Annotated in this window: 86 protein-coding genes; 51 read left to right on the forward strand and 35 right to left on the reverse strand. The window is 53.7% G+C overall.

Annotation, left to right across the window (positions count from 1 at the left end):
* Nucleotides 1-14: 14 nt before the first annotated feature.
* Both HMPREF1141_RS08435 and HMPREF1141_RS08440 read right to left on the reverse strand, forming a co-directional pair.
* Nucleotides 15-1,391 carry a glycine--tRNA ligase gene (locus HMPREF1141_RS08435; RefSeq protein ID WP_009063318.1) on the reverse strand — a complete coding sequence of 459 codons (1,377 nt, stop codon included), beginning with the start codon at nt 1,389-1,391 and terminating at the stop codon, nt 15-17.
* A gap of 38 nt (nt 1,392-1,429) precedes the next feature.
* The gene (locus HMPREF1141_RS08440; protein WP_009063296.1) at nt 1,430-1,852 is read right to left on the reverse strand and encodes a GtrA family protein; all 423 of its coding nucleotides are present in this window, start codon (nt 1,850-1,852) and stop codon (nt 1,430-1,432) included.
* A 402-nt stretch (nt 1,853-2,254) separates the two neighbouring features.
* On the opposite strand from HMPREF1141_RS08440, the gene HMPREF1141_RS08445 reads away from it, so the two are divergent.
* From HMPREF1141_RS08445 to HMPREF1141_RS08455, 3 genes are all read left to right on the forward strand, one after another.
* Entirely contained in the window at nt 2,255-2,944 is a 690-nt protein-coding gene (locus HMPREF1141_RS08445; protein WP_009063327.1) for a response regulator transcription factor, read from the forward strand.
* A gap of 89 nt (nt 2,945-3,033) precedes the next feature.
* Nucleotides 3,034-4,551: a HAMP domain-containing sensor histidine kinase gene (locus tag HMPREF1141_RS08450; RefSeq protein ID WP_009063222.1), complete on the forward strand. Its 1,518-nt coding sequence runs from the start codon at nt 3,034-3,036 to the stop codon at nt 4,549-4,551.
* 22 nt (nt 4,552-4,573) lie between these two features.
* Entirely contained in the window at nt 4,574-6,553 is a 1,980-nt protein-coding gene (locus HMPREF1141_RS08455; protein ID WP_009063382.1) for a trypsin-like peptidase domain-containing protein, read from the forward strand.
* A gap of 115 nt (nt 6,554-6,668) precedes the next feature.
* Here the strand turns inward: HMPREF1141_RS08455 and HMPREF1141_RS08460 are convergent, their stop codons facing one another.
* The 5 genes from HMPREF1141_RS08460 to HMPREF1141_RS08480 form a co-directional block, all read right to left on the reverse strand.
* On the reverse strand, nt 6,669-8,477 hold the full coding sequence (locus HMPREF1141_RS08460; RefSeq protein WP_009063228.1) for a methyl-accepting chemotaxis protein: 1,809 nt from the start codon (nt 8,475-8,477) through the stop codon (nt 6,669-6,671).
* Between the two features lie 317 nt (nt 8,478-8,794).
* Nucleotides 8,795-9,448, reverse strand: coding sequence for an ABC-2 transporter permease (locus tag HMPREF1141_RS08465; protein WP_009063343.1), 654 nt, complete (start codon nt 9,446-9,448; stop codon nt 8,795-8,797).
* A gap of 131 nt (nt 9,449-9,579) precedes the next feature.
* Nucleotides 9,580-10,218 carry an ABC-2 transporter permease gene (locus HMPREF1141_RS08470; protein ID WP_009063304.1) on the reverse strand — a complete coding sequence of 213 codons (639 nt, stop codon included), beginning with the start codon at nt 10,216-10,218 and terminating at the stop codon, nt 9,580-9,582.
* Entirely contained in the window at nt 10,215-11,075 is an 861-nt protein-coding gene (locus tag HMPREF1141_RS08475; protein ID WP_009063299.1) for an ABC transporter ATP-binding protein, read from the reverse strand. Before HMPREF1141_RS08475 ends, HMPREF1141_RS08470 begins: the two co-directional genes overlap by 4 nt.
* Nucleotides 11,072-11,452: a GntR family transcriptional regulator gene (locus tag HMPREF1141_RS08480; RefSeq protein WP_009063329.1), complete on the reverse strand. Its 381-nt coding sequence runs from the start codon at nt 11,450-11,452 to the stop codon at nt 11,072-11,074. Before HMPREF1141_RS08480 ends, HMPREF1141_RS08475 begins: the two co-directional genes overlap by 4 nt.
* A 366-nt stretch (nt 11,453-11,818) precedes the next feature.
* On the opposite strand from HMPREF1141_RS08480, the gene HMPREF1141_RS08485 reads away from it, so the two are divergent.
* From HMPREF1141_RS08485 to HMPREF1141_RS08585, 21 genes are all read left to right on the forward strand, one after another.
* Nucleotides 11,819-12,139, forward strand: a complete 321-nt coding sequence (locus HMPREF1141_RS08485) for a hypothetical protein (RefSeq protein ID WP_009063230.1) — start codon at nt 11,819-11,821, stop codon at nt 12,137-12,139.
* Between the two features lie 2 nt (nt 12,140-12,141).
* A complete protein-coding gene (locus HMPREF1141_RS08490; protein ID WP_009063380.1) occupies nt 12,142-13,416 on the forward strand; it encodes a PBSX family phage terminase large subunit in 1,275 nt (424 codons plus the stop codon).
* On the forward strand, nt 13,403-14,566 hold the full coding sequence (locus tag HMPREF1141_RS08495; RefSeq protein WP_009063321.1) for a hypothetical protein: 1,164 nt from the start codon (nt 13,403-13,405) through the stop codon (nt 14,564-14,566). Before HMPREF1141_RS08490 ends, HMPREF1141_RS08495 begins: the two co-directional genes overlap by 14 nt.
* On the forward strand, nt 14,563-15,552 hold the full coding sequence (locus HMPREF1141_RS08500) for a hypothetical protein (RefSeq protein WP_009063208.1): 990 nt from the start codon (nt 14,563-14,565) through the stop codon (nt 15,550-15,552). The genes HMPREF1141_RS08495 and HMPREF1141_RS08500 overlap by 4 nt, the downstream gene beginning before the upstream one ends.
* Before the next feature lie 22 nt (nt 15,553-15,574).
* Nucleotides 15,575-15,916: a hypothetical protein gene (locus HMPREF1141_RS08505; RefSeq protein ID WP_009063367.1), complete on the forward strand. Its 342-nt coding sequence runs from the start codon at nt 15,575-15,577 to the stop codon at nt 15,914-15,916.
* 19 nt (nt 15,917-15,935) lie between these two features.
* A complete protein-coding gene (locus tag HMPREF1141_RS08510; RefSeq protein ID WP_009063289.1) occupies nt 15,936-16,946 on the forward strand; it encodes a cell surface protein in 1,011 nt (336 codons plus the stop codon).
* Between the two features lie 20 nt (nt 16,947-16,966).
* Nucleotides 16,967-17,323 carry a hypothetical protein gene (locus HMPREF1141_RS08515; protein ID WP_009063275.1) on the forward strand — a complete coding sequence of 119 codons (357 nt, stop codon included), beginning with the start codon at nt 16,967-16,969 and terminating at the stop codon, nt 17,321-17,323.
* Complete coding sequence (locus HMPREF1141_RS08520) at nt 17,320-17,676, forward strand: hypothetical protein (RefSeq protein WP_009063212.1); 357 nt, start codon at nt 17,320-17,322, stop codon at nt 17,674-17,676. Before HMPREF1141_RS08515 ends, HMPREF1141_RS08520 begins: the two co-directional genes overlap by 4 nt.
* The gene (locus HMPREF1141_RS08525) at nt 17,663-18,073 is read left to right on the forward strand and encodes a hypothetical protein (RefSeq protein WP_009063351.1); all 411 of its coding nucleotides are present in this window, start codon (nt 17,663-17,665) and stop codon (nt 18,071-18,073) included. The genes HMPREF1141_RS08520 and HMPREF1141_RS08525 overlap by 14 nt, the downstream gene beginning before the upstream one ends.
* A 1-nt stretch (nt 18,074) precedes the next feature.
* A complete protein-coding gene (locus HMPREF1141_RS08530) occupies nt 18,075-18,467 on the forward strand; it encodes a hypothetical protein (RefSeq protein ID WP_009063251.1) in 393 nt (130 codons plus the stop codon).
* A complete protein-coding gene (locus tag HMPREF1141_RS17795; RefSeq protein ID WP_009063283.1) occupies nt 18,464-18,598 on the forward strand; it encodes a hypothetical protein in 135 nt (44 codons plus the stop codon). The genes HMPREF1141_RS08530 and HMPREF1141_RS17795 overlap by 4 nt, the downstream gene beginning before the upstream one ends.
* Nucleotides 18,595-19,119: a LysM domain-containing protein gene (locus HMPREF1141_RS08535; RefSeq protein WP_009063298.1), complete on the forward strand. Its 525-nt coding sequence runs from the start codon at nt 18,595-18,597 to the stop codon at nt 19,117-19,119. Before HMPREF1141_RS17795 ends, HMPREF1141_RS08535 begins: the two co-directional genes overlap by 4 nt.
* Entirely contained in the window at nt 19,116-20,039 is a 924-nt protein-coding gene (locus tag HMPREF1141_RS08540; protein WP_009063290.1) for a hypothetical protein, read from the forward strand. Before HMPREF1141_RS08535 ends, HMPREF1141_RS08540 begins: the two co-directional genes overlap by 4 nt.
* A gap of 13 nt (nt 20,040-20,052) precedes the next feature.
* Nucleotides 20,053-20,403, forward strand: coding sequence for a hypothetical protein (locus tag HMPREF1141_RS08545; protein WP_009063377.1), 351 nt, complete (start codon nt 20,053-20,055; stop codon nt 20,401-20,403).
* Nucleotides 20,403-20,762 (forward strand): hypothetical protein, encoded by a 360-nt coding sequence (locus tag HMPREF1141_RS08550; protein WP_009063281.1) that lies wholly within the window; start codon nt 20,403-20,405, stop codon nt 20,760-20,762. The genes HMPREF1141_RS08545 and HMPREF1141_RS08550 overlap by 1 nt, the downstream gene beginning before the upstream one ends.
* Nucleotides 20,763-20,766: 4 nt before the next feature.
* Nucleotides 20,767-21,840, forward strand: coding sequence for a baseplate J/gp47 family protein (locus HMPREF1141_RS08555; protein WP_009063236.1), 1,074 nt, complete (start codon nt 20,767-20,769; stop codon nt 21,838-21,840).
* 1 nt (nt 21,841) lies between these two features.
* Complete coding sequence (locus tag HMPREF1141_RS08560) at nt 21,842-22,408, forward strand: hypothetical protein (RefSeq protein ID WP_035316825.1); 567 nt, start codon at nt 21,842-21,844, stop codon at nt 22,406-22,408.
* A gap of 25 nt (nt 22,409-22,433) precedes the next feature.
* Nucleotides 22,434-22,907 carry a hypothetical protein gene (locus HMPREF1141_RS08565; protein WP_009063206.1) on the forward strand — a complete coding sequence of 158 codons (474 nt, stop codon included), beginning with the start codon at nt 22,434-22,436 and terminating at the stop codon, nt 22,905-22,907.
* Between the two features lie 93 nt (nt 22,908-23,000).
* On the forward strand, nt 23,001-24,269 hold the full coding sequence (gene hflX / locus HMPREF1141_RS08570; RefSeq protein WP_009063358.1) for a GTPase HflX: 1,269 nt from the start codon (nt 23,001-23,003) through the stop codon (nt 24,267-24,269).
* 352 nt (nt 24,270-24,621) lie between these two features.
* Nucleotides 24,622-24,834: a FeoA family protein gene (locus HMPREF1141_RS08580; protein WP_009063384.1), complete on the forward strand. Its 213-nt coding sequence runs from the start codon at nt 24,622-24,624 to the stop codon at nt 24,832-24,834.
* An 8-nt stretch (nt 24,835-24,842) separates the two neighbouring features.
* Nucleotides 24,843-26,900 (forward strand): EAL domain-containing protein, encoded by a 2,058-nt coding sequence (locus HMPREF1141_RS08585; protein ID WP_009063277.1) that lies wholly within the window; start codon nt 24,843-24,845, stop codon nt 26,898-26,900.
* 207 nt (nt 26,901-27,107) lie between these two features.
* Here the strand turns inward: HMPREF1141_RS08585 and HMPREF1141_RS08590 are convergent, their stop codons facing one another.
* From HMPREF1141_RS08590 to HMPREF1141_RS08630, 9 genes are all read right to left on the reverse strand, one after another.
* Nucleotides 27,108-28,511, reverse strand: a complete 1,404-nt coding sequence (locus tag HMPREF1141_RS08590) for a M56 family metallopeptidase (protein WP_009063200.1) — start codon at nt 28,509-28,511, stop codon at nt 27,108-27,110.
* 1 nt (nt 28,512) lies between these two features.
* Nucleotides 28,513-28,890 (reverse strand): BlaI/MecI/CopY family transcriptional regulator, encoded by a 378-nt coding sequence (locus HMPREF1141_RS08595; protein ID WP_009063218.1) that lies wholly within the window; start codon nt 28,888-28,890, stop codon nt 28,513-28,515.
* A gap of 218 nt (nt 28,891-29,108) precedes the next feature.
* Nucleotides 29,109-29,558 carry a Holliday junction resolvase RuvX gene (gene ruvX, locus HMPREF1141_RS08600; RefSeq protein ID WP_009063257.1) on the reverse strand — a complete coding sequence of 150 codons (450 nt, stop codon included), beginning with the start codon at nt 29,556-29,558 and terminating at the stop codon, nt 29,109-29,111.
* 111 nt (nt 29,559-29,669) lie between these two features.
* The gene (locus HMPREF1141_RS08605) at nt 29,670-30,326 is read right to left on the reverse strand and encodes a histidine phosphatase family protein (protein WP_009063226.1); all 657 of its coding nucleotides are present in this window, start codon (nt 30,324-30,326) and stop codon (nt 29,670-29,672) included.
* 22 nt (nt 30,327-30,348) lie between these two features.
* Nucleotides 30,349-31,260: a dihydroorotate dehydrogenase gene (locus tag HMPREF1141_RS08610; protein WP_009063224.1), complete on the reverse strand. Its 912-nt coding sequence runs from the start codon at nt 31,258-31,260 to the stop codon at nt 30,349-30,351.
* A gap of 3 nt (nt 31,261-31,263) precedes the next feature.
* Nucleotides 31,264-32,034 carry a dihydroorotate dehydrogenase electron transfer subunit gene (locus HMPREF1141_RS08615; protein ID WP_009063319.1) on the reverse strand — a complete coding sequence of 257 codons (771 nt, stop codon included), beginning with the start codon at nt 32,032-32,034 and terminating at the stop codon, nt 31,264-31,266.
* 5 nt (nt 32,035-32,039) lie between these two features.
* Nucleotides 32,040-32,969 carry an orotidine-5'-phosphate decarboxylase gene (pyrF, locus tag HMPREF1141_RS08620; protein ID WP_009063361.1) on the reverse strand — a complete coding sequence of 310 codons (930 nt, stop codon included), beginning with the start codon at nt 32,967-32,969 and terminating at the stop codon, nt 32,040-32,042.
* A gap of 126 nt (nt 32,970-33,095) precedes the next feature.
* Nucleotides 33,096-34,373, reverse strand: a complete 1,278-nt coding sequence (locus HMPREF1141_RS08625) for a dihydroorotase (RefSeq protein WP_009063255.1) — start codon at nt 34,371-34,373, stop codon at nt 33,096-33,098.
* Between the two features lie 197 nt (nt 34,374-34,570).
* Nucleotides 34,571-35,323 carry a YdcF family protein gene (locus tag HMPREF1141_RS08630; RefSeq protein WP_009063261.1) on the reverse strand — a complete coding sequence of 251 codons (753 nt, stop codon included), beginning with the start codon at nt 35,321-35,323 and terminating at the stop codon, nt 34,571-34,573.
* Nucleotides 35,324-35,656: 333 nt separating this feature from the next.
* Here HMPREF1141_RS08630 and serC point away from each other — a divergent pair, with 333 nt between their 5' ends.
* The 4 genes from serC to HMPREF1141_RS08650 all read left to right on the forward strand — a co-directional run bounded on the left by serC (nt 35,657) and on the right by HMPREF1141_RS08650 (nt 40,097).
* Nucleotides 35,657-36,742 carry a 3-phosphoserine/phosphohydroxythreonine transaminase gene (gene serC / locus HMPREF1141_RS08635; RefSeq protein ID WP_009063371.1) on the forward strand — a complete coding sequence of 362 codons (1,086 nt, stop codon included), beginning with the start codon at nt 35,657-35,659 and terminating at the stop codon, nt 36,740-36,742.
* Nucleotides 36,743-36,881: 139 nt separating this feature from the next.
* Nucleotides 36,882-38,045, forward strand: coding sequence for a 3-phosphoglycerate dehydrogenase family protein (locus tag HMPREF1141_RS08640; RefSeq protein WP_009063263.1), 1,164 nt, complete (start codon nt 36,882-36,884; stop codon nt 38,043-38,045).
* 299 nt (nt 38,046-38,344) lie between these two features.
* Nucleotides 38,345-39,364 (forward strand): homoserine dehydrogenase, encoded by a 1,020-nt coding sequence (locus tag HMPREF1141_RS08645; RefSeq protein WP_009063363.1) that lies wholly within the window; start codon nt 38,345-38,347, stop codon nt 39,362-39,364.
* Between the two features lie 403 nt (nt 39,365-39,767).
* Nucleotides 39,768-40,097 (forward strand): DHCW motif cupin fold protein, encoded by a 330-nt coding sequence (locus HMPREF1141_RS08650; protein WP_009063285.1) that lies wholly within the window; start codon nt 39,768-39,770, stop codon nt 40,095-40,097.
* Between the two features lie 118 nt (nt 40,098-40,215).
* Here HMPREF1141_RS08650 and HMPREF1141_RS08655 read toward each other — a convergent pair whose 3' ends face one another.
* A complete protein-coding gene (locus HMPREF1141_RS08655; protein WP_009063306.1) occupies nt 40,216-40,608 on the reverse strand; it encodes a hypothetical protein in 393 nt (130 codons plus the stop codon).
* A gap of 643 nt (nt 40,609-41,251) precedes the next feature.
* Nucleotides 41,252-41,416 carry a hypothetical protein gene (locus HMPREF1141_RS17545; RefSeq protein WP_009063312.1) on the reverse strand — a complete coding sequence of 55 codons (165 nt, stop codon included), beginning with the start codon at nt 41,414-41,416 and terminating at the stop codon, nt 41,252-41,254.
* Between the two features lie 89 nt (nt 41,417-41,505).
* On the opposite strand from HMPREF1141_RS17545, the gene HMPREF1141_RS08665 reads away from it, so the two are divergent.
* The 3 genes from HMPREF1141_RS08665 to HMPREF1141_RS08675 are packed head-to-tail and all read left to right on the forward strand — an operon-like array spanning nt 41,506 to nt 42,192.
* The gene (locus HMPREF1141_RS08665) at nt 41,506-41,718 is read left to right on the forward strand and encodes a helix-turn-helix transcriptional regulator (protein WP_081487997.1); all 213 of its coding nucleotides are present in this window, start codon (nt 41,506-41,508) and stop codon (nt 41,716-41,718) included.
* A 44-nt stretch (nt 41,719-41,762) separates the two neighbouring features.
* Nucleotides 41,763-41,987, forward strand: a complete 225-nt coding sequence (locus HMPREF1141_RS08670) for a helix-turn-helix transcriptional regulator (protein WP_009063287.1) — start codon at nt 41,763-41,765, stop codon at nt 41,985-41,987.
* The gene (locus HMPREF1141_RS08675) at nt 41,968-42,192 is read left to right on the forward strand and encodes a helix-turn-helix transcriptional regulator (protein ID WP_081487996.1); all 225 of its coding nucleotides are present in this window, start codon (nt 41,968-41,970) and stop codon (nt 42,190-42,192) included. Before HMPREF1141_RS08670 ends, HMPREF1141_RS08675 begins: the two co-directional genes overlap by 20 nt.
* 108 nt (nt 42,193-42,300) lie before the next feature.
* Here the strand turns inward: HMPREF1141_RS08675 and spoVAD are convergent, their stop codons facing one another.
* From spoVAD to HMPREF1141_RS08690, 3 genes are all read right to left on the reverse strand, one after another.
* Nucleotides 42,301-43,311: a stage V sporulation protein AD gene (gene spoVAD / locus HMPREF1141_RS08680; protein WP_009063280.1), complete on the reverse strand. Its 1,011-nt coding sequence runs from the start codon at nt 43,309-43,311 to the stop codon at nt 42,301-42,303.
* Between the two features lie 13 nt (nt 43,312-43,324).
* Entirely contained in the window at nt 43,325-43,804 is a 480-nt protein-coding gene (spoVAC, locus tag HMPREF1141_RS08685) for a stage V sporulation protein AC (RefSeq protein ID WP_009063335.1), read from the reverse strand.
* A 152-nt stretch (nt 43,805-43,956) separates the two neighbouring features.
* On the reverse strand, nt 43,957-45,465 hold the full coding sequence (locus HMPREF1141_RS08690; RefSeq protein ID WP_009063249.1) for a phosphoglucomutase: 1,509 nt from the start codon (nt 45,463-45,465) through the stop codon (nt 43,957-43,959).
* A gap of 230 nt (nt 45,466-45,695) precedes the next feature.
* Here HMPREF1141_RS08690 and HMPREF1141_RS08695 point away from each other — a divergent pair, with 230 nt between their 5' ends.
* From HMPREF1141_RS08695 to HMPREF1141_RS08705, 3 genes are all read left to right on the forward strand, one after another.
* Nucleotides 45,696-46,373 (forward strand): ABC transporter ATP-binding protein, encoded by a 678-nt coding sequence (locus HMPREF1141_RS08695; protein ID WP_009063331.1) that lies wholly within the window; start codon nt 45,696-45,698, stop codon nt 46,371-46,373.
* An 89-nt stretch (nt 46,374-46,462) separates the two neighbouring features.
* A complete protein-coding gene (locus tag HMPREF1141_RS08700; protein WP_009063373.1) occupies nt 46,463-46,714 on the forward strand; it encodes a hypothetical protein in 252 nt (83 codons plus the stop codon).
* 158 nt (nt 46,715-46,872) lie between these two features.
* Complete coding sequence (locus tag HMPREF1141_RS08705; RefSeq protein WP_278245196.1) at nt 46,873-47,820, forward strand: ComEC/Rec2 family competence protein; 948 nt, start codon at nt 46,873-46,875, stop codon at nt 47,818-47,820.
* 1,761 nt (nt 47,821-49,581) lie between these two features.
* Here HMPREF1141_RS08705 and HMPREF1141_RS08710 read toward each other — a convergent pair.
* From HMPREF1141_RS08710 to HMPREF1141_RS08725, 4 genes are all read right to left on the reverse strand, one after another.
* Nucleotides 49,582-50,430: a transporter substrate-binding domain-containing protein gene (locus HMPREF1141_RS08710; protein WP_009063198.1), complete on the reverse strand. Its 849-nt coding sequence runs from the start codon at nt 50,428-50,430 to the stop codon at nt 49,582-49,584.
* 175 nt (nt 50,431-50,605) lie between these two features.
* Complete coding sequence (locus tag HMPREF1141_RS08715) at nt 50,606-51,601, reverse strand: hypothetical protein (protein ID WP_009063323.1); 996 nt, start codon at nt 51,599-51,601, stop codon at nt 50,606-50,608.
* 350 nt (nt 51,602-51,951) lie between these two features.
* A complete protein-coding gene (locus tag HMPREF1141_RS08720) occupies nt 51,952-53,277 on the reverse strand; it encodes a GH1 family beta-glucosidase (RefSeq protein WP_009063244.1) in 1,326 nt (441 codons plus the stop codon).
* A 114-nt stretch (nt 53,278-53,391) separates the two neighbouring features.
* The gene (locus HMPREF1141_RS08725) at nt 53,392-55,824 is read right to left on the reverse strand and encodes a glycosyl transferase (protein WP_009063369.1); all 2,433 of its coding nucleotides are present in this window, start codon (nt 55,822-55,824) and stop codon (nt 53,392-53,394) included.
* Between the two features lie 527 nt (nt 55,825-56,351).
* Between HMPREF1141_RS08725 and HMPREF1141_RS08730 the strand changes: the two genes are divergently transcribed.
* From HMPREF1141_RS08730 to HMPREF1141_RS08745, 4 genes are all read left to right on the forward strand, one after another.
* Nucleotides 56,352-57,359, forward strand: a complete 1,008-nt coding sequence (locus tag HMPREF1141_RS08730; protein WP_009063242.1) for a LacI family DNA-binding transcriptional regulator — start codon at nt 56,352-56,354, stop codon at nt 57,357-57,359.
* A 106-nt stretch (nt 57,360-57,465) separates the two neighbouring features.
* Complete coding sequence (locus HMPREF1141_RS08735; protein WP_009063302.1) at nt 57,466-58,857, forward strand: ABC transporter substrate-binding protein; 1,392 nt, start codon at nt 57,466-57,468, stop codon at nt 58,855-58,857.
* Between the two features lie 118 nt (nt 58,858-58,975).
* A complete protein-coding gene (locus HMPREF1141_RS08740; protein ID WP_009063272.1) occupies nt 58,976-59,965 on the forward strand; it encodes a sugar ABC transporter permease in 990 nt (329 codons plus the stop codon).
* Complete coding sequence (locus HMPREF1141_RS08745; RefSeq protein ID WP_009063356.1) at nt 59,962-60,825, forward strand: carbohydrate ABC transporter permease; 864 nt, start codon at nt 59,962-59,964, stop codon at nt 60,823-60,825. The genes HMPREF1141_RS08740 and HMPREF1141_RS08745 overlap by 4 nt, the downstream gene beginning before the upstream one ends.
* Before the next feature lie 277 nt (nt 60,826-61,102).
* Here HMPREF1141_RS08745 and HMPREF1141_RS08750 read toward each other — a convergent pair whose 3' ends face one another.
* Complete coding sequence (locus HMPREF1141_RS08750) at nt 61,103-63,190, reverse strand: glutamine synthetase III (RefSeq protein ID WP_009063316.1); 2,088 nt, start codon at nt 63,188-63,190, stop codon at nt 61,103-61,105.
* A 637-nt stretch (nt 63,191-63,827) separates the two neighbouring features.
* On the opposite strand from HMPREF1141_RS08750, the gene HMPREF1141_RS08755 reads away from it, so the two are divergent.
* Nucleotides 63,828-65,219 carry an MATE family efflux transporter gene (locus tag HMPREF1141_RS08755; RefSeq protein ID WP_035316829.1) on the forward strand — a complete coding sequence of 464 codons (1,392 nt, stop codon included), beginning with the start codon at nt 63,828-63,830 and terminating at the stop codon, nt 65,217-65,219.
* Nucleotides 65,220-65,340: 121 nt separating this feature from the next.
* On the opposite strand, the gene HMPREF1141_RS08760 is transcribed toward HMPREF1141_RS08755, so the two are convergent.
* Nucleotides 65,341-66,291 carry a LysR family transcriptional regulator gene (locus tag HMPREF1141_RS08760; protein WP_009063232.1) on the reverse strand — a complete coding sequence of 317 codons (951 nt, stop codon included), beginning with the start codon at nt 66,289-66,291 and terminating at the stop codon, nt 65,341-65,343.
* A gap of 337 nt (nt 66,292-66,628) precedes the next feature.
* Here HMPREF1141_RS08760 and HMPREF1141_RS08765 point away from each other — a divergent pair, with 337 nt between their 5' ends.
* Both HMPREF1141_RS08765 and HMPREF1141_RS08770 read left to right on the forward strand, forming a co-directional pair.
* The gene (locus tag HMPREF1141_RS08765; protein ID WP_009063345.1) at nt 66,629-67,483 is read left to right on the forward strand and encodes a DUF6282 family protein; all 855 of its coding nucleotides are present in this window, start codon (nt 66,629-66,631) and stop codon (nt 67,481-67,483) included.
* Between the two features lie 95 nt (nt 67,484-67,578).
* Nucleotides 67,579-68,886 (forward strand): NRAMP family divalent metal transporter, encoded by a 1,308-nt coding sequence (locus tag HMPREF1141_RS08770; protein WP_009063248.1) that lies wholly within the window; start codon nt 67,579-67,581, stop codon nt 68,884-68,886.
* An 87-nt stretch (nt 68,887-68,973) separates the two neighbouring features.
* Here the strand turns inward: HMPREF1141_RS08770 and HMPREF1141_RS08775 are convergent, their stop codons facing one another.
* On the reverse strand, nt 68,974-69,891 hold the full coding sequence (locus HMPREF1141_RS08775) for a LysR family transcriptional regulator (RefSeq protein WP_009063349.1): 918 nt from the start codon (nt 69,889-69,891) through the stop codon (nt 68,974-68,976).
* Nucleotides 69,892-70,120: 229 nt separating this feature from the next.
* Between HMPREF1141_RS08775 and HMPREF1141_RS08780 the strand changes: the two genes are divergently transcribed.
* From HMPREF1141_RS08780 to HMPREF1141_RS08795, 4 genes are all read left to right on the forward strand, one after another.
* A complete protein-coding gene (locus HMPREF1141_RS08780) occupies nt 70,121-71,485 on the forward strand; it encodes an acyclic terpene utilization AtuA family protein (protein WP_009063314.1) in 1,365 nt (454 codons plus the stop codon).
* 1 nt (nt 71,486) lies between these two features.
* Nucleotides 71,487-71,798, forward strand: coding sequence for a DUF4387 domain-containing protein (locus HMPREF1141_RS08785; protein ID WP_009063240.1), 312 nt, complete (start codon nt 71,487-71,489; stop codon nt 71,796-71,798).
* A 149-nt stretch (nt 71,799-71,947) separates the two neighbouring features.
* Nucleotides 71,948-72,244, forward strand: coding sequence for a hypothetical protein (locus tag HMPREF1141_RS08790; RefSeq protein ID WP_035316831.1), 297 nt, complete (start codon nt 71,948-71,950; stop codon nt 72,242-72,244).
* Nucleotides 72,241-73,098 (forward strand): IS3 family transposase, encoded by an 858-nt coding sequence (locus HMPREF1141_RS08795; protein WP_035316834.1) that lies wholly within the window; start codon nt 72,241-72,243, stop codon nt 73,096-73,098. The genes HMPREF1141_RS08790 and HMPREF1141_RS08795 overlap by 4 nt, the downstream gene beginning before the upstream one ends.
* A gap of 269 nt (nt 73,099-73,367) precedes the next feature.
* Here HMPREF1141_RS08795 and HMPREF1141_RS08800 read toward each other — a convergent pair whose 3' ends face one another.
* Entirely contained in the window at nt 73,368-74,534 is a 1,167-nt protein-coding gene (locus tag HMPREF1141_RS08800; RefSeq protein WP_009063353.1) for a cadherin-like beta sandwich domain-containing protein, read from the reverse strand.
* 323 nt (nt 74,535-74,857) lie between these two features.
* Here HMPREF1141_RS08800 and HMPREF1141_RS08805 point away from each other — a divergent pair, with 323 nt between their 5' ends.
* On the forward strand, nt 74,858-75,400 hold the full coding sequence (locus tag HMPREF1141_RS08805; protein ID WP_009063339.1) for a hypothetical protein: 543 nt from the start codon (nt 74,858-74,860) through the stop codon (nt 75,398-75,400).
* Between the two features lie 139 nt (nt 75,401-75,539).
* Here the strand turns inward: HMPREF1141_RS08805 and HMPREF1141_RS08810 are convergent, their stop codons facing one another.
* The 3 genes from HMPREF1141_RS08810 to ygiD are packed head-to-tail and all read right to left on the reverse strand — an operon-like array spanning nt 75,540 to nt 77,493.
* A complete protein-coding gene (locus HMPREF1141_RS08810; RefSeq protein WP_009063265.1) occupies nt 75,540-76,073 on the reverse strand; it encodes an HD domain-containing protein in 534 nt (177 codons plus the stop codon).
* 42 nt (nt 76,074-76,115) lie between these two features.
* Complete coding sequence (locus tag HMPREF1141_RS08815; RefSeq protein WP_009063259.1) at nt 76,116-76,667, reverse strand: NAD(P)H-dependent oxidoreductase; 552 nt, start codon at nt 76,665-76,667, stop codon at nt 76,116-76,118.
* A gap of 52 nt (nt 76,668-76,719) precedes the next feature.
* Nucleotides 76,720-77,493 carry a 4,5-DOPA dioxygenase extradiol gene (gene ygiD / locus HMPREF1141_RS08820; RefSeq protein ID WP_009063197.1) on the reverse strand — a complete coding sequence of 258 codons (774 nt, stop codon included), beginning with the start codon at nt 77,491-77,493 and terminating at the stop codon, nt 76,720-76,722.
* A gap of 272 nt (nt 77,494-77,765) precedes the next feature.
* Here ygiD and HMPREF1141_RS08825 point away from each other — a divergent pair, with 272 nt between their 5' ends.
* From HMPREF1141_RS08825 to HMPREF1141_RS08835, 3 genes are all read left to right on the forward strand, one after another.
* Nucleotides 77,766-78,641 (forward strand): NAD(P)/FAD-dependent oxidoreductase, encoded by an 876-nt coding sequence (locus HMPREF1141_RS08825; protein ID WP_009063308.1) that lies wholly within the window; start codon nt 77,766-77,768, stop codon nt 78,639-78,641.
* Nucleotides 78,642-78,991: 350 nt separating this feature from the next.
* Nucleotides 78,992-79,468, forward strand: a complete 477-nt coding sequence (locus HMPREF1141_RS08830) for a desulfoferrodoxin family protein (protein ID WP_009063274.1) — start codon at nt 78,992-78,994, stop codon at nt 79,466-79,468.
* Between the two features lie 101 nt (nt 79,469-79,569).
* Nucleotides 79,570-79,977 (forward strand): hemerythrin family protein, encoded by a 408-nt coding sequence (locus tag HMPREF1141_RS08835; protein ID WP_009063375.1) that lies wholly within the window; start codon nt 79,570-79,572, stop codon nt 79,975-79,977.
* 346 nt (nt 79,978-80,323) lie between these two features.
* On the opposite strand, the gene HMPREF1141_RS08840 is transcribed toward HMPREF1141_RS08835, so the two are convergent.
* From HMPREF1141_RS08840 to HMPREF1141_RS08850, 3 genes are read right to left on the reverse strand one after another with little or no spacing between them, the layout of a single operon-like run.
* The gene (locus tag HMPREF1141_RS08840; protein WP_035316835.1) at nt 80,324-80,773 is read right to left on the reverse strand and encodes a hypothetical protein; all 450 of its coding nucleotides are present in this window, start codon (nt 80,771-80,773) and stop codon (nt 80,324-80,326) included.
* A gap of 17 nt (nt 80,774-80,790) precedes the next feature.
* On the reverse strand, nt 80,791-81,249 hold the full coding sequence (locus HMPREF1141_RS08845; RefSeq protein WP_009063301.1) for a DUF1700 domain-containing protein: 459 nt from the start codon (nt 81,247-81,249) through the stop codon (nt 80,791-80,793).
* 2 nt (nt 81,250-81,251) lie between these two features.
* Nucleotides 81,252-81,611: a PadR family transcriptional regulator gene (locus HMPREF1141_RS08850; RefSeq protein ID WP_035316836.1), complete on the reverse strand. Its 360-nt coding sequence runs from the start codon at nt 81,609-81,611 to the stop codon at nt 81,252-81,254.
* 428 nt (nt 81,612-82,039) lie between these two features.
* On the opposite strand from HMPREF1141_RS08850, the gene HMPREF1141_RS08855 reads away from it, so the two are divergent.
* Nucleotides 82,040-82,615 carry a TetR/AcrR family transcriptional regulator gene (locus tag HMPREF1141_RS08855; RefSeq protein ID WP_009063253.1) on the forward strand — a complete coding sequence of 192 codons (576 nt, stop codon included), beginning with the start codon at nt 82,040-82,042 and terminating at the stop codon, nt 82,613-82,615.
* A gap of 141 nt (nt 82,616-82,756) precedes the next feature.
* Complete coding sequence (locus HMPREF1141_RS08860) at nt 82,757-84,532, forward strand: oleate hydratase (protein ID WP_035316837.1); 1,776 nt, start codon at nt 82,757-82,759, stop codon at nt 84,530-84,532.
* The last annotated feature ends 1,588 nt before the right edge of the window (nt 84,533-86,120 follow it).

Below are 86,120 nucleotides of genomic sequence, written 5' to 3' on the forward strand. Positions count from 1 at the left end.
TTAGAGAATAAAATTCAGAATTCGATTTTGGCTTCGATATATTCCACTAGCTTGTCGATGGAAACGCGCTCCTGCTGCATGGTGTCGCGGTCGCGGATGGTGACGCAGCCGTCGGTTTCGCTTTCGAAATCATAGGTCAGGCAGAACGGGGTGCCGATCTCGTCCTGACGGCGGTAGCGCTTGCCGATGGAACCGGCATCGTCGTAATCGACCATAAAGTGCTTGGCAAGCTTCGCGTAAACCTCCTGAGCCTTCTCATTCAGCTTCTTGGAGAGGGGCAGGATGGCCGCCTTGTACGGCGCAAGCGCCGGGTGCAGGTGCATGACGATACGGCTGTCGTTCTCGCCGAGCTCCTCCTCGTCGTACGCGTCGCACAAAAAGGCCAGCGCAACACGGTCTGCGCCGAGGGACGGCTCGATGACGTAGGGGATATAGCGCTCGTTGCTTTCGGAATCAAAGTAATCCAGCGCCTTGCCGGAATGGTTCTGGTGCTGCTTTAGGTCGTAGTCGGTGCGGTCTGCGATGCCCCACAGCTCGCCCCAGCCGAACGGGAACAGGAACTCGATGTCTGTTGTCGCCTTGGAGTAGAAGGAAAGCTCCTCCTTCTCGTGGTCGCGCAGGCGCAGGTTCTCTTCGTTCAGGCCAAGATTTAAGAGCCAGTCCTTGCAGTAGTCTTTCCAGTAGTAGAACCAGTCGAGGTCGGTGTCGGGCTTGCAGAAGAACTCCAGCTCCATCTGCTCGAACTCACGGGTGCGGAACGTAAAGTTGCCGGGGGTGATTTCGTTGCGGAAGGATTTGCCGATCTGCGCCACGCCGAACGGAATCTTGCGGCGGGTGGTGCGCTGGATATTTACAAAGTTTACAAAAATACCCTGAGCGGTTTCGGGGCGCAGGAAGATTTCGTTCTTCGCGTCCTCGGTAACACCCTGAAAGGTTTTAAACATCAGGTTGAACTTGCGGATGTCGGTAAAGTTCTTCGAACCGCAGTCGGGGCAGGCGATGTCGTGCTCTTTGATATAATCGGACATCTGCTCGAAGGTCATGCCGTTTGCGTCGCCGCCGGCTTCTTCAATCAGCTTGTCCGCGCGGTGACGGGTGTGGCAGTCGCGGCAGTCCATCAGCGGGTCAGAGAATCCGCCCACGTGGCCGGAGGCAACCCATACCTGCGGGTTCATCAGAATCGCGGAATCCAGCCCGACGTTGTAGGGGCTTTCCTGCACAAACTTTTTCCGCCATGCCGCTTTTACATTATTTTTAAATTCCACTCCCAGCGGGCCGTAATCCCAGGTGTTGGAGAGTCCGCCGTAAATCTCGGAGCCGGAATAGACAAATCCCCGGTTTTTACACAGACTGACAATTTTGTCCATCGTTTTTTCGCTGTTCTTAAGCATGTTTCATCCTCCAATTTCGGGACGCTGGCTGCGCCCCTTTATTTTTTCTGGTTGAAGATCAGCAGCTTGCTGAAAATGTAATTCAGAATGACCACAATCACGTTCATCAGGATTTTGGCCACCCAGAAATTCCAGTGAAGTAAATCCACCAAAAGCCCCATGCCGAGGGTATCGACGCCCAGTGAAAACAGGCGCGCCCCCAGAAAAGACATCGATTCCCGCATCAATACCGCGGGCGCCATGCTTTTGCTTTGGAACACGAACAGCTTATTGGTGAAAAAGGCAAACGCGACGGAAGCGACCCAAGCCAGCGTGTTGGCCACGTACAGGTTCCAGTGCAGAACATCGTACAAAAGGCCGGCCAGCAAAATGTTGATCAGTGTGGTGAGAACACCGAATACCAGGTAGGAAAGCATCTCTGGTGAAGTGAGAAACCTCCACAGTTTTGTGAGTTTATTCATTTCGGGAATCCCTCCTGCGAGCCATACATTACAGTGTACCATTGTACCGCATTTCCTGCAAGTGAATTTATTGCAAAAATATCCGGAACAAAAAAGAAGCGGGCAATTTCGGCATCCCAGCCCAAAACAGCTGCAAAGGCCCGCAGAGCGTATGCCGCCGGGTGAAAGCTTTAAAAAATATTCATCCTTTTTATTGCCCATTTTAGTATAATAATCTGGTATAATAACTGCAAAAGTGTTTGCGGTTAGGATGCGCGGCGAATCAAGATATCATTACGGTATGTGGCGCGGCGCTTTTGAGGCTGATTTTTCAGCGGCGCGTTGTGCCCGTAGTACCGTACGGAAATCCCGCAGAAGTGATTTTGAATGTTCATATAAACAGGACGGAAGGAGTAGAATACTATGGCGGCAGGAAAAATTATGGTAGTCGACGATGACCAGAACATCTGCGAGCTGCTGCGGCTGTATCTGGAAAAGGAAGGCTTTCACGTGGCGATCGCCAATGACGGCAAAAGAGCGGTGGATCTGTTCGATGCAGAGAACCCGGATCTGATCCTTCTGGACATTATGCTGCCGGAGCTTGACGGGTGGCAGGTTTGCCGTGAGATTCGCAAGAAGTCTCAGTGCCCGATCATCATGCTCACGGCGAAGGGCGAGGTATTCGACAAGGTGCTCGGTTTGGAGCTGGGCGCGGACGATTATGTGGTAAAACCCTTTGAGGCCAAAGAGGTTGTGGCCCGCATTAAGGCGGTGCTGCGCCGCGTGGGCAAGAATGGCGACGAGTTGATTAAGGAAGTGAAGTTCGACAAGCTTTCGATCAACCTGACGAACTACGAGCTGCGTGTGAACGGCGTTCAGGTGGACACGCCCCCCAAAGAGATGGAGCTGATTTACCACCTGGCCAGCAACCCGAACCGTGTTTTTACGCGTGACCAGCTGCTCGATGAGGTGTGGGGCTTCGACTATTACGGCGATTCCCGCACAGTAGATGTACACGTAAAGCGCCTGCGCGAAAAGCTGGAGGGCGTTTCAGAGAAATGGGCCCTGAAAACCGTTTGGGGCGTAGGTTATAAATTCGAGGTCAAGGAATAAGCGGCGCCGTATTTCTCGGCGGCGGCAAGACCGTCTGTTGCTCCCTGCATGGGAGGATGGATTGAAATGGAGAAGGGGCGTCTCGCGGAGTGAAAAAAACTCTGTTTAAAAAGTATCTGCGCATCACACTGACGATCATTTTTGTCAGCTTTATCTTTTTGGGCGTGGTGATGATCAGCTTTATTTCGCGCTACTGGCAGGACGAAAAGCGGGAGCTGCTGAGTAAAAATGCTCAGAGCGTTGCGGCTGTGGCGTCGGAAAGCGTGATCATGATCCAGAACAATCAATACATGGTGGACGGCAAACGCATGCAGGCGTTTATCTCTGCGTTCTCGGTGAATATTGACGCGGATATTTTCGTAACGGATAAAAACGGAGCCCGCCTTCTCTCGGCCTATACCGGCAGCGGGGAGGTAGGAGCCGGCGTTGTGGGCGCGGACATCATGACTCAGGTGATCAATGGCGGCTATATGGGTACCGGTACCCTCAAAGGGATTTACCAGCAGCCCCATTACATTGTGGGCGTGCCCATTCAGGTGCTGGGTGACAACGGTACGACTGTCACGATCGGAGCGGTATTTACCGCCTCCAACATCTATTCCTTGCAGGTGTACCGCACAGAAGCGCTGCGGATGTTCCTGATTGCCGCGGCGGCGGTTTTTATGCTGTCATTCATCATGGTGTGGCTGTTTTCGTACCGGCTGGTGCGGCCTTTGCATGAAATGTCGCTGGCGGCGCACAGCTTTGGCGAGGGAAATTTCTCGGTGCGTGTTCCGGTGACGAGCAACGACGAAATCGGCCAGCTGGCGCTGGCATTTAACAACATGGCGGCTTCGCTGGCCTCCGGTGAAACGGTGCGCCGCAACTTTATCGCCAACGTGTCGCACGAGCTGAAAACGCCGATGACGACCATCGCCGGGTTCATCGACGGCATACTGGATGGGACGATTCCGCCGGAGCAGCAGGAAAAATACCTGAAGATCGTTTCCACCGAGGTCAAGCGCCTTTCGCGGCTGGTGCGCACGATGCTCGATCTTTCGCGCATCGACAACGGCGAGCTGAAGCTGCGGCCTGGACGCTTTGATCTGACGAACACCATCTTTTCGGCTCTGCTTTCGTTTGAAAAGGCGATTGAGGACAAGCACCTGGAGGTGCGCGGACTGGAGGATGCGGAAAGCCTGTTCGTCGACGGCGACCCGGATATGATTCATCAGGTGATGTATAATTTGATTGAAAATGCCGTAAAGTTTACCAACAACGGCGGATACATCGAGATTCATGTGGAGGATAAAGCCGACCGGGACATCGTTCGTGTGAAGAACAGCGGCGCGGGAATCCCGCCTGACGAGGTCGACATGATTTTCGAGCGTTTTTACAAAACGGATAAATCGAGAAGCTACGATAAGAACGGGATGGGGCTTGGCCTGTATATCGTACGCACCATCATCGGGCTGCACGGCGGCGAGATCACGGTTTCGAGCGTGGAGAACGAATACTGCGAATTCCAGTTCTGGCTGCCGAAAAACAAGGAAAAACAGATCAAGGCCGAGGCTGAGGATGCGCCGTTTAAGGAGCTTTCGAAGGATAAAAAGGAGCCGAAGGGGTAAACCATTTTACGGGGGGATGAGCATGGACGATTTTCAGTGGAAAAAACCCGACGGGCAGGGAGAAGCCGACGAGGCAGAGAAATCCCAAAAGCCCTGGCCGGATACTTTGGAAGAGTTTTTCTTACAGAAGGAAACGCATTCCGAAAGCGCGGCCGAAGAGGAAAAGGATCCCCCGCAGAGCAGCCTGCCGGATTTGGAGCGGACAGATTCGCAGGGGCCTAGTGATGATCCGGCCGGAGAGCCGGATGCAGGTTCCGATTCAGATGCGCCGATTCCGGAAGCGGAGGAACCTCCCCCGGCACAGCCGGAGAAAGAGAGTTCCGCCGCGGATAGAGCGCCCGAAGAGGTGCACGAAGAGAACCCGAACCCAGAAACAGACGCACCGGGTGAACCGCAGAAGAACCCCGCACAGGAACAGGAGAATCCCGCGGCGGAGCAGCCAAGGCCGCCGTATGGTCCTTATGGTTCCGCGCAGAGCGAGGGACGGCAGGATACCGCGCCGGGCCAGTGGGCACCGCCGTATAACCCCTATGGTTCCGCGCAGAGCGGAGAACAGCAGAACCCTGCACCGGGTCAGCCGCCGCAGGCACCGTACGGGTATCCGCAAAACGGATGGCAGCAGTATCCGGGTTACCCGCCATACCCGCCGTATGGGTATCCGCCCTATCCGCCGCAAGGGCAACAGATGCCGTTTGGCTATCAGCCCCCGCGGGTCTATGCGCCTTACGGGCAGGGAGCGGGCAAGGGGCCGTTTCATCAGCCGGAATATACCCCAAAACCGCCGAAGAGCAGGGGCTACCGTCTGTTTATCGGCGCGCTCGTGACCTTAACCGCCGTTTTTGTGCTTGGGTTTTTCAGCCTCAGCGTTTATACGGCGCTTTTACCGGAGAAAAACGATTCCTCGGCTTCTTCGCAGCCGCCGCAGGGGCCTTCCGAGGCGCCGCCGGAATCTGCGGAGCCTTCTCAGAGTGTGGAAGACGCGGAGCCTGCGCCGACCGGAACGCTGGCCGACCCCAAATTTGCGGGATTGGCGATTGCGTCTGCGCCCACGGGCGGGGAGAGCACCGCGAAAGAGATTTACGCGAAGGTATCTCCCTCCATTATCGGTGTGGTCTGCGAAACGCAGGAGGGGACCAGTTCCGGCTCGGGGATCATCTGCCGTTCGGACGGCTATATCATCACGAATTCGCATGTGATCAAGGACTCAAAAAACCATTCGCTGCTGCGCGTGATTCTGCACGACAACAGCCAGTACAACGCAGCGGTGGTCGGCTTTGACAAAACGACGGATCTGGCGGTCCTAAAAATCGATGCAAAAAATCTGCCTGTGGCTGCTTTCGGAAATTCCGATTCACTGGCTGTCGGCGACTGGGTTCTGGCAATCGGCAACCCGGGCGGCATGACCTTTGCCAGCTCGCTGACCCGCGGCGTTGTTTCGGGTCTGAATCGTTCGGTGGGATACAGCGACAAGGCGAACATGACGTATATTCAGACCGACACGGCGATCAGCCCCGGGGCTTCCGGCGGCGCGCTGTTGAACCTGTATGGACAGGTGGTCGGTGTGAACACCTCGAAGCTTGTGGCGGAGGGCTATGAGGGAATGGGCTTTTCCATCCCGATCGCGCGCGCCAAAAGCATTGTGGATGACCTGATCAAGAGCGGGTATGTGTCTGGGCGGGCTCGTCTGGGCATTGGCGCGAATCAGGTGACCAGCTTGCAGCAGCAGTTGGGCTGGCCGCAGGGGGTGGTTATCGTTTCGATCGATTCCGAGAGTGCATTTCAGGGGACAGAGGCGAAGGTGAACGACATTATTACAAAGGTGGACGGCACGTCGATCTCGACCATGACGGAGCTGTACCAGAAGCTGGGTCTGCATAAGCCGGGGGATACGATGAAAATGACGCTTTACCGTCCGGGCGCGATTGGCCAGCAGGGCAAGACCTTTGAAGTAACAGCTACGCTGTTGGCCGACAACGGCGAAACACAGCAGAGCGTAAAATAAACCGGGTCTAAAACTCGGCTGAATAAAAAGCGCACCAGATCGGGATTTAAAACCGATCTGGTGCGCTTTTTATGAATCTATCAGGAGGATATGTCTGAAGCTGTTTCTTTCTTTCTCACAGCAACGGAGCAAGCTCGGCGGATTCTTCTTCCGAAAAGAGGTCGGGCTCGTCGGAGAAAAGCGGAAAATCGGAATACCCGGGATCTTCTGGGAGGTCGGAGATCTGCACGGGTTCGACGGTGGCCCCTTCTCTTAGCTGAAACACGTTGACCAGGCTGAGCATGATTTCGGACTGACCGGACAGCTCTTCACTGGCGGCTGCGCTTTCTTCTGCGGTAGCGGAGTTTGTCTGTACGACGCCGGAAATCAGATTGATACCTTCGTTGACCTGATCGATCGCGCCGGTCTGCTCCTGTGAGGAGACCGCGATATCCTGAATCAGAACGGTGACGTCGGAGGACCTCTTTGCGATTGCATCAAGAGACTTGCGTACCTTGTCTACCAGCGTGGTGCTGTTTTGGATGGCGGAAAGGGTGTTTTCGACCAGAGAAGTGGTGTTATCGGCAGCCTGGGCGCTTTTGCTTGCCAGGTTCCGGACTTCCTCCGCCACGACGGAGAAGCCTCGTCCCGCGGAACCGGCCCGGGCGGCCTCTACCGCTGCGTTCAGGGCCAGAATATTCGTCTGGAAGGCAATATCGTTAATGGTTTTGATGATCTTGTTGATTTCGGTAGAGGTCTTTTCCATTTCAGACATCGACCCCACAAGCTGCTGCATCAGCGTGTCGCCGTCCTGAATCACGCGGGCTGTTTCATCCGCATGCGAGCTGGCGGTTTGCGCGTTGGAAGAATTGGCCTTTACCTTATCGGAAATTTCACTGATGGTGGCGGCGAGCTCTTCAATCGAGCTGGCCTGCTCTGTGGCTCCCTGCGACAAAGTCTGTGCACCCAGGGATACCTGCTCTGCCCCGGTAGAAACCTGGCTGGCGGCAACTTGAACCTGTGAAAGGGTGCTGTTCAGGGAATCCACAATGGAGACCAGAGCCTCCTTGATCGGCGCAAAATCATTTTTGTAATCGACATCAACGGTTACGGTCATGTCGCCTTTTGAAATGGCGCCAAGCACGTACGAAATGTTGTCAATGTAAGCTTTCAGATTCCCGGATACAGTACGCATGCCTTCTGCCAGAACCCCCAGCTCATCTTTTGAAACATAGGGGATATCCACATCCAGCTCTCCCTCAGAGAAGCGGAGCATGGCGGACTCGATCTGCTTGATCGGCTTTGTGATGATACGGACAATATAGATACAGATCAAAATGATAAAAACGAGGATGGCGGCGCTGAAAACGGCAATGATCTGATACGTTTGCTTTTCGGTTTTGGAAGCGCTGATATAAAATTGGTTCGCCACGGATTTAGAGGATGAACTGAGTGTGGAAGAAAGAGTTTGGGATGCGTTGGCAATCGTAATAAAATCGGAGTAGTACAGCTTTTTTGCGGACTCCACTTCTCCGCGGCTGTACATGTTTTGCAGCTGCTCGCTCAGCCTTTTTAAGGTGGTTGAGTTGGCGATCAGCAGATTCAGCTTGTCCTGATTTTCTTGTAAGGTCAGGTTGTTTTTTAAGATCGCTATGTCAGACTGCATCGCCAGATCCAGCCTTCTCAGTTCGGATTGATACCCGACAATGGAATCCTGGTCGTCGTTTGTCAAATACATCAGCAGATATTTCTGCTGTGCGTTGAGTGATTTGTTCAAATCTTCCGATGCGGTTACGGTTTGATACGGCCCTTGATAGAAGCTGTTCAGAGAGTTTGCAATCGATTTCATCCCGAACATGACAATACAGGCGATCATCACACTGAATAAAACAACAACTAAGGTAAAGCTGACAGTCAGTTTTTTGGGAATGGATAGATTTTTCATGAGGGCCCTCCAAAGCAACAATTTTTATCTTAGCCGCAAAGTCATTCGGCAATGGTCTCAAAAAAATAAAATCGATTGTTAAAATTTTCCAATATGTGACTGAGACAATTATATAAGACTTGTCGAACTCTGTCAATCTGGAAGCGGGAGAGGGGCAGACAAAAAAACTTTGCTATTTTTGTAAGGGCTTACAACAATTGATAAAAACGTGGTGCGATCCGACGAAAAAACCGGCCCAAATCGCTTTTTGATTCAGGTCGGCCGTTGTGAAATTTATTTTATAGAAAAATTTTATCTCTAAAATGAAGGATTTTGGATTAAGAGACATCGCTTGTTTCGAGTACCTTGCAGGAAAGGAAGTAAGAGCCCCAAAACAGCAGGAGCGCAAAAAAAAGACCGAAAACTGGGGCCTGGTGGAAAACCAAAGTATTAAGAAGGAGCAGGATTTCCGTATTACGACCGATAAGACCGAAAATCAAGTCAAAAACATTCAATAAAATATAGCAAAGAACCAGAATCCAGATCGCGTCCTGCGAGCCCTTTCGGTAGGCCGCCGGTAAAAAGGCACTGAGCAGCAGAAGCGTGAGACCGATCATCCCGCAGTGCTCTAGAAATACCTCCTGAGTAAAACCATAGGAAAATCCAGAGAGAGAAAAACCCATCAGGTTGCCCGTAAGGAGAATACAGGACAGAAACAGGTACCGACTGCGCACCAGCAGTCTTTTGTCCACCGGAAACGACAGTACATAGACATTCCACTTGTTCCTTTCGTCCCTCTGAAAAGCAAAATAAGCCGTTATCAAAGTAAGCCAATGCGTCGAAGCCGAAACGATGAAGCCATAGGCAAAATCTTTTTCTCCCAGCCGATTGAGAAAGATCCAGACGCCAACAAGGGAAAACACGATTAAAAACAGCCCGGCGAGCAGGAATTTGCGCAGATGAACAAAATCCTTATACAATAAGCCTTTCAAAGTGATTTACTCCTTTCTTTGCAGAAGCTGCGGATGCAGGGAAAAGAATGCGGAGAGATATGATTCGTGGGAACTGGGACGGGTACCTTCCGCTCCCCGCGATTCCGCAGAAAAGTAACCGGCCCCTTCCTTTACTGGACATCCTTCTGTTCCATGATTTTACAGGAAATCAGATAGGATAGAAAGAACAGGAGAACACAAGCCCCGAAGGCAGCCGCTACCAGAAAAACAATGGACAGATCACCTGGTCCGGAGATTGAGAACGGCAGTTTTTGCAGAAGATAGATCAGTAGAAAGACAAGCAAAAAAACGCCCATCAGCAGGATCCGCGCGGTCTGGGTGCCAAAGCGGTACATCAGGGGAGCCAGAATGCCGATTAGAATGAACGACATCCCAATAGAGCTTAGAATTTGAAGAATGGTTTCCGCATGGAACAGATTGCCTGCAGCCGCCGAGAACGCGAAGGAAAGGCAAGTGGCCACAAGGATTGCCAACAATAAGTAGACGTACCTGCCGAGTACCAACAGACGCTTGCTGACCGGTAAGGAAAGTGCGTAAAGATTCCACTTGCAGGCTTCGTCATATGCAAACAGATTGATGGACAAAAACACTGTGAAATAAATGGTCATGAAAGACAACGTCCCGTCACCGAGAAGGGAATAATCGGAATGCACCACCATTGAGATGAAAAACAGCAGCAAAAGAATCGCGCTGAAAGCCAGAAGGCTTCGTTTGGAGATCATGAGGTCCTTCATCAATAAACCTTTCATCGTTTTTGCTCCCTCCCATAGAACACCATAATGTCGTCAAGACTGGCCGGGTCTACCATCAGCCCGGGGTGGCGCTTTACAAATCCCGGCCGGTCTTTGATCAGTGCCTCGCAGCCAAAGGAATTCTTTCGGCTGCGCAGATAATCGCTTTTCGGCAGGCGGCCGAATTCCTCCGCGCCGCACTTTACAACGCCATAAGAATCCATGATTTCATCCTTTGAGCCGCTCAGCAGTATTTTGCCTTCGTGAATGAAGGTGACATAATCCGCAATCCGCTCCAGATCGGCGGTGATGTGCGAGGAGAAGAGCACGGCATGCTCTTCGTCCTGAATGAATTCCAAAAGCAGATCAAGGATTTCGCTGCGCATCACAGGATCGAGCCCGCTGGTGGCTTCATCCAGGATCAGGAGGCGGGGATGGTGAGCCAGCGCGGCGGCAATCGAAAGCTTCATCCGCATTCCTTTGGAAAAATCTTTGATCAGCTGATCACGCGGGAGATTGAATTCTTCCAAATAGGACTGGTACAGCGGTTCATCCCAGTCTTTGAAAAATCTTTTTAGCAGATCGCTGATATGCCGGGAATGGAACTCCCCGGGAAAATAACAGTCGTCGAATACCACGCCGATCTGCTCTTTGATTTTACGCTCTTCCTTTTGCGCGTTGGAGCCAAAAATCCGAATCTCGCCGCCGTCGGGCTTCAGCTCATTTAAAAGCAGTTTAATGGTGGTAGTTTTACCGGCGCCGTTTTCGCCTACCATCCCCATGATGCTCCCGCCGGGAATAGAGAAACTGACATCCTGTAAGGCAAAGGAGGGAAAACGCTTCGTCAGGCCGCGTACTTCCAGTAAATTCTTCATATCGATTCTCCTTTATAAAGTTGATTGAGAAGTTCAGAAAGCTGTTCAAGGGAAATAGAGCCGGCCTGTGCCAGCCGCACGGCCTGTGAGATCAGCTCCCTGATCTGGCGCAGGTGTTCCTCCTGAATGGCCGAAACGTTGCGTGCTGCGACAAAGCTGCCCTTGCCGGCCCGGGTGATCAGGAAGCCGTCGCGCTCCAGATCTTCATAAGCACGCTTCGTGGTGATCACGCTGATTTGCAGTTCCCTGGCCAGTACGCGCATCGACGGCAGAGCGTCGCCCTCTTTCAGCTTGCCGCTGATGATCTGGTTTTTCACTTGGTGTGTGATCTGTTCGTAGATGGGTCTGCTGTCTGAATTGCTGATGAGAATATCCACGGCGCTCTCCTTTCCGAATACTGTATATATACTATATATACAGTATGGCGCGATCGTGTGAAAATGTCAAGTGTTTTTTCTGGGAAAAGAAACCGAAATATACATATAGTATATATTTTGAATGATTCTACAATTTGTGCTCTCTTTTTCCCTGCTTCGCGGAAAAATAAAAAATATTTTTGAATGCTTTCTCTTTTAGGGGAAAGTTTTTTTATTTTGTCCGGGGGAGTCAGAACCTGCCGATCCCGAGAAAACACGAAGCAGCTTTGTCAGACCATGCAAGGAATGGTAAAGATTGCGTTGGTCGGTAGGAATGGCGAGGAACTTTGTCACAAAACAAGACAATGAGACGGGGAAGGAGGGCGTATGACGGACCCAAATAAGGCGAAGCGAAAAATTATGCGGGGCTACGACAAGCTGGCGTTTGGCACGGTTGCGGACGCCGTGCGGCTGATGTTCTGCGACGACCCGGATCAGCTGGAGATTCGCGGGATGGATTTATTCAATGTGGCGGAAATCAAGCGCCCCAAGGGCGGTGGAATGGAGATCAAGTTTTTTGACCGCATCAAGGCGCTGCAATGTTTGGAGCAGATGAATGAGGATCGCGGGGAGGGCCCGGGCGGCTTTTACCGTGCGCTTGAGCAGAGCGTGCGCAGCTTTGAGCCGAATTCGCCGGAGGAGGACTGAGTTTGGAGTTTCACCCTTTTTCGAAAAAGCAGCTTCAGGCGCTGAGCTGGTGGTGCCGGGGCAGTCCGTTTGAGCATTACAGCGCGGTGATCTGCGACGGAGCGGTGCGAAGCGGTAAGACACTCTGTCTTGGAATTTCCTTTATCGCGTGGGCGTTTTACCGGTTTGATGGCCAGTCATTCGCGCTGTGCGGGAAAACCATTCGTTCCCTGCGGCGGAATCTGGTCGTGCCCCTGCTGCCGGTGCTGCGGGAAAACGGCTTTGAATGTTCCCTGAAGCTTTCGGAGAATCTGCTGACCATCTCGGCGGGCGGGCGCGAAAACCGCTTTTACCTGTTTGGCGGAAAGGATGAGTCCTCCTCCGCACTGATTCAGGGCATGACGCTCGCGGGAGTTCTGTTCGACGAGGTGGCCCTGATGCCCCGCTCGTTTGTGGAGCAAGCACTGGCCCGCTGCTCGGTGGAGGGCTCGACCTTTTGGTTTAACTGTAACCCGGAGCATCCGCAGCACTGGTTTTACCGCGAGTGGATTCAGAACGCCGCGAAAAAGAACGCGCTGTACCTGCATTTTCAGATGGAAGATAATCCGTCGCTGTCCGAGGCGATGCTTGAGCGCTACCGTGGGCTGTATTCCGGTCCGTTTTACCGGCGCTTTGTGCTGGGGGAGTGGGTGGCTGCCGAGGGGTTGGTGTACCCTTTTATGACGCAGGAGCAGTTTTGTCCCGTACCGCAGGAGGCGTTGGAACGCTACGTGATTTCGTGTGATTACGGCACGGTAAACCCCTCCTCCTTTGGGATGTGGGGAAGCCAGAACGGCTGCTGGTACCGGATTGCGGAATATTACTACGATTCCCGCCGGGAAGGTTTTCAGCGCACGGACGAGGAACATTACGCCGGGCTGTGCCAGCTCGCCGGGGGCAGAAAAATCGAATGTGTGGTGGCCGACCCCTCCGCCGCGAGTTTTATGGCGGTCATCCGCCGCCACGGGGAGTTCCGGGTGATTCCGGCCAGAAACGATGTGCTGGATGGAATCCGTCAGGTGGCGGCGGCGCTCAAGGCCGGGCAGCTTTGCATTTGTGACACCTGCGCCGACGCGATGCGAGAATTCGCGCTGTACCGGTGGAGCTCCGACTCCACACGCGACGCGCCAATAAAAGAAAACGACCACGCCATGGACGACATTCGGTATTTTACCGCGACAATATTACAGCAGGACGCGGAAGGCTGCTTTGCGGTAGCTGCGCCGCGCCGGACAGGAGAGTATGATGGGTTGGTTTAAAACAAAGAAAAGCCCGCCTGCCGTTCCCGCCATGCAGACAGCCCCGCGTTCCGGGTGGCAGGCAGGCTGGGAATGGAATCGGTACGCGCCGCTCGCGGGCGGGGAACAGCGTTTGTATGGAACGCTGCGGGAATCGGTGCCGATCATTTCCGCCGCGCTGGAAAAGACAGTGCGGCTGATCGGCACCTTTCAGGTGGAATGCCCGGACACTGCCGCACTGCGGGGGCTGACGGAGTTTTTGAGGCATGTTCCGGTGGGCGCGGCGCAGGCGGGAATCCAGAGCTTTTTATGCACCTACCTTGACCAGCTGCTGATGTACGGCACCGCTGTCGGGGAAATCCTTCTGAGCGCGGACGCCTGCGGAATCGCGGGGCTTTACAATGCCCGGCTGGAGCATCTGGAGCTGCGCCGGGGAGAAAATCCGCTGGAGGTTCAGCTATGTGTGCGCGGGCAGTCGGGAGAAGCTGTGCCGGTGAAACACCCCAATCTGGTGCTGATGTCCGCGCTGAATCCCGAGCCGGGGGAGGTGCGCGGCGTATCGATTCTGCGGGGGCTTCCCTTTTTAGGGGAGGTTCTGATGAAAATTTACCATACGATCGGCATCAACTGGGATCGTGTGGGAAATACCCGTTTTGCGGTGACCTACAAGCCCTCCGGCGAGGGAGACCGGGCCTACGGCGCTGAACGTGCCCGGCAGATCGCCGACCAGTGGAGCCGCGCGATGCAGCCGGGAGCCGGAGTGAGCGATTTTGTCGCTGTGGGCGACGTGAGTATCCGGGTGATCGGCGCGGACAATCAGATTCTGGACAGTGAAATCCCCGTGCGCCAGCTTTTGGAGCAGATTGTGGCGAAGCTGGGCGTGCCGCCGTTTTTGCTGGGGCTTTCGTGGTCGTCGACCGAGAGGATGTCCTCTCAGCAGGCCGACCTTCTCACCAGCGAGCTGGAAAGCTACCGCCGCCTGCTCGAGCCGGTGATCGAGAAAATCTGCCGGATGTGGCTTTTGTTGAACGGATATTCCGAGCAGATGGAGATCATCTGGGAGGATATCAGCCTGCAGGATACGGTAGATTTGGCAGGGGCAAGGATCAAAAACGCGCAGGCAGCGAAGCTGGAATGGGAAGTTCAGAAGGAAAAGGAGGGAAGAGCATGAGAGAGGGCTATGTGATCAAGAGCGCGCAGAGCGCGGCTTCTGTGGAGGAGCTTCGGCAGATTGGTCGCTACACCCGGCGGGAATTTTCACCCGAAGAGCTATATGTGTTTTCGGTAGTGCTGTGCGACAACGAGATCGACCGCGATTTCGAGCGCTTCACGATCCCGGCGCTGCACCGGCTGGGGGAGTTGTTCCTCGGGAAAACCGGGCTGTTCGACCACAGCATGAAAAGCGGCGACCAGACCACTCGGATTTTTTCCACCCACGTGGAAACCGACCCGCAGAAAAAAACACAAGCGGGCGAGCCGTACACCCGGCTGGTGGCAAGGGCTTATCTGCCGAAAACGGAGAAAAATGCCGATTTGATTCTGGAGCTCGAATCGGGAATCAAAAAGGAGGTCAGCGTGGGCTGCGCGGTGGGGAAATCCACCTGTTCCGTCTGCGGAGCGGATCGGGTGAAGCAGCCGTGCGGGCATGTGAAGGGGCGCAGCTATGGCGGCGAGGGACGGGAGCAAATCTGTTGTACCGTACTCGACGAGCCGGCGGACGCCTACGAATGGTCGTTTGTTGCGGTACCCGCCCAGCGGGCAGCCGGGGTGATCAAGGCCTTTCGGCCCGGAAAGGAGAAAACGGATTTGATGGAGGAAATCAGGAAGTCGCTGCGCGCAGGGGAACAGATAACGCTGACCGCCACGCAGACCGGGGAGCTTGAAAAACATTTGGAGCAGTTGGAGGCTCTGGCGGAGAGCGGCAGGCAGTACCGCGAAAGCGTGAGCAAAAATGTGGTGAGGCTGTGCGCACTCGGTAAAACAGGAATCCCGGCGGAGGTGATGGGCCGTGCGGCGCAGAGTATGCCGCTCGAGGATCTGCTCTCGCTGGAAAAAGCGCTCAAACAGCAGGCGGAGGGCATTTTGCCGCTGCGTCCTCAGCTGGCGCCGGAGCATCTGGAGGCAGTAGACAGCGGAAACGACATGTTCCGAATTTAATACAGAAACGGGAGGAAAGAGCATGAAAGTAGCATTTGGCGGGTATGGAGAGAAGCTCGTTACCTTTGAAGCGACGGAAGGAGTTCTGGCCGGAGTGCCGGTGATGATGAGCGCAAACGGAGCGGTGGCCCCCTGCGCCGCGGGAAAGGCGTTCTGCGGCGTTGCGGTAAATGTGCGCGACGGATTTGCCGCCGTGCAGCTGGCCGGGTACGTGCGGCTGCCCTACACAGGCACGGCCCCGGCGGTCGGCTACCAGACGCTTGTGGGCGACGGTGCGGGCAAGATCAAGACGGACGCGGCTGGTCGGCAGTTTCTGGTTGTGGACGTGGATACTTCCGCCGCGGTATGCGGCGTGATTCTGTAACGGAAAAGGAGGAGAACACATGGCTTTTTATGATACGCTCAAATTGGAAAAGGGAATGTATACAACGGGTAAGGGCTTTACCCGGACTCTGGAGGAGCTAGACCCCTCTACGAATTACGAGGGTACCCCTCTGTCAGGACTGGACGCCTACCAGCGCCAGCTCAAGCGCTTTGACATCCGCGTAGGAGGACCCGGCTCCGACCCGGTGGAAAAATTCTTTCAGACCAGCGACAGCGCGGCACTTTTCCCCGAATATGTTTCGCGCGCGGTGCGTCAGGGAATGGAGCGGGCCGATCTGCTGCCCGGCATTGTGGCGACGGTAACGAAAATCAACTCGATGGATTATCGCACGATCACCTCCGATCCCCTGCCGCAGGACAAAGAGCTTCTGCCGGTGGTCGAGGGTGCGGAAATCCCCCGCACGGTGGTCAAAACACAGGAAAATTTGGTGCGCCTGCACAAGCGCGGGCGCATGCTGGTGGCGTCGTATGAAGCGCTGCGCTTTCAGAAGCTGGACCTGTTTACCGTCACGCTGCGGCAGATCGGCGCGTATATCGCCCGCGCACAGCTTGACGACGCGGTAAACGTACTGCTCGACGGCGACGGAAACGGCAATCCCGCCCCGGTGACGGATGTGACCGGCGAATTTTCGTATCAAAACATGGTCAGCCTGTGGAGCGCTTTGCAGCCCTACGAGCTGAACACCATTCTGGCCTCTACCCCGGCGATAGAGGATATTCTGAACCTGAAGGAGTTTCAGGATTCCGTGGCTGGACTTGATTTTCAGGGTACCGGCAAGCTGGCTACGCCGCTTGGCGCAAAGCTGCTGCATGTGCCGTCGCTTTCCGGCAGCCGCCTGATCGGCCTTGATAAGAACTGCGCGCTGGAAATGGTGCAGGCCGGGGATGTGCTGACCGATTCTGACAAGCTGATCGACCGCCAGCTGGAGCGCGCTTCCATCAGTGTGATTGCCGGGTTTGCGAAGATCTTTGCCGGGGCATGCCGCGCCGTCAGCTATACTGGAGAATAAAAGGATAGGAGGGAAAGCCGATGAATCAGCAGGCGATTCTGGAACGGTTTCTTTGCCTTTCGGGGCTTTCCCCGGAAGAAGCGCAGCCCTGGCAGGGGATGTGTGAAGAGGCCATGCAGGAGCTGAACGCTCAGGTACTCACCGGAGCGGAGGAGGGGGCGGCGCTTCTGAACGCCGCTGCCGCCGCCCTGGCCTTTTATCGCTATTCCGTAGCGCAGTCCAGCACCCCGGAGAGTGATTTTACCGCCGGAGACGTCCGTGTGACAAAAAGCTCTGCCGGAATGGAAGCGGCCCGCCGACTTTGGCTGGAGGCGCGCCGTGCCGCCGCCCCTTACCTGCGTGACGAGGAATTTTATTTTAGGCAGGTGCGCTCATGACGCGGGCGGCATTTCTGCGGCGGATGCTGGAGCGGTATGGCAGCGAAACGGTGGTTACGGTACCGGGAGAAAGCCCGGTGACCGTGCGGGCCATGATTCAGGCGATGAACTACAAGAACAAGGTTTACCTCGACGACGCATGGATGCCGGAGGGGTACTTTGACAATTCCCATTTCTTTTACATCGGCCCGCCGGACTGTAGGCTGGACCAGATGAACGGCGCGATGCTGCGCTGCGCGGAAAAGGAATACAAGGTCATTCGCGCGCAGGGCTTTCTGGCGGGGAACCGGATTTTATATGTATGGGCGGTTCTGCGGGAACTGCCGGGGGAGGAAACAGATGGCGGAATTTGATTTGCTGGAGCAGGAGCTGCTGCGGCAACTGCAGGAAAGGGAGTCCCTTCGGGATATCCGGTTTTCGACAGCGTGGGAGAACAGGCGGGGAAAGTCAGACGGCATCAGCGCCGTGTTCAAAATCCTGCCGGTGCGTTTTGTCCCCGCCTCGCTGGATGAATCCCTGCGCCGGGCGGAGCTGACGGTCAGCATCTGGATTTCCGCTCCCCGCGCGATGGGCGGCACAGCGTGTGTGGACGCCTTTTCGCGCATCAGCGACGCGCTGTTGTTCGGTGAAAACGGGCTGTGTCTGCAGACCATCTCCTGCGGGAAGGTGGAGTATTCCGAAGCCGCCGAAGCGTTCCGAATGAGCGCCGAGGTGGGCATGACGGCATACTGCCGGGAAAGCGGGGGATAACATGGAGCTTTTGGTGCCGAAGCGTCAGAGCGTATCCATTGAGCTGAACGGCGAGAGGGTCGCCTCCGCAAGCGCTGTAAAATGCGTGTGTGTCAAAGAGCGCAGAGCAATCCGCGCGTTTGGCGAGGCGGAGCCGGTGGCCTGGCTGGACCTTTCCCCCTCGTACCGTCTGGAGCTTTCTCAGTTGAGTGGTTTGGGGCAGAGCATCAGCCGCTCGTCTCTTTGGGAGATGAGCGATTTTCGCCTTGTCACCGTGCAGGACGGCGTACGCACCGTATACAGCGGCTGCGAGTGGCAGGAGCTGACGGAGCAGGCGGATGCCGGGAACGGCTTTCTGGCAGAGCATGCCGTGATGACCGCCCGGAAAAGGAGCAGAGAGGAGGAGCCGATATGAACGAAACCGAAGACCTTGTCGGGAGTGTTTCCGCTGTGCAGGAGAGGGAGCAGGCCGAACGAATCAGCCGCGTGCTGGAGCGGGATTATCGGCGCTATCCTCACCCGATTTCGGAGGAGGAGCTGACATGAAGCTGCAGCCGATGAAATACGGGGAATACGTCTGGCCGCATAATCCCGAGCATCTGACGGTGAGCTGCCGCAGAGCGGTGCGGGAGCTGCAGGCGCCGTTTGCCGGGAGCATCTTGCAGGATTACGGCGTACAGAAGCGCGTGGTGGAGGGCGAGGGCGAGTTTTATGGTGCGGACTGCATCGGGCAGTTCCAGAAGCTGTATGGGGAGCTGGAAAAAACGGAACGGGCCGTGCTGACCCTGCCGAATGTTCCGCCGTTCTTCGCGCGCTTTGTCACGCTCGAACTGATCGGCAACCCCGAGCCGGACCTTGTGCGTTACCATTTTGTGTTCTGGGAGGACGGCGCGGCGGAAGCTGCCGGGAACCTGCTTTCCGGGCAGGTGTACGAATGCCGTGAGGGCGACGATCTGTGGCGGATCGCCGCGTACTACTCTGTCACCGTGCAGCAGCTGCTGGAGAAAAATCCGGCGATCCGCTGGCCGAACTATCTGCGCGAAGGCGAGAGGGTGGTGATTCCGTGAAATTTGAGGGAATCACGGCACAGGGGGAGGTCTGTTCCCTTGGCACGCCGCTGTCCGTTCACATCAGCCGTGGCGCGGGAGCACCCGCGGACGAGCTGGTGGGGGAATTCCCCTGGAGAGCTTTGCCCCCGCTGTACCGCTTGCGGGTTTCGGATGGGGAGAGAATCATATTTTTCGGCCCCGTGGACGTACAGCAGGAGAAGATTTCACCCAAAGGAGCCTTTCTGCGCGTCGAGGGACGGAGCCTTGCGGCGCTGCTGCTCGACAATGAGGCGGTGCCGCAGACGTATTACTCCCCGCCATTTTCTACCGTGTTTGCCCGCCATGCCGCGCCATATGGATTTTTGCGGTACCGGGTACCAAGCGGTACGGAAAAAATCGGTGAGTTTACGGTAACAAAGGGCATGAGTGAATGGCAGGTGCTCGAAAGCTTTTGCCGCCGGGTGTGGAGCGCTTCTCCCGTTTTGCAGGAGGGGGACGAGCTGACGGTCGGCGAATCGGAAGAGAGCGGTATACTTTGGTTTGGAGATTCCGTGCGGGGGCTGACGTATCTTTCCCTGACCAGAACGCGCAGGGAATATGAGAGAATCAGCGAGCTTCTGGTTCGCTCGGCCAAGGATGGGCGGTATACCGTTTCACTCACGGATGAACAGGCGCTGCGCGATGGCATTCGCCGCAGGCGCTGCCTGAGTGCTTCCTCGGCGGTCAGTGCGAAGCAGGTTCTTGCAAACGCGCGGCACAAGTCGCTGGAATACACGCTGGCATTACCTGGCTGGCCCGATGTGCAGCCGGGCAGCAACGCGGAACTGAGCGACAGATTGCTTGGCCGTGTGGCAGGGCTCAGAGTGTGGAACGTGGAGTATGAGCTGAATACCGGCGGAATGCTCTGTACCGTCACGTTGCGGCGTGCCGCGGAGTAAAGGAGGAAACAGGATGTGGATTTCGGAGAAAATGGCTGCTTCGCGCATTTCAGAAAGAACGGTGGTTTCGGGTGAAGTGACAGGTGGTCAGGACGCCCGTATCGCCGCGCAGGGAGAAACCGAATACCGCCGCCTTGCGCTGGCGGCTCCCTGGGGAATCGCGTATCTGCCCCCGGCAGGGGCAAGGGCGGTGATCCTCGGCGGAGCGGAAAACCCGGTTTGCGCCGGTACCGTTGTGGAGGCCGGAGGGCTTGAGCCCGGCGAGCTTCTGCTCTTTTCTGCCGGTGGGGCGCGAATCTGCCTGAAAAATTCCGGCGAGGTGGTCATCAACGGCCAGACCTTTTCCGCTGCGGGGGGATCGTAATGGACATCAGGCTGGATCAGGGCGATTTTGCGGTTGGGGTGAACGGCCTGCCGGGCTCCGTCAGAGGCAGAGAAGAACTTCTGCAGCGGGCTTTGATTCGCCTTACGGTACCGCGCGGCAGTTTTTCGTATGACCCGGAGCTTGGCAGCAGGCTGCACACGCTGGTGATGTCCGGCGCGGATTTGAGCGCGAGGGCACGCGAGCTTGTGGAGGAAGCGCTCGCAGCGCTGCCGGGGGTTTCGGTGGAGCAGGTCGTCTGCACACCTCTCGGCGGGGGACGCGCGCGCCTTGTGGCGGAGCTTTCCACTTCCTTTGGCCCGGGCACCATTTCGCTGGAACTGACAGGACAGGAGGGGTAATCCAATGGAAAGTTACGGCTCTGTTTTGGAGCGGATGCAGCAAACCTTTCAGGAGCTGGCGGGTTTTTCCGCAGACGATGCGTCTGATTTGGGAATCCGGCTTAAAGTGCTGGCAGGCGAAGTCTATTCCCTGCTGAACGGGGTGGAATGGCTGAAAAATCAGATGTTCCCGCAAACAGCGCAGGGGGAATACCTGATGATGCACGCAGCACAGCGCGGACTTTCGCGCAAAAGCGCGACGCCTTCCTCCGGAACGCTGGTATTCGGGCGCTCCGGCACCCTGCCGTATGATGTGCTGATCCCGAAAGGCACGGTCTGCGCCGTTTCGGGCGAGGCCGGCCCGCGCTTTGAAACAACGCAGGATATCACGCTCCCCGCCGGTGCGCAGACGGCACAGGGGCCGGCGGTATCGCAGCAGGGGGGCAAAGAATCCAACGCAGCGGCGGGAACCGTGACGCTTTTGCTCACGCCCCCCGCAGGTGTGGAGACTGTAGCGAATCCGCAGGCATTTACCGGCGGCGCCGACGAGGAAACCGACGAGGAACTGCGCAAGCGCCTGCTGAAAAGCTATGAGGTGCTGCCAAACGGCACCAACGCGGAATTTTACCGCAGTTATGTGGTGCAGTACGACGGGATTCAGTCCGCAAGCGTTCTGCCCAGAGCAGACGGCAGCGGAACTGTCGCCATCTACGCCGCGGGCCGGGGCGCAGCCCCGCCGCAGGCTTTGCTGACGAAAATACAATCGGAGCTGAACAGCCTGCGCGAGGTAAACGTAGAGGTAACGGTGCATTCGCCGGAGCTGGTGGGCTTCCCAATTTCCATATACATCGATCCTGTACCGGGGTGTACCCTTGCAGCGGCCACCAGCCAAACCCTCGAGGTGATCCAGTCGTATTTCGATCAGCTTTCCGTCGGGGAATCCGTCATTCTGGCGCAGCTCGGCAGGCGATTGATCGACACCGGGCTGATTCGCAATTATCATTTTGACGAGACCTTGACCAAGGATAAAAAGATGGAGATTGCGCAGCTGGCGGTGCCCGACCCGGTGTATGTGCAGCAGATGGGGAGCGTGGTATAGCATGAGGGCGATGGATTCCATGCGGGAAAAGCTCTTGCCGCTCCGGCTGTACCGAATGGACGGCGAAAGCCGGGTGGAGGCGGAGCTTTCCGCTGCGGCTGAAGGGCTTGATCTGGTCTATCAGGCGCTCGAAAGCCTGACGCAGGAAGCGTTTGTCGAAACGGCCGAGGAATTGGGTCTTGCGATGCGGGAGCTTGCTTTTGGTTCGGAGCGCACTGATCTGCCGCTGGAGCTGCGGCGCGAAATGCTTCTGTACCGCGGCGCGGTGACGGTGAACGACAACACCAAAGAGAGCGTGGAGCGCGCGCTGTTTTCCATAGGACTGCGCGCAGAGCTTTGGGAGGCTCCTCGTGAACAGAAGCTGTATGTCATTTGCTATGAAGTGCTGGATCAGCAGGTAACGCGGTACCGTTTAAAGCAATCCGCGCTGCGCTTTCTGCCCGCCCATCTGGAAATCATTTTTGATTTCGGAAAAGTGACTTGGGCCTATCTGCAGGAAACGGAAAAAACATTTCAGCAGCTCGAGGAGCCCGGATACACCTGGGAACAGATTCGAGAGCTGGAATGATGGAAACAACTGGGAGGGAATCAGAATGCCGTCCACGAATAAAACGCCCCAGCTGGGGCTAAATAGCTGGGTAGACACCGATAAGCCCCGGCGAGAGGATTTTGTACAGGATAATACGATCCTGGATACGGTGATCAGCGGGCACCTGGCCGATATGGTGCTGCATCTGACCGAGGCCGACCGGCTGAAACTCAGCGACGGTCTGGTAGCGGGCAGCCGTGCGGGGACAGGGACTGAAGAGGCTTCGATTACGCTCGATTTTGAACCGAAGCTTGTGTTTGTGTTTTCAAAAGAAAAACCGCTGGCCGATTACAGCGCTTCCGGCAGCTATATAGTGGTAAACAGCGGGATCGCCACACCGTGGGGCAATACCCAGGGTGTGGCTGTCAGCGGGAACAGGGTGACCTTTAAGCAGAGCAAAACAACTCCCGAGGCGGGCGGTGTGATGCTGAATCTGAACAAGCTTTACGGGCAGTACGTTTACCTGGCTCTGCGGTAACGGTGATTGACGAACTGGCGTTTTTATACTATGATAAGGTACAAATCATTCCCGGAATGGGATCGTTTTCCGGGCTGCGGATAGGAGCTTACCATGGAATTGTTTGAAAATGAAGTTCGCCCCGAGCGTGCGCTTTTGGTGGCGGTAGATACAGGAGAATACGACGTAGAGGCCTCAATGGCGGAGCTGTACGAGCTCACACGGAGCGCGGGTGCGGAACCGTTTGGCTCGATGGTGCAGAAGCGCCCTTCGCCTGACTCCGCAACATGTGTTGGCTCTGGCATGGCCGAGGATATTGCCGATTACTGCACACGCTACGAAATTGATTTGCTCATTTTCGACTGTGAGCTTTCGCCTACCCAGATCCGCAATCTGGATGAGCTGACAAAGGTGCGCGTGATCGACCGCACGATGCTGATCCTCGATATTTTTGCCGCCCGGGCAAAATCAAAGGAGGGCAAGCTCCAGGTTGAGCTTGCCCAGCTTCGCTATCTGCTGCCGCGCCTGAGCGGCAAGGGCATCGCGATGTCGCGTCTTGGCGGCGGAATCGGTACGCGCGGCCCTGGCGAAACGAAGCTCGAGACCGATCGCCGGCACATCCGCCGCAGGATCGAGGGCCTGAAAGAGCAGCTGGAAGAGGTGGAAAAACACCGCGAGCAGATCAACCGCCGCCGCCAGAAGGACGGAGTGATCACCGTTGCTCTCGTCGGCTATACGAACGCCGGGAAAAGCACGCTGATGAACTATCTGACACAGGCGGGCGTTCTGGCGAAGGATCAGCTGTTTGCAACGCTCGACCCCACGGCCCGGGCTTTAAAGCTGCCCAGCGGCGTTACCGTGATGCTGATCGATACGGTTGGCTTTGTACGCAGGCTGCCGCACCATCTGGTCAACGCGTTTCGCTCCACGCTTGAACAGGCCGCTTTGGCGGATTTGATTCTGAACGTTTGCGATGCGTCCAGTCCCGAAGCGCAGACTCACCTGGAAGTGACGCGCGCCCTTTTGGCGGAGCTGGGCTGGAAAGACCGCCCGGTCATTCCGGTGCTCAACAAGTGCGACCTGGTTCCGGAGCTCGGCGCCGTACCCATGATCGGCAACGCCGTGCGCATCAGCGCAGTTACGGGGGCGGGCATCGACGAGCTGCTCGAAACGGTCGAGCGCAACCTGCCGGTTCGCACCGTGCAGGTAGAGGCGCTTCTCCCTTTTGCAGAAAGCGGCCTGGCCGCCCGCGTGCGCAAGGACGGTGCATTGCAGGAGGAAGAATTCACGGAGCATGGTTTGAGAATTGTTGCGCGGGTGGGGCCGGAGCTTCTGGAACAGCTTTCGCGCTATCTGGTCGATTCCGACAAGCCGGAGGACTGATTTACAGTATGAATGAAAGCCCGGGGAACAATTTGTTCCCCGGGCTTTTTGACGTTTCAGGCCGTTTGAAAAGCTGCACAGCCGAAACATGGCTTTATTATTTTACTTACTGCGTCGGTCTCTGCAAGGCCCAGTTACATACAATGGAAATCCTCCTGCCTTTGCTGCGTTCGCCGTCTTATTTTTCATGATTTTTATGGGCCGGCCTGTTTTTCAGCGGGCGTGTCTGATTGACAAGAGAAGCGGCGTTTCGCGCGATTTCGCACGTCTGATACTTGTATTTTAAAAGACTGCGTGATAAGATAAAAGCTAAAGTTAGTTCATGCTAACACTGGCTTGTTGGGGGGATACTATGCCTTTGCTTTTAGCCGAAACAGGAACTTCATATACCATTGTGCGCATCTGCGGCAGTGAGAAAATAAAGCATTATCTGGAATCCCTTGGGTTTATTGCGGGCACGGCGATTGTGGTTGTGTCTAAGTTTAACGACTATTTTCTTGTGAATGTAAAAGGCTCGCGAATCGGAATCGGCAGGGAGATGGCCAAAAGAGTGATTATCAGATAGGAGACCCAATGAAAAACAAGTATAATGTTTTTTTGCTCTATTTGTGTGCGGTGATCATTGTTTTGATCGGCGCCGTGCAGGTTTACAATCTGACAGGGTATTCCGGTGTCAGAGGATTGTCTCTTGGCTCCGCCGTGTATTTCCGCGCGCGGGCCAGCCAGAGCATTACGCTGATTCTCGCTGTGGTTGCGATCACGATACTCCTCTCCGGCGAAGAGATCAACCGCGGTGTCAAGCGGAAGGCCTACATCGACAGCACGGGCATCATGAACAAGAATGCCTGCATGGAGCGAATGAACCTGCTGGACAACAAGGACAGCACGCTGAACATCGGCTTTGTCATGTTCGATCTCAACAATCTGAAGCAGGTGAACGATGATTGGGGACACGAGGAGGGGGACAAGCTGATTCAGAATTTTGTCCTTCTGCTGCGTCAGGCTTCCAATAAAGAGTATTTTCTTGCGCGATTCGGCGGGGATGAATTTGTCGCGATCATTGAAAACTGCACCGAAGCGATGATGAAGTCTTATCTGAAACGGATCGAGGAGCTGACCGGCCATTTTAACCGGGCGCAGGAGATGCCGATCAGCTACGCGTGTGGGTTTGCGATCAGCACCAAAGAGCATTACTACCTGATGGACGATCTGCTCAAGGAAGCGGATAAAAAGATGTACGAAAATAAAAAGAAGATGAAGTCCGTTGATTTGGCCCCAGCCTGGCCCGGCAGAGCGCCAAGGGCCGGGCAGGCCCGAGCGGCGACAGGGGAAAAAGCGCCGGTACACTATGATTACGACGAGTTTGTATCTGCCCTTGAAAATGTGCTGCAAGCCTGCGATGAAGAGGTGCATCTGGCGATTGTGTATTCAGACATCTGTCATTTCGGGTATTTCAATGATGTATACGGCCATCAGGAGGGCAACCGGATTTTAAATCAGTTTGCCCAGCAGCTTGCCGGGCAGTCCTGCTGTTTGTTTGCCTGCCGCATGTATTCCGATCATTTTGCATGTCTGGTCGATACCTCCCACAAAACAGAGGGACAAAGTGTTGAACTGGTGCAAAGCTGGAGCACGCGTTTTTCTGATTCTATGAGTGAAACCTACAAGGGAAGCCGCCTGATCGTGCGAAGCGGCATCTATTTCATCTCAGATTCCGGCGAACCCGTTGACGGGATGCTCAACAGGGTCATCTATGCGCATAAATTTGCCAAAAGCTCTTTTCACAGTGTATTTGTGTACTGCGAGGAACTCAGCCAGAGAGAAAAAAGACGTTCAGAGATTCTCTGTTTGTTCCGCAGTGCGCTGGAACAAGACGAATTTAAAATTTATGTTCAGCCCCAGGTGCTGTGCCGTGAAAGAAGAATTTGCGGCGCCGAGGCGCTTGTGCGCTGGCAGCGGCCAAACGGCTTGTTCTTTTACCCGGATGAGTTTATTCCCGTGCTGGAGCAGACCGGCGATGTGATCGATCTGGACTTTTATGTGTACGAAAAGGTGTTTGCTTACCTGCATCAAAAGGAGGCTGCGGGGGAGAAACATGTTCCTGTTTCGGTCAATGTTTCCCGGATCCATCTTCTGGACGTAGAAAGTTTTATCCGCCGGCTTCAGACGCTTCGTGAAAAATGGCCGGTTTCCGCCTCTCTGCTCCTGTTTGAGCTGACGGAAACAGCTTATATCCAAGAGATCGACAATGCGCGCCTGTTTATTTGCGAGCTGCATAAGCTGGGCTACCGGGTTTCTATGGACGACTTCGGCAGCGGGTATTCTTCTTTAAAAGCGCTTCAGAGCATGCCTTTTGATGAGATCAAATTTGACCGGGCCTTTTTAAGGGACTGCAACGGGAAAAAAGAAACCTATATTCTTCTTCAGCTGATTCAGATGGTAAAGGGGTTCCATATCCCGATCGTCTGTGAAGGGGCCGAAACAGCCGAGCACGTAGAACTGCTGGAACGATCAATGTGCGATATGATTCAGGGGTATTATTTTTATAAGCCGTTCCCCATAGAAGAGCTGAAAATCCGGGATTCGGGGTTCCCGAGGCTCCGGCAGTCTGATTTACCGCTTTCTTCCTGATGGATTCCTAAGAAAACTAAGCTTATTAGAACAGCCTGCCTTCTCAAAGTCTGAGAAAGCAGGCTGTTCTGGGTTTTTGAAAGGATTGTGTGAAATAAGTGCGGAATTCTGTCCGCCGCGCCTGCCGCAGAAAATGCGGGCTTTTGGCAGCGGCTCGCGTCCTTTTGGGGGAAATCAGCGGCAGAGCAGCAGGGCGGCGTTCCTTTTTTATTCGGAGGCCATTGATTCTGTGATACTTTCCTCCTGAACCGTTACGCCGGAGATCAGCCATCGGTTATCCTGCTTTGTCACTTGCAGCGTCACCGGATATTTTGCAAAGACTCCGGTGTTTATAACCTCGACGATCTCCCCGGAAACGGTGTATTCTCCCTTGCCGGAGGGCGTGATTTCCGTGATCTCGATCCGGTCAGGCCAGGGGCTGGAGACTCTGCGTCCGGGCGCTCTCTGTGGGTCGGTCTTCCACGCAGCCAAAAGTTCCGGTGTGACATATTGGGCATACTGTTCCTCTATGCTTTTCGCCGCGATTTCCGTAGGAGCTGTAAGCGAAACCATCTTCAGCGCTCCGCCGAAACCTTCCACAAGCGATACGACCTCTTGTTTGTCGGACTCAGAAGCGGAGGAATCCGAGGGCTTTTGATTTGCGGCCAATGCCGCGCCGGCAGTGATGACGGCAACCAATACAACGCACAGGACCATAAGACCTGCTTTCTTCTTTTTTGAATCCATGATTGCGGAAATACGATTTTTCATACTTTGTTTCCCTCCATAAAAACCAGTTGAGAATGCGGTTGTAAGCTTCGCGTTATTCCGGACAACATCCAGAATCATTTCGCCGTACTGTCTGCGCTGCTGGGAATCCGCGCCGTCCAGCACCAGTGCGTCACAGGAAATTTCACATTGCGCCGCCGCCGACCTTGCCATCAGGTAGATGACGGGATTGAACCAATGAAGGATCGATGCTGCCAACACCAGCGTCTTATACCAAAGGTCGTGCCGTTTGAAATGCACCAGCTCATGCTTGAGAATGAGAGATAATTTTTCTTCCGGAATCCCGGCGGGCGGCAGTAAAATGGCGGGCCGGAAAAGTCCGACAAGTACCGGGCTTGTGATGCTTTGACATACGCTGAGTCGGATCGGCGATTTTATTTTCAGTTCCGATTTTAAGCCATCTAAAATCCTCAGGGATTCCAGATCGGTTACAGGCTCACTCCACCGGTGCACCATGCTCATAAAGCGGACATGCCGCAGAGTATGATATAACAGGATGCCCGCAGCGCCTGCAGCCCAAATTGCCGCGGGCGCCCACCAGAAAGGCATGGCGGTCAATGCGTTCACAGCTTCTCCGGCCGCCGTCACGGCAGGTGGGAGGAACCCGCCGACCGGCGGAATCAGCGGCCCGGGGCTCACGGGAATCGGCGTTTCCTGTACGGGGAACAGGTCAAACTGCGGGCGGAAAGGGATGATCCATCCCACTGCGATGACCAGCCAGATCAGATACCGCCATTTCGCGGCGTACCGTTTTGATAAAAGAGGAAGCACCGCCGCATAGGCGAGCGTTACCAGCGTCATGGAAAGGGAGCATTGCAGTAAAGTGGTCAGAAAAGCCCGCATATCAATCCCTCTTTTCTTTCAGCCACTCTTTCAGCTGGTCAAGATCGCTTTCCTTCAGCTTCTTGCCGTCATACAGCGCGGTAACCAGGCTGGTAAACGAGTTCCCGTGAAAGCGTTCCATAAAATCTCCGGTTTCAAATTTCAGATACTCTTCCTTGCTGATCAGGGGAAAATAAGTGCGCTCTTTCCCGTTCTTTTCCGTGCGGAGAAAGCCGCGTTCCACCAATCGAAGCATGAGCGTCAGGATGGTCTGCGCTTTCCATTCTTTCTCTTTCCCCAGCTGTTCCATAACCATTCCGGTCGTGATAGGCGGCTGGTTGGCCCAGACCACCTTCATAATTTCAAATTCCGCGTCAGGGAGCCTTTTTACCACGCCCATAGCTGTGCCTCCAAATTCTACAAATGTCTTTATACGTATTCTACATTTGTCTTAATTGGTTGTCAAGCGGGTTTCAAAAAATATTTTTATGCAGGATATGGCTGTATGATGCCAATCAGGGCGCAGAACAGCCCCGCTCTTTATTAAAAATGAAAAACACCTTACTTCGGGCCTAACTGGCCGAAATAAGGTGCCGAATGATATGGTATACAGGGGCTTCATCCGCCCTGCGGCGGGTCGGCGGGCTCCGTCCGCCGGTTTTTACGGTACATAAGGTAATTCTCCAGAATGATGGTAGCAGCCACAGCGTCTACCACGGCCTTGCGGCGTTTGCCGCGCGTGTCGGTCGCGTTCAGGTAATTGTGCGCTGTGATGGTGGTTCCGCGCTCGTCGCAGAAGGTAACGGGAATGCCGCTTTCCTGCTCGAGCCTGGCCCCAAACGCGCGGGCATTTTGGGCGCTTTCTCCTTCGCTGCCGTCCATGTTGCGCGGCAGGCCCACCACCAGCAGCTTTGCTTTTTGTGCCTGCGCGGCTTCCGCTATGGCCTGGCACAGGCGATCCGGGCTGTGTTCCTGCACCACCGCAAGCGGGCTGGCCAGAAGCTCGCCCTCGTCGCATATCGCAAGGCCGGTGCGCGCCTTGCCCAAATCTACCGCCAGTATTTTCATCGCAGGCCCTCCCGTTTGAAATCAAAATCTGTCTTTGAAAAGCGTATCACAAAGCCGCCATTCTCTCTTGCCAAAGGCGCGGGGAAATTGCCCGGCCTCAGTTATCAATCGTCAGTTCTTCCGCGTCCAGTCGCGGGGAGCGGCGCAAGTGGGCTCTCCGGTCAGGTGGGAAGCATCATTTTTCAGACGGATGATGGCGTTCCGCTCCTCGTCAAAGTCGACGATGCTCACCGCGGTGTTATCGCTCCAGTCCATATCGTTGAGCTGTTCGATCGGCCATCCCGCGGCGCGGCAGAGAAAATTGCGGATGGCGCAGCCGTGGCTGGTCACAGCGATCGTTTTGCCGGGATTTTCCTGAACCAGGCGCATCACAGTGTCCCAGATACGGTCGTAAATCTGCCGCATGCTTTCTCCCTGCTCAGAAACGAACTCGTACGGCGCCGTCCACCAGATTTCCGCCATTTCGGGGAATTTCTCGGGCAGGTCCGTCCACGGAATGCCCTCCCATTCGCCGCCGTCCAGCTCCATCAGCCCCTGCTCCTGCAAAATGGGCAGGTTGTGGTATTGGTTGATCGCCACGGCCGTTTCATACGCGCGCACCAGCGGACTGGAATACAGTACATCGATTTTGGTGTTGCGCAGGCGCAGTGCCAGCAGTTCCAGCTGACGGCGCCCGTTTTCGGTAATTGGAGCATCCGTATGCCCCTGAAAAATCTGTTTTACATTTCCTTCCGCCTCACAATGGCGGATCAAGATCACTCTGGTCATTCACTGCTCCCTTTCTTTGTCGTCACCAGGGCATGATGCCGCCGGTCAATTCCGTTACGGAAGAAATTCCGTTCTGCTCCATATATTCGTTCAGCCCCTTCAAAATATGCAGGGGCGCTTTTGGATCACTGAAAAACACGGTGCCGATCTGCAGCGCACTCGCGCCCGCCAGCAGCATTTCGACCGCGTCCTGCCAGGTGGAGATGCCGCCCATGCCGACCACCGGGATGTTCACCCTTGCGGCGGCCTGCCAAACCATGCGCACGGCGACCGGGAACACTGCCGGGCCGGAAAGCCCGCCCGTGTTGTTGTGCAGGATGGGCCTGCAGGTTTTGATGTCGATGCGCATTCCGGTCAGCGTGTTGATCAAAGAAATCGCGTCGGCGCCGGCGCTTTCGGCCGCGTCGGCGATGTCGCCGATGTCCGCGACGTTCGGGGAGAGCTTCACCATCAGCGGTTTTTTGCAGAACCTGCGCACCTGCGCGGTGATGTCCTCCACTCCGGCGCAGGAGGTGCCGAAGTGCACGCCGCCCTGTTTTACGTTCGGGCAGGAGATGTTCAGCTCGATCATATCAACGGCGGTGTCGGAAAGACGCTCCGCCATTTCGCAGTATTCCGCCGGGGTGTTGCCCGCAATATTGGCGATGATCCGCGTTCCCTGCTGCGAGAGCCACGGCAGATCCTTTTCCATAAAGGTGTCGACGCCGGGATTCTGCAGCCCAACCGCGTTGAGCATGCCGCCGGGCGTTTCCGCAATGCGCGGTGGGGGATTGCCCATGCGCTCTTTGAGCGTGATCCCCTTGCAGGAGATGCCGCCGAGCGTGGAGAGCGGGAAAAACTCCAGGTATTCGTGGCCGAAGCCAAAGGTGCCGGAGGCCGCGATCAGCGGATTCTGGAATTCCACCCCGGCAACGGTTACTTTTAAATCTGCCATGCGTTATTCCTCCCAAACGATGCTGCGGCTGTCAAAGACGGGGCCGTCCTTACAGACATGGCCATAGACTTCTTTGCTGTCGCGCAGGATTTTGCAGGCGCAGCCAAGGCACGCGCCCACGCCGCAGGCCATGCGCTCCTCCAGCGAAAACTGGGCGGGGATATTCTGTTCCTCCGCCAGAGCGCCGAGCGCTTTCAGCATCGGCTTCGGGCCGCAGGCAAAGAGAACGTCGGTTTTCGCCGCGTACTGGCGCGCGCAGTCCGCTACCGTACCGTGAAAGCCCATGCTCCCGTCGTCCGTCGCGATGAATACCCGACAGCCCGCCAGCGCAAAGTCGCGCGCCAGAATCACAGATTCCTGATTGCGAAAGCCAAGGATCACCGTGGCGTTTTGGCCGAACGGTCTTGCCGCCGCGAGCAGCGGGGGCACACCGATTCCGCCGCCGACGAACAGCGCCCGGCGGCGGGTGTCGCCGAGTTCAAAGCCGTTGCCGAGCGGGGCCAGCAGGTCGACAAAGTCGCCCAGGCGCTTTTGCCCCAGCACCGCGGTGCCCTCGCCGCGCTCCTGAAAGACCAGGCGCAGGGTGCCGTTCTCCGCGTCGATGTCGCAGATCGAGATGGGGCGGCGCAGGGTTTTGCCCGGTACCAGCACATGCACGAACTGCCCCGGCTTTGCCGCGCGGGCAAAGTCCTCCGCGTCCACAATCCAGTCGTGGATTCCCGGCGCGGGCTGCTTGCGGTAGATGATTTCGCACTGCATCGTATCATATTTCATAGGCGTTATCCGATCCTCCCGATTCTTGTGGTAATCGCGTCGCGCATGCGTATGGCTTCCCTTGCGGCGGCCTTCGCAAACTCCTGCTCGGGGGCATTCTCCTTTTGCCACGCGCACAGAATGCTGCGGGAGGCGTTGATCACCGCGCCAAGGCCCGAGGCGTCGAAGGCCGGGGCTACGTCGTCCGCGCCGCCTCCCTGTGCGCCGTAGCCCGGTACAAGGAAGAACGTATGGGGGAATTCAATGCGCAGCTCGCGCAGCTGTTCGGGGTAGGTGGCGCCCACCACCGCGCCGACGCCCGAATACACATATGCGCCGGGCAGCAGCTCGCCCCACTGTTCGCACATCACGCCCATCTGGTAATAGACGGATTTTCCGTTTTTCAGCTGCTGATCCTGCAGCTCGCCGGAAGAGGGGTTCGAGGTTTTCACAAGGACGAAGATGCCCTTATCCTCTTGTTTACATAAACCAAGCAGGGGCTTGATTCCGTCGGAGCCGAGGTATGCGTTCACCGTCAGCGCGTCGCCCGCAAAGGGGGTCAGCCGCTCGCCGTCCACATCTGTTTTGCCCAGGTGCGCGTTGGCGTACGCCTCCATGGTGGTGCCGATATCGTTGCGCTTGCCGTCGGTGATGACGAACAGTCCCCGTTCGCGGGCGTAATCCATCGTTTCGGCCAGCGCGCGCATTCCCGGCCAGCCGAGCGCTTCATAGTAGGCGCACTGGGGCTTGATCGCGGGCACAATGGGGGCCAGCTCGTCGATCAGAGCGCAGTTAAAGCGCAGCACCGCGTCGGCTGCGCCCTCCAATGTTTTGCCGTATTTCGCGTAGGATTCTTCCCGAAGAAAGCGGGGAATATACTCCAGCTTGGGGTCCAGTCCCGCAACGGTAGGGTTTTGCTTTTCGATGATCTTTTCAATCAGCGTGTCCAGTGACATAAGGCTCCTCCTCCAATTTAAAATGCCGTCGGCTGTGAGGCCGCTTTTTTCGGTCTCCCCCGCCGAATGACGAGGGAGACCTGTTTGAGTTTCAAGGAAATTCCGGGCGGCTCTGCGTTGTGTCCGTTACGCCTCCCGGTAGACGACGCTGCCGCGGCATACGGTATATTTGACCTTGCCGGAAAGCTCCAACCCGGCAAAGGGGGTATTGCGGCTTTTTCCGTGCAGCTTCGCGGGGTCCACCGTCCAGCGCTCGCTTTCGCTGAACAGGACGATATCCGCCGGCGCGCCCTGTTTCAGCGTGCCGCCGGGGATCCCGAGAATCCTTGCCGGGATGACCGACATTTTTTCAATCAGCTGCGCAAGTGTCAGGCAGCCGGTGTTGACCAGATAGGTGATGCCCACGGCGAGCGAGGTTTCCATGCCGATTGAGCCGTTCGGCGCGGTCAAGAAATCCGCTTTTTCCGCCGGTGTGTGCGGCGCGTGGTCGGTTGCGATCGCGTCGAGCGTGCCGTCGCGCAGCGCCTCGCGGATCGCGAGCAGATCGTGTTCGGTGCGCAGGGGAGGGTTCATCCGGCAATCGCCGTTTTTAGAAAGCAGCGCCTGCTCCGTCAGCGAGAAATAATGTGGGGCGGTTTCCGCGGTTACCTGCACGCCGCGGCGTTTTGCGTCGCGGATCATCGCGGCGGCGATCGCCGTGCTCACGTGGCAGATGTGAATCGGCACTCCGTATGATTCGGCCAGTGTAATGTCCCGCGCGGTACCGCATTCCTCGGCGGCGGCGGGGATGCCCGGCACGCCGAGCTGTCGGCTGATTTCGCCCTTATTCATCAGGCCCCCGGCAGCCAGATATAAATCCTCGCAATGGGAAACGACCCGCAGGCCCAGCCGCGCCGCCTGCTTCATTCCCTCGGCCATCAGGCGGGTGTCGGTCACGGGCCGCCCGTCATCTGAAACGGCGGTAACGCCCGCCGCTTTCAGCGCGGCCATATCGGTCAGCACTTCGCTTTTCAGGCCCGTGGTGATTGCGGCGGTCACATATACGCGCGCATCGGCGTGCTCCGCGCGGGCGAGAATGTCCCAGGCTACTTCGGGCGTATCTGTCACGGGGTTGGTATTCGGCATTGCCAGAAGGCTCGTGACGCCTCCCGCTGCTGCCGCGCGGCATCCGCTCTGGATGTCCTCCTTCTGCGTAAAGCCCGGGTCGCGCAGGTGAACATGCATGTCCACCAGTCCGGGGGCTGCTGTCAGTCCGCCCGCTTCGATCACTCTTGCGCCCTGTGCCGAAAGGTGCTCGCCGATTTCCGCGATGACACCATCCCGTACCAAAAGATCGCCGATGAGGTCGATTCCGTCCGCAGGGCTTACAATCCGGGCGCCCCGGATAAGAAGCTGTTCCGCCATAATGCCGCCTCCTGTATATTCTTTTTGTAGCCGTACCATCAAAAGGATATTTTAGTTCTTCCCCCGCCAAAGGCGGGGGAAGAATGGTTTCTTTCTATTCCTATTATACATGATTTGGGGAAGTCCGTAAACCGCGCAACTGTTCCGAAAAAGCGAGTTATTTGCCGAAACTTCTTTGCCAATGTGCCGATCGTTCTTTAGCTTTGCAGCAGCGTCGCGGTGAGCGCAAGCAGCTCGCGGGTGTACATGGCAGATAAGATATTGCGCGGGCTTTCGGCGCTCACGGCATAGGGGGTCAGTCCCTGCCGCTTGGCCAGCCACGAGGCGCGCAGCTGATGGTATTCATCGGTCACGATCGCTGCGTCAAAACCAAGGCTGTGCTTGTCCAGCAGCTCTTTGGAATACCGGATGTTTTCCTCCGTGCTTTCGGAGCGGTCCTCCAGCAGAATCCGGTCGGACGAAATGCCGCGCTCGACCAGCTTTTCGCGGATCACCTCGGCTTCGCTGCGGTTTTCTCCCTCGCCCTGCCCTCCGCTCGCGACACACATGGCTTCGGGATTTTCTTTCAGGTAGCGTTCCGCCGCGCCGATGCGCGCCCAAAGGTCAAGGCTGGGCTCGTCCCCCCGAACCTGGCTGCCCAGCACGATGGCCGGGGTGCTTTTCGGGGGCGTGTGGTTTGCGGCAAGGATCATCTGCACCGTCAGAACCCCTGCCCATAAAAATCCGGCGGACAGCAGACCGGATAGAATCTGTGTGCCGGTGCGGTATGTTTTTAGATGTCCGGCAGCTTCGGCGCGGCGTTTCAGCAGCGGCGCAAATCCGCCCCACAAAAGAAGAAAGACGCACAGCCCGATACCGAGGTAATTCCCGATATTCCAAATGCCGACACTGCCGGGCCACAGGTACCAGATCAGCCCAGCGGCGGGTAACAGCAAGATCAGCCTTTTCATGTCAAGCACTCCTTTTTGAAGATCAGTCCCCGTTCCCGGGCTTTGAAATCGAGAGACCGCGGGCATTTATCCTGGCCCGGCATTCTCTTTTTTTCTCTGCGGGAACGGCATGAAACCTGGTTTTTTCTTTAGTATAACAAAAAAAGCAAGAAATGAAAAGGAAACGGGAGGTGAGGGGGAGAACGAACAGGAACATATGCCGGAAAAACACCGATTTGGCCGGGAAAATACGGGCAATATGGCAAACGCTTTTTAAATGGCAGGGAATTGACTTGATTTTTGGAAAGGGCTATAATTAAAATACTATTTTATAAACCAATTGGAGGTTCATTTATGAAACGCGTGTATAACTTTTCTGCGGGTCCTTCCGTCCTGCCGGAAGCGGTTTTGCGCCGTGCGGCAGAAGAAATGTTAGATTACCAGGGCAGCGGCCAGTCAGTTATGGAGATGTCCCATCGATCTAAAATCTTTGAAGGAATCATCGAGTCCGCGGAAAGTTGTCTTCGCGAGCTGATGAACATTCCCGAAAACTATAAAGTGCTGTTTTTGCAGGGCGGCGGCTGGTCGCAGTTTGCGATGGTTCCGCTGAACCTGATGGTAAACAGCGGCAAGGCGGATTTTGTCGTTACCGGTCAATGGGCCGCAAAGGCGCAGGAGGAAGCGTCCCGCTACGGCGAGGCCCGCATTGTGGCTTCCTCCAAAGACAAGACCTTCAGCTATATCCCCGAGCTTGACCCCGCAACCTTTACGCCGGATGCGGATTACTTCTACATTTGCATGAACAACACCATTTACGGCACCCGCTATACGAAGCTCCCCGAAACCGGGAACGTGCCGCTGGTTGCGGATATTTCCTCCTGCATTCTCAGCGAGCCGATCGATGTTTCTAAATTCGGTCTGCTGTTTGCCGGCGCGCAGAAGAACGTTGCGCCCGCGGGCCTTACCATGGTGATCGTTCGCGAGGATCTGATCGGCCATGCCAAAGAGTTTACTCCCACCATGTTCAATTATAAGATTCACGCGGACAACGGCTCTTTGTTCAACACACCGCCCTGCTACCCGATTTATATCTGCGGACTGGTGCTGGAGTGGATCAAGAGCGAGTTCGGTTCTCTGGAGGGCATGAAGGCCCACAATGAGAAAAAAGCGGGGATTCTGTACGATTTCCTCGATCAATCGAAGATGTTCCGCGGCACGGTTGTGAAAAAGGATCGTTCTTTAATGAACGTACCGTTCGTGACCGGCAACGACGAGCTGGATAAAAAATTCGTCAAAGAGGCGGAGGCCGCCGGATTTGTCAACCTGAAGGGACACCGCTCCGTAGGCGGCATGCGCGCTTCCATTTACAACGCGATGCCCATCGAGGGTGTGCAAAAGCTTGTGGATTTCATGGCGGAGTTTGAAAAGAACAACGCCTGATTCCTTTATTGTTCCTTCACTTGAAAAAAGGTATCATTCAGATAGGAGTTTCCTCCCCGCCTGTGGTGGGGAGGAAATCAGCGACCTTTTTCGGTGAAAATGATTTTAAATATGCAGAAAGAACAGAGGGCTCAAAGAAATGTATCGTGTTAAAACACTGAACAATATTGCAGAAGAAGGCCTTTCGCGCCTTGGGCAGGGCTATGAGTACGGCAATGACATCCAAAACCCGGAGGGAATTCTGGTGCGCTCCGCCGCCATGCACGACCTGGAGCTGCCGAGTGAGCTGCTGGCCATCGCCAGAGCGGGCGCAGGCGTTAACAACATTCCGGTAGACAAATGCAGCGAGCGCGGCATCGTGGTGTTCAACACGCCCGGCGCCAACGCCAATGCCGTAAAAGAGCTGGTCATCGCGGGGCTGTTCCTCACCTCCCGCAAAATCGCCCCCGCACTCGAGTGGACCAAAACCCTGAAGGGCAAGGGCAGCGATGTCAACAAGCTGGTCGAAAAGGGCAAGGGTCAGTTCGCAGGCCCCGAAATCAAGGGCAAGAGCCTTGGCGTCATCGGTCTTGGCGCGATCGGTATTCTGGTAGCGAATGCCGCCAAGAATCTGGGGATGGAGGTATACGGCTACGACCCGTACCTTTCCGTGGATGCGGCCTGGGGCCTGTCCCGCTGGGTGCACCATGCCAGAACGCTTGACGAGATCTTTGAAAACTGCGATTATCTGACCGTTCATGTTCCGCTTACGCCCGACACCAAGGGTCTGATCAATGTCGACTCCATCGCAAAGATGAGGGATGAAGTCCGCATTTTGAACTTTGCGCGCGGCGAGCTGGTAGATACCGCTTCTGTGCTCGATGGCCTGAAATCCGGCAAGATCGCGGCATACGCCACCGATTTCCCGTCCGATGAGCTGATCGGCGTTGAAAACGTGCTGGCGATTCCCCACCTGGGTGCTTCCACCCCCGAGTCGGAAGAGAACTGCGCCCGCATGGCGGTGGATGAGCTGAAAGAATTCCTTGAGAACGGCAATATCCGCAATTCCGTCAATATGCCGTCGATTTCCATGCCCCGCGCCCATGCGGTTCGCATCTGCGTTTTTCATCGCAATGTGCGCAATACCATCAGCCGCTTTTCCGGCGTGATGGCCAACGCGGGTATCAATATTGAGAACATGCAGAGCAAATCGAGAGGCGATTATGCCTACACGATTCTGGATGTGACCGGCGAGGTGGACGACGCAGCACTTGAGCCGATGAGGCAGATGGAAGAAATCATCCGCCTGCGTGTGATCCGCTGAATCTGTCCTGAATCTGGTGCATCCCGCCGCCCCACGGCAAAGGCGGCGGGCGCAAGAATTAATATCAAGTGATGATGAACTGCTTTTTTTGGTGGCCGCTGGAACCCAGTGACAATGAGGAAACCTTGAAAAGCAGTTCTTTTTTACCCTTTTGTGGACGGCAAGGGGCTTTCCCCTCACGATCGGGTTAATAGGCTGAAGCATTCTTCCCCGCCGCAGGCGGGGAAGAATGCGAATGCTTTTGATAGGCGATTTTCAGGTGTTTTGGTTATGTTAGAGATAACGAAGGAGAAAACAAAATGAGGATTGGTTTAATTGGATACGGCGGTGTAGGGAAGGCCTTGATCAAGCTGATTACAGAAAAAAGCCCTGCGCTGAAGGCACAGGGTGTCAACCTGGAAGTGATCTACATCATGGGGTCGAAAAAGGGGCTTTACAACCCCCAGGGGATCGATTGCGCCCAATTGTTGGCTGCCTCGAAAGATGGGCAAAGCATAACGATTGAGGATACGGATGAAAGCAGGGAAATCACCCCGGAGTTTATGCTGCAAAACAAAGATATCGATTTGCTGGTGGAGCTGACAAGCACGAATAAGGAAACAGGGGAACCGGCACGGAGCTATATTTTGAAAGCGCTGCAAAATAAAATCCATGTTGTGACAGGCAATAAAGGCCCCATTGTGCACAGCTACCGTGAATTGGCTCAGGCTGCAAAAGAAAACGGGGTGCATTTGGGGATTGGGTGTACCTGCGGCGGGGCGCTTCCTTCCGTCAATGGCGGAACGATCGAAATGGCCGGTTCAGAAGTTTACTCCATCGAGGGTGTGCTAAACGGCACGACCAACTATATTTTAAAAGAGATGGAGGATACCGGCTGCACCTATGGGGCTGCATTGGAAAAGGCAAAAGCCTGCGGGATCGCGGAAGCAAACCCCAGCTTTGATGTGGACGGGTGGGACACGGCATTCAAACTGCTGATCCTTACCAATGTGGTTATGAAGCAGGACAAAAAGCTGTCCGACATCCAAATAGAAGGGATTACCGACCTGACGCCGGAGGATATCCAAACGGCCCGGGCAGAAGGGAAGCGATATAAGCTGATTGGGCGGACCATACGGGAAGAGGAAGCGCTCCAGATGGTGGTCAGGCCCGAGAAGCTGGGTGCGGAGCACCTTCTGTATCACGTAGACGGCAAAAATAAGGCAGTCAGATATGAGTCGGATACCTTAGGGGAACTGACATTGATTGGCGGGGCGTCGGGCACTACGGCTGCCGCTGCCTCTATCCTGAGGGACATCGTATCTATTTGCAGTCGGTAGCCAATCACTGGCGAACGGGCGCAGGAGTCAGCGACATTCCGGTGGACAAAGGCAATGGAAAAGGCATCGTGGTGTGCTTAACACCTCCGGTGCCAACGCCGCAAAAGAGCCGGCAATCGCGGGACTGTTCCTTACTTTCTGTAAAATCATCCCGCGATCGAGTGGGCCAAACCCCTGAAAGGACAAGAGCAGCGATACCTGTAAGCTGGCCGAAAAGGACAAGGAGCAATTCACGGGCCCGAAATCAAGGGAAAGAGCCTCGACATCATCAAGCTTAGCGCGATCGTATTCTGGCAGCAAACGCCGCCAAGAATCTGGGAATAGAGAATTACGGCGATGACCCGTACCTTTGCATGGATGCGCCTAGTCTTGGCGCGTTGATAAAAGAAAGAGAGGTAATGATATGGTAATTCAGGAAGTTCCGTTCTGCACTGTCGACTGGAGATCGATTGAGCCCACAGTACATCCGGGCGTGACCGGAGAAGCTCACTGGCGTACCTTTGAAATGGGAAATATCCGCGTCCGCATGGTGGAATACACTCCGGGATATTTTGCGGATCACTGGTGTAAGCGCGGCCATGTCCTTCTCGTTTTGGAGGGAGAGCTGGTGACCGAGCTGGAAGACGGTCGAGAGTTTACGATGACGCCCGGAATGAGCTATCAGGTCGCCGAAGACATCAACCCTCATCGTTCCCACACGGAAAAAGGAGCGAAGCTTTTCATCGTAGACTGATTTTGCTCCGTGATACATATGGAAACGCTCACAGAGGATCTCCCTTTGCTTTGTGCAAAGGGAGATCTGTTTTAAAAAGGCTGCCGCAATTTTCGAATTGCGGCAGCCTTTTTGACGTTTATTTGATCAGCGTGGATAGAAGCTGCGATAAGGGGTAGCCGACGAAGTGGGCGAACGCGAACAGAGCGGCCAAAAGCGATAACACGATCGTGGTCAGGCCGCTGAGCAGTATTCTGCCGCGCCGGGGCCGCGGCGTTTTGTTGATTTCCCGCTGGGGCTCGATTTCCTCCTCGCGGGATAAGCGAAGCTTTTTGATCAGATCATAAGTAACGCCTGCGCAGGTGAGAAGAAATGCGACGGCAAGGAGGAGTTCAAACCACCGGATCGCGGAGTCCTGCGAAGAGAAAAACACTTTTAAAATGCCGATGAGAATCATGGCGGCGGAAACGCCCCTCAGCAAAGCATTTTTGTTTTCGCTTTCCTCCGGTTTTTCCTTCGGATTCTTTTTCACAGGTTTTCCTCCTTCGGGTGTCTCTTTTCAGGCCGATCAAAATGGTCGGTTCCGACTTACTTGCTTAGAAAATTTGCTACGATCCAAATCAGGAAGCCCACGTACAAGATCAGCGCAAGCGTGTACCAAAGCATCTGCCTGCGGCGAATTTGCCGCGGGGCCTCTGCCCCTTCGTTTTGGTAATAGCGCCGCATCCGCACCCAGTCATACAGAAAATAAACCAGAAGGAGAAAGAACAAAGCGATATCCGCAAGTTCAAACCAGTGTCGAGTAGGGTCCCAGGGCGGGTAGTGACTCTTTATTCCGCTGATAAGTAGAGTGACCATACAGAGGATCAGAATTGTTCGTGTAATCCAATTCGGTTTGCCTTTATATTTCACAAGATATCCCTGCTTTCTGAATAATGGAGAATTCATTTCCACCTTACCATCAAGAAGGTTGATATGATTAACATAACATTGTAAATAGAAATTGTCAATAAATTATACTAATCAGCAATTATTATGGTGAATGCGGCGGTTTATGTATTTATATAACAGCACGCTTATCTTTAACATGGTTCTTTTATGGCCTGACTGGATGCAATAATCCCAAGTTCCATTTATCGTTCTTGTAAAATAGGGCTGCCGCAATTGTGGTCGCCTTATTTTTTAGCTGACGATTCTTTTTCTGGCTGCAGCAGGTGCAGGTTGGCTTCCGTGCTGTCTAAATACAGCTCCTCCGTTTCGGCCTGCGCTTGCCGCAGCTCTTCGATCGTGTCGCTTATTTTATTGAACAGCGTTAAGTACATTTTTTGATAATCTGGCATGGGCATCACCTCAATGTTATTTTAGGACAAATAGTCCAAAATGTCAATAGGACCATTTGTCCTTGGATATACTTGAGTTGGTGATGAAAATGAAAATCAGGATTCGTGATATGCGCGAAGACCATGATATGACGCAAAAACAGGTAGCAGAATTTTTACTCTGCGACCAGTCGTTGTATTCAAAATATGAGCGAGGAGAGAGGGAAATTCCCTTAAATATGATGGTTAAGCTTGCACAGCTATATCATACCAGTGTGGATTATCTGGCTGGCCTGACGGATGATAGTAGACCCTATCGCTAATTGTTCGACGGTATAACAAGTGTGCTTTTTGCAGGAGGGTACCAGTGAATTACGAATACAGCAAAATGATGGGGAAAAAGATCAGTGCCCTTCGGCTAGCAAAAGGGCTGACACAGGAGGAGCTGTCTGCCCGGCTGCAGGTGATCGGCTGTGACCTGACCAGAAGCGCTTTGGCTAAAATAGAGGTCGGGCAGCGCCACCTGTATCCCGATGAAATCAAGGCGTTAAAAACGGCGTTTGGTGTCGGTTATGAAGAACTGTTCGTCTAAAAGAATCCGCGATCTGCGTGAAGACCACGATCTGACCCAAAAGCAGGTGGCGGAGTTTTTACTCTGCGACCAGTCGTTGTATTCAAAATATGAGCGTGGGGAGAGAGAAATCCCCTTATACAGGATGATTCGGCTGGCACAGCTGTATCATACCAGTGTAGATTATCTGGTCGGCCTGACGGACGACAGCAGACCTTATCGGTAATAGAATAGCAAAAACAAAAGCACCGGAGCAGCCCCCATTTTGAGGGGCTTGCTCCGGTGCTTATAAAATAATTGCTTTGTATGATTTTTAGAGAAAATTCTGCAAAAATTAAGTGGAGGTCAAATGCACCAGGTGTGCCACACCGGGGACGCTTTCCCCCTGCTGCTGAGAGGTAGTGGACGTCAGCGCGCCGGTGGCGATGAACAGAACATTGTTCAGCTCGCGGCTTTGCAGGCGGTTTAAAATCACCGAGCAAAGCACCGAAGCCGAGCAGCCGCAGCCGGAGCCGCCCGCGTGCACATCCTGTTTTTCGCGGTCGTACAGCATCATGCCGCAGTCGTTGTGAACGTCTGTAATATCCAGGTTGTTGTCGGCTAAAATTTGGCGGACCAGCTTGGTGCCGATCAGTCCCAGGTCGCCGGTTAAAATCAGGTCGTAGTCTTTCGGCATCGTGCCGGTATCCTGCAGAAAATCCGAAATGGTCTGCGCGGCTGCTGGGGCCATCGCGGCGCCCATGTTGGCCGCGTCCTTAATGCCAAGGTCTACGATGCGTCCTACCGTCACATCGGCAACAAACGGGCCCTTTCCACTGGTACCGACAATCACCGAGCCGGAGGCCGTGGCCGTCCACTGTGCAGTGGGGGTTCGCTGTCCGCCGTATTCCAGCGGCAGGCGGAACTGCCGTTCCGCTGAGCAGAAATGAGAGGAAGTAACAGCCGCAGCCTTGCGGGCCGCGCCGCTCTCTACCACAATCGAGGCCAGCGCCAGCGTCTGCGCCATGGTGGAGCACGCGCCGAACTGCCCTAAAAAGGGAATGTCAAGACTGCGCAGGCCGAAGGTGGAGGAAAGGCACTGATTGAGCAGGTCGCCCGCGAAAATGTAGTCAATATCCTGTGCGGTTACGCCCGCTTTGCGCAGCGCCAGATTTACGGCCTCCGTTTGCAGGCGGCTTTCTGCTTTTTCCCAGCTGCTTTCGCCCAGCGTCGTGTCCTCAAAGGAAAGATCAAAAAAACTGCTTAATGGCCCCTGCATCTCCTTTTTGCCTACAACAGAGGCGAATCCCTCGATCGTGGGCCGGTTGGTCATCTGCAGGGTATAGCGTCCGATTCGTTGTGCCATGATTTTGCCCTCCTCAGTACCAGCCGAACAGGTAGATAATGATCCCGTAGATCACCGATGTGCAGATGCCGTACACCAGAACCGGTCCGGCGATCACGAACATTTTTGCGCCGATGCCCATCACATAGCCCTCCGGCTTGAATTCCATGGCGGGCGATACCATTGAGTTCGCAAAACCCGTAATGGGCACGAGCGTACCGGCCCCGGCGTGCTTTGCCAGATTATCGTAAATTTTCAGCGCGGTAAAGATCGCCGTCAGAGCGATCAGTACGGTGGATTCCGCCCCGCGCGCTTCCTTTAAATCCAGGCCGGAGCTTTGGAACCAGTTCACCAGGAACTGGCCGAACGTGCAGATCGCCCCGCCCACCAGAAACGCCATCAGGCAGTTTTTCAGGATTGGACTGGGCGGCGACGCCTTCTCCGCCATTTTGGAATATTCTTCTTTCGTCATTTTTTTCAACAGGTTCATCCCCTTTTGTGATTGCGTTAACATTGCTATCTTTTCCTTTGGGGAACGGAATATGCAAAAAAATCCCGCGCTTGGGTATGCTAACCGAAGCGCGGGATTTTATGTTTTGTTTTATTTTTAATGCTGTGAAAGCTTTTTTAAATATGTCGTAGGTTTGTTTCGGCTCAGGAATGCGGCTAACCCAGCAGAGGAGTAAGGTTCAGGCCGCTGCAGGTAGTGAGGAACTTTATGAGCTTTTCGCGGATGATCTCGACGCCGCCCGCCGCGTCGCTTTCAATGTTCAGCGGCATGATGGGGTCGTGCACGCTCAGGCGCAGCAGGAACCAGCCTTCTCCCTCGCCTTTGCCGAACGATACGCGCAGTCCCTCGCGATTGTCCGGCGCGATCTGCCAGTTCTGCTCCTTGGCATACTGCTCCAGATCGGCCAGAATCTTCTCGCCGCACTCGCGGAACGCTTCTTCGGTGATCGGCAGGCGGATTTCCGTCGCTTCCTTCGGTTCGGCCAGCGATTCGAGCAGGCTTTCAAGCGTCTTGCCCTCCTTGCGCAGCACCGCCAGCTTGATGATGATTTTTGTCACCAGATAAGCGCCGTCGTCGAGAAAATAATTTTCGCGCATGGCTGCGTGACCGGAGGTTTCAATGGCCAGCGGGCAGTTGATTCCCGCCTCGTTCAGGCGAACAGCCTCGTTGATCACGTTCTTATAGCCGCGCTTAAAGCGGTGGTGAACGCCGCCGAGCGTCGCTTCAATGTAGCGCTTCAGTCCGTCGGAGGTGATGGAATCGGTCACGATCGTGCCGCCATCGTTGCCTTCCAGCGCAATCGCGGAGGCCAACGCGACCAGACGGTTTCGGTTGATCTCCATGCCCTGGCTGTCCACCGCGCCGCCGCGGTCTACGTCGGTGTCGAAAATCACGCCCAAATCTGCGCCTGCAATAACTGTGGCGCTGCACACGGAATCCATGGCCTGCTGATTTTCCGGGTTCGGCACATGGTTCGGGAACATGCCGTCCGGGTCAAGAAACTGGCTTCCATTGATGTCCGCGCCGAGCGGCTCGAGCACGTCGTAGGCGTAAAAGCCGCCGGCTCCGTTTCCGGCGTCCACCACAATGTGGAAGCCCTCCAGCGGTCGGTCGTAGTTTTCAGCGTTTACACCCTGTTTAATGATGTTGCGCAGGTGTGCGCTGTAAATTTTCATGTGGTCGCTCGGCTCCACGCTGCCGGGTTTGTCTGCCGCGGGGGCTTTGTTTTCCTGCGCGTACAGCAGTAAAGCTTCAATATCGGGCGCGTCCAGTCCACCTGTTTTTACAAAGAATTTCAGCCCGTTCCGGTTGAACGGATGGTGGCTGGCGGTAATCTGTATCGCGCCGTCGCAGGGGATGTCCAGCGTCGCCATAAACATAGACGGCGTTGAGGCAAGGCCGCAGTCGAATACACGGATTCCGCAGCCGGTGAGGGCACGGGTAACCACCGCGCTGATGCGGGGAGCGGAGATGCGCGAATCGTGGCCCAGCGCCACAGAAAGCTCGCTCGACGCCTTGCGCGCTTTCTCCGAGAGCCACAGGGCAAAGCCGCGCGCAATGCGCTCAATCACTTCGTCGGTCAGGTTGACCGGCTCGGGGCCTTCACTGGCTACCCCGCGAATGTCGGTGCCGCTTTTGAATTGCTTCCATTCTTTTGTCAGCATAAAATCCTGCTCCTTTTATAGTGGGCGCGGGCGCGCCGAAAATAAATCGGGAATTGTAACTCTATTATAGAATAAAGCGGCGGGAAAGTATAGTCCATTCGCTTGATAAAGTGATTTGATACAAAAGCAGCAATTCTTCCCCGCAAAAGGCGGGAGAAGAAAGCAAAGCGTTCATCAATCACAGATTTGGGCAGGCTGCTCTGCCCGCAGAATCAAAAGGAGGAATTGCCATGGAACTCATTCGCATTGAGGGAATCGAAAAACGCTACTGGAACGGAGAGGAAGAAATTCGCGCGCTCGACGATTTGAACCTGAAGATTGAGGAGGGGGAGTTTGTCGCGATCGTCGGGCCGTCGGGCAGCGGCAAATCGACGCTGATGAATCTGCTGGGGTGTCTGGACCTTCCCACAGCGGGACAATATTACTTAAACGGGGAGAATGTGGCAAAGATGTCGGAGGACCGGCTGTCGCGCATCCGCAATACAGAGATCGGCTTTGTGTTCCAGGGCTTCAATCTGATCCCCACGCTCGACGCGCTGGAAAACGTGGAGCTGCCGCTCGTATACCGCGGCCTGCGCAAGACGGAGCGGCACGAACTGAGCCGCGAGGCGCTGAGGCGTGTTGGACTCGAGAACCGGCTGTTCCACCGCCCGGGGCAAATGAGCGGCGGCCAGCAGCAGCGCGTGGCGATCGCCAGAGCCATCGCGGCCCGACCGCCGGTGATCCTGGCGGACGAACCGACGGGAAATCTTGATTCGCAGTCCGGGCAGGAGGTGATGGAGATTCTGAAAAGCCTGAACGGCGAGGGCAGAACGGTGATCCTCATCACGCACGATGACAAAATCGCGGCGCAGGCTGGAAGAAAAATCCGGATACAGGACGGCAAAATCGTAGAAATCAGTTCGTGATGTTCGGTTGACAAATAAGGGGAAACTGATATAATATTAGTGACTTTAAGGCGGCGCAGGTACCCTTATTTGAAACGGGGGAATTTTCTATGGGAAAATCTGTTTTAGAATTACATGATCTGGATGTGCCCGGTTTTATTCGGGTATTAGAGAAATGCAAGGGGAATGTGTTTTTGGTGACACGCGAGGGAGACCGCCTGAATTTGCGCAGCAAGCTTTCTCAGCTAATGGGGCTGACCCACCTGATCGAGGGCGGGAAAATTGCAGAGGCGTTTTTGGAGTGCGACGACCCCGAAGACGAAAGCATGCTGTTTCGCTATAATCTGTTTCAAAAACCTTGAATAAGTTTTCCAGCGGAAAAGCCGAAAGCGGTTTGAAACGGTTTTGAAAGGTGATTTGCGCTTTGCCAAAGCTTCTGCGCGGCGATCCCTTTTGAGCTGGAATACTCCTCTAAAAAAGCAAAGGCCGCTCCGAACGAGCGGCTTTTTTATTGAAAGGATTGTTTCCTATCACACGGCGAAAAAAAGTATCCATTCCAGCGCTGTTCGCAGCGATTATCTTAGGTATAGCAACCTGGTTTTTTGCATCTGATCCAGAGCGAAGTCCCGGCGGCCTCAATATTCCATCCGGTGATTTTATCAGCAGTGAAACGGGCAGCGTTTCCGTCTATTATCTCGATGTCGGCCAGGGGGACAGCGAGTTGATCTGTCTGCCGACCGGCGAAAACATATTGATTGACGCCGGTCTTTCCGAGGGGGCAGATCAGCTCACGACGTATCTTGGGCAGCTTGGTGTGCGCAAAATCGATTACCTGATCGCGACCCATCCGCACGCGGACCATATCGGCGGGATGGCGAAGGTCATCAGCAATCTGGAGATCGGCAAGATTTATGTGCCCAAGGTAGCGGACAGCCAGGTTCCCACCACGCGCGTTTACGAGAATATGCTCGACGCGGTGGAAAAGAAAGGCCTGCGCCTGACGCAGGGCAAGGCGGGCATGACGGTTCTGGAGCAGGACAATACACGGCTCGAATTTTTAGCCCCGGTGGAAGACGAGTACAATGACCTGAACAACTACTCCATCGTCGCCAAGCTGACCTTTGGGCAGCGTACCTTTTTGTTTACCGGGGATGCGGAGAAGGAAAGCGAACAGCAGATGCTGAAGAAATACGCCGACAGTCTGCGTAGCGATGTGCTGAAGGTTTGCCATCACGGCAGCAGCAGTTCCTCTTCGGTGGGGTTTTTAAAGGCGGTTGCTCCCAAGTACGCAATCATCTCTTGCGGAAAAGACAACGATTACGGCCACCCGAATAAAGAGGTGCTCACCCGCCTTGCGAATGTCGGCGCTGAGGTTTACCGCACGGATGAGCAGGGAACCATACTGGTGAGCAGCGACGGAATCGATTTGACGGTAAAGACAGGGCTTCCATTGCTGGCGGCATCGTAAGAAATTCGTTTGATAGATAAAAGCCTGTGCTGGTGTTCAGCGCAGGCTTTTTATTTTAATGTTTTTTTGGGGAGATTTTACTTTATTTCAGGGCGTGTCTCTTAAACTGACGCGTTAAACCTGCGTATAAGTCACGGGCGTAAACTCAGTCTGCATGCACGTTGTGTGCAAGCTCAAAGAACAGCTTCCGTTTTGCATTTCATTCGCTACGCGTGCGCTGGCTGTTTCCGTACGGAAACAGCCTTTTTAATAATCGCTTTTAAAATTAGACTTTGTCTTTACGGGTTCCCCGTATACCTTCTGCTGGCGCAGGGCTTGCCCCTCGTGCCGGGGCGGGCACTTACTTTCGAAACGAGGTGGCGTTAAGCAAAGACTTGCCAAAGGGGAGAGTTTCGATTCTTTCCCGCTTGGAATCCCCTCAGGGCAACCAAAGGCGCTGCCTTTGGAAACCATGAGAAGCTCCCGCTCTGGTTCTGTTTCACGTATAGGCACAGCCTGTGTGTGAAACGAGTGTGTAAGGTAAGCTTGAGCGTCTGCAAATGGTACGGGAAGCACTCTGTAAACCAACGAAAGAATGCGGCGAAGCCACATTCCAAAAGCTGCGAGCCAACGAGGGCGCTCTGAAAATGACCGCCGACGGATGAAAGCACTAAGCTTTTGATTTGCTGTTGCTAGGAGAGTGGACATTTTCATTGGAGCGCCTTTAAAGTAGTCTTCGTTTACACTATTAGAAACCGTTCCCCAAACGGATTCCAAAGGTGTCCTTTGGAAGGCCTTTGCTTACTTTTGTCCTTTCACGAAAGTAAGTGCCCGCCCCGGCATGAGGGGCAAGCCCTGCGCCAGCAGAATTCATGCGGGGAACCCGTAAAGACAAAAATAATGATTACAGATAGAAGGTTGATTCCGTGTAAAAACAGCCCGCGCACGCGCGACAATGGAGCGCGAAGCGCGGACTTTTCTCTACACTTCCCTGCGGTGTACGCGTAGGCTTAGCCTGCCGCGACGTATGTGCAGGTTTAACCTGCTGCAGGATCAGCCCGCTCAAAAAAGAAGCGCCATCCCTCAAACGAGGGATGGCGCTTTCGGCCAAAGGCCGATCAGCCGCACAGGATGATTTGTGCGGCGAATTGCATTCTTACAGACAACGGCGCGACGGAGCCGGAACCACAGCTCTGGGGAGAGGCCCGCGGTTTCACAGAGAAGCAAATCAATCATTGGGAATGATGGTTGAAATTTGAATTTATAAAAACGGCCCCGCTTTGCCCTGTCTGTAAGGCAGCAAAAAAGCGCGTATTACGGAATCCCCCGGCAAAAGGGATGCTTCCATAACACAGCGCTACCATTTAAGTGCAATACACAATTCCACGAAAGTGAGAAGAACCCCCGATATATCCCTTCTCCTCACCCTGCCCCTGTACAAAAGGGGCAAAATGGGTTATAATTGTGTCTGCAATTCGCAGCAAAAGCTGTTGTTATGGAGGCCTACTCTCCGTAGCAGGGGATGGGTGGTGGTGCACCTCTCCCCGCTTTGCACTTAATTGTACCTTACGGGTACAGCTTACCATTTTTTGGGTTAGATTGCAAGATAAATTGTAAAGATGCGAAAAATTGTCACATTTGGAATAAGTGCGCCGGATTTGAGAAATCCGGCGTTTTTTATGCCTGCAAACGGCGGAGAAAACAGGCGAGAGAAGAGATAATAAAAAAGCCCCTGTGCGTAAAGCACAGGGGTTCTCTGCTTTTTCAGAGCTTGTCCAGCCCTTATAAGGTTGAAGAAGCGGCGGACAAATCTGTTCCAAACCATTGTTTTGAAAGCTTTGAAATCGTTCCGTCTTCAGACAGTTCATTCAGCGCTTCCTGCACTTTAACGGTCAGGCTTTCGTCTGCCTTTCGGAACGCAACGGAATAATTTCCGGTTTCGAGCGTTTCGGCGGGGTCAGACCCGGTTTGTCCCAAAATACGGTATTGCTCGGGCGCTTGCTTCAGATAATATTCAGCGGAGACCTCGTCCATGATCACGGCGCTGATCCTTTTGCTGTCCAGAGAGCTCTTGGCCTGGGCGTAATCCTGATACGTTCCCAGCTGCGCCAGGCAGCTCTTGAATGCGGTGGATGCTTCTACCGCCTGCTGGCCGCCGGAGCCTTCCTTTACGCCAACCCGCTGGCCTTTCAGGTCGGCCAGATTATTCAGCGGGCCGTCAGCCAGTGCGAACACAACCTGACTGCTCTTCATGTAACCAAACGTCAGGTTCGACAATTCGCTCTGTTGGGTGGGTTTGCTGTAACTGCTCCAGAAGCAGTCGATCTCATCATTGTTCAGGGCCTGCTGGGCTTTGGAGGGGGAAAGTGTTTTAAATTCGACCGCAACACCCAGTTCCTGCGCTACCTCGCGGGCGCTCTCTACAGCAAATCCCGTCAGGTTTCCGTCTTTATCGTAAAAAGACAGCGGCTCAAAATTTTCTTCCACACCTACGACCAGTGTATCTTTTGTCCGTACTGTATTCCAGGACGGATCCGTGGGAGAAGAGGAGCTCGAACTGACTCCGGAGCAGCCTCCCATAGAAAATCCTATGGCACACACCAGCAGTAGGGCTGAAAGTGCTTTTTTCATATTTTAGATTCTCCTCTTTGGAATATCTTTTTTGGAAAAGTTAAAACTTTTTTATTAGTGTAACATAATTGTAATTATTTTACCCAAAAAAGTTCCAAAGGTAAAGCAGGTACGAAAAAACTTTACAGATTGTTCACGAATTAGAAACAATTTGCTCCATAAAATGGTGCTTTTTCTACTGTTTTGGAGAATCTTCCGGCGGAATGTTCTTAAAGAACTTATCCCAGTCAAAGCCGTCGCGGTCGGGGCCGCTGGTTCGACCGGAGCTGATATCGGTATATTCGCCGGAGGGCAGGTTGGGAGCCTCTACTGGTGATTGGATTTCTTGGGGCTGTGCCTGAGCAGTGGGCTCAATGCCTTCGTCGAGTGCCTGGGGAAGAGCAGACGGAGCCTTTTTGGGAGCGGGCTTCGGCATGGGGATGGCGGGCAGCGGGCCGGTAACGCCGGCAGGTGCTGAACGCCTTCTATTGAGGAAGAACTGGCGGTATACAAACAGAACCACACCGGCCACACCGGCGAGAATCAGTGCGATGCCGCCGAGAAGCAGGCTCGAAGTGCCGCCGGAGGAGCTGCCGTTTGTCGGCGTATCCTCTCTCAAAAATCCGTCGGTGCTGGCAAGGCCGCTGCCCGCGCCGGAAAGCAGACCCTGTAAATCGTCAGAGGTAAAGTCGGTGGGCGCGCGGCTGTCTGGGTCAGCAGAGGCCACGCCCGCGGGCGGTGCAACATACACCGGTGCCTTGGAGGAGGACGGTTCATGACTGGTGGGTCTGGAGGAGCTCTCTGTTTCACCGGGCTCCTCAGCCGGCTGACTGCTTATCGTTTCGTCGGGGTTGCTTGTGATGCCGCTCTCGGTTCCGCCGCTTTGATCGGTGCCGGAGCTGCTTTGCCCGTTCGTATCGGAGGAGTTCTGGTTGTCCCCGCCGCCGTTTGAGGATTCGGGATCAGTTTGCCCACCGCTGCTTGGATCAGTAGCGCCGTTAGAGACATCGGGCGGTTGCGGCGCATCGTCTATAGTGCCTTGAGTGCCCTGCGAAACACCAGCGTTGATCTCCTGCCCTTGCGGGGGGATGTTGCTGGTCGCGAAAGCGGTGGCGGAAAAAACCGACAAACTGAAAAGAACGGCTGCAGCCGCAGGAAGAAGCTTGCGCCGTTTGTGGGTAGAGATATCCATGGTACAGAAGCCTCCGGTCGTTATCATTCTGAAAAGTAAATTGGACTTATCATAGCACAAAACCGGAAAAAAATACAACCTGGATTTCATGAACGGATTTGAAATTCTTTTTCTTTTCTTCTGAAAGCAGACAAAAAACATACCGATTTGAGGGGCATTTCAGCGAAAATCGGATGGATTCTTTTTTAAAACGGAAAAGGAATCAGAATGTTTTTTTGTTCACAAGGCAGTAACCCCCAGGCACAGAGTGTGATCTGTGCCTGGGGGTTACTGCGGCCCAGATGAACCGGGCGAATCTATATCGGGATCAGGAGAAATGGAGATGTCATTGGAGAAAGGCTGAAAGCCTGCTACAAAAGCCGCCCGTTCGTCTGTGCGGTACGGGCATACCACTCGGCGGAATCCTTTACGATGCGGCGCTGGGTGGGATAGTGCAGATACACAAGGCCCATCCGTTCGTCGTAGCCGTTGTTCCATTCAAAGTTGTCGGTTAGGCTCCAGTGAAAATATCCCTTGATCGGTACGCCCTCGGCGCAGCATTCGCGCAGCTCGAGCAGGTAGCGGTGCAGAAAATCGATGCGGTCGGGGTCGTGCACCTTTCCGTCGAGAAAAATCCGATCGTTGCAGGACTGTCCGTTTTCGGTAATGTACATTGGCAGGTGGTATCGCCGGTACAGCCAGCGCGGGCCGTAGCGCATCACCTGCGGTGTGACCGGCCATTTCAGCGCGGTGCGCGGGAATCCCGGAATCCGATCTGCGCACTCTCCGCGCTCATCCGCCTGAGTCCCGTTGTAGACGTTCACACCCAAAAAATCCAGCGGCTGACGGATGATTGCCCAGTCCTCCTGCGGAATGCTGTTGGCGAGCGCCTGCAGCTCGGGCGGGAGGGAGCCGAGGAGAATGGCGTCGAGAAACCAGGTGTGGCTGAACCACCACCGATCCCCCTCCGCAAGAAAAGAGGCTCGTTCAGCGGCTGCGCGGTTTTCGGCGGTGTCGTGCAAAGGGTAGCACAGCTTGCCGGTAGAGGCGACGCCGATCTGTACGGGCTCTTCACTTTTCTGTCGGATGACCTGCACGGCCAGCCCGTGCGCCAAAAGCGCGTTGGCGGCGCAGGCGAACAGCTCGGAGCCCTCCAGGCATACGCCCGGGGCATGCTCTCCCGTGCCATAGCCCAGCCCGATAAAGCACTGGGGCTCGTTTAACGTGCAGTAATGGCGCACCCGCCCTGCAAAATGCCTGGCCACAAAGCCTGCATATTCTGCAAATGCCAGCGCGGTTTCGCGGCTGCGCCAGCCGCCCTGTCGTTCCAGTGCCAAGGGCAAATCCCAGTGGTACAGCGTGACATAAGGGGTGATCCCTTCGGCCAGCAGCAGATCGATCAGATCATCATAATAATCGAGGCCCGCGCGGTTCGGTTCGCCGCGCCCGTCGGGGAAAATGCGGGGCCACGAGAGGGAGAACCGGTAGGCGGAAAGACCAAGCTGCTTTAAAAGGCGTACATCCTCGCGGAAGCGCCGCAGGCCGTCGCAGGCGATGTCGCCCGTCTCGTTGTTCCGGATGGCCCCGGGACGGGTGCAGAATTCATCCCAGATACTGTCGCCGCGCCCGGAGCGGTTACCCTCTGTTTGGTAGGAGGAGCTTGCGGCTCCCCAGACAAACTGTTTCGGAAATTCCATAGGCACCTCACTTGATCGTTCGTTCCCTTTTGATGGCTTGATATCAGGTTGGGCGATTTCTTCCCCCGCCGCAGGCGGGGGAAGAAATCAGCAACTTTTTTAAGTGACATGGCTTTATAATGGCAGAATCACTTCAACGGTGCACTCGCTCTGGCCGGGCCGATGGGGGATCAGTTCCCCGGAAAGGCGCTGGCCGTCTATTGAAATTCCGGCAGACTCACCCGCCTGCGCGCGCCGTACCGAAATATGGTATACGGTGCCGCGAAAGGTTCGGGTCACCCGGTAGTGCGTAAGCTCCTGCGGCAGGCAGGGGTGAATCCGAAGGCCGTCGAAGTCCGGCTGAATTCCAAGGATCGCCTGGCTGATGTTGACAAACGCCCATGCGGCGGTTCCGGTGAGCCAGCTGTTTTTGGCCTCGCCGTACCGTGGCGCGCTGCGCCCGGCGATCATCTGGCTGTATACGTAAGGCTCCGTGCGGTGAATCTCACTGGATTCCTCCACCCACGCGGGGCAGGTTCTGCGGTACAGGTCGAACGCGTTTTCACCGTCGCCCAAAACGGTGTGGGCGATGCTGAACCACGGATTGTTGTGGCAGAACACAGCACCGTTTTCTTTATATCCGGGCGGGTAGCTGGTGATTTCGCCCAGCTCCTTGTGGTAGCTGGTGTAGCAGGGGGCCAGCAGCTCCACGCCGAAGCGGTTGCCCAGCAGCTCGCGGGCGTTTTTAAGCGCCTGTGGAGCCAACCCCTGCCGTGCGCCGATGCCTGCCATCACGCAGAAGCCCTGCGGCTCGATATAAATTTTACCCTCATCGCATTCGCGGCTGCCCACCTTTTGCCCTTCGGCGTCGTAGGCGCGCAGAAACCATTCGCCGTCCCAGCCGTGTTCCAGCACGGCGGCTTCCATCTGTCGCACGCGCTGCTCCACGAAACGCTGCTCCTCCGCGTCGCCGTAACGGCGGCAGAGTTCCGCGTATTCGCGCCCGTATTTTACAAACATGGCGGCGATCAAAACGCTTTCCGCTGTCTCGCTATCAAAATTCTGGGTGGTCTGAAAGCTTTCGCCCGGTTCCTCCGAAAAGCAGTTCAGATTCAGGCAGTCGTTCCAGTCGGCACGGCCGATCAGCGGCAGGCCGTGCGGCCCCAGGTGATTGAATGTATAGGTGATGCTGCGCCGCAGATGCTCGAACAGCGTCTGCTCCGAGCCCGCGCGGTTGTTGAAGGGCACCGGCTCGTTTAAGATACTGCTGTCTCCTGTTTCGCGCAGGTAAGCTGCGGTGCAGGCCACGAGCCACAGCGGGTCGTCGTTGAAACCGGAGCCGACATCGGCGTTGCCGCGCTTGGTCAGCGGCTGGTATTGGTGGTAGGTGCTGCCGTCTTCAAACTGAATGGCGGCGATATCGAGAATGCGCCGGCGTGCACGGTCGGGGATCAGGTGAACGAATCCGAGCAAATCCTGGCAGCTGTCGCGAAAGCCCATGCCGCGCCCGGTTCCGCTCTCAAAATAGCTGGCGCTGCGGCTCATGTTGAACGTTACCATGCACTGATATTGATTCCACACATTCACCATGCGGTTCAGTTGATCGTTTTCGCTTTCAAGGGAAAAGAGGCTTAAAAGGGTGTCCCAGTACTCCGCAAGCTCCCGGAGCGCGGCGCGGGCCTGCTCCGGGCGGGCGAACTGCTCCATCAAACGGCGCGCGGGCGCTTTCTGAATCACGTCCGGCGCTTCCCACTTTTCTTCGGGCGGCAGCTCCGCGTAGCCCAGTACAAAAATCAGCTCGCGGTTTTCGCCGGGCTGCAGAACAAGATCGATGCGGTGGGAAGCGATGGGGTACCACCCGCTGGCGATGCTCCCGAAGCTGACGCCCTGTTTAACTGCCGCTGGGGTCTCCCACGAGCCAAACTGCCCGAGAAAGCGCTCCCGGTCTGTGTCAAACCCGCTGATGGGAGCATTCACTCCATAGAAAGCATAGTGATTTCTGCGCTCGCGGTATTCTGTTTTGTGGTACAGCACGCTGCCGTCCACTTCCACTTCGCCGATGCTCAAATTCCGCTGAAAGTTCTGCGCATCGTCCACCGCGTTCCACAGGCACCATTCCAGCGCGCTGTATAGCTGAATCGTTTTCTCTGTGTCACCCGTATTCTCAAGGTGAAGAAGATTGACCTCACACGGCTTTCCCAGCGGCACAAAGCAGGTCAGCTCCGTACAGATTCCGTGTCGCCGGCCCTCCAGTACGGTGTAGCCGAGACCGTGGCGGCAGCGGTAATCCTCCAGCTCCGTTTTGCACGGAAGAAAGCCGGGGCTCCAAAGATCGCCGCCGTCCTTTATGTAGTAGCGCCGCCCGCCCATGTCTGCGGGTACCTCGTTGTAGCGGTAACGGGTGATACGGCGCAGCTTGGCGTCCCGGTAAAAGCTGTAGCCGCCCCCGGTGTTGGAAATCAGGCTGAAAAAGCCGTCGTTCCCCAGGTAGTTGATCCACGGCAGGGGAGTGGCCGGGGTCTGTATCACATATTCTCTGGCGTTATCGTCAAAGTAACCGTATTTCATGGCGCTCCATCCTCATATCATCAGTTTTCAAATCAGCCTTCAAAAGTGCATTGCAATCACTGTAGCTGCCAAGTGAAGGATCTCATCGTCTGTCAGCAGGCCGAAGCCCTGATTTGGGCTGCTTAGGTAAGTGATTAACATCAATTTACGAAATCGTTTAAGTATATTGATATTATAGGTCTGCTACAGAAAAAAAGCAATAGCAAATTGGAAAGGCACAAAATATCTCATGTTTTCAACAATTTCTGACCGCGATCTTTTCCAATGTGAATAATTCATCACGAAAACGTATTCTGGTTTTTGAGATTTTTTAAACGGTTTCACTAGAAAAAACACGGATTTCACTAGACTTCGCCCTCTTCTGTTTAAACATTATCACAAAAAATAGAAAAAATATTTCAAAAATCTATTGAAATAACGTCAGAGTGGTGGTAATATGAACTCAGAAATCGATTAAGTAACCATTTGCCCCGATTCTGAAAATCCTTTATAATGATCCCAGAATCTGAGGCGGAGGGATCCATACTATGGTCACGATCAAGGATATTTCTGAAAAATGTGGTGTTTCCCGCGCAACGGTCAGCAAGGCGCTGAACGGACATAAGGATATCAGCGAGAGCACCGGCGAGTACGTTCGGAACGTCGCCCGCGAAATGGGGTACCTGCCCAATGCCGCGGCCCGTTCGCTCAAAACCAAAAGGACCAATAATCTGGGCGTTTTGTTCGTAGACAAAACCTGCAGCGGACTGACCCATGAGTACTTCTCCGCGGTGCTCGAAAGCTTTAAAGTGGAAGCGGAGCGCTTGGGGTACGACATCACCTTCATCAGCCGCAACATCGGCTCGGCCTCCATGAGCTATTACGAGCACTGCAAATACCGGGGGTGCGACGGCGTTGTGATCGCCAGCGTGGATTTCAGCGACGAAATGGTGATCGAGCTGGTGAAAAGCGAAATCCCCACGGTTACCATCGACCATGTGTTTAACGGCCGCACCGCCATATTGTCAGACAATGTGCAGGGAATCCGTGATCTGGTGGAGTATGTTTACCAGTGCGGGCACCGGCGCATCGCGTATATTCACGGTGAAGACACGTCGGTCACTCAGAAGCGCCTCGCAAGCTTTTACCGCACGTGTGCGGAGCTTTCGATTGAGGTGCCGAACGAGTACGTAAAGGACGCATTGTACCACGATCCCAAGTCCAGCGGTTTGGCCACGCGAGAGCTGCTGGAGCTTTCGGAGCGGCCCACCTGCATTCTCTATCCCGATGATTTTTCCTTCATCGGCGGCATGAACGAGATCGAGCGCCACGGCCTGCATATCCCGGAGGATATCAGCGTGGCCGGATACGACGGCATTTATCTTTCGCAGGTTCTGCGCCCCAGGATTACCACCTTGCGGCAGGATACCGGCGTGCTGGGGCGTGAAGCCGCGGCTCGTTTGGTTGAGGCGATTGAACGCCCCAAGCTGGCCATCCCCCAGCAGGTGATGGTGGCGGGGCACCTGATTCCCGGCAGCTCGGTTCGAAAAATGTAACTTCAGGCTCTCGGCGGGTGCGGGGAATGCAGAACCCTCTTTGTGTTGTGTCAGTTTCCCTTTTTAGAAAGGTTAAAAACGCATTATTTTAAGGAGGAGCTATGTTATGAAATCATTCCAAAAAGCCACGGCTGCCCTGCTGGCATCTTTGATGCTGGTTTCTTCGGCGGGCTGCGGCAGCAACACCACACCCGCTTCGTCGGCAGCCCCAGCAGGGTCTTCCGCCCCGGCTGCGAATACGGATTCCGCCAAAACCCTACGCATTTACGGATGGAATACCGAATTCCAGGATCGCTTCAACACCTACTTTAAAGATGCCGGCAAGCTGCCGGAGGGCATTAACGTGGAGTGGGTTATCACTCCAAATGAAAACAATGCTTACCAGAACAAGCTGGATGCGGACTTGAAAGCACAGGATTCCGCAGCCGACAAGATCGACATTTTCCTGATTGAAGCAGACTACGCGCTTAAATATGTCGATTCCGATTATACACTGGACGTGAAGGGTGATGTCGGCCTGAGCGACGACGACCTGAAGGATCAGTACCAGTACACCAAGGATATCGCGACCGACAGCAATGGTAAGCTCAAAGCGGTTTCCTGGCAGGCCACTCCCGGTCTCTTTGCCTATCGCCGCTCGATCGCCAAGGATATTCTGGGTTCCGATGATACCGCAAAGGTGCAGCAGGCCCTGAGCGACTGGGATAAATTCAACGCCGTTGCAAAGACCGCGGCTGACAAGGGCTACAAAATGCTTTCCGGTTACGATGATTCCTATCGTACCTTCGCGAACAATATCACGTCTCCGTGGGTGGATGCGAACGATACGATCCATATTGATCCCATTATGATGAAGTGGGTCGATCAGACCAAGGAATTCACCGATAAGAACTACAATAATAAGACCTCTCTGTGGGCTCCCGAGTGGGGCGCCGACCAAGGCCCGAACGGCAAGGTGTTCGGCTTCTTCTATTCCACCTGGGGCATCAACTTTACACTGCTAGGCAACTCGCTGGCCACTCCTGTGGCGGAGGGCGGCAAAGCGGAGGTGGGCAACGGCGTTTACGGCGATTATGCGGTATGCCAGGGCCCGGCGAACTACTACTGGGGCGGAAGCTGGATCTGCGGAGCCAAGGGCAGCGATAACGTCGATCTCGTGCGCGACGTCATGAAAACTCTGACCTGCGATGCGGCCACCATGAAAAAGATCACTGAGGATACCGAGGACTTTACCAACAACCAGACCGCGATGGGCGAGCTGGCGAAGAGCGATTACAAATCCGCGTTCCTGGGCGGCCAGAACCACATTGCCCTGTTTGCCGAGGCGGCTCCGAAGATCAATATGAAGAATATCTCCAAGTACGATCAGGGCATGACGGAAGAATTCCAGAAGGCGTTCAAGGATTACTTTGACGGCAACGTCACGAAAGATCAGGCGCTGGATAACTTCTATAAGGCCATCATTGAAAAATACCCGAATCTGAAGCGTGCCTCCTGATTTTTCTCATACTCTTTCAACTGTCCCACCAGGCGTCCTCCCTTTCAGGGAGCGGGTTCCCGCTCCCTGGGGCCGGGGGCCTGTGTTTCTACAATCCCCCGATTTGAGGTGATACTCTATGCCCGGCACCACGTTAACCAAACCCGAAGCGTCTTCTTCGCAGCAGTATCCCGCGTCAAACGGTGCAAACAAGAAAACAAAGGGCGTAAGCTATTCCAAATGGGGATATTTTTTTATCGCCCCATTCTTTCTGGCGTTTGCCGTATTCTCACTGGTTCCGCTGATCTCTACCTTTTATAACAGCTTTTTTGAAAATTACTGGGTGGGTCTGACCCAGGTTGGCCCCCGATTCGTGGGGCTGCAAAATTACAGTACCCTTTTTTTCGACGGCGACCTGGCCGCTTACGCGGGCAATACCGCGATCATCTGGCTGATGGGATTTTTGCCGCAGATCATCTTTTCTCTGCTGCTGGCGGTCTGGTTTACCGACCTGCGCCTGCATCTGCGTGCCGCCGGATTCTTTAAAACCGTCATCTATCTGCCCAACCTGATTATGGCTGCGGCGTTTTCCATGCTGTTTTTCACCCTGTTTTCCGATTCCGGGCCGGTCAACAGCATTTTAATCTCCATGGGGATGGAGTCCCCCTACCGATTCCTTGCAAATGTGTGGAGCACCCGGGGGCTTGTAGCCCTGATGAACTTTCTGATGTGGTACGGCAACACCACGATTCTGCTGATGGCGGCGATCCTCGGGATTGATACGGCACTGTTTGAGGCGGCCGAGATCGACGGGGCTACGGCGTTCGAGTCCTTTCGGAAGATCACTCTGCCGCTGATTCGCCCTATCCTTGTCTATGTGCTGATTACTTCGCTGATCGGCGGCATCCAGATGTTCGACGTGCCGCAGATTCTGACCAACGGCAACGGCAATCCCAACCGCACGAGCCTGACTCTGGTCATGTACCTGAATAAGCATTTATTCAGTGAAAACGTGGGCATGGCAGGCGCTGTTTCGGTGCTGCTGTTTGTGGTTTCCGCCGTGCTGAGCGTCATTGTGTACTTCAGCATCCGTGAGAAAAGACAGCCGAAGGGAGGCGCTGGAAAATGAAAGACAATGCCGCAAGAGAAAATCTGGGCGTACTGCGTCTGCGTCGCGGCATCGCGTATCTGGTTCTGCTTTTTCTGACGTTCCTTTCTCTGTTTGCGTTCTATATTTTGTTCATCAATGCCACGCGCTCGCATCCGGATATTCAAAAAGGCTTTTCCTTTTTCCCGGGCGCTTCGCTGGGGGCCAACTTTACAAACCTGATGCATAACGCGAATCTGCCGGTGCTCAGCGGCCTGATGAACAGCCTGCTGGTGGCGTCGCTGTCGGCAGTGTTTGCCACGTATTTCTCTACCATGACGGCATTTGGAATTCATGCGTACCGGTTCCGGCTGAACCAGGCCGCGTTTTCGTGCATCCTGATGGTGATGATGGTGCCCACGCAGGTTACGGCCCTGGGCTTTGTCCGCCTGATGGCGAGCATGGGCTTCAAGGATTCGTTCATTCCGCTGACGGTTCCGGCGATCGCCTCACCGGTCGTGTTCTTCTTCATGATCCAGTACATGAAAAGCTCTTTGCCGCTGGAGGTGATTGAGGCCGCGCGGATCGACGGAGCGGGCGAGTTCTACGCCTTTAACCGCATTGTGCTCCCCATGATGAAGCCGGCCATCGCCGTGCAGGCGATTTTTACCTTTGTCAGCTCGTGGAACAACTATTTTCTGCCGGCGCTGATCCTCGATTCCAAAAAGAAGCTGACAATGCCGATCCTGATCGCGCAGCTGCGCAGCGCGGATTTTATGAAGTTCGATATGGGGCAGGTATATCTGCTGATCGCACTGGCGATTTTCCCGGTGGTGATCGTGTACCTTTGCCTTTCCAAATTCATCGTGCGCGGTGTCGCGCTGGGCAGTGTAAAGGGTTGATTTGCTTTTCCTCCAATATAATATTGCTCCGGTTTCCCGAGCCGGAACCAAAACAGGACAGTCCGCGCAGCTGCGCGGACTGTCCTGTTTTGTATGGGGAAAGCGGCTTCGATACGCACATCATGAAAAAATTATAAAAAACCAACCCGCCTGGAATAAAATCACTTTCATAAAAAAACATAAAAACGAAAGACCTCCGAACGAAAACGTCCGGAGGTCACTTCGCTTTTTATGAGGTCGCAAGGCCCCGCGTATGAGGGGCAGACGGCAATTGAATTTATTTTACGCCGAACAGCAACTCGCCGTATGTGGGGAAGGGCCAGTAGGTTCTGCCCACCAGAAGCTCCATTTCGTCCGCGATTTCGCGGGCCGCTTCCATGCGGGACAGCACTTCTTCGCGGTAGTATCTGGCTTCCTTGAGGAAATCGCCGGACTCTTCCGTGTGATCTACAGCTTTCTGCAGACTGTCGGCCGCTTCAAACAGCTTCGCGGAAAGGGCGCTGAGCTTTTCGATCTGTGCCTTTTCCAGAGCGCAGTCGATTCCAAGGTTCTTCTTGTTGATCGCCTGTGCGCTCAGATCGCCGGTGTAGGAGCTGACAGCCGGGAGGATATCCTTATGGATCATTTCGAGCATCGTCAGGGCCTCAATGTGAACCTGTTTGATGTATTTCTCCAGAATGATCTCATAGCGGGATTTCAGCTCGGTTTCCGTCAGTACACCCTGGCGCTCAAACAGCTCAACATTTTCCTTGCGGGGGTAGTAAGCCAGCGCTTCAGGAGTGCTCTTCAGGTTCAGCAGACCACGACGCGCGGCTTCCTCAACCCACTCTGCGGAATAGTTGTTGCCGTTGAAGACAATCCGCTTGTGTTCCTTGAGTGTCTTGCGAATCAGATCGGTCAGCGCATCGGGGAGGTTGTCGGCTTTCTCAAGCTCATCCGCGAAGCCAGCCAGCGCGTCTGCGATGATGGTGTTCAGCATAATATTGATACATCCGATCGAGCTGGAGGAACCCTGCATACGGAATTCAAATTTATTGCCGGTGAACGCCATGGGAGAAGTGCGGTTACGGTCGGTGGAATCCTTGCGGATGGGGGGGAGAATATCCGCACCGATTTTCACAAACCGGCGGCCCTTGGCCTTATATTCGGTACCGTCTTCAATCGCATTCAGAACATTTTCCAGTTCTTCGCCGATGAAGATGGAGACAATGGCGGGAGGTGCTTCGTTGCCGCCCAGGCGATGGTCGTTGCCGGCATCTGCTACGGCAATGCGCAGCAGATCCTGATGCTCGTGGACCGCCTTGATGATCGCTGTGAGGAACAGCAGGAACTGGGCGTTCTCGGTCGGGGAATCGCCGGGATCCAGCAGGTTCATGCCGGTGTCGGTAGAGATGGAATAGTTGTTGTGCTTGCCGCTGCCGTTGATGCGTGCAAACGGCTTTTCGTGCAGCAGGCAGGTCAGCCCGTGGCGGGCGGCGACCTTTTTCATCACTTCCATCGTCAGCTGGTTCTGGTCGGTAGCCTGGCTGCAGTGGGTGAAAATGGGAGCCATTTCATGCTGCGCCGGGGCAACCTCGTTGTGCTTTGTTTTGCTCAAGACGCCGAGCTTCCACAGCTCTTCATCCATCTCTTTCATGAAATCGCCAACCGTGACCTTCAGCTCGCCGAAGTAATGGTCATCCAGCTCCTGGCCCTTGGGCGGCTTTGCGCCGAACAGGGTGCGGCCGGTATATACCAGATCCTCTCTCTGCAGGAACTTTTCCTCAGGAACGAGGAAGTACTCCTGCTCGGGGCCGACGGTAACGCTGGTGCTCTTTACATCGTCGTGGCCAAACAGCTTTAATACGCGAATCACCTGCTTGTTCAAAGCAGAGATCGAGCGCAGCAGCGGCGCTTTTTTGTCCAGAGCTTCTCCGCCGTAAGAACAGAATACAGTCGGAATAAACAAGGAGCCGTCTCTGATGAACGCGTCAGAGGTCGGGTCCCACGCGGTGTAGCCGCGGGCTTCGAAAGTGGCGCGGATACCGCCGTTCGGGAAGCTGGAAGCATCCGGCTCGCCCTGAATGAGCTCTTTGCCGGAGAATTCCATAATCACCCTGCCGTCGCCGGTCGGGCTGATAAAGCCGTCGTGTTTGCCGGCGGTGATGCCCGTCATGGGCTGGAACCAATGGGTATAATGTGTTGCTCCTTTTTCTATTGCCCAGTTTTTCATGGCGTTCGCAACAACATTCGCCACTTGAGCATCAAGAGGAATCCCCTCGTCTCTTGTTTTCTTTAATGCCTTGTAAGTATCCTTGGGTAACCTGTCTTTCATAACACTTTCGTTAAATACCAAGCTTCCAAAAATCTCCGGAATCTTACTCATACGGCTGCCTCCTTTTGGGTTGATAAACAAAAAAACGCTGCAGGTATCCTAAGTACCTACAGCGCCATTACTGTTTTCATACGAGTAATTATAACAAACGGATTACCGGCTGTCAATGCTCCGTAACAAAAAAGTATTCGCATCAAAAGCGAAAATTATACTGCCTGAATTGATTTTTTTGGTGGTTTACACGATTTCGTGCGGCAGCCTTTGTTTGGGGAGTCTGATGACCGGGCCGTTCGATGATTCATAGCCAGCTTATGCGGGAAAAAGAAAAAAGTTTCCAATTGCCAAAAAAGCGATGAGAAACGCGGAATGAATAGCTATACTCTGGCAGTTCGGTCATATGCAACAAGTACGCTCCCTTCTTTTCAGCGTTTGCAGCCTGCTTTCCGTCATTTTCAGCGGCCTGACTATTTTTATCGGATTACTTTGTATGTTGTTTTCTGGTAAAGAGAGGTTTACATTCCTGTAAAATTCCTCTACAATAAAACCATTCGTATAATCGGGTGCCGAAATCCTACTGATCTTCCATCAAACAGGAGAAACCAAAGCTTTATTTTTGCTGTTCAGTGGGCAATCAGTATCAGGTACCCCTAAAGTGTGATTGTTGCTGGATACAGAAAGACGGATGCGCATGAAAATATCTTTTTTAAATACAAGCACCAGTGAAAGACGCGACATGATTTTGTACAGCGGCATTTCCAAAACGTTGATGCTGCTCGCGATGCCATCATTGATGATGGGTCTGGTACAGTCCATGATGCCGCTGTCGGATGGGCTGTTCATCAATAATATTGCGGGGCCATATGTGGCCAGCGCAGTTACATACTGCGTGCCGATCCTCAACATGGTCGTCGCGCTGTCGCAGGGGCTTGGCTCGGCGGGCATGGCGGTGATCGGCCAGGCAAACGGGCGCGGTGATTTTGTGCAGGGGAAAAAAATTTCCTCTCAATTGATCCTGCTGGCATTCCTGCTTGGCATTGCTTCCATCCCGGTGATGATTCTGCTGGCGTTTCCGATCTCGGCGATCGTCACGAAGGAAATATCGGATATTGTCTGGCTGTATCTCGTACTCAACGCGTTCGCGATGCCGTTCTATTTTATGGAGGCGGTCTATAACGCCGTCAAGAACGCCGCCGGCCAGCCCGAGGCGACATTTGTGCGGATGTTGCTGCTTCTGCTGCTGAAAATCCTCTTCAATTTCCTCTTTATTTATTTGATCCCCCTCGGCATCATCGGCTGTGTGATCTCCTCGGTGCTGTCGAACGTGATTGTCTGCGTGATTATGTTTTACGAGCTGTTTGTCCGGGAGTCGGAGGAAAAGCTCGAATGGCCGGGCGCTCATCTTGACCGCGAAATCGCCATGGATCTGCTGAGGATCGGCCTGCCGACGATGCTGTCGAGCGTGATGATGAACTTGGGCTTTTATCTGATCAACAACGAGGTGCAGAAATACGGCGCGATTGTTCTGAACGGCCAGGGGATTGCCAGCAACATCACGAGTATCTGTTTTGCGATGACAGGTGCGTTCGGCCCGACCGTGACGACGATGGTCAGCATGAATATGGGTGCGGGGAAGAAGGACCGCGCCCGCCGCAGCATGTGGATCGCCTGTGGATTCAGCGCGCTGACCGCCGTGGTGCTGATCGCGCTGATCGTTCCCTTTGTTGGCCCGCTCACCGGTTTGTTCACCCGCAACCAGGAGGTGCTCGACATGGCCCGCACCTCTCTGTATATCTACATTTATTCCGTTATCGGCTTTGGCGTCTGCATGGTGCAGCAGGGCGCATTTATCGGCCTTGGGCGCACGCGCATCCCGCTGGTCATCAGCATCCTGCGCATCTGGCTTCTGCGTTACTTGTTCATCCTGGCCACGGAGAGGTACCTCGGTGTACTTTCTGTGTTCTGGGGCAACCTGTTCTCAAACCTCGCGGCGGCCCTGATCATTACGCTGATGGTGCTGCGCATGCCGTGGGAATCGGTTCTGCCGAACCGGGCTCCTGTGCCGCAGGAGGAGAGGGAATAAGTGCAGGTTGATCTTTTAAAAAATAGATTTTTATAAAAAGCCCCGCATCACGCGTGATGCGGGGCTTTTCTGGCGATTTTTTAGTTCATGAGAATCTGCGAAGGTACGCTGTGTACAGGAATTATTTATGGCTGGAAACCAGCTTATTGGCTTCTTCCTGCAGCATTTCACAGAAGGCTTTGATGTAGAAAGGCTGCCGAATATCCTTATGCCAGATCAACTCGATGCGCAGCGGGTATTGAAAGTTTTTTACGGGAAAGATGTGGATGTACTTGTCCGGGTCGCACTTGGCATTGTGCTCGTAAATCCGCAGCGACAGCATTTCGGGGATCAAAGCGGCGCACAAGCCCGACGCACACAAGAGAATATGCGTATCGCAGTCGCTGATATGGTAAGGGGTATTTGACAAATGAATTCCGTAGTCCTTTAGATGCTGCTGAATCATCAGGTTTACTGCGCCCGTTTCGTAATACAGCGAAAAGGGAACCTCTGAAAAGCGCGAAAGATCTGCGCCCTGTTCAAATTCCTTCATTTCTTTGCTGCCAAAATGCTGCTGAAACAGACTTTCGCTGATGATCAGGTACATATGGTCAATGGCCAGGGGCATGGTGTGGAACACCGGGTTTAAAGAGGCGTTGGCCCCCAGAAACAAATCAATGGTACCGTCCAGCAGCTTTTCCTCCAGAATCACGGTATCGTTTACATAGAAAGAAACGTCTACCTTGGGAAAATGCTCGTAATAGCGTTTGAGCATCAGCGGCAATATGATCTGCGCGCGTGAAGTGCTCATCCCCACGGTAAAGGCGCCCCTGCGCCCGTCGGCAATTTCATGAATATTTCTCTCCATGTTGTTCTCTAAAATATGTACGCTTCGCAGGGCTTTGAGCATGGTTTCACCCGCTTCCGTCAGGTGCAGATTCGGCTTTCGCTCGAACAGGGGGACACCGTATTCTTCCTCCAGGCGTTTGATGTGATCGCTGACGCACTGCTGCGTTACGTAGGCTCGTTTTGCCGCGCGGCTAATGCTCAGCTCTTCGGCGGCCAAAAGAAAAATCTTAAAGCTTTGTTTCATCGCAGTTTCCCTTCCGTCGGCACAACCCGACATTTCAGACACAAGAAATAACTTGTGAAGAAGCGAAATTTTCTTGTGCGATTTTTTGATCGTGATTTGGTTTTATCGAAAGAACTTTTCAAAATTACGATCATTATAGTTCGAAATGCCGGATATTTCAAGGATTTTCCATTTAATAGAAAAAAGTGAATATTTGATTCCAGAGCTTCTTACACAAGTAAAAGTTTTGATTCTGATGTAGAAATACTTGTTTTTCAAATGGGCCGTACCGTGCTACAATTTTGTTAATGAAGCTTCACGAAATGAATAGAAAATTGCGATATCGGGGGACTATTTTATGGAGTACTATCAACGAAAGGCGGCAGAGTTACTGGAAGGAGGCTATGATCTTCATGTTCACAGTACCCCTTCTCACATCGAACGAATACTGGATGACGTAGAGGTATTGCAGCAGGCAAGTGAAGCAAAAATGGCAGGAATTCTGATCAAAAACCATTATGAATCCACCGCTGCGCGAGCCATGCTGCTAAACAAGCGAAGTGGCCTTGCAACCAAAGCCTATGGCGGCGTTGTGCTGAACTGGCCGGCGGGGGGACTTAATCCATATGCGGCGGAAAGCGCGCTGAAGCTCGGGGCAAGCTTTGTATGGCTGCCAACCCGAGACGCGGCTAATTGTCTGGCATATGGAAATATGCTGGGTGACTTTTTCGACAGGCCGGGCATTTCTGTTCTGGATGAGAATGATAAGCTTCTGCCAGCAGTTTACGAGGTGCTGGAGGTCGTCAGACGGTATCATGCCGTGTTTGCTACCGGCCATGTCAGCCCAAAGGAGTCGGTAATCGCGTGTAAGGAAGCGCGGCGAATGGGTGTGCACACGGTTCTGACACACCCGGAGTGGGAACGTACCGTTGTACCCGGTGAGATTCAGGCGCAGTTGGCCGGGCTGGGGGTGGTGGTGGAAAAGGACTGGATCAATATTGCGGATGGCGCCTGCCCGGTGGAGGTAATGATGCGCAATATTCGCCTGGTGGGCTGTGAGCACGTGTTTATCGCAACAGACAGGGGACAAAAGGGAAAAGAAACTCCGAGGGAGGGGATGCTGCATTTCATTGAATTGCTGATTGAACAGGGCTTTTCCGACAGGGAAATCAAAACCATGGTTCATTCTGTTCCCGAGTCGCTGCTGATCTAAAGGCTGAACGGAGTCTGAAAATAAAAAGGAGGCGAGACGGTAAAAGAACAAATCATTTAGGATACGAAGCCAGAAAAATAGCTAGGGGTGAAGAAATGAGTAAAAATTTAGTTGAACAGGAAAACGATGTTCGCAGCCAGTCTGCCAATATCGAAGGAAACGACGAAACCGCTCAAGCGGGCGCAAATAACTTATGGGCAAAGCTGAAGAACATTTTGGGAACAGGACAGCAATCGGCTCTTTTGGGAGCGGCGTTCCTGATGTTTACCTCGGCAATCGGGCCGGGCTTTCTGATGCAGACGACGACTTTTACGGAACAGTACCGGAATTCTTTTGGGTTTGTCATTCTGGTGGTTACTTTTATATCCATTTTTGCACAGCTGAACATATGGCAAATCATTGCGGCCAGCAGGCTTCGGGCTCAGGATGTGGCGAATAAGGTTCTTCCGGGTCTTGGCCATGTCATTGCGTTTTTCGTATCGTTCGGCGGTCTTGCCTTCTGTCTGGCGCACAACGCCGCGTCCGCTCTGGCCATGAATATCCTGTTCGGTCTTGATTACAAAATTGGCTCTCTCGTGATCGGAGTAATCGGGATCATTGTGTTTACATATAAAAGCATCGGCGTGGTTGTGGATAAATTTTGCGAGGTAACCGGGATTTTTATGCTGATTACGCTGATTTATCTTGGGATTGCCAGCCACCCGCCGGTAGGCCTTGCGTTAAAATCGACTTTTATGCCGAATGAGCTGCCCTTATTTCCTGTTGTCACCCTTATCGGCGGAACAGTTGGGGGATTTATCTGTTTTTCCGGCGGACATCGGCTTGTGGATGCCGGAATCGTGGGGCAGAAAAATTTGAAAAAAGTTGGCGGCTATGCAACTCTCGCCATTGTACTTACTACTATTGTAAGAATCATGTTGTTCCTTGCCGCACTGAGCGCCGTTGTATCCGGATTCAAACTGGATCCCTCAAACCCTGCGGCATCGGTTTTTTCATTCGTGATGGGGCCTGCCGGAAGCATTCTTTTTGCCGTGCTGATTTTCTCGGAGGCGCTGAATTCCTTAGTAGGGGCAGCGTATACTTCCGTATCCTTCCTGAAAACCCTGTCCAAAACCATCTATAATCATGAAAGGGGATCGATCGTTGCTTTCATTGCACTTTCCACCGTTCTTTTTGAATTTATCGGTCAGCCGGTCAAGGTAATGATCCTTTCCGGAACCCTGAACGCGCTGATTCTGCCGCTGGCCCTGGGCTCTATGCTGATCGCCGCGCACAGAAAGGACATCGTTGGGGAGTATAAACACTCCAAGATCATGACAGCGATGGGGTGGGTGGTTGTTGCCATTGCAGGCTATATGGCAATTGTTTCCTTTGGTGGTATTCCAGCAATGTGGCTGGATTAAAAACATATTTTGACAAGTGCCCGGGCTGCAGGTTTTCTTTTTGCAGCCCGGGCACTTGTCATCGTAATTATTATTAGTTTACCAAAATTATTCTGCCCGCACCGCGTCGGCGATGATCTCGATCAGCGCGTCAAGCGCGTGGGTGCGGTAGGTGTCTTTTCGAAAGCACACGAACAGCTCGCGCTCCGAAATGCTGTCCGCAATTGGGAAATACACACCATTTGTGTTGACATAATTCCCATAGTAAATCGCGGTGGAGGGCACAAATGTAAAGCCCAGATTCTCTTTTGCGAGCCGGTGGGCGACCTCGATGCTGTCGGTTTCGAGCAGCGTGCGGGGAATGCAGTGGGAGTCGGAAAAAATCTTTTCTGCCAGCGTGCGCATGCCGTGTCCCCGTTTCAGCAGAATGAACGGCGCGTCATATACCTCTCGCATATGCAGCGCCCGGTTGCTGACCCCCGTGCTGCAGCCCGGTAGATTTCGGTAAAAAAACGGCGGCGCCGCCAGGTAAATCTGCTCTTTGGCAATCGGTTCATAGCTCAGCCCGCTGATCTGCGGTAGGTATACGACCGCCAGATCCACCTGTCCGGCCAGCACCATTTCTGCCAGATTGTGCGGTGCGCTCTCCACCAGCTTCAAATCGAATTTCGGGTACATCGTAAAAAAGCGGGGCAGGATTTTGTGTGTCATAAAAATGCTCATATGCAGCGACATCCCCAGTGTGATGCGTCCGATGCTGCCGTCCTGAATCTCCGTAATTTGCTGTGTGACGGATTCGTAAATGCTGTGGATCTGCATGCAGGCCGCGAGATATTTTTCCCCCGCGTAAGTCAGCCGCAGCGGAATGCTGCTGCGGTCAAACAGCGCCGATCCCAGCTCGCGCTCAATGCCGAGAATCATCTGGCTCAGGGCGGGCTGCGAGATATACAGCTTTTTGGCAGCCCGGGTGATGTTCCCCTCGCGCGCCACCGTCATCAGGGCCTCCATCTGACGCTCGTTGATCATGTTTGCACCTCTGGTTTCACGGTTCTGTTTCTTCTTTAGGCCAAAGCGGAAAAGAAACAGCGGGCTTCATTTTGTCCTATTTAAGCAGCGTTTTAATATAAGACAAAACTTATTATTTTTATAATCATTATAATATTTTACAGATATTCTTTTGTCAAGTAGAATAAAAACAAGAAATCATCACCTGATTCCTTCTCAGAATCATCTAAATGAAATGCGAGGTGCCTTTATGAAAAAAGACTTGCTTCGGGTGCTTGTTCCAAGCGGAATGCTGGGGTATGGCTTCCCTCTGGACAGCTTCAACAGGGGGCTCGCGATGAATCCCGATTTTATCTCGGTGGATTCCGGTTCTACCGACAGCGGCCCGCAAAAGCTGGCACTGGGCAGCATGACCTGCACGCGCAGCGCCTACACGGAGGAGATGGAGATTCTCATCCGAGCCGGGCTGGAGCATCATATTCCCGTTTTTATCAGCTCCGCGGGCGGTGACGGGACGAACCAGCACGTGGAGATTTTTGCGGATATTGCGCGCGAGCTGGCTCATAAGAACGGATGGAAGCTGAATATGGCGCTGATTTACGCGGACATTGACAAAGAGGTCGTGCGCAAAAAGCTCGGCGAGGGGAAAGTGCAGCCCTGCGGGCCGGTGGATCCGCTGACCGCGCAGGACGTCGACGACGCAACAGTGATTGTGGCGCAGATGGGCACGGAACCGTACCTGAAAGTGCTGCGGGAAAATCCGGAAATCAACCTGATCATTTCGGGCCGCAGCTACGACCCGGCACCCATGGCGGCTATGGCGCTGCACAATGGCTTCCCCGCAGGGCTGGCGTGGCATATGGGCAAAATTCTGGAGTGCGGCGGCCTTTGTACCGAGCCCTCGAGCCGGTGTATGGTCGGTGAGCTGCATCAGGAGTATTTTGATTTGATCCCGCTGGGCGACAAAGAGCGCTGCACCCCCTATTCGGTGGCCGCGCACACGCTGTATGAGAAAACGCACCCGTACCTGCTGCCCGGCCCGGGCGGAACGCTCGACCTGTCCGGTTCCAAATTTGAGCCGGTAACGGAGAAAATCGTGCGGGTCAGCGGCAGCCAGTTCCGGCCCGCAGACCCGTATACCGTAAAGCTGGAGGGCGCAAAGCGCTGCGGCTACCGCTGCATCTGTGTTGCCGGTATCCGCGATCCGATTCTGATTTCGCAGATCGATCCCTTCCTCGACAGTGTGCGCGAGCTGGTGAACGGCCTGCCCGCAGAGCAGCGCGAGGGCAGCCAGCTGATTTTCCACGTGTACGGCAAAAACGGCGTGATGGGCGATCTGGAGCCGAACCCTGATTTTGTGCCGCAGGAGCTGTGCGTGATCGTAGAGGTAGCGGCACCCACGCCCCAGGCGGCGCAAGAGGTCTGCAACCGCGCGCGTATCGGGCTGCTGCACAATCCCTATGAGGGCAGAATGGCCACCAGCGGCAACATCGGCCTGCCGTTCACCCCGCTGGAAATCCCCCTGGGCGAGGTCTGCGCGTTCAACGTGTACCACCTGATGCAGGTGGATGATCCGGCCGCCTTGTTCCCCATTCAGTATATCGAGGTGAAGTAGCATGACATATTTAAAGGATATTGCGAAAATCATCCGCAGCAAAAATGCCGGCCCGTTCGAAGTGACGATGGATATCATCTTCCAGAACGAAGAGGATTACCGCCGGGTGCTCGACAGCGGCGTGATCAACCGTGAGCTGGTTTCGAAGCTGTACCATATTGATCCGGAGAAGATCATCACCCTGAGCAGCTTTGACGCGGCGCGTGCCATTAAAATTACATTGCCCCGCCCGCGCAAGCAGGGCTCGATCGGCGAGACCGATATGCACGCCGCCCAGCAGCACGTGCCGCTGATGCTGATTGAGCTGCCGTGAGACTGCCTGCCGATTTCATCACTGCCTCCTTTTGAATCATTAAGATACAGAAAAGGCCGTCCTGTTCCGCTGAACAAGTCCGTAAAAAACGGACAATGACAAAAGGCCCCCAATCGTAGGATAATATAACTACGATTGGGGGCTTCGCTATGCACAGACAAAAAGGAACACCAAATATACCACAAGAAATAGTCCATGAGATAATTACCCGACATAGAGCAGGGGAAACAGTACGGGAGTTAATGAAAGTATACGGAAAGACATATTATACGATTCGGAATATCATTAAGCGTGAAAACAAGAAAAGCAGATCAACAGAGCCATTGAAAAAGTCTCGAGGGCGAAAACCAGCTGTAACACTGCAAGAATACAAATACGAGAACAAACGTCTCAAGATGGAAAATGAATTATTGCGGGATTTTCTTCATCTCGCTGGAAGGAAGTGAGGCCACAAGTAAAATATTTGGCAATATATCACCACAAAGGAAAATATCCAATCACTACTATGTGTCAATTTATTGGGGTATCCCGCAGTGGCTACTATGAGTACGTCAAAAGAATAAACAAGCCACAGTTTGACCAGTCTCTGGCTGTACTGATTGCGGAATGCCAACAAACCTGCCGAAGAACTTATGGCTACCGCAGAGTACATATCTGGTTGCAAAAGAGGGGAATTTACCGGAATCCCAAAACGGTATTGCGCATTATGCAGAAGTATGATCTGCTCGCTGAAATCCGCCGTTACCGGAAATACCGAAAAATGGGAGAACAACTGCACAAATACCCCAATTTGCTGGACAGACAGTTCACTGCCCTGCGGCCAAACCAAAAGTGGGTCACGGATATTTCTTACATCCATACAGGTCAGGGAGTCTTGTACCTGTCCATTATCCGGGATCTATATGACAACAGCATTGTCTCCTACAAAACAGGTACAGAGCAGACGGTAAATCTGGTTTTGGATACAATCCGGCTTGCCAAGCGAAAAGAAAATGTCACTGCGGAGTTGCAGCTCCACAGTGACCAAGGCTTTCAATACACATCCCAAGCATATTTCTGCCTGACTCAAAGATACGGCATTACGCCATCCATGTCAAGACGCGGAAATTGCTATGACAATGCAATGGCTGAAAACTTTTTTTCCTGCCTCAAAACGGAATGCATCTACAGGCAGAAGATTCATACATTTCAACAAGCCAGAGAATTAATCGATGAATACATTTGTTTTTACAACCATCAGCGCATCCTGTTAAAGACAAAACTGGCACCGCTCGAAAAGCGACACCAGTTTGTTGCTTAATTGAATACCCTACGATCGGGGGCCTTTTTGTACTGTCCTCACAATTTGGTGCAGTTCACCGCATTCTTGCGAAACAGGACGGCCTTTTCTCGATGTTTTTCGCGACCTCGCCGCAGAGTTTCTGTGAAACTTTTTCGATTGTCGGAATAAATCCATCAAAATTGGGCGATCTTTTATTCATTCATACAATGGTACAATTCGCTGGATACACCCGCTCAAAAACTGCTGGACTGATGACCTGTAAAACAGGCCTTGAAAAATCCCGCCCGTTAACGCTTTCCTCTGTTGTTCCAGACATTCCAGGCTGTCAGTGCGGTCAGAACCATCACACAGCAGGCCAGAATCCAAATTGGCAGGCTGTCCGTCTGTCCGCCGACGATGTACAGGTTCCTTGTGCCGCCCGTTTGCACAGCTTCCGGCTCTGCCGTTGTTCCCGGATTTGCAGCGGCGAGGGGAGAGGTGCTTTTGGACGAGAATTTCGAAGAGGACTTGGAGGAAGCAGATTTGGAAGAGCTGCTGCCGGAGGCCTTGGAAGAAGTGCTGCCGCTGCTTTTCTGAGAGGAGGAGGGTTTCTCCGCAGTCTGCTTTCCGGTGCTTTGTTTTTCCGGAGAGGAGGAGGCCGCGGGCTTGGCGCTTTCCTCCGGTTCCGCAGAGGCAGGTGACTCGGCCCGGTTCACGCGGATCAGGTACTGCGACTTGCTCTTTTTATTTTCCGCGGTTACGGTCACAACGATTTCGGTCGTTTCGCCCGCCCGCTGCAGCGACTGCCGGTTTATCCGCACCGCTCCGCCGTCCGCCGCGTCCGCCTGAAATTTGACCGAGCTGATATTCGAGCCGACCCGCAGCTCGTATTCGGCGATATCGGACGAAAAATCGGGGCGCAGCCTGCCGGTGGAGGGTACCAGGCTGAGCAGGCTCGCATCTTGCGACAAAGCGGGCTTGATGGAAAAGGAGAGCTGTGCTTCTCTGTCGTACTGCGGCAGCAGGCGCTCGGCCCAGTCGGCGGTTTGGTCAATCTGAACCGCAATGCCGGCGGAGCCGGGGTCGGCATCCTCCGGTACGGAAAAAATAAAAGTAATGCACACGCCGTTCAATTTGGGCGCCGAAAGGCCATCGCAGGCATACACGCCGGTCACGCTCTCTCCGTCGTCGTAAAACTGAAACGCACCGCTTTGAATTTGATCCGAGGTTTCTGTCCGCAAAAAATGCAGACGCGCGCTGTCGTACTCCAGCCGCGCACGGAATGCGGCGGGCTGTTCACCCTCGGCCAGCGCGCCGGAATTCGCCGAAAGCTCTACGCGTACGGTTTCGCCGGGATAAACGGATTCGGCAGAAAGGGCAGCAGAAAAATATTCTGTCGCCGCTGCGGCGACATGGCAGGGATAACCAATCAGAACAGCGCATACAATCATAATAAGCAGGCATCGTATTTTCATTGAGAACGCCCTTTCCATTTTGGGGGAATATGGAAGAACCGCTTTTTTCTTATATTACCACACCATGCCGCAAAGCCGCAATATAGCGGCCCAAAGCGCCGGAAGAAACATTTCGTTCATATTTTATTAACATTTTTGCTGTAAAAAAGACTATGATATTAGTATCCTCTTGGCGTAAGCGAAAGCAGAGATTTGGCGCCCGAGAGCATAGGATCATTCGCTCAATGCTTCCGAAAAATAGGGGTGGGATTTTCTGAAGCCGATTCGATGATGGATGATTTGACCAAAAGCACTTGCTGCTATTTTTTGAAGAAGGAATTGTTATGTTCAAGAATGCTACTCTGACTCACGCGATCGTATGGAATGTCATGATGATCACCATGTGGCACTGTGTGGTGTTTTTTGCCTGCGTTAAACTGCCGAAGCAGACGTTTGATCCCTCGAAAAACCGTTATCAGGCATTCCGCTGGGAGCAAAACGGCCGGTGGTACCGCACTTATCTGAAAATTCAGTTGTGGAAAGACAGCGTCCCCCAGTATATTGGAAAAGACGGCTTCTCGAAAAAGCATCTGACGCGCGTTTCTCCGGAATATATCGATGAGTTCATGCTCGAGACCTGCCGCGGAGAATGGATGCACCTGAAAAACTGCATCTGCGTGGTTGTGGTTATCATCGTCAATTCCTCGTGGATGATGGGCCTGGTGTTCTCCGGGTTGATTTTTCTGGGGAATCTGCCGTTTGTGTGCATTCAGCGCTACAACCGTTTTCGCCTGCAGACGCTGCGTGAAATTCTCATTAAGGAGCGGGCGCGGGCCCGCCGCTTGGAAGCCCGCAGCAAAGAAACCGCTTTGCGGACGCTTTCCTGAAATTGACGGTGTGAATGAAAAAAGAAAAACACTCGGTGCGCCCTTTCGGGCGACCGGGTGTTTTTGATGAGTGGCGGACAAAATAGAAAAAGCGGGCGGTATGGTTATACCGCCCGCTTTTTTATTATCATCTGTCTGTTCAGGGCTGCCTGGTGGAACGGCAGAAGAAGGTTTCCCACAGGGAGCAACATTTGTCTGCCGCGCAGACAACCGCGGATTCGCGGAATCTGGGGCAGCTCCCGAGTGTGAGGGGCCACATGTGCTTTTCAATGATGTCGCGCTCCCGCTCGCTCAGCGGGAACAGGCGCTCGGCGTTTTTCAGCGCCGCCTTGGGATGCGTAAAGCCATGCAGCCCGGGGCGGTCCGGAGCCTTTTCATGCCAGTCGTACAGAAAAAAGTCATGCAGCAGCGCGCCGCGCACCAGGCTGTTCAAATCCGCGCGCAGCCCCAGCCTGCGGCAAATCCAGAAGCTGAGCTCGGCGACCGCTACGCTGTGCTCCAGGCAGCTGACCGAGCCGTGCTGAATAAAACGCTCCATTTGAAGCACCTGCGGGTGATCCAGAAGCTGCCGCGCGTACCGTTCAAACTGCTCCCGCTCCTGCGGTGTCAGCGATACGCGCAGACTGCGTGCTCGCCGCGAGGGGGGCGGTAATTGTTTGCTGCTGTTTTCCATGGATTGCTTTCTCCATCTGAATTGCATGGGTTTCGGCCTGAATTATTTCTCCGCCCTGGCCAGATCGACCAGTGCGTTCACGAGGCCGGACAGATACTTTTTCGTATTCTCATCCTGCAGGTTGCCGTCGGCGTCGAACTTTTCCCGCGCGAACGCGACAAAGACCTCGGGCTGGTTCAAAAGCTTCAGGTTCAGGATCACGGCTACCTGGCGCAGATGATACTGTGCGCGGGCGCCGCCCAGCGCGCTGCTGGAAACGCTGAAGAGCGCCGTGGGCTTGCCGGAAAGCGGCTTCGTGGCGTCGCGGGACGCCCAGTCCAGCGCGTTTTTCAGCACGGGGGGAATCGAATAGTTGTATTCAGGGGTCGCGATCAGCAAAGCGTCGGCCTCGGCAACCTTTTTCTTAAACTCCGTCACAGGGGCCGGCAGCTCGCCGCCCTCCAGATCCTGATTGAAAAAAGGAATCGCGGAAAGATCCAGAATTTCAAGCTCGGCGCCTTCGGGCAGCAGTTCCTTGGCCGCACGCAGCGCGCCGCGATTATAAGAGCCTTTGCGAAGGCTTCCGGTAAATCCTACAATTTTAATGGTATCCATAATTACAATTGTTCCTTTCACTTTCGGTACGGCTTTGCAGGGCCGCTCTCATTTATGGCTGAAACAGGTAGCTGGTCATAGACAGCGAACCCATCAGACAATCCTCGTTAAAAACAGTCAGCCGATCTTCCTCGTTCGACGCCCCCAGAACATACAGCAGGGGATAAAAGTGGTCGGGCATCGGGAATGCCATTTTGGCGCAGGAACCGGCTTTTCTGTAATCCACCACATCGGGGAATTCTCTTTTTTGGATTTTGTCCCGAATATAGCCGTCAAATTCCTCGGCCCACGAAAATCCGCTCTCCGCTTCCCACTGGATTCTTGCCAGGTTATGCACGATGTTTCCGCTGCCGATGATCATAACGCCTTCATCCCGCAGGGCGGACAGGTCCTGCCCCATCTGAAAGTGCGCCTGTGCGCCGGCGGTGCCGTCCACACTCAGCTGAACCACAGGGACGTTAGCCTCAGGAAACAGATGGCACAGCACAGACCACGCGCCGTGGTCAATCCCCCAGCTGTTATCTGTCTGCACGGGAACAGAGAGCAGCTCCTGCGCGCGGGCGGCCAGCTCCGGTGAGCCGGGCGAGGGATAATGCACCCGGTACAGCTCTTCGGGGAAGCCGTACATATCATACACCAGCCGCGGCGTTTTGGTATCCATGATTCTGCTCCCGTGGGTATACCAGTGTGCCGAGATCATCAGGATGGCCCGGGGGCGTGCCAGCTGACGGCCGATTTCCTGCCACTTTTTCGTATATTTGTTGTTTTCCACCGCGTTCATTGGGGAGCCATGTCCCACAAACAGCGCAGGCATTCGTTCCGGCATAAGAATCCTCCTTACAGACGCTGGGGTTATGTTTTGTTTGATGAAGTAAACGGCAAAATTTTCCTGCCGCAAATTTATTATATACCGATTTCTGCAAGAAAACCACTGTGATTCCGACAGTTTTTCAGGGCCGCGCGCACGGCCCTTTGATTGTTTCTATTGAGAAAATGAGATTTGTAACTTGATCACGATACTTTTCTTTTTGAAAATGATATACTATACTAGAATAAAATTCCATCGAACATCGAAATCGGAAAAGGAGAGGCTCAATAATGGCAAACATCGTGATCGTCGGCAGAGGCCCCGCTGGCATCTCCGCCGCTCTTTATACCCTGCGCGCCGGAATGGCAACGACAATTATCGGCAAAGACAATGGGACGCTCGAAAAGGTAGAGAAGATCGAGAATTACTATGGATTCCCCGAGCCGATCACCGGAACAGAGCTGGTGCAGACCGGGCTTCAGCAGGCAAAGCGTCTGGGCGCCCAGATGGTGGAGGATGAAGTGGTCGGCATCTCGTATGACGGGCGCCTGACGGTCAAGACCACGCACGGCGAATACCCGGCAGATGCGCTGATTCTCGCGACGGGCTCCACCCGTTCTGCACCGCGCATTCGCGGACTGCAGGAGCTGGAGGGCCATGGTGTGAGCTACTGCGCCGTGTGCGACGGCTTTTTCTACCGCGGCAAAGAGGTAGTGGTTCTGGGCAACGGCGACTACGCCATTCACGAAGCGCTCGAGCTGCTGCATACCTCAAAATCCGTTACGGTTCTCACGAACGGCAAAAAAATGCTCGCCTCCGTGCCGGAGGGCATCGGGCTGTGCACGAAAGAGATCCAGTCGCTCGACGGCGATCAGGTTCTGAGCGGCGTGCGTTTTGAGGATGGTACCTCACTGACTGCCGAGGGCGCATTCGTGGCCGTCGGCGTGGCCGGCAGTACCGATCTTGCCCGCAAGCTTGGGGCAGAAGTGGAAAACAATAAGATCGTCGTCGATGAAAATATGGCGACGAATATTCCGGGGCTTTACGCGGCCGGGGATTGCACCGGGGGCCTGCTTCAGGTTTCCAAGGCGGTTTACGAGGGCGCAAAGGCCGGGACGGAAGCGGCCAAATTCCTGCGTTCCATGGCCAAGACGGCAAAAGCATAATAACGCCATGCCGCCGCGCGGTTTTGGCTGACTCGCCGGTCTGCTTTGCAGGCCGGCGTTTTTGCGTTTTCTCGCGGCGGTGATTTTTTATTTTCCGTCATATGGAGCGGAGAGGCTATAAAGTTTCAATTATGTAGAGAAATTTCTTAAAATAAAGAATGATTATTATTTATTTCCTCAAATCGGCGGAAAACCCTTGCGTTTTGATCGAAAAAGCGATAAGATGAGATTGAAATTTCTGGCAAGAGGTCTCATTCAATCAAACAGAACGGCTGCAATTTGTCCTGCGGCGGCTGTCGCGGCTTTGGGGCGGAGCGGCTGTTTCCAAACATGAAAAAGGAGTGGAAAATATGAAATCTGCTGTTTTTTATCAGTGTAAGCATTGTGGGAATTTGGTGGCGCTCATCGGCTTTGGGGGCGGCACATTGGTCTGCTGTGGGGACCCGATGGTACAGCTGCAGGCCAATGTAACCGACGCCGCGCACGAGAAGCATGTGCCGGTAGCTCATGTGGAGAACGGCCGCCTGATCGTTGAGGTTGGCTCTGTGGCGCATCCGATGACCGCCGAGCATTATATCGAGTGGATTGCGTTGGAAGACGGCGACAGGCTGGAAATTGTGAAGCTGCACCCGGGCGACAAGCCGAGGGCAGAGTTTACTTATCATCCGGGCGAGGCTCACGAAGAAATTTTCGCGGGCGAAAACGATGAGATCGTGCCCAACTGTGAGGCCAACCCCTGCAATTTTGTGTACCGCGAGGGAGAGACTTCTCACGCGGTGGTTTACGCGTTCTGCAATCTGCACGGCTTGTGGAAAGCGGAGCTGTAAAGCAGAATCGCCTTTATTTGCGGCTCTCAAATGAATGGAATACAGGGCTCAGCGGGTGCGAACAAGCGCCCGCCGCGCCTGAACATAGAGGAGTGCTATTGATGGCTTATACATTGACAAGTGACCTGGTTACAAATAACAGTATGATCGATACGCAGCACAAGCAGCTGTTTGACGCGATCAACACGTTGTTAGAGGCCTGCTCCAAGGGTCAGGGACGTGCGGAGATCGGCAAAACGCTCGATTTTCTGAGCAAATATGTGGACAAGCATTTCTCCGATGAAGAAAGACTGCAGCGCCAATATGCGTACCCGGAGTACGAGAAGCACCACAAATTCCATGAGGAATATAAAAAGACCATTCGCGAGCTTCAGCAGGAGCTGAACCAGAATGGAGCGAACATAGCGCTCGTGGCCAAGGTCAATACCGCAATCGGCGGCTGGCTGGTCAACCACATCAAGCGCGAAGATTTGAAAATGGCGCAGTACATCCGCGAGCACCAGAAATAAAAGACGTTGATCGTTCACATTCCTCCAATCAGGGTATTTACAAAGATCACGATCATTCCGCACACCGCGGGGCGATGACCGATCCAGTGTAAATGTCTTGATTGGAGGATTTGTTTTATGGAAAGCTCAATTTGGGTCCATAAAAAGCCGCTCTGCTGATTTTTAGGTCAGAAGAGCGGCTTTTTGAAGGATTCCAATGTCCGAATCAAACTTTTCATTTTTCTGATTGCTTCCTCGAATAGTAATATCCCTACGGCTTTTCAATAACCGGCCGCCGAAACAACGGTTTTTTTTATTTCCGTTAGGCGGCTTTTGGGAGTAGATATTCGAAGACATATTTTAACTGCTACTGTTCATTTTTGATATACATTCCAAACAAATCATCAGTATACGAAATACTGATGGTGGTGCTATCCTTTGTCAGTAAAGTACCTACCGAAATATAATCGTCATTGATTTCTTCTGAAACCTTTTCGACTTCTGAAAATCCGGATTCTTTCAGAGCCTTAATATACTGTTCCGATTTAAATTGTGTCATATCGGATAACTCAAGATAACAATATTCTTGATCCGGGTCAATCCACCCACGCAATAACGTACCTGATTCTGGTTGCGGTATGTTGGCCGTATATTCGTTTTCAGGCCATTCTTCAGTATCCAGCATAACAAAATTTTCAGGCAAAGCATTTCCAGAATGATCAGCGTTAACTCCATTATCAGATAAAGAAGTGTTACCACAAGCAGTCATAAGCGCAATAAGCATTGCGGCAAGAAATACCCCACAGGCTTTTTTCATTTTATTTCCTCCAATCTCTATTTCTTCTTTCGGGTAAGACCAATCATAAGGGCCACCGCAACAATGGCAAATATTAGTCCAATTGTTAATAGGGCGCTCCAAATATCAAAAGGCCAAAAACCATTAACCGTAATTTGTGTCATGGAATCAGCCTGACCGATTGTATTATCAGGGAGTGCGGAATGTTTAGTAACGAAAGCGGAAATCAGGCAGAATACCGCAATTCCACATGAGCAATAAACCGCTAATAACTTTTTCCTTCTTTTCCTATACTGCGCTCGGTTGAAGCCAATGGTTTCTTCCATACTTTCTGCAAAATCCTTTGGTGTTCCCAATCTGTCAATTACTTGCTTTTCGGTTTCTCCATGCTCTTTCGCGGAATCAAACGCTTCGTTTAAATCCCGGATAATTTCACGCTTTTGGTTGCGGGAAACAGATAATTCCTTTGTAACCTTCTTTATATATTCCTCTCTCATATTCAAGCCTCCAAATCTTTTACTATGTCAATAAAACTATCAACACATACCGTATAGCTACGCCAAAATGAAATCAACTCGCACAAGGTTTCTCGTCCTTTAGCAGTTAGGGAATAATATTTCTTTGGACCGCCATTTGCTTGTGATGAAGCGATCCGGCATTGAACTAGACCGGCATCTTGTAGGCGATATAGCATTGGATAAATCGTACCCTCTTTGGCATAACCAAATATTTTGCCGCCTGTTTCATTTAATTCTGTAATAATTTCATATCCGTAAGTTTCCTTTTTAGCAATCAGACATAGGAGTATCATTTCAAATGACCCCTTTTTGAATTGCTGAATATATTTACTATCCGCCATAATCACTTCTCCTTTTCCATGGGAGATACATAGTTTTGCTAAATAGCTATGCATAGTATGGGCTCAATTTTTGATTTTGTCAATACAGGCGACAGACAAAGCGTTTTTCCCTCTTTGTCCGCTGTATTTACTTATCTGTTGGTCGTCTATCCCGTTATTATTGGTGTCTTGGTATGTTGCTTCCTTATGCACCCTGTCCATTCGGTGGCGGATTGTGTCATGCGCGGTGCGTTGTTCCGTATTGATATCATTATGATTGAATAGAAGAATAACGGATGGTATAATAAGGGAAACGGGATTTTTGACGGCAGTGAAAAACTGCGGGCTACTTATCACTTAAGAAACAAGAAGAATCCCAGGTACATCATTTTCACAATTGCGGCCCATGTAGGCTTTGGCCGTAAGATCATAACAGGAAAGGTCATTGTATGTCACAAATAACCAAGCGGGCGCTGGAAGAATCCCTGAAGAGAATGCTGCTGAAAAAACCGGTCAACAAAATCACGATTTTAGACATCACGGAAGATTGCGGAATCAGTCGGATGACTTTTTATTACCATTTTAAGGATATCTATGATTTGATCGAGTGGTCTTGCGTGGAAGACGCCGCAAAGGCACTGGACGGAAAGAAAACGTATGACACCTGGCAGCAGGGATTCCTGCAGATCTTTCAGGCTGTTTTAGAAAATAAACCATTCATTCAGAATGTGTATCAGTCGGTCAGCCGGGAGCAGGTGGAAAATTATTTGTATACCCTGACGCACAAATTGCTGATCGGGGTGGTCGAGGAAAAGGCTGTAGGAATGGACGTTCACGACACCGATAAGGAATTTATTGCTAATTTTTATAAATTTGCGTTTGTCGGTCTGATGCTGGACTGGATCAAAGACGGAATGAAAAAAGACCCGCAGCAGATCATCGACCGGCTCAGCATCCTGATTGAAGGGGACATTACAAGGGCACTGGACAAATATCGTTTGGATAAACCCCATCAAAACCCCTGATATGATAAAAAATAATACAATTGAAACGTCGTGATCAAACTCTGATCACGGCGTTTTTATTGTTTATGGTATTTTTCGTGGGAAAAGCTAAACTGAGTAGTGTAAGCAGAAGATACAATAACGAAAGATGGAGGCAAGATGATGTATTATTCCAGCGGAAACTATGAAGCCTTTGCACGCCCGGAAAAGCCCGAGGGAGTTGACCGTAAATCCGCCTATATTGTCGGTTCCGGCCTGGCCGCTCTCGCGGCGGCGTGCTTCCTTGTTCGCGACGGGCAGATGAACGGAAAACGGGTTCATATTCTGGAGAAAGACCCGATCCCCGGCGGCGCCTGCGACGGTTACCATTATGACGGCCTCGGGTATGTGATGCGCGGCGGCCGCGAAATGGATAACCATTTCGAGTGCATGTGGGATTTGTTCCATTCTATCCCGTCCATAGAAACTGAGGGAGTCAGTGTGCTTGATGAATACTATTGGCTCAATAAGCACGACCCGAACTATTCTTTGATGCGCGCGACAGTCAATCGCGGCGAAGACGCCCACACAGACGGAAAATTCGACATTTCCGACAAGGGCGCTATGGAGATTATGAAGCTCTTCTTTACGCCGGACGAAGAGCTGTATGATAAGCGCATTGAAGAGGTATTTGATAATGAAGTACTGAATTCTAACTTCTGGCTGTACTGGCGCACCATGTTCGCCTTTGAGAACTGGCACAGCGCGCTCGAAATGAAGCTCTATATCAAACGCTTCATCCATCACGTGGGTGGCCTGCCGGATTTCAAGGCTCTCCGTTTCACAAAATATAACCAGTATGAGTCCATGATTCTGCCGATGATCAAATACCTGGAATCCCGCGACGTTCAGTTCCATTACGGCACCAAGGTCGTAAACGTGGAATTCGACATTCAAAAGGATAAAAAGGTTGCAAAATGCATCACGGTCATCCGGGACGGCAGCGAGGAAAGCATCGATCTGACCGAAAATGATCTCGTCTTTATCACCAATGGCGGCTGTGTCGAAAATTCCTCTCTCGGCGATCAGAATCAACCGGCGCCCTTCAACAAAGAAATCAAAGAAGGCGGCGGTTGGGATATGTGGCGCAAGATCGCAGCGCAGGATCCGTCCTTTGGCCATCCGGATAAATTCTGCTATGATCCGGAGCAGAGCAACTGGATGTCCGCGACCGTGACGACACTGGACGACCGCATTCCTCCCTATGTGCAGAAGATTTGCAAACGCGACCCCTTCAGCGGCAAGGTGGTCACCGGGGGCATTGTTACCGTTAAGGATTCCAATTGGCTGCTGAGCTGGACATTCAACCGCCAGCCGCAGTTCCGCAGCCAGCCGAAAGGCCAGCTGGTGGGTTGGGTTTACGGTCTGTTCAGCGACAGGCCCGGCAACTATGTGAAAAAGCCGATGCGCGAGTGCACCGGCAAAGAGATCTGCATGGAGTGGCTGTACCACATGGGGGTTCCGGAAAACGAGATCGAGGATATGGCGGAGCACAGCGCCAACACCATTCCCTGCATGATGCCCTATATCACCGCCTTTTTCATGCCCCGCAGCGCGGGGGACCGCCCCGCCGTTGTGCCGCAGGGCAGCGTGAACTTCGCGTTCCTCGGGCAGTTTGCAGAAACGGTGCGCGACACCATCTTTACGACGGAATATTCCATCCGCACCGGCATGGAGGCTGTCTATACCCTGCTGAACATCGACCGCGGCGTGCCGGAGGTCTGGGGCAGCACCTATGATATCCGCGATCTGCTGAATGCGACTGTCCAGCTGCGCGACGGTAAAAAAGTCACGGATATGGATCAGAGACTGCTCGAAAGATTGGCGCTCAAAGCGATCCTCCGGAGAGTGGAAGGCACCGATATTGAAAAGCTGCTGAAAGAATATCATGTCATTTGATTTGTCATAATGCGAATGAAGGCCGCTGTTCTGCAAGGGATCAGCGGCTTTCACTGTACTGCCTGTCGGAATGCAAAAAAGCGCCGGATTTTTAAAAATCCGGCGCTTCCTTTTACAATGTGACAATTTTTCTCATATCTGTATTTTATTCTTGCAAAGAACCCCAAATAATGGTATTATTTACCGGTAAGGCATGATTAAGTGCAAAGCAGGGACGAAGTGCTAGGAACACCTCGCCCCCTGCCTACGGAGAAACCCCCTCCATAAGCAACGGCATAGCCGCACCATGCAGACATAGTATAACCCATTTTTCCCCTTTTGTATAGAGGCATGTGGCAAAAATGGGAATCCCACTAAAGCGGGAGTTGTGTATTGCACTTGTGATATCGGGCGCTGTGTTTATGGGAGCATCCCTTTTAGGATTCCGTGACACGCGCTTTTTTGCTGCCTTACAGGCAAGTCCCGGCACGGGCCGGAAGATGTTCCATGAACATTCCCCCGAATTTTCATGCTAAGGCGATGTTAGCAGTTCATCGCCAGTCCCGGCCCTGCCGTCCTTGTCTGTAAGAAGGCCATTTCTGCACGCACTTTGGTGCAGACACTCGGCCATCCCGGCCGAAAGCGCCGTTCCTTTAAGGAACGGCGCTTATTTTTTTGTCGATTAAGAGTGACGACGTGTCGTCGCTATTTTCAATTGCTTTGTCTTTTTTGTGCGATCAATAAAACCGCATAGATAGAAAAAACCGTAAACACCGCGTAGGAGCTTAACGTTACATTGTTAAAAAACATGTTGAAAAACGGCCTTGATAGGTTGGAAAGCAACGGGGTATAGAATAAGCAGAGAAGAAAAAAGGCACTTTCCAATAATCCAATCATAGCGGGAAAGAAGCGGTACGGCTTTTTCTTGACGAAAAAGCGGTAAACAAACCAGGCAAAGATGAGAAAGTAAAGAATATAAACGACCAAAAAAATCCAGATCGTATCACCGGGATACCGTTTTAACAGCAGTGAAAGATGATAATCATAGATCGGCAATAAGATCAACGGCAGAATCGGGTATAAAATAAGAAACAAATGGTTGAAAACTCGTTTTTTCATTCTTGCCACTCCTTACCATTTTTATAAGCTATTGGATATAATCCATTATATCATGATTAAAACATTTTAAACAGATATACTTTTATGGTTTTATATGGACGAAGCCTACGCCTCTCGGACAGGCAGGCTTCTATTTTCCGCACAGAAACAAGCCTGTGCGCGCAGCTTAGTCAAAAGATCAGTTTAATCTTCGCAAAATGCAGGGAAAACCACCGCGCTGGGAAGCGCCCTTCTGTAAACCGGCAAATCAAAACTGCCGTCAGGTCAGCTCTGCGAGCCAACGAGAGCGCTCTGAAAATGCCCGCCGACAGACGGGACAGCAAGACTGCTTTCCCGATGAAACTCGGAGAGTGGGCATTTTCATTGGAGCGCCTTTCCGGTGGCTTTCGGTATCACAGTTAAGAACCGTTCCCCAAACGGATTCCAAAGGTGTCCTTTGGAAGGCCTTTGCTTACTTTCGTCCTTTCACGAAAGTAAGTGCCCGCCCCGG

This window comes from Clostridium sp. MSTE9 (genome assembly GCF_000277625.1).
GTDB lineage: Bacteria > Bacillota > Clostridia > Oscillospirales > Acutalibacteraceae > Faecalispora > Faecalispora jeddahensis.

Excerpts from the sequence above, each read along its gene's own strand:
- HMPREF1141_RS08830 (WP_009063274.1), top strand. The coding sequence starts at position 78,992 with ATGAAATCTGCTGTTTTTTATCAGTGTAAGCATTGTGGGAATTTGGTG.
- HMPREF1141_RS08640 (WP_009063263.1), top strand. The coding sequence starts at position 36,882 with ATGTATCGTGTTAAAACACTGAACAATATTGCAGAAGAAGGCCTTTCG.
- HMPREF1141_RS08845 (WP_009063301.1), bottom strand. The coding sequence starts at position 81,249 with ATGAGAGAGGAATATATAAAGAAGGTTACAAAGGAATTATCTGTTTCC.
- HMPREF1141_RS08560 (WP_035316825.1), top strand. The coding sequence starts at position 21,842 with ATGAGGGCGATGGATTCCATGCGGGAAAAGCTCTTGCCGCTCCGGCTG.
- HMPREF1141_RS08760 (WP_009063232.1), bottom strand. The coding sequence starts at position 66,291 with ATGAAACAAAGCTTTAAGATTTTTCTTTTGGCCGCCGAAGAGCTGAGC.
- HMPREF1141_RS08650 (WP_009063285.1), top strand. The coding sequence starts at position 39,768 with ATGGTAATTCAGGAAGTTCCGTTCTGCACTGTCGACTGGAGATCGATT.
- HMPREF1141_RS08645 (WP_009063363.1), top strand. The coding sequence starts at position 38,345 with ATGAGGATTGGTTTAATTGGATACGGCGGTGTAGGGAAGGCCTTGATC.
- HMPREF1141_RS17545 (WP_009063312.1), bottom strand. The coding sequence starts at position 41,416 with ATGCCAGATTATCAAAAAATGTACTTAACGCTGTTCAATAAAATAAGC.
- HMPREF1141_RS08765 (WP_009063345.1), top strand. The coding sequence starts at position 66,629 with ATGGAGTACTATCAACGAAAGGCGGCAGAGTTACTGGAAGGAGGCTAT.
- HMPREF1141_RS08615 (WP_009063319.1), bottom strand. The coding sequence starts at position 32,034 with ATGAAATATGATACGATGCAGTGCGAAATCATCTACCGCAAGCAGCCC.
- HMPREF1141_RS08485 (WP_009063230.1), top strand. The coding sequence starts at position 11,819 with ATGACGGACCCAAATAAGGCGAAGCGAAAAATTATGCGGGGCTACGAC.
- HMPREF1141_RS08610 (WP_009063224.1), bottom strand. The coding sequence starts at position 31,260 with ATGGCAGATTTAAAAGTAACCGTTGCCGGGGTGGAATTCCAGAATCCG.
- HMPREF1141_RS08470 (WP_009063304.1), bottom strand. The coding sequence starts at position 10,218 with ATGAAAGGTTTATTGATGAAGGACCTCATGATCTCCAAACGAAGCCTT.
- serC (WP_009063371.1), top strand. The coding sequence starts at position 35,657 with ATGAAACGCGTGTATAACTTTTCTGCGGGTCCTTCCGTCCTGCCGGAA.
- HMPREF1141_RS08815 (WP_009063259.1), bottom strand. The coding sequence starts at position 76,667 with ATGGATACCATTAAAATTGTAGGATTTACCGGAAGCCTTCGCAAAGGC.
- HMPREF1141_RS08585 (WP_009063277.1), top strand. The coding sequence starts at position 24,843 with ATGAAAAACAAGTATAATGTTTTTTTGCTCTATTTGTGTGCGGTGATC.
- HMPREF1141_RS08590 (WP_009063200.1), bottom strand. The coding sequence starts at position 28,511 with ATGCGGGCTTTTCTGACCACTTTACTGCAATGCTCCCTTTCCATGACG.
- HMPREF1141_RS08730 (WP_009063242.1), top strand. The coding sequence starts at position 56,352 with ATGGTCACGATCAAGGATATTTCTGAAAAATGTGGTGTTTCCCGCGCA.
- HMPREF1141_RS17795 (WP_009063283.1), top strand. The coding sequence starts at position 18,464 with ATGAACGAAACCGAAGACCTTGTCGGGAGTGTTTCCGCTGTGCAGGAG.
- HMPREF1141_RS08725 (WP_009063369.1), bottom strand. The coding sequence starts at position 55,824 with ATGAAATACGGTTACTTTGACGATAACGCCAGAGAATATGTGATACAG.
- HMPREF1141_RS08625 (WP_009063255.1), bottom strand. The coding sequence starts at position 34,373 with ATGGCGGAACAGCTTCTTATCCGGGGCGCCCGGATTGTAAGCCCTGCG.
- HMPREF1141_RS08800 (WP_009063353.1), bottom strand. The coding sequence starts at position 74,534 with ATGAAAATACGATGCCTGCTTATTATGATTGTATGCGCTGTTCTGATT.
- hflX (WP_009063358.1), top strand. The coding sequence starts at position 23,001 with ATGGAATTGTTTGAAAATGAAGTTCGCCCCGAGCGTGCGCTTTTGGTG.
- HMPREF1141_RS08790 (WP_035316831.1), top strand. The coding sequence starts at position 71,948 with ATGCACAGACAAAAAGGAACACCAAATATACCACAAGAAATAGTCCAT.
- HMPREF1141_RS08835 (WP_009063375.1), top strand. The coding sequence starts at position 79,570 with ATGGCTTATACATTGACAAGTGACCTGGTTACAAATAACAGTATGATC.
- HMPREF1141_RS08510 (WP_009063289.1), top strand. The coding sequence starts at position 15,936 with ATGGCTTTTTATGATACGCTCAAATTGGAAAAGGGAATGTATACAACG.
- HMPREF1141_RS08440 (WP_009063296.1), bottom strand. The coding sequence starts at position 1,852 with ATGAATAAACTCACAAAACTGTGGAGGTTTCTCACTTCACCAGAGATG.
- HMPREF1141_RS08690 (WP_009063249.1), bottom strand. The coding sequence starts at position 45,465 with ATGCTGACAAAAGAATGGAAGCAATTCAAAAGCGGCACCGACATTCGC.
- HMPREF1141_RS08500 (WP_009063208.1), top strand. The coding sequence starts at position 14,563 with ATGAGAGAGGGCTATGTGATCAAGAGCGCGCAGAGCGCGGCTTCTGTG.
- HMPREF1141_RS08530 (WP_009063251.1), top strand. The coding sequence starts at position 18,075 with ATGGAGCTTTTGGTGCCGAAGCGTCAGAGCGTATCCATTGAGCTGAAC.
- ygiD (WP_009063197.1), bottom strand. The coding sequence starts at position 77,493 with ATGCCGGAACGAATGCCTGCGCTGTTTGTGGGACATGGCTCCCCAATG.
- HMPREF1141_RS08840 (WP_035316835.1), bottom strand. The coding sequence starts at position 80,773 with ATGAAAAAAGCCTGTGGGGTATTTCTTGCCGCAATGCTTATTGCGCTT.
- HMPREF1141_RS08755 (WP_035316829.1), top strand. The coding sequence starts at position 63,828 with ATGAAAATATCTTTTTTAAATACAAGCACCAGTGAAAGACGCGACATG.
- HMPREF1141_RS08775 (WP_009063349.1), bottom strand. The coding sequence starts at position 69,891 with ATGATCAACGAGCGTCAGATGGAGGCCCTGATGACGGTGGCGCGCGAG.
- HMPREF1141_RS08535 (WP_009063298.1), top strand. The coding sequence starts at position 18,595 with ATGAAGCTGCAGCCGATGAAATACGGGGAATACGTCTGGCCGCATAAT.
- HMPREF1141_RS08825 (WP_009063308.1), top strand. The coding sequence starts at position 77,766 with ATGGCAAACATCGTGATCGTCGGCAGAGGCCCCGCTGGCATCTCCGCC.
- HMPREF1141_RS08860 (WP_035316837.1), top strand. The coding sequence starts at position 82,757 with ATGTATTATTCCAGCGGAAACTATGAAGCCTTTGCACGCCCGGAAAAG.
- ruvX (WP_009063257.1), bottom strand. The coding sequence starts at position 29,558 with ATGAAAATACTGGCGGTAGATTTGGGCAAGGCGCGCACCGGCCTTGCG.
- spoVAD (WP_009063280.1), bottom strand. The coding sequence starts at position 43,311 with ATGGCACAACGAATCGGACGCTATACCCTGCAGATGACCAACCGGCCC.
- HMPREF1141_RS08545 (WP_009063377.1), top strand. The coding sequence starts at position 20,053 with ATGTGGATTTCGGAGAAAATGGCTGCTTCGCGCATTTCAGAAAGAACG.
- HMPREF1141_RS08460 (WP_009063228.1), bottom strand. The coding sequence starts at position 8,477 with ATGAAAAATCTATCCATTCCCAAAAAACTGACTGTCAGCTTTACCTTA.
- HMPREF1141_RS08785 (WP_009063240.1), top strand. The coding sequence starts at position 71,487 with ATGACATATTTAAAGGATATTGCGAAAATCATCCGCAGCAAAAATGCC.
- HMPREF1141_RS08525 (WP_009063351.1), top strand. The coding sequence starts at position 17,663 with ATGGCGGAATTTGATTTGCTGGAGCAGGAGCTGCTGCGGCAACTGCAG.
- HMPREF1141_RS08520 (WP_009063212.1), top strand. The coding sequence starts at position 17,320 with ATGACGCGGGCGGCATTTCTGCGGCGGATGCTGGAGCGGTATGGCAGC.
- HMPREF1141_RS08505 (WP_009063367.1), top strand. The coding sequence starts at position 15,575 with ATGAAAGTAGCATTTGGCGGGTATGGAGAGAAGCTCGTTACCTTTGAA.
- pyrF (WP_009063361.1), bottom strand. The coding sequence starts at position 32,969 with ATGTCACTGGACACGCTGATTGAAAAGATCATCGAAAAGCAAAACCCT.
- HMPREF1141_RS08770 (WP_009063248.1), top strand. The coding sequence starts at position 67,579 with ATGAGTAAAAATTTAGTTGAACAGGAAAACGATGTTCGCAGCCAGTCT.
- HMPREF1141_RS08595 (WP_009063218.1), bottom strand. The coding sequence starts at position 28,890 with ATGGGCGTGGTAAAAAGGCTCCCTGACGCGGAATTTGAAATTATGAAG.
- HMPREF1141_RS08605 (WP_009063226.1), bottom strand. The coding sequence starts at position 30,326 with ATGACCAGAGTGATCTTGATCCGCCATTGTGAGGCGGAAGGAAATGTA.
- HMPREF1141_RS08475 (WP_009063299.1), bottom strand. The coding sequence starts at position 11,075 with ATGAAGAATTTACTGGAAGTACGCGGCCTGACGAAGCGTTTTCCCTCC.
- HMPREF1141_RS08750 (WP_009063316.1), bottom strand. The coding sequence starts at position 63,190 with ATGAGTAAGATTCCGGAGATTTTTGGAAGCTTGGTATTTAACGAAAGT.
- HMPREF1141_RS08850 (WP_035316836.1), bottom strand. The coding sequence starts at position 81,611 with ATGGCGGATAGTAAATATATTCAGCAATTCAAAAAGGGGTCATTTGAA.
- HMPREF1141_RS08675 (WP_081487996.1), top strand. The coding sequence starts at position 41,968 with ATGAAGAACTGTTCGTCTAAAAGAATCCGCGATCTGCGTGAAGACCAC.
- HMPREF1141_RS08630 (WP_009063261.1), bottom strand. The coding sequence starts at position 35,323 with ATGAAAAGGCTGATCTTGCTGTTACCCGCCGCTGGGCTGATCTGGTAC.
- HMPREF1141_RS08855 (WP_009063253.1), top strand. The coding sequence starts at position 82,040 with ATGTCACAAATAACCAAGCGGGCGCTGGAAGAATCCCTGAAGAGAATG.
- HMPREF1141_RS08810 (WP_009063265.1), bottom strand. The coding sequence starts at position 76,073 with ATGGAAAACAGCAGCAAACAATTACCGCCCCCCTCGCGGCGAGCACGC.
- HMPREF1141_RS08580 (WP_009063384.1), top strand. The coding sequence starts at position 24,622 with ATGCCTTTGCTTTTAGCCGAAACAGGAACTTCATATACCATTGTGCGC.
- HMPREF1141_RS08700 (WP_009063373.1), top strand. The coding sequence starts at position 46,463 with ATGGGAAAATCTGTTTTAGAATTACATGATCTGGATGTGCCCGGTTTT.
- HMPREF1141_RS08720 (WP_009063244.1), bottom strand. The coding sequence starts at position 53,277 with ATGGAATTTCCGAAACAGTTTGTCTGGGGAGCCGCAAGCTCCTCCTAC.
- HMPREF1141_RS08805 (WP_009063339.1), top strand. The coding sequence starts at position 74,858 with ATGTTCAAGAATGCTACTCTGACTCACGCGATCGTATGGAATGTCATG.
- HMPREF1141_RS08715 (WP_009063323.1), bottom strand. The coding sequence starts at position 51,601 with ATGGATATCTCTACCCACAAACGGCGCAAGCTTCTTCCTGCGGCTGCA.
- HMPREF1141_RS08665 (WP_081487997.1), top strand. The coding sequence starts at position 41,506 with ATGAAAATCAGGATTCGTGATATGCGCGAAGACCATGATATGACGCAA.
- HMPREF1141_RS08745 (WP_009063356.1), top strand. The coding sequence starts at position 59,962 with ATGAAAGACAATGCCGCAAGAGAAAATCTGGGCGTACTGCGTCTGCGT.
- HMPREF1141_RS08495 (WP_009063321.1), top strand. The coding sequence starts at position 13,403 with ATGGGTTGGTTTAAAACAAAGAAAAGCCCGCCTGCCGTTCCCGCCATG.
- HMPREF1141_RS08740 (WP_009063272.1), top strand. The coding sequence starts at position 58,976 with ATGCCCGGCACCACGTTAACCAAACCCGAAGCGTCTTCTTCGCAGCAG.
- HMPREF1141_RS08435 (WP_009063318.1), bottom strand. The coding sequence starts at position 1,391 with ATGCTTAAGAACAGCGAAAAAACGATGGACAAAATTGTCAGTCTGTGT.
- HMPREF1141_RS08695 (WP_009063331.1), top strand. The coding sequence starts at position 45,696 with ATGGAACTCATTCGCATTGAGGGAATCGAAAAACGCTACTGGAACGGA.
- HMPREF1141_RS08710 (WP_009063198.1), bottom strand. The coding sequence starts at position 50,430 with ATGAAAAAAGCACTTTCAGCCCTACTGCTGGTGTGTGCCATAGGATTT.
- HMPREF1141_RS08735 (WP_009063302.1), top strand. The coding sequence starts at position 57,466 with ATGAAATCATTCCAAAAAGCCACGGCTGCCCTGCTGGCATCTTTGATG.
- HMPREF1141_RS08565 (WP_009063206.1), top strand. The coding sequence starts at position 22,434 with ATGCCGTCCACGAATAAAACGCCCCAGCTGGGGCTAAATAGCTGGGTA.
- HMPREF1141_RS08550 (WP_009063281.1), top strand. The coding sequence starts at position 20,403 with ATGGACATCAGGCTGGATCAGGGCGATTTTGCGGTTGGGGTGAACGGC.
- HMPREF1141_RS08445 (WP_009063327.1), top strand. The coding sequence starts at position 2,255 with ATGGCGGCAGGAAAAATTATGGTAGTCGACGATGACCAGAACATCTGC.
- spoVAC (WP_009063335.1), bottom strand. The coding sequence starts at position 43,804 with ATGTTAACGCAATCACAAAAGGGGATGAACCTGTTGAAAAAAATGACG.
- HMPREF1141_RS08780 (WP_009063314.1), top strand. The coding sequence starts at position 70,121 with ATGAAAAAAGACTTGCTTCGGGTGCTTGTTCCAAGCGGAATGCTGGGG.
- HMPREF1141_RS08555 (WP_009063236.1), top strand. The coding sequence starts at position 20,767 with ATGGAAAGTTACGGCTCTGTTTTGGAGCGGATGCAGCAAACCTTTCAG.
- HMPREF1141_RS08455 (WP_009063382.1), top strand. The coding sequence starts at position 4,574 with ATGGACGATTTTCAGTGGAAAAAACCCGACGGGCAGGGAGAAGCCGAC.
- HMPREF1141_RS08515 (WP_009063275.1), top strand. The coding sequence starts at position 16,967 with ATGAATCAGCAGGCGATTCTGGAACGGTTTCTTTGCCTTTCGGGGCTT.